We start from the raw sequence: 115,343 nt of genomic DNA on the forward strand, positions 1-115,343 counted from the left end.
GCAGGCACTGAACTTGCTAACATGCCAAGCTTTACCATCACCCCAACGCAAGATGCGATATACGAGATATCAGAAACCCTTGGCATGAGCCTATCGGGCCCAGTCAATTCGACCTTAGGGACGATCAGTGCGACCGGTGCCATCTTAGATGAAAACGGCGGCGCAACGGATGCGCCTGTGGTCAGCATTAGCGCAACCGACGCTCAAGCGATTGAAGGAGTGGACAACACCCTCATCTTTAGCGTGACTCAGACCAACCTCAGCAACCTTGACACCACTGTTAACGTAAGCTTGGATGGTAACAACACCGTTGAAGCGGCGGACATTGCCAGTATCAGCTACACCAATGCCGCAGGGGGTTTGGTGACGCTAGACAAACTGTCTGACATCCAAACCTTCCTAGCGGATGGCGCAACGGTCAACATACCGGCAGGCAGCCTCAGTGCACCTGCCATTACGGTCACTGTGATTGATGATGTGGTGTATGAGCGCTCAGAGAACCTTGTGCTTAACATTGCCATACCTACAAACAGTCCAACGCCTGCCACTGTTGGTACAGGTACTGCAACTGGTGTCATCCTTGATGAAGACCAGCGCGTTAATAACACCAACAACCCGAACAACCCAGATGATGTGAATGATGAGCTCGATGGCGACAAGCCCGTCGTTGGTATTACTGCCACTGATGCTCAAGCGGTTGAGGGGGTAGACAATACCTTAGTCTTTACTGTGGCTCAGAATAACCTCAGTAATTTTGATACCACTGTTAAGGTCAGCTTAGGCAGCAGCACCCTAATCGCTACTGATATTGCTAGCATCAGCTATACAGATGCCACTGGTGCAATGACCACTCTGAACAATACTACCGATATTCAAAACTTTCTCACGAATGGCGATAGTGTCAAGATACCAGCAGGTAGCACGAGCGCACCTGCTATTACAGTCACTGTGATTGATGACAATATTTATGAGCAATCAGAAAATATCGTACTTACGATCAGCAATGCGTCCAATGCCACTGTTGGCAGTAATGCCAGTGCCATAGGTACCGTGCTTGATGAAGATAATGGTAATCCTAATGATGGCAGCACTACCGATGGCGACAAACCAGTGGTCAGCATCGCAGGGACAGAAAACCTAAGTGAAACCGCCGCCAATGGGTCGGCAAACACGGCTACCTATACGGTCAGCTTAAGTAATCCAAGCGCCCTTGATACTAGTGTCGTCGTCAGTATTGCTGCAGGCTCTGCAACTGGTAATGGTACAGATTACATCGCTCCTGTTACCCAAGTGGTCACTATTCCAGCCGGCCAAACATCAGTCAACATTACCGTGCCATTAATTGATGACACAAATTTTGAAGGCCCTGAGAACTTTACTGTTAGCATTTCGAGTATTGCACCAGTATCGACAGGTAATGTGACTATTGATCCTGTGAACAATACAGTGAACACTACGATCTATGATGATGGTACGACCGATGGTACGACCCCAGGCGGTGTGAATGATAATATCGTGCCGGTAGGAGTAGCAGACACACTAACGCTAACCGAAGATGTGAGCGTTGGTTCAAATTCTGGTAACGTGTTAACCAATGATAATTTGGGCAACACACCGACTCAAAGCTTCACTTGGGGTACAGAGTTTGCAAGCTATGGTAGTATCACTAAAAACCCAGACGGTACTTACAATTACGCGCTCAGCAATGGCAATACGGACGTACAAGCGCTGGCAATAGGTGAGACGTTGACGGAGACGTTTACCTATAGCTTTAGAGACCAAGATGGTGAGTTAGCAAACTCAACGCTGACCATCACTATTACGGGTACCAATGACCAGCCAAAAATCACCAATGGTGCCAGCGTAAATGGTGTCATAGACAGCAGACAAATCACAGAGCAAACAGATGCCTCTGTCATTACGCAAACAGGTACCATCAACTTTACTGATGTGGACACCAGCAATGAGTTAACGCTCAGTTATCTAACGAACCAAAACATCTTTACCTTTGGTTCGAATACCGCATTGACGTCATTAACAGCAGACCAACAAGTGGCACTAGAAAATATATTTAGCGTAAATCAACCGTCAACGTCTACTAATGAGGCGAGTTGGAATATCAATGCTTCTTCTACTGCGCTTGACTTTATTCCGCCTGGTGAGACGGTAACGATTCGCTATGCTGTACAAGTCAATGATAATGAAGGGGTCACGACTGCTGCTAATGGTAATCAACTCAGCGCCAGTGCGATTCGTTATATCCAAGTGACGATTACAGGTACAAACGATGGCATTGACCTTGTTGATGATAGTGAGACAATGCTCGAAGACGGCACACTCACTGGCAATATCTTTACCAATGATAATGATGATCCTGATATTGGAGAGATGCTGACGATCGAGAGTTATGAGGTTAATGGCTCCACCGTCTTAGTCACAGCAGGTACTAATACTGCAACCGACATTACAATAGATGGAAATATAGTGGGTCAAATCACTATGAATAGTGACGGCAGCTACATCTTTACCCCAACTGCCAATTATAGTGGCACTATCCCTACCATTACGGCCAATGTGTCAAACGGCTTGCCAGTCGGTAATCCTAACCGATCATCGGGTTCTGAGACGCTTGATATTACTGTGACGCCAGTCTCAGATGCGCCTACTTTATCAGCCGTATCAGTGACAACGAACGAAGATACCGCTGTGTTACTAGGGCTAAAAGCACCTATCATTAACGATGCCAATGATCTCACGGCAAATACAGATGACAGCCCTGAGCGTATTGGCTTGATTACCCTAACTGGCATACCTAGAGGTGTGACGTTAGATTATGTTAGTGGCAGTATTACGACGACCACTGTCAATCAAACGATTACGATTTTATTGAGTGATGGCCCCACTGTTGTTAATCCACTAGGCCAAGATGCGTCGACTATCACCATGACAAGGGCTGAATTTGAAGCGATCAAACTAACACCACCTGAAGATAATGCCGCCAATATCACTATTGGCATGGCAGTGACAGAGTATGAAGTCGATAGCACAGGTGCTATCGTTTCAGGGGTGGCAGGCGCTGCATCTAGCACAACGATAAAGGTTGACGTGCAAGCAGTGACCGACAGCAGTAGCAATAATGCTGCGGGCGATGATGTCAGTACCTTTGGCTATACTACAGTGGTAGGTGATACAGGAGTTGTGTCTGGTAGTACTTATACTGTTAGTGCCCAAGAGGGCGACTCGGTTTCCTTACCAATTACTACTGCATTTGGTGACTTGGTAGGCGGTGGCAATAATCGCGAGACTTATGGGTTTGTTATTAGTGGCTTACAGCCAGATGCGGTCATATCATTCACACCTGCGGGCAGTAACACCGTCACTGAATACACTGCTAACAGTAGCGGTGAAGTATTGATCGGTGTAAATGCCACTTTACCTACATCGACTACACTGGCTGTGAGTAGCGGCTCAGAGCCGAAGATCAGTATCAAATCAGCCATCTATAATTCACTCGATATGAAAGATATCAAGGTGTCTCTATACACCCAAGACCATGATACTGACTCGACCCCAAGAAACAAAACGGTTGAACTGATCAGTACGGTGACGGTAGATATGACCGTGACGCCTGTGGCTGGGCAAGTAACTGCGAACGATGTTGCCACTATTGAAGATACGGCAATCACGTTTGACCAATTCAACTTCCAAGTGTTGGATAATCAGTCGAGCAATATCACTCAAGAAGTCATCTCTACGATTCGGTTTATCTTGCCAGTAGGCTGGACTTATAGCGACGGTAGCACTACGCAAGTAGGTGATGGAACTCCTGCATCTATTATTACTATTACGGACACTTCCAACTTAAGTGGTTTATCGCTCACGCCACTTGCGCAATCTTCAACAGATACTGCCATTGATTTTGATGTGACAAGTTTAGACTTGGATGATGACGGAGGTTTAGGTGCTGTCTCTATCAGTACAACAACAACGTTAACCCAAACGGTCACGATTACCCCAGTGGCTGAGAAAGTTGGTGAAGATATTGATGGTGATGGCATAGACGATCTAACCATCAATCCAGACCATGCATACACGAATGTTGCACAAGAAGAAATTGCCTTTAGCCTTGGTGTTGATGGTGCATTTAGATTGCGTGATGATTGGGAAAACCAAGACGATACGGTCGACTTTGGACAAGAAAGTCATACGAATAATCCTCAGGATTCTGAGCAGACTTACGCTCACCTAACGTTTGGTTATAAAAATACTAGCGGCTTTGAGGCAGTCGGAGGCGCGGTCTTTACTTATAGTGATGGTACTAACACTATTACTCTTACCGATAGTGGCACTGGTGTTGATATTCCAGCCGCCTATCTTAATAGTGTGATGGTCATCTCGCCAGAAGACTATAGCGACTTCAACCTTTTCAACATTTTAAAACTTGCCGCTGATACTGAGACAGCGGTCAAAGTAGAAGCCAAAACCATAGATTATGATGAAGATACAGGCCTTGAGGTCGAGGCCATCAGTGGTGAGAGCTATCTGACCTTTAAAGTGGTAGGTGTGGCTGATAATGTTTCACTAGGCGTCGACCCAGCTTACGGTAATGAAGATCAAGCACTCGCTGGTGGCAATATGCGTGACGGGTCATCGACTGCTGTAATTAATCCGACGAATGGTATTGCGCTACAAATTCGCCCAAGCTCACGTGATGATGATGGGTCTGAGACTTATAACGTGACCATTGCAGATATTCCAGTAGGCGCAAAGCTATATGTCGATGACAATGGCACTATTACTGAATTAAATACCAGTAGTGGCACGGTGACAATATCAGATTATACCAATGATGTGACCAATCTATACTTTGTACCGCCTGAAAACTACAGTGGTACGGTCAATCTGAAAGTGTCAGCAGTGAGTGAAGAGAGTGATGGTGATATCAGTGCATCTAGCGCCATACTTAACTTGCCTGTTACTGTTATCGGCAAGGCGGATCTTATATTAAATGATACCTTAGCCACTGAAACAGCTGCAGTAGTAACTGCTGATGGCCAAGCAACCACTAAGGATTACACTTATGTAGGTGCTGAAGATGCTGGTAATATCGCGTTATCAAAGTTCTTCTCTGACACGGCCAACATTACCGCTTATGATGTTGATGTACCTACTGCCGAACAAGTCACTTATAAAGTGACTGGTTTGCCAATAGGGTTTGATATTACAGGCGCCGTGTTCTTAGGCGGTAGTGGGCCTACGCGTAGCTGGTCTGTATCTTTAGATGCACTCAAAAATGATACAGCAAAACTGGTCACCCCTGAACACTTTGCTGGTGAGATCGATTTTACCATCATCGGAACCACGACCGAAACCATCTCTGGTGACAGTGTCACTCATGGTACCCAAAATGTATCTGTTCTAATAACACCTGATGCTGCTGATAGTGTAGAGGTTAACCCACAAGTGCTGACGACAGAGGATGTGTGGGCAACGATAAACTTCGTTGCAGCATTCACTACGAATGATCAGGGTACGCTCACGACAGGTCAAGAATCACTTAAGAGTGTGGTTATTAAAGGGCAAGATCTTATCCGTAATGACATTCCCAGTAATGGCCTTATCCGTGATGGCCTTATGTTAAAAGTGACAGAGGCTGATGGTACGGTCACTGTTTATGGAGATCTTACTGATGTGGACTATTCTGATGAAAATAAAGTATTGGTCACAGAGCAGTTAACAAATCAAGACTATGTCTTTGACGCTACTGATAAAGTAGAAGTCATGTATGGCGTGGAACACCTAGACACTACAGTCACCATACCTTTTGGCTACACATATACTGACACGACCACATTACCAGATGGTTCAACTGTCACCACTACGTCAGCAGTCATTACTGGCAATCAGATAAATGTTACTTTCCAAGCCGTTACTGACCAACCGACTCTAACATTGACGCCTATAACATTGACAGGGGACACGGCTCCTAATAACACTATCGACAATGGGGGCTCAAATGACACAGCCTCGGTCACAGTTTCATTAACCTCACCTGACCAAGATGGCTCAGAAAGCTTTACCCGTCTAGAAATCAGCAACGTGCCGGCCGGTATTCGAGTAGAAGGCGGTATATTGGCTGGTACTACTTGGTATGTGGATGTCCCAGATACTGCGATAACAGGTGTAGCACCAGAGTATGAGTTGGTGTTCATCAGAGATATTAATATAGTTAATATAATTCCAGACACCTATGACATTACGGTGGTTGGTTTTAACCAAGATATTAACGGGCAGGGTATTGACGGTAGTGAAGCAAGTGATAGCCAAGTATTTGAACTTACGCTAGCAAGAATAGGTACTGGTATAGACCCTGAAGATCCAGACTTGATCAATACGCTGACAGTCACCTCGGTACCTCAGCCAGAAGATGCGCCTATTGTACTGTCTAATTTAATCAATGCGACGTTAAACTCCGACCCTGCAAGTGCAGTGAGTGCTTATAGCTTCACATTGACTGACCTACCAGATGACACGGTATTGACCAGTAGCAATCCAGACGTGCAGGTGCAGAAAATTGCAGGCCAATGGATTATCAGTGTGGAGGCGAGCGCTAATTTAACGCCTAATCAAGCACTAGCAGCAGTAACACTGACGCCACCTGCTGACTTTAGCACCAATGAAGACGGTCAAGAGCTTGTCTTCAATGTTGAATTTACGGCCTTGAATGATCAAGGTTTAGATGACAATCTCAAAATTGAGGATGTTAAAGTTGAAATCAAACCCGTCACTGATGCCTTTGATAACGATGGTCAGGTTTCAGTCGTTTCAACCGATGAAGATATAGCAGTGGATATTGTCATTGATCTCACCAACAGTGCAGACGGTGACTATGTGTCATTAGTTGATGGTAAGTTGTATATTAAGATTGATGAAACAGGATTAACGACAGGATCAGGCGGCGTTGGCACATTAGAATATAATGGTACAATGTTGACACCAGATAATAACGGTGATTATATAATCGATCTAAACAATGGCGCAGGAGACTTAGTTAATCCTCCTGATAGCGTCACTGTTCAATATACCCCTGCTGCGAATGCTGATGGTAGTGCCACCATCACTGTAAATGCGGATCACAAAGAAGTGACCAATGTTTCTGGAACGGCTGATGGTGCTATCATCCCGTATCAGCATAGTTATGATGTCACCGTTACAGCGCAGCCAGATGCACTCAGTATCATCGGGAGCAATAATAATGATGGAGACAATGAACCATTAACAGTGACTGCTACGGGTGATGAAGATACCCTAATAGCCATACCTTATCAGATAGACCAAGTAGATGAAAACGATACGGCGGCAGCCATTACTCTGGATGAAGTCCCTAATGGCTACTTGGTGTATTACGCCAATGCGTTAGGAGACCTAGTTTTAGCCAGCAACAATGGTGTTTCAGCAACTAATGCTAACAATAATTCATGGTCAATCGATGCGAGCAAACTGCTGGCTGGCACGGATAACATCTTTATTTCGGCGCCAGAAAATGAAAGCGGTGTCATCACGGGTATTGAGATGAGCGTGATTAGTGATAGCGGTGTAGTGAGTTCTCCGCTTATAGTGACGCTTGATGTGACGCCAGTTGCTGATGCTATTGAGTTCAGTCCTAGCCCTGTGATTGGCTCTCAAGGCAAGTGGACAGCTCTTAACTTAAACGCGGCTATGGTCGATATTGATGGCAGCGAAACGGTTAATGTAATACTGACGGGCACTAACCTGTATGGTAATGTGCTCGATGTGAAAACCAAAAGTGGCACTGCTATAAACAATGTTACGTTTAATTTTGATGAGGTTACTGGCACTGGCACTTATACCATTATAGGCGTCACACCAGATCAGTTGAATGAATTGCTTGTGAAATCAGCCGTACCATATATAGGTACACTACAGATCAGCCTACAAACGGTTGAAACGGCAAATGGCGATAGCTTGACCACTGCAGCAGCAGCTCTACCTGTTAACGTTGGTTCGACATTGGTTTTCGCAGGAACACCTGAAGATGATGTCTTGATTTCAGTCAATCAAACCGCGGCACTCAAATACTCTGGTGGCGACGGTAATGACACCTTTATCGGTGGTAGCGGTAACGATACCCTGAATGGCGATGCTGGCGATGATGTTTTAACTGGCAATGCCGGTAACGATACCATTACTGGTGGCGGTGGTGATGACACGATTAGTGGCGGTGCAGGTAACGATATCCTCAACGGCGGTGCTGGTGTTGATACGATTGATGGCGGCGAGGGTAACGATACTATTAATGGCGGCGCAGGTGATGATGTTATTAATGGTGGTGCTGGTAATGACACGATAGGTGGCGGTGTAGGTGCAGATACGATTGATGCTGGAGCGGGTAACGATACGATAGTATTTGACGCCGACGACCTAATCATCAATGGTGGCGATGGCAGTGACACTTTGCTTATTAACGTTTCAGGAACGACAATCGACTTTGGCACTTTTGATGCAACCAAGTTTGAAAGTATTGAAGTTATCGATATGACAGGCAATGGTGCTCAGTCACTAACCAATCTGTCGACCAGTGATGTGCTGGATATCATTAGTGATACGGTCATGACTGATAAAGATTTAATCATCAAGGGCGATGGCGGTATTAATGGTGATTCAGTGACACTGACCAATGAATGGACTAGCAATGGTACTACGAGCCAAAGTGGCGTCAGCTATAACGTTTATAGCTTCTCTGATACCAATGGTACTCATGATCTGCTCATACAGACTGATATCACTACGACCATTCTATAGGGTCAATCGTCTAGTATAGAATTTGACCTTTATCTTACATAAAACGCCATTGGATTGAATCCAGTGGCGTTTTTTTTGGCTTCAATATCATGGCTTTTTTAGATGTGTTTTGATATATAAGCTGATATTTGCTCTGCAAATATCGTATCTGAAAAACTCAACAGACTCGTTTATTCACTAGGATCAGCGCTTGGTGGAAACTCATGACGTAATTGCGCAACATTAGCAGCAGTCACTATATCCGTGAAGGTATTTAAATCGCTATGCACGTATTGTGTGACGGCTGCTATTTGTTCGTCATTCATCATACGATGAAAAGAGGGCATACCGCGCAGGCCATTGATAACGACACTGATAATATAATACTTTGATTGCATCTTGCTGTTGTTAGCAAGCGGTGGATAGTAGCCAGCGCCTTGTGCACCTTCACCTTTTTGCATATGACAACCAGCACAAGAATCATCGTAGAGCTTTTTGCCATTGGTGGTCAAAAATCCCGTTTTACCTTGTGTACTGCCTTCAAACTTAGTAAGCCACTGTTGCAGGCTGGCGTCATCGAGCATTTTTGGTATTGAGTCTACATCGACGATATTGCTGGTGGGTTTCGCCAATGCTTGTTTTGACATATAGACACCGCCCCATGCGCCCTGATTGCGACTGGCTTGATTGTCAAAACGGTTGTCAAATACCATTGGCGCTGTTTGCTGACTGGCAATGGTGACGACGTTCTCCACCTTATATTGACTACAGCCTGACAACGTTGTTAACGCTATCGACCCACTAACAATGAGCGTCATTATCGCTTTGCCTGAGCTGAGTGGGCTAAATGGTTTGATTGAATTTGATGTCACGATGTTTATAGTTTCTCGCGATATGCCTAATGTCCTTACTCTCATTATTATCATCCTTGCTTGAACGGCAGAGTTATTATTCAAAGCTCATTATCCAAAAGCTGGCTATCCAAGTTTTTTGGCCTTTTGATGTAAGCGTTTGGCAGCATCCATGCCAGATAGTATTGCGCCCTCTTGCCATGCAGGAATATGCGAGCAGTGCTCACCTGCTAACACAATCCGGTGGTCTATCTCGCAGAGTGTCTCGTAGTACTGCTCACGACTGGACTCGCTCCAGATACCGTAGCAGCCAAGCGACCAAGGGATACGGTGCCATGCGACTGAGGTGCCAGTGCGGAACTCTTTGGTATATTGCGGATGGATACGTTTGCCGTAGGCGAGAGCTGCATTGATCCGCTCTTTGGGTGTCAACGAGTTAAATTTATAGGAAGCTTCTCCAAACCCATAGGCACCAAGTAGCACGCCTGAGCCGGTGGTAAACATATCTTGTGACGGGTAGGAGATTTGCGAGATGGGCATGTCGGTATAGCTGATGCCGCCATAGATCCATTCATCCTCTTCCCAGAACCGCCGATTGAATTCCAAACCCACTTTATAAGAGCTCTCATAAGGGACGGCTGCCATCGCTTGCTTCATTGGCGCGGAGACGTTGATATCGATTTGCGTCAATATCGACAGAGGAATGGTACAAATGCACCAGTCCGCGCGCACGGTTTTGGTAGCACTATTAGGGCTACTGCTATCGATATAGTCAATGGTAACGTCTGTCTCGTCTTGATTGATTTTGGTGACTTTGGCATTGAATGTGATCATATCGCGGCACTCGCGCGTGAATGCATCACCAATTTTCCCCATACCACCGACCGGCTGAAACATCGCTGGTTGATGGACATGGACGGTATAGTTTGTATAGATATCTGACCACATGCCAGAGTCTAATAATTTATCCATCGGTATAGGCGTTGATGGCTTGGCATCCGGCATCAAACCACCACCAGGGTATACGCTATAGCCGCGATGCTTACCAGTTTCAGAGCTTTTGACGTAACGGTAATTGGTATCTAGCACGCCCCAGCCTTTGAGGCCTTCGAGTAGTTTTTCTTTGTCTTCTTTATTGACCGTACTATCGAGACTGCCTTTGTTCACGGCTTTGGATAATAACTCTGACACATAACCGCGAATATCGCTCTGTACTTCGCCTAAGCGCTGCGGTGCACCATCGAAGTGGTTGGTACGATGCAGATACGCGCGGTCATTGGTCTGGATAAAGGGCTGCAATGCCACACCGAACTTCTTACAGTAGTGAAAGACCGCGTAATGATGCACGGGCAATCGCCACGGCCCGCCATTAAAGTAATTGCCTTTTTTGAAGTCACAAGTGACCGTCGCACCGCCCAGTTCTGTATATTTGTCACCACTATTGAGTGTCCAGCTACGTCCACCGCCACGGTTTTGATATTCGAGTACAGTCACTTTATAGCCCGCTTTACGTAGCTCATAAGCAGCAGTAAGACCGCTCAATCCTGCGCCCAAAATCACGATGCTGGCACCAGCTGGTGCGCCTTTGAGCATCATTTCTTGCTGAAAGCTCGACTCGGAGGCAAACCCCAACGTGGTCATCGCTTGATACATCGCGGTTGCGCCTGCCGTCTTGCCGATCATGGAGAGCAGTTGCCGCCGTGTGGGGGATTGAAGCAGGTCATTCATATGATTATCCTCATCGTGCTGGTCTTTGCAATATGATAAAAGGCAAAGATTAGGGCATATTTTTTATAATTAGTTTTATAGCTAGCTTTTTTCTTTTATCACGCGGGTCACATCCGCTGCGCTGACATTGCTGCTTGGCAGACCGCCAAACGTCACTCGTACATAGTTGGTGATGCTAGCAATCTGCGCGTGGCTTAAGTCTTTTGAGAAGCCGGGCATTTTTGGTGCTGTGTTAAATGCGCCTTTTGCGCCAAATGCAATCACGCCAATGAGCGCATCAGGTTTTGCGCGGCGGATGCTACTCAAACCCACAATAGAGGCATAGCGGGCATCTGGCTGAGCGTAACCATCGACGCCATGACAACTGGCACAATGAGCTAAATATAAAGATTTTGATGAATTACTATTTTCCATTCTGCTGTTTTTACTGCTGTTTTGACTAATAGTGACATGAGACGTATTGGCTTTTGCCTTAGCTAAATAGTCTTTTTGCTCTAGCAAATTGTAAGTAATGGAGTTGCTGACTGGCTGTGGTAGGCGAGCCACATTGACTGGTATTAGGTAATCATCCGTCTTGATGGCTGGGACGACTTTTAGAAACGATGCCATCGCGATCAGATCCTCATCAGTGAGATAGCGCGTGCTATGCGCTACCGCTTCTGCCATTGGCCCACCCGCATAAGCGCGCTTATCAAGCATGCCTGTACGCAGGTAGGTCACAATATCCATCTCGCTCCAAAGACCGATACCTGTGTCGTTGTCAGGTGTGATGTTTGGTGCAAACCATTTGCCAAGCGGTGCACCTGATAAGTAGCGGTCTTTATCGAGCCCTTGGGTCAAGTTACGCGGAGTATGACAAGTGCCGCAGTGCTCTAGATTATTGACCAGATACTCACCGCGCTGCTGGGTTTGGGTCAGGCCTGAGCGGTTTTCGGTAGACGGCACATTGATGACATTCCATGCCAGCATGAGGCTTCTGATATTTAATGGGAAAGGCAGGCGCGTGGTTTTTTCAGGTGGTTTATCTACGATAGGTACTGTCTGAAAATAAGCGAATAAGGCACTTATGTCTTCATCTGTCATACCGTGATAAGACGGATAGGGCATGGCAGGATATATCTGATGATTTGGGGCACGGCCTTTGCGTAAGGCTTTTTTAAAATTTGCCTCAGTATAGCTGCCAATACCATAGCGTGTCGACGGTGTGATATTGGTCGAGTAGATATTGCCGATAGGTGTTTCAATCGGTACGCCACCACTGTAGTCTTCACGGTGACAAGCCATACAGTCAGCGGTACGGGCTACATAAGCACCGCGGTTGGCAAGCGCACTATTAGCAGGACTGACATTGGGTAGGCTTATTCGACTGGGCAAAGTGTTTATTGGAAGACTGACCGTATCTGCCATTGCTATCGTAGAGGTTGCGCTAAGCCCCAATGTTAGTGTCAGGGCTAGAGAAAATGACCGCGCTGGCATTACTGCAGAAAGTGGCTTCATAATGTCCTTATGGTGCTGATTAATCATTGCTATTCCCTTTTTGAGCACTCTGCAAATCGCGACTGGTTACTATCAAAAAACAATGTTGCAATATTAAAATCGCTACTGGCTGGCGGCTTCGACTTTAATATTTAAGTTCAGGTTTTTGGTCAATCCAAACCAGACAAATTTGTTTATATTCCATTTGGTACGATCAAGCGTCGCGGTAAAATTGCCGCCGCATACTTCTTTTTTGAGACTGGGATTTGTGTCACATTCGAACTTAGTGGCAGCCAGGCTAATAGGGTGGGTCTCACCATGCAATGTCAGTTGACCATCTACTCGCGTTACCTGTGGCTTTTTATCTTGATTAAAATACCATTTCGTCGACTTAAATCGCGCCGAGGGAAACTTTTTTGCATCAAAAAAATCAGGCCCTGTCAGGCTGTTATTAAAAGAGGAGTTGCCGGTATTGAGGGAGTCTATCGGTATGATTAATGAGATGTCGCCTGTTCTTAGCATTGGGTCGTATTGTAATTGACCTTTGATATCATAAAAGCCACCAGTAGTAGTAGAGGTTTTAAAGCGTTCAATCGCAAATCTTATGTGGGTACTGGTAGGATTGATGGCATAACTGGCGGCATGACCATCACCTATAGTGCTGACAAGCAGTAATGGGATAATCGACAAGGAGTAGATATGCGGGAATTTTTGTCCAATGCATGAGGGGTGCATAGCTACATTCCTTTGTAGACTAATGATATAGAGCGTTTTATTAACAATTGCTATCCGTGCGTTTGCTTAATAATAACCCTGTGATTATTAATTATTTATACATTATTTTTCAAATACTTAGTAGTACTTTTTTGGTAAATAGATAGCTGGCTATTTCAACTCTATCTGAACGCTTGCTCTAAATACTGATGTTAACTAATCATTTAAATATATAAGCGTCTAAGTGTTGACTGGTTCAACGTCAGGCAAGCTACTGTCGGAACGGTTTTTATTGGTGTTGATATCGGCATTTTTGGCTTTTTTCATTATCGAGTCTCTAAAGAAAAAAGAGGCGAGCGCGCAGGCGATAGTTAATGACAGCAGCATAGAGACCAACGTATGACTAAAGAAATGGTCACCAAACAGCATCTTATACAGTCCCATTGTCCATCCTAAGACCGTGACTGATGTCAATATTTGATAGCGGTATTTTCTTAGCGTCGGTAAAAACGCCAAGCCATATAAAGAAAATCCTGCGCTGGCATGTGCCGCTGGAAAGCATCTGGCTGGCGTTGCTGCCATGATGTTTTGCCAAAGGTTGAGATAAGGCAAGTCACCATTGAACATAACCAAGTCATTTGGGCAGCTGACATGAGTGACACCTTTGAGCGTGGCAATGGTTGCTGGGACAATTGCCAATATAATCAGTAGATAGCCAATCTCACGAACGGGTAAAGGAATCAAAAATGGGTCAATTGTCTTGCGCTGCTTTGAGGCCATCTCAGGCAAGGGTTGTCTATACTTAACGATTAGAACGACTATCAAATATACAGCCAGTAGAATCAGCAACGCTTTAGGTAAATCATAAAAAATAAAGGCATAAGGCTGCGCGCCTTTTTCTAATAGCCAGTGACCATTGGTATAAAAAAGCGCGCTGATGCGTATGTCTAACTGGCTATGCTCAAAAATCAATGTGGCGATGAGGGTCACGCACAGTAATTTTAGCCAGTCCCAAGTCGTTGAGTGATTTTCTAAAGTCATTGAGACACCTGATAACGTATATTGAGTGGTGATAAATGCTAGCATATTCACTGCGCGCTACTATAAAAAGACAGACAGCGCCATTAACCATAAGACAGTCAAGAGACCCAATGCCAAAAATTGCGCAGCAGAACCGACATCTTTGGCGATTTTTGCGAGAGGATGCTTGGCGGTTGAGGTATGGTCGACACAGGCTTCGATACCGGTGTTGAGCAGCTCGACAATCAAAGATAAAAAAGAAGCGACGACGAGCATCATCTTTATACCAAGCGCAAAAGGCATGACGATGACCGCCGCCAGCAGTGCAAGATTGAGCCAAACCACTTGCCTAAAAGCGGCCTCAAATTTGTAGGCCGCTCTGAACCCATCTAGAGAGTAACTGGCGGCTTTTATAATGCGATAAAGACCGGTGTTACCTTTGGCATGACTGGCAAAACTATCAGGTGCTAGCCCATCATTGAGAGCTGTTTGTTCAATATGAACAGTTTCGATGCGACTGCGCTGTTCTGGGCTGTGATCAGCTGTCCCGTTTTTACTGATAATCGTCATAGGAGTGATTTGATTCATATGCATTCTCAATGGTCTGTGAATATCAAGCCACATTGGTTTTGGGTGATTGAACAGACAGTCACACCAAATCAATATCGTTTGAGTATAAGACGAGAGAGATTAAGAAAGCGTTAAGAGATCAAAAACAAGTGAGATAAATGATGGTAATCGCCACATATAGAGAAATGAGATGGTTACTTATAATAAATACTAAAGGTGCTGCCACCTGATGAGTTGGCTTGATGCGTTAGTTGCCAGCCCATATGTGACATGATGCGCTGTACGATACTGAGCCCTAGACCTGAGCCTTCAACTTTGTGATTGATATCATGCTCTGGCGACAATGTTGTGCCTGTCCCCTCGTCTCGATATTCATGCGTTAATCGCTCAAACCGCTCATATAATAAAGGCATCATTACCTCAGGTATGCCGAGTCCTGTATCCGTTACCGTGATTTTTTGGTCATCAATAGTCACGATTACCTCACCATCATCGGTGTACTGAAATGCATTTTTTATCAAATTGCCCAATGCCATTTTTAGGAGCTCAGGTCGCACATAAGCGCTATATTCTTGCTCAGCGATGACCTGACAAGTGACGGTCTTATAGCGCAGCAAATAATTCAGTCGCTGCACTTCGGCTACCGCAATGCTATTAATAGAGGTTTGCGGTGCATCTAACTTTTCGGGCGCGCGTGATAGCAATAGCAAGGCGGTGATAATCTCAGAGGTTTCTTTTGCCGTATTACTGATACGATTGGTAAATTCGTTTAGGTGGCTGTCTGCTGCCAACTGTGATGCCAGCACTTCAGAGGCACCCATAATGATGGTCAGCGGCGTGCGCAGTTCATGACTGACATCACCTGTGAACAGCTGCTCGCGTTTGAGGTATTGCTCTAGTTTATGGTTTTTTTCATCGATGGCTCGTGCCAATACGCCGACCTCAGAAGGCAAGTGCGTCAGCTCCGTTAAGTTTTTATGATCGGTTTCGACGGCTTGTTTTAAGTCCAGTAGAGGTTTGATGATTTGTTTGGCGGACAACTGAGAAAAGATCGCCGCAATCAATAAGCTCAAGACCACAGCGACTCTGAGCGTATCGGCAAATATGTCTTCTAAATGCTCAAATATCGCCAAGACAGGATAGTTTTTCATCACTATCTCATTGTTTTCTAGGTAGGTCAAAATATACGCTTGATCGCCTTGCTGATACGCAAACAGGTGAAGGTTGGTACGAGTTTGACTCTCCCCTTTATGGATAGTGATCGCTGTCTCTTTTACGGTGTCAGTTGCGATCGCTTGTAGATTGGCGGGGGCAGCGTCGTAGCGGTAAATCTTGATGCCTGGATCGGCAGTATAAATAGGCTGATCGCCGTACTTTTCTTGACTAAGATCAAGCTGCTGCAACAGACGAGCCTTGACCAAATCCTGCTCTATTCGGCTTTCTGCGTACAAAAAAATGCTGACAAAAGCACCGCATAGTAATAAAGCAAAGATGAAGTAGGACAGTCGAAACTTATTGGCTATCGAGTCTATATTGAACATAGTATGGAGGTACTTAATAGAAGTAGGCGGTCGTTATGGTGAGTGATAGCAAGTCGTATGAGGTGCTATCCTTTTAGTCATACTATAGCGCTTTCTGATTTATTTGGATCTATCACTTGGTAACCAACACCTGGCACAGTGATTATCATGGGCGTATCGAATGGTTTGTCGACCTGTGCTCTCACGCTATGCATATGGGTGCGTAGCGCATCACTACTAGGGATATCCTGTCCCCATACTTTTTCTTCGATTTCCGTCTTACTCACGACGCGAGGTGCTGCATTCATTAGAATATGTAGTATTTTAAACCCAGTTGGTGTAAGTTTGAGGGCGTTGCCTTCGCGCATAATGGTATGCTCACTATTGTTCAGCGATAGCGCACCCACAGCAATACTGTGTATAAAGTGATCGTCGTCGGTGCGACGTATGAGCGCCTTAATACGGCACTCCAGCTCAACCAATGAAAAGGGTTTGACCAAATAGTCATCAGCACCGCTATCAAACCCTGCCACTTTATCCGAAATCGTATCGCGCGCTGTGAGCATCAGTACAGGCGTTTTATCATGCAACTCTTCTCTGAGCTTTTTGCATAGCTTAGTGCCATCCATGCCGGGTAGCATCACATCCAACAATATCACGTCATAACGATTGTTTGCCGCCAGTGTGAGTCCGCTATAGCCATTGTGCGCGTTGTCCAACTCAAAACCCTTGGGCTCAAAAAAAGCATAAATATTGGCCACGATATCGGGGTTGTCTTCAATAACGAGTATCTTATACATGAGGGTGACTACCTAAAAAGACTGAATAATAAGGGCTAAGCGATCTAAAAACGAATCTAATGCGTCATGGTAAAAAACGTTGGTTCTGCTTTGACTTCATCGGTTGTGATACCAAAAAATGTCAGCAATGTCGGTGTGATAAAGTCATGCGACACGGGTGCATTTACCATGCTAGAGAGGCTATCTGCATCGATATGATTGCTATTGGGTGACCAAATGACCGCAGGCACATGTTTTTGGGTATCTGGAGCAAACTTATAGGGTAGGCCATGCAAGTAAATATTGTTTTCACCCAAGCTCTCTCCATGATCACTAATATATACCATCACCACATCATAATCTTGCTCATAAGGTTTTAAAGTATCAATCACGTTATTTAAAAAATAATCGGTATAGCGAATGGCATTATCGTAGCCATTTATCACAGACTGCGCATCACATTTAGAGAGCTCGTTGGTCATGCAGACCGGTGTATATTCTTCAAATGCCTTAGGGTAGCGCTGATAGTAGGCAGGTCCATGATTGCCCATCTGATGCAATAAAATAAGCGTGTCTTTGGGCGTGTCATTCTGTGAGCTGCCTGATGTCACAAGCTTATCAAAACCATCGAGCATACCGATATCTCGGCACTCCACATCACAGTTTGGGTTGGTGTCTGATGATTTGTAATCCTCAAAAGTGACACGATCAGCCACGCCTTTGGAGCTAGAGTTGTTGTCTCGCCAGACGACATTAACCCCTTGCTTATGTAGGGTATCGAGTACGTTTTCATTGTATTCGGCTGTGTCGATATCATAACTTTCCTGATTTGCATAACTGAACATACAGGGCACAGAGTAGGCAGTAGAGGTGCCGCAAGAAACCGCATCTTTAAAGCTATAGAGGTCTGATTGTTTTGAGAGCAGTGGTGTGGTGTTGCGTGCATAGCCATTTAAACCAAAGTGATCCGCTCGAGCCGTTTCACCAACCACAAATACCATCAGTTTGGGTTTGACGCTGTTATTAATACTGTTAGCAGGGGCGACCCGCTTTGCATCTGTCGCATGCAGCGTAAAGGTATCAGGACGACGCAGCTCATCGACATAATTTTGACCAAGTTTTATCATAGAATAAATAGGCGTGATCGGGTTAGCATAAGAACGCACCTCTTTATGCTGACGAAAGAAGCTGGCGTACTGATCACCAAACGGTAGGAGACAAGCCGCGATCAGTGCGATAGACAGTATCAACGTGGCTGTTTTTTGTAGGATACTGCGTTGCCAAGTAAAGCGCTTTAGATGAATTCTGCTAATAATAAACGCCGGTAACACGCCCAATAACAGCAGTCGAATGACCATACTAGGTGCGAATAACCCCATGGCCTCTGCTTGATCGGTCTCCATACTGTTGATTAGCATGTTGGTGTCAAATATGGTCCCATAAGCATCGGTAAAATAACCACAGATGGCGGCAGTGATCAGCAGCACAATTAAGACTGGCTTGACAATCGGGCGATAGCAAAGCAGCTGTAATACTAGCCACATCAGTCCAAATAATAAGCCTGTAATCGACAGTATAAAGCCGATGTTTTGTCCAAATGGATAGACAGTTAATACCTGCTCAAAAAAACCAATATTGGCAGTTGCCACCAAATATAAGGCAACGATGATCAGCAGATAACTGAGATTCACCTCGCGACCGTAGAGCTTGCTTAGATAGTTGTCTTTTTTATTGGTATCGGGTGCTCTGATTTTTAGCACATTGGTCTTGATGACTTGAGATATTGACATACACATATTTCTCAACAGAATGGTAGGAGGGGCCATTCCTTACCATAACAAGGGGGCTGTTAAGAAGATGTTAAGGTGACTTGCTGATGTTGATAATATAGCTAATGTGCGGAGTGTTGGGTGTTTTTCTTAGCTATTTTTTGCTGAGCGAGCAATGACAGATTTTATCGCTATTTTTATTATGCAGGATTCATCATTGTCATTAATTGAGATTTGTCTTTTATCGTAATAAAACCATAGTGCATGTCGATGAGTGATTGCTGTTGCCACGATTTGATGATTTTATTGATGGTTTGTCTGGTCGTACCCAGCATAAACCCAAGCTCCTCTTGTGATAAACGCAGATCTATTTTGATGTCATCGCCTATCTGTTTGCCATAAGTCTCGATAAGACCAATGAGCATACCGGCCAATCGTGCTGAGGTATTTAGGGATGTCGCATCATCAATCCATTCAAATGCCCTACGAATGCGTGCACAGGTGATGAGCGCAAGGTGCTTATACAAGATAGGGTGTAGCTGTGCGGTTTGAATAACCACATGTCTAGGAATAGATATCAGAGTGACTTCGTTGATGGTCCATGCATCGTGAGTACGCGGATTGTCATCGATAATAGATATCTCGCCAAACCATTCGCCATCAGATAAGTGCGTCAATGTCATGGCGTGTCCGCTCGCGCTGACATTACATACTCTAATCGTACCTGCCAAAATAAAGTGCAGCGCTGCATCTTCACTATCGCCGATTGCATGAATCATCTGACCTTTTTGATAGGTTTTCAGCCCAGCCGCCTGCGACAGTAACGGTTGCACCGCGGCTGGCAACTGCGTAAACCATGGGTCTGCATGTAAATGATGACTGATATTCATAAGTGTAAGGTTCTTGACAGATTTGGGTATAAAAAATGGTGTAAAGTATTCATTCAGGATATCTAAAAACGTAAAGGATGACACTATGCAAACAGCTATGCAACACACCACAATACAAACAGATTCAACATCGAGTGTACACCATAATATGAGCGAACAAGAGTGGCAAATGCGTGTAGATCTTGCTGCTTGTTATCGAATCATTGCCTCCTATGGATGGGACGACTTGGTATTCACGCACATCTCTGCCCGTGTACCTGGCACTGAGGATGAGTTTTTAATCAATCCTTATGGCATGTTATTCGAAGAGATTACCGCCTCTAGTCTGGTCAAAGTCAATAAAGCGGGCGAAAAAGTAGCACCCTCAGAATACAACGTCAATCCAGCCGGATTTATCATTCATAGTGCTGTGCATGAAGCCCGCCACGATGCTCATTGCGTCATCCATCTACACACAAACGATGGTGTCGCGGTTGCGACCCAAGAGCAAGGCCTACTGCCTATCTCGCAGCAGTCATTATTTCCGCTCTCTAACTTGGCCTATCATAACTATGAAGGTGTCGCCTTAAACCCAGAAGAAAAAGTTCGTTTGGTTGATGACTTGGGTGATGCACACTTTATGATTTTGCGTAACCATGGCCTGCTTACTTGTGCGGATACGGTGGCAAATGCGTTCTTATATATGTATCTCATGCAAAGAGCTTGCGAGATTCAAATTAAGGCGCAAAGCGGTGGCAGTGCACTGACACCAATACCGGTACAAATACTGGCAGGTATTAAAGCGGCCTCAGAGCAAGTGACCAGAGGCGCGAACGGCGATATCGCATGGCCTGCATTACTCAGAAAATTGCGCCGCACTGACCCATCATTTGAGGAGTAAGTCCACAATGATTACCTTGAATGAATGGGAGCAGCAAGGGCAATACGAATCAATTCATGGCCATCAAATATTTACGCGTCGTGGTGGAGAAACAAGCGCACCCGTGTTGCTATTGATTCATGGTTATCCCAGTGCCAGTTGGGACTGGGAGGGCATGTGGCAGGCACTTACTGAGCGCTATTATGTGGTCACGCTCGATATGCTAGGGTTTGGGTTTTCAGACAAACCCGAAGAGGCGTGCTACTTAATCCGTGAGCAGGCCGATATTTATGAGGCGCTGTTGCATCAGTTGGATGTTCATGAATACCACATACTAGCGCATGATTATGGCGATACCGTGGCGCAAGAGCTATTAGCAAGGCAAGTGGATGGTAATAATTATATGAATATTGCCAGCGTGTGTTTCTTAAATGGCGGTTTATTCCCTGAAACGCACAGACCTATATTGATACAAAAACTGCTACTGTCACCGCTTGGACCCTTGGTATCAAAACTCATCAATAAGCAAAAGTTTATGGGCAGTCTACAACGCATATTTGGCCCTAACACTCAGCCAACTCCTGAAGTGATCGATGCGTTATGGCAGTTGCTGACACATAATAATGGTCTGGCTGTGATGCATCGGCTGATCAATTATATCCCCCAACGTCAGCAATACCGCGAGCGTTGGGTCGGGGCTATCATCGATAGTACGATACCCGTCAAGCTAATCGCTGGCGCAAAAGACCCAATCTCAGGTCAGCATATGATGGATCATTACCGTAAGCTGATTCCTAATGCTAATGTCACTGAAATGCCAATGTTGGGACACTATCCGCAAATAGAAGATGCGGATGCGATGACTGCTGCATACTTGCAGTTTAGAGATAGCAGCAGCTAAACTATCAAATATTTTAATAAAAAAGCAGGGTATCTATGGATGTCCTGCTTTTTTATTGGGTAACTGCTTAGCAAAATATTCAACTTTTTGGATCCATATTTCCCTATTTATACTTATTGATATTGATCAGAAAAGCGCGTGACATTCAAGCAGATTGGCCTTGATTATTTACTAAAGGATATTCATCCAAGTTTCGGACTGGAGCATTTTTAGTTCGACTACTTCACAGAGCTATTAGAGCTATTAAAATGGTCAGAGTGCTTAAACCTCATTCTATTTGGATTAAAGTAGCTGATGTTATACGGCTAACGGCTTTCTCCCCAGCTTGATTTTTATGTTTGCCAGTAGTAATCCTGACAGTATCAACATCATCGCTAGCATCTTCCACCATGTCACCACTTCTCCTGTGAGCAACACCGATGTTGTCATACCAAATACTGGCACTAGCAGTGCAAACGGCATAATTTTGGAAGCCGTGTTTTGACTCAATAGATGTGCCCACAGTCCAAAGCCAACCAGCGTTGAGATGTACACGATAAACCCAAGCGATAGCCAAGACTTGAGAGAGGCTTGTGTGAATGTCGCCATCTGCCATGTATCAGTCTCAAAGATGAGAGACGATAACGTCAAAATCACACAGGCAATGAGACCACCCCAAACGACCAGTGTCAGAGCAGATAATGCAGAGGCCTTATTGCTCCCTGTCGTTGGCGGTACAGTAGAGACATCTTCGCCTTTCAGCGTTACCTTCTCAGCGGCTTGCGTGGATGCCTGCTTTGAGGCAATGTTGCCAAAGCTCCAACCGATGGCCGCAATCAAAATACAGACAAACCCAGATAATGGCATGTCACCGCCTAGATTCAGTGCTATCACGCCAAGCCCTAGCACGCCGATCAGCATACCGACGAGTTGCATGCGACTCACAGATTCACCCAACATCACAAATGCCAGCAATACCGTGATGAAAATCTGAATTTGTAGCAATAGCGCGGTTAATCCTGCCGACGCACCCAAATGCATGGCCGTAAATACAAAAGAATATTGCATGACAAAGGTGCCAATGGCATAGATAAATAACGTGCGATTAAACTTGGGCGGTTTAAGCAAAAAAACCAGTGGCACTGCTGTAAAGAAAAAACGTAGAGCGGTGAGCATCAGTGGCGGAAAGCTCTCTAACCCCCATGCAATGAACGTAAAATTCACGCCCCAAATAAAGGTGACCAGTACAGCCAATACCGTGTATAAAGGAGTCATATAATTGGCCTGAGAAGTGATGGCTTTTGATGAATACTCTCACTTGGTTGAGAGGATGTGAGCACTGTATAGAATGATACGATAGTATAAGCTTTATCCCTAATAGAACATACATTTGTAGGTTAAAGATTTAGCCACGATAAGAGCCTAAAATATACCAATAGATGAGACGCTCTGATGATAGATAGGTTAGAACAGGATATGTAGGTTTCTTATTATCATAATAAGACCACTGATGACCATGAGTATGAGCAGCATTATTCTAAACTGACTGATACTGATGCCTGCCAAAAAGCGTTTGCCAATGATGTTGCCAATCACAGCGCCCAGTCCTAATATAAGACCATACACCCATATCTTGAGCGTGAGTATCCCAAAAAAGGTGTAACTGACGATTTGTACAATACCTACAAAAAAAGAATTGGCCGTTTTGGTCGCAATAAGGTTCTCTTTTTCTAGTCCTGCATTCATATAAAAAGGGTTAAGAATAGGGCCGAGGCCACCCACTAATGTGCTCATAAAAGCGATGGCAAAGCCCACAGGTATAAAGCCTGCTTTTGGCATATCAAACGTTTTACTTACTTTACCAAACTTGTATTGGAAAATAGTAGAGACTAAAAACGCACCAACCAATAACTGAATCCAGTCTGCATCCAAACGACTAAACACCAATGCGGCGAGCCATGCGCCTATGATCGCGCTTGGGACATAGTATTTGGTTAATGACCAGTCAATATCATGCCAGAATAGATAGAGCCGTGAGGCATTACTCATAAAGGTAGCCACGTTGATCACGGGCGGTGCAATCGCTGTCCCTATCATCGAAGAGGTGACGGGTATCAATAGCATCGCACCGCCGCCGCCAGAGATGGTGGAGATAATAAAAGCGACCATGCCAGCGAAAAACAAGCCTGCTAAATGCCAATTCGGAATGGATTGCAATAACTCTAAAACGAGGGGCACTATAAAATCCTATTTTACGAGTGATATCAAGTAGGGAGGCTTCACACATTTTGGATGACTAATAAAAGCTTTACTAGCGTAACGTTTCTCTTTATTGGCTGAAAATAGAAGATGTTATTATCCGAAAAAACGGTGGTCACACATAGAGTATGACCACCGTAGAAACAGCAACTATAGTTAGAGAACTACTAAACTGCTACGGTGTTAGCCTCCCTAGATGTACGTCTTGTACAATCTGCAGTCGGCTGCCTTGTAGCAATTTTAGAATTCCTTGACTATAGAGCATAGACTGGCTAAAACTAGATAGCCGTCTTTTTATAACGCTTACGATATACGCTACGTATGATGGGCATGAATACCATCAAGATAGCCAATAACCATAGAACGACAGTAATAGGGCTGCTCCATAAGATACCCAAGTCTCCCTGAGAGATGGACAGAGCGCGTCTCAAATTAGACTCCATTAATTCACCCAGTACATAACCTAAGATAAGTGCTGATAATGGGAAGTTTAATTTACGTAAGAAATAACCAAAGACACCCAGTGCGACCATAAATACTAAGTCAAATGTGGTGCTATGGATTGAATAAACCCCTACAAAGCTGACGGCAGCAATGGCTGGTATCAATATATAGTTGGGCACATCAAGCAGCTTGGCAAATAAGCCAACCAATGGAATATTCATGACCAACAAAATAACGTTACAGATGAATAACGAGGCAATCAAACCCCAAACGATATCAGGCTGCTCAGTAAACAACTGCGGACCTGGTGTGATGTTATATAAGGTCAATGCGCCCATCATGACCGCTGTCGTACCAGAACCTGGCACACCCAAGGTCAACATCGGTACAAATGAACCACAAGCTGAGGCATTGTTTGCTGCCTCTGGTGAAGCAACGCCGCGAAGATCGCCGTCACCGAAGGTACCAGTATCACCAGCGATTTTACGCTCACTGGCATAAGTCATGGCACTAGCAATCGTCGCGCCTGCACCAGGCAGAATACCCACTACGAAACCCATTAGACCACTACGTAGCATAGCGCCAAAGGCAAAGGTAAACTCTTTAAAGTTTAGTAAACTGCGCTTGCCTTGAGCAATAACCTTATGCCCAGTCGTTGTTTTTTCTAGTAAGATTAAAATCTCACTCACACTGAAAAAACCAATAACGATAGTCGTAAACTGGATACCGTCAGACAGATTAACAGAATCAAAAGTAAATCGATAAATACCCGTAACCGCATCAACGCCTACGGTTGCAAGACCAAGACCAATTAATGCCGCAATACCAGTTTTAACGGGTTGGTCACCGACTAATCCACTTAAACAGGTGATCGCAAACACCATCAATACAAAGTATTCAGCGGGTCCAAATGAGATTGCCCATTTGGCAAGTAAAGGGGCAAACAGCACCACGCCGATAGTAGCGATAGTCGCACCAACGAATGAGCTGACAGCCGACAAAGACAGAGCAATCCCCGCCTTTCCTTGCTTTGCCAGTGGATAACCATCCAACGTGGTCATAATAGCACCAGCATCACCGGGTACATTGATGAGGATGGCGGAAATACGACCACCATACTCACACCCGAGATAAACGGCTGCTAACAAAATGAGCGCGCTCTCTGGTGGTAGTCCAAGTGCAAAGGCGAATGGCAGTAAAATTGCCACACCGTTGATCGGACCTAGACCGGGCAACATGCCTACAATCGTGCCCAAAAAAGCACCGATAAGTGCAATCAATAAGTTTTGCGGGGTAGATGCGATAGCAAAGCCATGCATCAAAAAATCAAAAGTATCCATATTGGCTATCCCATTATCCCTGATAACAATCCAAGTGGTAATTTGACGTCTAAAAGTGTGTCAAATAAAACGTATAAGCCAATACTGATTAACACTGAAAAGATAAAGCTTTTTAGAGGATTACCTGCAAACAGTAAACCTACCGCAAAAGACATCAGAATAGTGGCAAGAATAAAGCCCAACACTTCAAAAATAAGACCATAGACCAATAAGGCTAGCGCACAAAGTATCAAGTTTCTAATGATAGGTTTAGTCAGCGCCAAATCAATAGGCTTAGTAAAACTTGCTGGACGAAAAGCGACCACTAGAGCACCAAATGCCAGCAATGAAAAGATTAAAATAGGATAAGGACGAGGGCCAATCGGGTCATAAGCAATAGGGGCAACGTAGCCAATGGCTAAGTATATTAAGAACAAACTAACCAGTGCCATGAGCCCAGAAAATAGACGTTCCATTGTCATAGTATGATTCCTAAAAACTGAAGTTAAAAGGCTGGCAGGTAATGGCCAGCCTTTAAAAAATACAATGAAAATTTAGCATTCAATTATTAAGATTGTTAAGTTTCAATGTGACTATTTGGCTGTAGTGTCAACAAGACCGTATTCAGCAGATAACTCACGTAGCTCACCAGTACGCTTATAGACGTACGCTTGTAGCTCTTCACCAGTCATAGAGAATGGCAGTAATTCTTGCTGCTCACGTATTTCAGCAAATTTTGGATCAGCAAGCATTTTGTCAAATGTTCCTTTCCACCAGTCATAGGCTGCAGGACTCACATCTGGACCCATATAGTATCCGCGAACCACTGGCCAAGTGACATCATAGCCTTGCTCTTTGGCAGTTGGGATATCGGTCATCGTGCCGCCCAGTCTCTCATCTGCAAACACAGCTAGGACGCGTAATTTACCCGCATTGGCTTGCGGCATAATCTCAGCGATACCAGCACTAACAACGGTAATATGGTTACCCATGACCGCTGTAATTGCTTCACCGCCACCTTCCATCGCAACATAGGTCATGTCGTTCGGATTGACACCAACGGCTTTGGCTAAGATCGCGGTTTGCATCCAATCTTGACCACCGACACTACCACCAGCACCAAAACTGATAGATTTTGGATCTGATTTTAATGCAGCGACCAATCCCGCCAAATCTTTGATAGGTGACTCTGCATTGATCGCAATAGCGCCATAGTCAGTACCGACACCCGCCAACCATTTCACGTCTTTCTCAGTGAATTTACCGAATTTACCTTGCGATAAATTGAGGATAGAACCCGTCGAGAACGCGATAATCGCATCATTATTGTCACGATCATTGGCAACGATTTTGTTATAAGCAACCGCGCCAACACCGCCTGGCATATAAGTAACACGCATAGGTTCTGTCAAGAGACCAGTATCTTTTAGGCCAGCTTGAGCAAGCTTACACGTCAAATCAAAGCCGCCACCTGGTTTTGCTGGGGCAATACATTCTGGACGCGAAGGGGCATCATAACTGGCTTCAGATGCAGTCGTTTCGGTTTTGTTACATGCGGCAAGAGTCAGTACAGAAAGGCCAAGAGCCAGATAGGATAATTTTTTCACACGACACTCCTTGTGTGTATTGCTGATTAAAAAATTCAATAGAATTCTGAGTCAGACTAGAATTATGAGATACAAAGTTCAGGCAATCATAATAGAGGTTGCTAAACTTCATAAAAGTAGAGTTTTTAGCGTTTTGCAAAAGTAACAGAATATTATAGAAATAACAAGAAACATATGTATGTATACATGAATTTTATTTTAAGGTACTATCACAACGATTGATGAAAAATCATTTATTGGTTCAATTTTAAGTAAAGAATGACACAGAGAAATCTTCCGAATATAGGAAGATGATGTCGATAAAAGTTAATAAATTCAGTCATTTACATTTATTTATAAACATGAGAGATATGTTATAAATATGCTAGGGTATGTTGTTGCGGATATGGAAAAGTGCTAACTCGGTAGATGAGGTTAGTGAGATGGAACTAAGCGTATTAGAGGGTGATTCAATAGTTATTTAAGACATATAGTTATATGTGTCAGTCGATAGACAGCAGTGTCAAAACTGTCTTTTGGAAGGGATTTGCTTAAGGAGTTTGCTTAAGGGTAGGGCGTGTTCTTATTCTCAACATAAGCTAGCTAAAACAGCAGCTGGATAAGTAAAATGGCTAGTATGCCAATACCAATATCTAAGGGCACTGCTTTGAATAATAGCGCATTGAACAGCTTGTTTTTCTCGATAACCACTTGAGACGCCCCTAACATGAGGCTGCCTCCTGATGAGAAAGGAGAGAGTGATGAGCTTTGCGCCCCCACCACAATACAGGTAAACAATAACAAAGGGCTCAGTCCAGAGGCGACGGCTAGGGGCAGTACCATAGGAAATAAAGTAGGGGCGACCACGCCAAGTGTACTAGCAAAGAGAGACATGATTGCACTGATAACGAAGATTAAAATCGGTATCAGCCAGATAGGAACGTTGGTACTTAGCCATTCTGTTAGCTCATAGATAACACCGATCTCAACGCCGAGGCCGATCAACATACCGACCCCACAGATCATAATGAGCGTATACCAAGGTATTAAAGCGATCACCTTTTTTTCGTCACCCAATTTTAACAATAAGCTGATCAAGGCGAAGAAAATAGCAATAAAACCAATGTCAACTCGAGCGTTCAAAAACTGAATCGCTTCTACGTTAGGCATGAGTAAGTTTGAGATGGGTATAATGAGAACAATGGCCATCATTATAAAAATTAGGATGATAGATTGTTTTTGCTTACTATTGAAAGGCTCTGGTACTATCGTTTGAATCGCAATTTTGCTATTTTTTGCATTGAAAAAGCAATAAATGCTTAAGACGATCACTGGTATTAAAAAGGTCGCAGCGAAGACGCCCAAAACATAAGTAAAGGTATTGTCATTTGCGACGCCTGCCCCGCGCATCAGCTCTCTGAAGATAACACCGCTCTGTGAGGTGATAAAGTTAGCACCAGCCAATGCACCATAGTTCACAGATAAGGTAGCAACGACCAGATTTAAATTAGTGCGTTTAGACAACAGCAGAATCATAGGTGCCATCGTGGCTAAGACCGTGTAATAACCAGCCCCTAATCCAGCAACGATGGTAGCGGCGAAGAAAATAACCAACGGCAATAATTCGGGAAAGTGACGACATCTATAGATTAAATGATTCGATAATTTTTCTAAAGCACCGTTCGCTAGAGGAAAGTTATAAAAGAGAGTCACAGCAAAGATAACAAAGAAGATTTTGAGAGGCCATAGCTCAATAATCTCATGAGTTTTCAGCCCCATACCAAAACAACCGATAAGGTATGAGAAGGCAATGGCAAACAGACCAATATTGATTTTGGTGGTATAGCCCAATATGATACATATGACTATAGCGGCTAGAATATAAAGAGTCATGACTGCCCCTGATCTCAACTGCATGAATTCTATAAAAAACCATAGCAGTTTTTACAGAGTAAAGCGCATTATACTAATAGTGACGAGTGATTTCGTAAACGAGATGCTTGTAGTTTGTCCTACAAGCCCGTCTGGCTCAGTAGAATAATAGCAAAAAAGGCCACGTCAATTAGACAAGATTGTTCATAAATGTCTAATGATTTAATATTAATTTGATATACATTGAAGGTACTTAAAAATGAAGGTGCTTAAAACGTCAGACAGGTTGATTAGGGATAATGTGGTTTTACGTCAATAGCAATATTTGACAAGATGGATGCAGTTAACAAAAACCTTTCTGTAATGGTGAAAAAATGTTGAAAGATTTACAAAGTTTTAAATTGCCACGGTACGAGCAAGTACGCTGGCATATTCTAACGCTACTGACAGAAAGTAAGTGGGATGAAAAAACACCTTTACCAACTGAGCAGGAGTTTGCAGATAAGTATCAAGTATCCGTTGGAACGGTTCGTAAAGCGGTCGAAAAGCTGGTCGACGATGGTGTGTTGACTAAATACCAAGGCCGCGGCACTTTTTTGAAGCGTCCAAATTTTGAGAGCTCATTATTAAGGTTTTTTAAATTTCGTGACAAAGACGCTTGCTATGCGACACCCACAGGGGTGGTCAAAAAGCTGATGGTGATAGAGGGTATTGAAGAGATTAACGAAAAACTAGATATTGGTAAGAATAAACCGCTCATTTATATAGAGCGTGTGCGCCTCATTGAAGGAAAAGTATCACTCAGTGAAAAGATTTGGCTACCTAAGAGTCGCTATCAAGCTTTTATTGATCTAGAGCCTGAAGATTTTGAAAATTTGCTATATCCGTTTTACTACACCAAATGTGGTCAGTTTGTCTCGTCTGCCGTAGAGACGCTATTCTTTATCGCTGACCACGTCGATCCTTATTTGGGCAATACTACGCGAGAAAACCTTGTAAAAGTATGCCGCATCGCTAAGAATCTATCAGGTGACCCTATCGAATACAGAGAGTCGTATGGGCTAGCAGAGAAGTTCAGCTATGAGGCGCATATTATTTAGTGAATGGCTCTTTAACGATTTGGTCGAGTGATAGCAGCATCATTACACTGGATAGCTGAGCTGCTAAGACCGCTTAGACCCTCGACCTTTTGCAGGGCGCTTGCCGTTGGTGGTAGGTTTACCATTGCCTCCAGACTTACCATTACTCCCTGACGGCTTACCACGACCAGCAGGACGTCCATCTCGACCTTTAGAGCCAGCAGGTTTTCTAGCATCATCCTTGGAGTAATTGTTACGGCCTTTGGCAGCACCCGCTGATTTCGACGGTGATTTCTCTTTTGCTGAGGTATCAGTACGAGGTTTTTTTCGTGGTGCATTACGAGACTTTTTACCTGAATGACTGTCTTGCGAAGAAGAGTCTTCTACAGACTTTAGCAAAACAGACAGCTCTTTTGGGGTTAGGTCGCGCCAGTCTCCAACGGGCGTACCCTTGAGACTTACATTCATAATCCGCGTACGCTCAAGTTTGACGACTTCATAGCCGAAATGCTCACACATACGGCGAATTTGACGGTTCAAACCTTGGATAAGCGTGATGTTAAAAACAGTAGGAGCGACCTTAGTCACGGGGCATTTTTTTGTCATCTTGCCAAGCATCGGCACACCGCCTGCCAAACCCTCGATAAAACTGTCCGTTATCGGCTTATTGACCGTGACCAAATACTCTTTTTCGTGGTTATTACCAGCACGTAGTACTTTATTGACCAAATCGCCATTATTGGTCAAAAAGATTAACCCTTGAGAGTCTTTATCCAAACGACCAATCGGGAAAATACGTAGCGAATGTCTCACAAAGTCGACAATGTTGTTTTTCTCGGAGCTTTCTGTGGTGCTCACAATGCCCACTGGCTTATTTAAGACGATAAAAACAAAATCATCGGCCTCTCGTGGCTCAATCAGCTGCCCATTGACTTTTACCGCATCTCCAGCGACCACTTGCGCGCCTACTTGAGCACGCTTGCCATTGATGTATACATTACCTTGTTCAATAAAGCGATCCGCGTCTCGTCTGGAGCAGATACCACTTTCGCTGATGTATTTATTTAAACGAGTCGTGGAAGCGTTAAACATAAAGCACCGTTTACCTGATAAAAAGCTTTTTTTTCAAAAAGCCTAAATTGAATGGATTATCAACAACGAAATGGCTCATATTATATAGGAAGTTCAAGGACTCTTTGAGGAGAGATCCGCAAAAACCTACAAACATACCCAGCGTTGTATCAACCAGAATGGCGTCGAAATCACTTCTTTATGATGTCAAAGGGTCAAAAAGCTTAGGGCGTATTCTAAAACGTAGAAGGCGTACTGCCGTTGGTCTACAATCATAGCGCCGATGCTCGCGCTTAGGTTCTGTAAAGTACTTTGACCACATGCCAGCCGAATTTGGTTTTCACCAAATGCGGGGTGTAGAGTTCACTGTTGAAGCAGACTTTATCAAATGCCGGTACCATGTCGCCTTTTTGAAATTCGCCTAAGCTGCCACCTTTCTTACCTGATGGACAGTTTGAGTGTTTTTTGGCCAGCACATCGAACTTAGCGCCTTTTTTAAGCTTGACGATAATGTCTTCAGCCACTTCTTTGTGTTTTACTAAAATATGTAATGCGTTAGCGGTACGAGCCATGATGTAAACCTGTCATAAAATATCGATTATCGGGGTATTATATCATTACTTGCCTTGGTTGCTCACCTCACTTGTAGGCGTGGCTTCATCAGCAGTCATTATCGTAGTGGCGCACACACTTAGAACAGCTGACAAGCGTCAAAAATATCAGATAAAAATGGGCAGCGTCGTTTTCTGTATGACTTTTCTCACGGATAAATGGGTATGTATGTCTTTGACGCTGGTCAGCTTATGTAATTTACGAGTGAACTCTTCATAACCATTGAGATCTGGGCTTACCACTTCCAATAAATAATCGTAAGGGCCCGAAACAACATGTCCATTGATGACCTCATCCATCTCGGATAACGCTTGTTCAAAGGCGGTAATCGATCCTTCTTGATGGTTGCTCAGACTGACTTCCACAAAAAAACTCATCGCAATGCCCGCTTTGGTTTTGTTTACGTTCGCTTGGTAGCCCTCTATATAACCTTCATCTTCTAAACGCTTCAAGCGTCTGGCACACGGCGAGGGTGACAACCCCACACGCTCGGATAACTCAGCTGTTGATAAGCGTCCTTCTTGTTGAAGCACTTCCAAAATATGACGGTCGATTTTATCCATACATTACCTTTGTGGTGTTTTCAGCTGAATATCTTGCTTTATTTGGCATTATCCACCAAATTATCATAAATTTGCAATAAAAAAATAGAGATAAAAGCGCAATTTTTGCTTGATAATTAGGCTTTATATACAAGCATAAGCCATCCATATGAATACCATCTCTCAGCCCTCATCACGCAAAAATCCCTTGTTTACCCTGTCTCCACTGATGAAAGGCTATGCGGCGATGATGGTTGTGATATTGATTTGGTCAGGCTTTGCATTGACTGTGAGGGCAGTTGGGGCATCGTCGTTAAGCATGGCAGATGTCATGCTCATCCGATTTAGCGTGCCACTACTGTTATTGACGCCTTGGGTATTCTCTAGTTTGAAAGAAATCAAAAGTATGAGAGGGGCTGATGTCATTTTTATTTTATTTGGCGGTGCTCCCTTTCTGTTGCTCGCCACTTTTGGCGCGAGCACTGCTCCTGCCGCTTACGTCGGTACTATTTTGACAGGAACGCCCGTATTCTTTGCTGCACTCTTATCCTTTGTTTTTTATCGCCAGCGAATCTCACTAAAGAAATTTTTGGCATTCATGATTATTTTCTTTGGCATAGCCACGATGATGGTGGGGAACGCAGGGCCAACACCTAGTAGTCTGCTACAGGGGATGGCTTTTTTACTGATTGCGAGTTTGGTGTGGGCAGGTTACACCTTAGGCCTAAAAAGTACGAGTTTGAGTCCAGTTGCTGTTGCTATCGTCCTGTCTTACACCGCATTTTTTATGACATTAGTGATGATTTTATCGGGTCTTTTAGAGACCAATCTCGGGGCTATCTCTTTTGACGATGCGCTACCTTTCATCTTAATACAGGGCGTTGGCGTTGGTATCGTCTCAACCATTGGGTTTTCTTATGCGGTCAACAAACTCGGTTCCATTCGCACCTTGCTGCTTGGCTCCTTATCTCCTGGATTAACCGCGTTACTCGCAGCATTGATACTCAATGAGTCCTTATCAATCGCAATGATGTGCGGCATTGTGTTAAGCACAGTTGGCGTCATTTTATCCAATCGAGCGCAATAAACTAAGATCTTTCCTCATTGTAAAGATAAAGATAAAAGCAAGGTCAAACTACCAACCCTTACGCTATGCTTACTATAGATTTCTCAACTGCTCAATCAACCAACGATGTATTCCACTATCTCTGGTACGTGGATGCCATGCCGCGATGACTTTGAAAGTAGGTGGCAATGCTTCAACCTCAAGCTCTTTAACCTTACTGTTCGGCAATAACCGCGAAGGATAAAACGCAATCATGTCAGTCGTGTGCAAAATATCTGGTACAGCCGAAAAGCTAGGCACCGACATCACAATATTGCGTTTTAGACCTTTTTCTGCAAACCATTGATCATGAGAGCCACGTAAATTGGCACGCGAGGGTGACACGACGAGCTGCGCGTGTACAGCCACTTGCGCCAGCGTTAATGGCTCTGTGGCAAAGGTATTTTCACAACCCGTCACGCATAAATGTTGCTCTTCAAACAGAGTGATATACGATAAGTTATCTGGGATAAATTCAGGAAAGGTAATCAACAAATCAAGCTCACCTGCTGCTATCAGCTGATTGATATTGTCCGAGGCAAAATCACGGACGATCAGCTTCAAATCTGGCGCGTCGCGTCGCGTAATATTAAACAATTGCGGTAATAATGCCTGCGTTGCATAGTCAGTCGCACTAATCGTAAAGATGCCCTTGTAGGTTTGCGGCATAAAGACTTCTGGCTCTAACAAATCTTCCAACTGCTTTAATATATGGTCAATAGGTTGCTGCATCGATAGCGCTTTTGGTGTTGCCACCATGCTATTGCCTTGACGAATAAACAAACGATCATCAAACACCTCACGTAACTTACGCAGCTGCTCACTGATGGCTTGTTGGGTCAGCCCCATTTTACGTGCAACTTGCGAGAGGTTCTTTAGATCAAGTAACGCCTGTAATACTCTAAGTTGCTTGATATCGAGCCGATTCATACCATTCATAATTTCATACCATTCATAATTGTATCTTAAACAAGAAACGGTTGTTTCTAATTGTACCTTCAAAACGCTATGCTGACCATATTGCTTACCTAATCATTAGATTGGTTAAGCATCAAAACAGGCTCAATACCTTTAATAATAAGCCGTCAGCTGCTTTAAAAGAGACATCTATGACACAAGCCATTCTAAATACAAATACATTATTTTCCTCTGTAGCACTTGGGCCTTATACGCTCAAAAACCGTATCGTGATGCCACCGTTGACACGCTCTCGTAGTACGCAACCTGACAATATTCCTAATGACTTAATGGCAGAATACTATGCACAGCGCGCGTCAGCAGGCTTTATGGTGACTGAAGGTACGCAGATTGAACCAAGAGGCCAAGGTTATGCGTGGACACCGGGTATCCATTCACCAGCCCAAGTTGAAGGCTGGAAAAAAGTCACGCAAGCAGTACATGACAAAGGCGGTATTATTTTTGCTCAGCTGTGGCACGTGGGCCGTGTGTCGCACACCAGCTTGCAGCCTAACGGTGCTCAGCCGGTAGGGCCGTCTGATATTACTGCTGATAACGTAAAAGTATTTATTGAAACAGGTCCAGGCGAAGGTGCTTTGGCTGATCCAAGCGCGCCGCATGCACTCAGTACCGATGAAGTTGGTGAGCTGGTAAATATGTATGCGGCCGCTGCACGCAATGCGCTAGAAGCAGGGTTTGATGGGGTAGAGCTGCATTGTGCCAATGGCTATTTGGTCAATCAGTTTATCTCTGAGCATACCAATCACCGTGATGACCAATATGGTGGGTCGTTGACCAATCGTCTGCGCTTCTTAAAAGAAATCGTCGCTGCTGTCAGTGATGTGGTCGGTGCTGATCATTTGGGCGTACGTTTTGCGCCATTATTTGCCAGTACCACCGAGACACGTGTGTATTTAGGCTTGGTAGAGTCAGACCCTCATCATACGTATGTCGAAGCAGTCAAATTGCTGGAACAAGCGGGCATTGCTTACTTGTCTATTGCTGAGGCCGATTGGGACAATGCGCCTGATTTGCCAGACACTTTTTATCAAGCAGTCAGAGAAGAATTTTCAGGTCGTATTATTTATGCTGGCAAGTATACGGTACAAAAAGCTGTGAACATTTTAGAAAAAGGCTACGGTGATTTATTCGCGTTTGGTCGCCCATTTATTGCCAATCCAGATTTGCCAGAGCGCATCGCCAATAACTGGCCATTGAATGAGGCAGACCCTGCCACTATGTATGGTGGTACTGATGTGGGCTACAGTGATTATCCTTACTATCGTTAATCCTCTATAACAGAGGGACAGCGTTAACCTCGCTTGAGGTATCACCTATACAACTGCGCTCGGTTGCCTTGACCCTCTTTTAAACTGAATCAACGATATCAGGAAGAGCGCAGCAGCTGAGCAGTAAATGAGATAAGGCCGTTAATATTAATGGCCTTATTTTTGTTTATGAAATTGGGACTGGTTGGATATTCATACGTAGTCAATCATCAAGCCGCGATTGTTGCTTTTGTCGCGTATAGATTTTTTATCAATAGGTAGTAGGCAATGAATCAGAATACTAAAGACAGACTTATACGTATATTGGTAGGGTATGTCGGACTTTATCCAACGCTCCTAATCGTATTGACGTTGTTGAAGCCTGTGACTCAAGGCTTAAGCCTACCAGTAGTGGTATTAATTGAAGCTATCATACTTGTGCCCTTGACACAGCTGGTATCATTCCCACTAGCAGGCAAGCTGATTGATATGCTGAGAAAAGACAAGTAAAGTAACCTATGCTGTCAAATCCGTAGAAACCCTATGAGCATCTTTAATTAGATCGTAACTATCAGATAAAGAAGCCACTATAGGCCTCTTCAAATATTCAGGAATTCACGATGAAAAATATTTTGATTATTGGGTTGGTCGCTACTGTCCTAGCAGGCTGTAGCTCATTTGAGCGCGACACTATGTCTGTGACGCAAGTAAAGCCCGTGACTAAAGTAAAAAGCGCTGCTGCGACAGTGGGACAGATAGAAAACGTGATCGGTTTGCCTATTCGCCCAGGTAACGTCATGGCTACTAGCGATGGTCGGGTGTTTTCTACCGTGCATCCGAACGACGGTGAACAGGGCGTGCAGTTATTTGAAGTGACTGGCGCCAACAGTTATCAGCCTTGGCCTTCAAGTAAATTTCAATCACCTAAAGGCCAATATAGTGAAGCGACCATTGACACACCTCTAGGTATCACCAAAGACAATCAAGGTGGATTATGGATTGTCGATATGGGTCAGCATATCGGTAAAACTCGCGTTTGGGGCTTTGATATTAAAACCGGTGCATTGATTGGCAAAATTGACATACCCACAGATATCGCACCAAAAGATAGCTTTGTACAAGACTTAGTGGTCGATAGAAAAAATGGATGGATTTATCTAGCCGATATTCCCAATCCAGCCATTATTGCTATTGATATGAACACCAATGAAATACGTCGTTTTGGCAATCACGTCGCTTTACAACCTGAAGCTGACGCAAAAATGGTGATCAATGGTGTGGATATCATGCTAGGGGGTCAGCCGACAAACAATGGTATCAATCCGATCACGATGTCAGCTGATAACAATACGATTTATTTTGGCGCGATGAATGGTAAATCTTGGTATAGCTTAGACGCTACCTTATTTAGAGCGAAAGCCAGTGATGAGCAGATTGGTAAGAGCATTATCCGTGTTGGTGACAAGCCCGTATCTGATGGTGCTACTACAGACAGTCATGGAAACCACTATTTTACCAACCTAAACGATAATGGCGTAGATGTGCTTGATAATAAAGGGCAGCTAACCTCGTTGGTACGAGACAGTCGATTTGATTGGCCTGACAACGTGTCTTTAGATACCAATGGCTGGTTATATGTTGCGGTAAATCAATTACATAAAACACCGCCGTTCACTGGCACTATCGATCAAGGCCAGCCACCTTACCATATCTACAGAGTGTGGGTAGGGAAGCACTAGGGCATGTCCTCAATTTAATCGGTATTCATCTAAATGGGTTAAAAATGGTTAAATCTTGCCAAACGGCGTCAAATAGCTGACTAATATCTCGATATTATCTGCGCTATTTTCCTTGTTTGACTGCAATTTATCTCATTTTTATCACCATTTTTAAAATGAGGACACGCCCTAATTTGAGTATCCGTTATCTTTTAACTTTACAACCTGGTTTTAATAGATAAGTATCATTAAAAATGGTCACCGTTGCTGTGGTCAGCATCACTTTTTCCAGCAACTCAGAGCTGATTTAAGAACTATGACTACGAGTTGATACAGGCGGATATTTTCTACTACTGCCTATATATTACAGACAAAAAAAGCCCCAGTCATCAGATTGGGGCTTTCTACATTTGGGTAATAGACTAAGCGCGACTGACACCGTAGCGGTTTAGCAGTTCGCTGACTATATATTACAAACTCGAAAGCAGAACACTTGTTTCGCTATTTAGAATGCCGTCAATCTCTCTGACTTGACGCAGCACTTCATCAAACTCTCTCAAACTTGTCGTGTGTATCTCTGCGACCAAATCCCACGCCCCATTAGTCGTATGTAGCTTAATCAGTTGCGGGATACCCCGCAGTTTCCTGATTACTTGTGACGTAGATTTTCCGGTCACTTCAATCATCATCATCGCTTTGACGGTTTCTTTATCTAGTGCTTCATGGACTCGAATCGTAAATCCTAAAATAGCGCCATTATGAATCAGTCTATCCAATCTGTTTTGGACAGTGGCACGAGAAACTTTGAGTTTTTTAGCAAGGTTTGAGATGGTTGCTCGACCATCTTGTCGAAGCTCAGATATCAGTTCGCTATCTAAAGAGTCGTAAGTGTAATACGCCATAAAAACGCTTCCTTCAGTGAGTTTTGATATTATGCTAAGTAGCACTTAACAATATGACAAAAATACGCCCATATTTAATAACTTATTGACATTTTAACTGACAATTATAATTGGTAGCATATTAATTGTCGGTTCAACAAACAATATTCATGAAAAGGAACAGCATTAATGTCTAAGTTTATCGTATCACCCAAGGAAGGCGTGCCATTCGTTAGTGTACAAGCGATGGCTAAAATGATTCATGATTATGGCGTTGAGCAATGCATTACAGATCTAGTGGATGCTTTAGAGCAAGATTATCTTCGTTGGGATCAATTTGAAAAATCTTCTCGCTTTGCATCGCACTCAAAAGACGGGGTCATCGAGTTGATGCCAGTCAGCGATGGAGAGATGTTTGCCTGCAAATATGTCAATGGTCATCCAATTAATACCAAACGAAACTTGCAGACCGTAGCGGCGATGGGTATCTTGTCTGACGTCGAAACTGGGTATCCTATTTTGCTGACAGAGATGTGTATCCTGACGGCATTACGTACGGCTGCCACATCAGCTATGTTGGCCAAACATTGTGCGCCAAAAGGTGTTACAAAACTTGCGCTAATAGGAAACGGCGCTCAGTCTGAATTTCAAGCATTAGGCATGAAAGCCATCATGGGTATCTCAGAAGTTCGTTTGTATGATATTGATCCAGCGGCCTCGCAAAAAACGGCTGACAACCTTGCAGACTCAGGTTTGAACATCATTGTTTGTCGCACGTTAGAAGAAGCGGTTTTGGGTGCAGAGATCATTACTACCTGTACGGCTGATAAAACCAATGCCACTATTTTACGAGACGATATAATCACCAAAGGTGTTTATATCAATGCGATAGGCGGTGACTGTCCTGGTAAAACAGAGCTGGATAGCAATATATTAATGCGAGCAGATCATGTGATTGTAGAGTTTGAGCCTCAGACACGGGTTGAGGGTGAGATTCAAAATCTATCAAGCGACTTTCCTGTTACTGAATTTCATCGCATCCTCAAAGGTGAAGTGCAAGCCCGAACGTCAGCTGATGATCTAATCGTATTTGATGGCGTTGGTTTTGCCTCAGAAGACTTTACGGCGTTGGTCTTCTTACGCGACTTAATCAGAGAGCAGGGAGGGTATGAGATTTTAGATCTAATCCCGCAACAAGCTGACCCTAAAAACTTATATTCGGTAGTGAAAGGCCAAAGCAAAAATCATAGCCTAATGACGAATGAAGCTGAATCTGTGGCTATGTCGTAAGTGATTAATGCAACAGTAATTAATACTACAAAACGATAAGTGCTTCTAAAAGTACGTCTAATTTTGTATAAGGTTTAAAACCAAAATTATTTTTTAAATTTTTTCTATATTTAGTATGGCTCTTGAACAGTTATGGATATGTTTATTTTTCAAATGTACCTGCTGATTTTCAAGAGCTTTCATATATAAAATGAATTTAATTGAAATGATGTAAAAATTATTTTATTTAATAGAGATAAAATCATGACTGATATGATGAAAAATATAAGAATAGTAGAAGTTTATTCAGATATCGCAGGCTATAAAAAAGGCGCCTCTCTAGGCATTGATGCATTAAAAGCGTCATCAAAAGAGCTTAATGCAGATTATTTTGAAAAATTGCAATTCGACAGTATTGAGGATGATAGCAACAGTGAAGGGGAATCACAATTTGCGCATGCAAAATATGCTGATGTGATTGAACCGATTATCTCTAAGTTAGCACATAAAATAAAAGATATAAGAAATGAGAATAAATTCCCAATTGTCTTAGCTGGAGATCATTCTAGCTGCGCAGGAACAATGCATGGCCTAAAAATGGCGCATCCTGATGCTGAAATTGGTGTGGTCTATATAGACGCACACGCTGATTTTCATTCACCATACACCAGTGGATCAGGGAACATGCATGGCATGCCTTTGGCGATGGCTTGTGCCATTGACAATCTAGAATGCCAGCGCAATGAGCTTTCTGAAAAAGAAAAAGAGTATTGGGAAAAGTTGAAATTTATGGCATCTGATGAACCCTCAATCAAGCCAGAAAATGTGGTTTTTTGCGCGGTTAGAGACTATCAAGAAGAAGAGATGGATTTAATTAGAAGACATAAAATCCCTTTATATAGCGTTGCTGAGATAACTCAAAAAGGCATCAGTTCTACAGTAGAGGAGATCTTTAAGAAGCTAGAATATTGCGATCATATCTATGTCTCGTTTGATGTTGATAGTGTTGACCCTTTGTACGTGCCAGGAACCGGTACGCCTGCAATGAATGGACTGTCATACGAACAAGCCATGCAACTTAACATAGAGTTAATCAAAAATAAGAAAGTATGCTGCTGGGAAATGGCAGAAATTAATCCTTTATATAACAATTCAAAAGATGACTCAACCAGAATATTTAAAATCTTAGAAAAAGTTACACAGTCTCTTTTAAAGAATTACTAATATTAAATATTTAAAATAATTTAAAGCATCTAGCCTAAATATATTTATTGCAAATATTTATTTAGGCTAGTTAAAAAATGGACTGCGAGTAACAATAATATGGACATTATTAAATCTAGTTCTTCAAGTCAAGATGTTAGCAATATCAGTATCAGACAGTTTTTAAAATTCTTTATACCTTCTATAATCGGTCTGTTGCTTTTCGTATTTCCAATTCCCTATGTAGATGGTAAGTTTGTATCATATGCAGAAGGATTTACCATTCCTATCTCTGTGCTAAAGGATTATATACAGGGTTATATGGGCAGCCTTTTGCCACTGTTTGTTGTAATCTCTATTATGATTACACTGTGCTGTACGCTATATACTAAGGTCATGAAGCCTTCAGTGATTCTAAACAATGCATTTTTAAACAACTTACTGAACGTCACAACCCCTTGGCTTATTATTAGAATGCTTGGTGCGTTTTTCGTTGTCGTTACCTATTTTAAATTTGGGTTTGAGGCAATATATTCAGATAGTATCGGTGGATTGATATTATATGAGTTAATGCCAATACTTTTTATCGTGTTTTTCTTAGCTGGATTATTGCTACCACTACTGCTTGATTTTGGCTTATTAGAGTTCTTTGGTGTTTTATTAAGTAAAGTAATGAGACCTTTATTTGGTTTGCCCGGTAGGTCCTCTGTAGATTGTCTAACCTCATGGTTGGGTGATGGCACTATTGGCGTGTTATTAACTGATAAACAATTGGAAGGCGGATTTTATACCAAAAAAGAAGCAGCCGTTATTGCTACCAGCTTTTCAGCAGTTTCGATTACATTCTGTTTGGTTGTCATCTCTCAGGTTAAGCTAGAAACCTACTTTCTCAATATGATTGGGGTGGTTGCTTTATGCGGTATTGTTTGTGCCTTAATCGTACCAAGGTTATTTCCTTTATCTAAAATTGACGATACGTATGTAGTAGAAAATAGTGATAGAGATCACGAAACCATTCCTGAAGGAAAAACATTATTTACCCACAGCTTACATAAAGCCGTTCAAAAAGCAGAAAAGAGTCCAAGCTTTTCTACCTTCTTAAATGATGGGTTAAAAAATATTTTAGATATGTGGATCGGGATATTGCCTGTCGTTATGGCAATTGGGACGATGGGTTTAATCGTTGCAGAAGAAACCCCTGTATTTGATTATTTAGGCATGCCGTTTATCCCATTCTTAGAGTTATTGAATATACCTTTTGCAGCAGAAATGTCAAAAACCATTATGGTAGGTTTTGCCGATATGTTTTTGCCTGCGATTATCGGCTCTTCAATAGAATCAGAGTTAACTCGGTTTGTCATCGCTTGCTTGTCAGTCTCTCAATTGATCTATATGTCGGAAGTAGGCGGATTGATTCTAGGCACAAAAATTCCAGTGAGCTTTTTTCAGTTATTGATAATCTTTCTATTAAGAACCATTATCTCATTACCGATTATTGCATTATGTGCGCACATGATTTTTTAATAATATTAAATTGCAATTTTTGCTTCGCAAGAGAATTTTCTGAAAGCCTGATACACCACGTTTGAACAAAAAATCAGCAGCAAAAAACCACCTTGATAGGTGGTTTTTTTACTATTCATAGAAGCAAATAGTGTCAATACTGGTGATAATCAATCCCATATAAAGCGGGTACGGTGTCAGACTTGCTCAGTCTACAATTCGTAGCACTTTTGCTCATCTTCCTTGTAGCCAAATTACATTGTACCGACTATAGATAGGTAATCTTAAGACAGATCATATTTTAGACCTAAACGCATTACGTGCATTAGTATCTAAGGAATACTTTACAATTAAGTTTATGTCATAGACTATTTACTAACAAATGTTATAGCCTTAGTACTGCCGTCTTTACTGGATTGTCTGATAGTAATTTTGCTCGCTAAGATATCGCCTTGAGCATTTATCTTGTAGCATTCAGTTGTGGGGCCATCAGGATCATCGCTGAGTAATAGGTTTTCAGAGCTTTCTATGCAAAACCATGCGGTGTCATTACTCTCTTGTTTTAAGGACCATGTCTGTGTATACGTTTTTAAATGTTTACGCTTACTGCTATCAGTATACACCTGCTCAGTTAGATAGGTGCTTGAGTCATTGATGTTGGCTATTTTTGGGATAGGTTTGGTTTGGGTTGCAATTGAATATTCGTCTACATCACCAGTAAAACCATGAAATACCAGTGGATCCAAAGTAAAGTAATTGATACCAACTGATTTATCCACCACTTGATTATTGATTATCGTGGTCGCAACGGCCTCAGCACCTTGTACCTGTTTATTATTAAACTTTATAACGCCCTTTGGTGTTATTTGGGTATCAACGACGAATAATTGATCATCAATCAGCGTATATAATCGATCACTATAGGCTCTGGTATAGATATTGAGCAACGCAGTCTCAACAGGATACTGAGTCACTATCTTGTTTGAGTTGGTATTAATCGTCATGCCACCACTTATGCCACTAGCACAAGCGCTTAATAACAATCCTGCTGCAACACAAACTCCCAGTGTTTTCATGGTTTAATCCCTTAGTTTGCTTAATCAGATATTACTGACATTTACTATAGTCCAGTTTTTGAGAAATAGCATCTCATGCCTTGTTGTTATCTCAATTCTGTGATTAACAGCATAGATCATACAATCAGACTGTCTACTAGAAGTTGAATACTAGTGTCTAACGCGCTAGTAGCGAATTTCTTATTTTTCAAATTATGATTACACACTGCTTCAATTTGCGTAGAAAAATCAGAATAGTGCTGAGTGACCGCCCAAATATGGAAAATTAAATGGATGGCAGAAACGGACTTAAGCTTGTTGTCTGCAATCCAGCCATCAATCACGGCTACTTTTTCTCGAACTAAGGACTTCAAAGGTCCTTTTAATAAGGTCATTAAATGAGGCGCCCCTTGAATAATCTCTAATGCGTATAGTCTTGACGCTGCAGGCGACTTTTTTGACGTTTTATATTTTTCTTCGATGTAAGTTATAAGAGCCTCTCTTGGATCTTGGTTGGCATTCATCTCGTTTAAAGGTGACAACCACTCACTCAGCACCGTTTCCAAAACCGCAATATAAAGCGTCTCTTTACTGTCGAAGTAGTAAAATATATTTGATTTAGATATATCAGCCTCTTCAGCAATTTTCTCCATTCGCGCCCCATTCAATCCCTCTTGGGAAAATACGATTAACGCCGCCTTAATGATGTGCTTTTTCTTTTTTAATACCTTTGAACTCGTTTCCATCTCTTTCTTTAGCACATCTTCTCTCACTATGTTGTCCCTCACTATAAAGTCATATAAATCTATTAAGTGACAGTTGATTCAATTTAAAAAAGGGTCAAAGCACCCAAGCACATAAGCCACTAATTAACCCAAACGGATATGCTAATGGCGTCGATAGCGTTTAACACTGTGTCAATTCATGAGCTCTCTGACTGTAGCAATATAGCGTCAGAGAACTCAGAAACCTAGTGTCATTCAAGCTCAGTAATCTAGTGCCAATCTAGTATCAGTTAGTCTTCTTTTTATCACTCGCTTAGCGCCATTCTCATCTAGATGGCCGTCAAAATACACATTTTAAGTGTTTCTACATTTGTGCACCATTTTACAACATTCTGCACTATTTTATAACATCCGCACTATTTTCATGCATATTTTTAAACCATATGGTCTAAAAATTTTTTTATACAAAAACGATAAGTATTTGATAAATAACACTTAATTAATTTGGCATAAATTATGCTACGTAAAAAACATGAAATAATCTTTATTTCTTTTACAGCTCTTTCTTCCTCAAACGTATAGGTGAAATTATGGAAATAGGTATTTTTTGTCCGATTGGCAACAACGGCTGGTTAATTTCAAAAAACGCGCCGCAGTACAAGCCAACATTTGAGCTTAATAAGCAAATTGTGCAACGTGCTGAACACTATGGTTTTGATTTTGCGCTCTCGATGATTAAGCTACGCGGCTTTGGCGGGGAGACGGAGTTTTGGGATTATAACCTTGAAAGCTTTACCTTAATGGCGGGATTGGCTGCGGTCACGTCCAAAATAAAAATCTATGCCACATCGGCGACGTTGGTCATGCCACCGGCAATCGTAGCAAGAATGGCATCGACGCTTGATAGTATCTCAAACGGACGGTTTGGATTGAATGTCGTGACTGGCTGGCAAGAAGCAGAATATGGACAAATGGGCATGTGGCCAGGCGACGATTATTTTGGTAAGCGCTATGACTACCTATCTGAATATGTCCAAATTTTGAGAGATCTGTGGGCGACAGGCCAATCTGATTTGAAGGGGGAGTTCTTCCAGATGGATGACTGTCAAGTGAAGCCCATTCCAAAAGGGGATATGAAAATTATCTGTGCGGGTCAATCAGATACAGGGTTAGCGTTTTCTGCAAAGCATGCTGATTACAACTTTGTCTTTGGTAAAGGTCTAAACACACCTACCGCTTATGCCGGTATCAATGACCGATTAAAGGTACACACGGATAAGACGGGCCGCAATGTTCCGACCTATGTGCTCTTTATGGTCATTGCAGATGAGACCGATGAAAAAGCCCAAGCAAAATGGCAGTCGTACAATGACGGTGCGGATTTTGAAGCCATTGATTGGTTGCAGTCACAAGGTGGCAAGGACAAAACATCAGGCAAGGACACCAATATTCGTCATATGGCCTCGAGCGTTTCACCCGTCAATATCAATATGGGGACGTTGGTTGGCTCCTTTGAAAACGTCGCCAGCATGTTAGATGAAGTCGGTGAGATACAAGGTACTGATGGCGTCTTACTTACTTTTGATGACTTCGTGCAAGGTGTTGAGGATTTTGGTAGCAGAATTCAACCCCTGATGAAGAGCCGTATCAATGTCGATACCCCAATTGCCAGCCAAGCTATCAGCGAAGCCTAATAAAAGGAGCGGATATGAATTCGGTTAATACAATTTGTGCAGACTTTACCAAGGAATCTTCTCCTGTTTTAGAGTCGTTGCCTGAACCTATCAAGTTAGATCCCTCCCAGACGGCATTGATCGTAGTAGATATGCAAAACGCTTATGCCAGTCAGGGCGGTTATCTGGATTTGGCTGGGTTCGATGTCACAGCGACCAAACCCGTCATCGATAAAATAAAGCAAGCCGTGGATATTGCACACCAAGCCGGTATACAAGTCATCTACTTCAGAAATGGCTGGGACAACAAGTATGTCGAAGCTGGTGGTAGTGGCTCGCCTAATTATCACAAGTCAAATGCCTTAAAAACCATGCGTAAGAATCCTGAAATTGAGGGAACGCTGTTGGCGAAAGGGGGCTGGGATTACGAGTTGGTCGACGAGCTTAGCCCTGCGCCTCAAGACATCGTTATAGATAAACCCCGATATAGCGGCTTTGCGAACACCAATTTTGATAGTGTATTGCGGTCACGAGGCATACGTAACTTATTACTCACTGGTATAGCGACTAACGTTTGTGTTGAATCTACGCTTCGAGATGGATTTTTCCTTGAGTATTTTGGCGTGTTATTAGATGACGCTTGTTATCAGGCAGGACCAGTAGAGGCTCATGAGGCCACACTATATAACGTAAAAACCTTTTTTGGTTGGGTGTCTGATGTTGCAAGCATGCAGCAGTGTTTTACAGATAGCTAATGTTTTGAATAGCTAGCTAAGAAACCAAAACCTAAACCAAGCGCTTCATACTTAACCTAACCACACTAGGAATGTAGATATGTCTAAACAAGTGATTATACCTGAAGGTACTAGCAAGCCATTAGCCCCTTATGTACCTGCTACTAAGGCCGACAATATTGTTTATGTCTCCGGCACTTTACCCTTTGATGAAAACAACGATGTCGTACACGTGGGTGATGCAGCCGCTCAAACTCGTCATGTGTTAACGACGATCAAAAACGTGATTCAAATCGCTGGCGGCGATATGGATGATGTGACGTTTAACTCAATCTTTGTAAAAGATTGGGCAGATTATGATGCAGTCAATCAAGTCTATGCAGAGTTTTTTCCCAATGAAAAGCCAGCAAGATTTTGTATCCAATGCGGGTTGGTAAAACCAGACGCTTTAGTTGAAATCGCGTCCATAGCGCACATTGGATAAAGACCTGTTTAAAAATGACTGCAGTTAGTGAATTTAAAGTTACCTGACATGGAACCCCTAGCATTGGACTGTAGTAGGGCGCTTTAGTTAACTACACGTGTGGCGGAATATTGTTTAAAAGGAAATGACAGATGAATACAGTAATTAAAGAAAGCCAAGTAACGCAATCCTCATTAATGAAACATAAATCTAAAGAATCATTCACCTCTACGGCAGCAAACTTAACTGACATGCAGCAATCTTTTAGAGATGCGATGAGTAATTTGGCTGCCGCCGTCAACATTATCACCACTGAGGGTCCAGCAGGGCGGGCAGGATTTACCGCCTCTGCTGTGTGTAGTGTCACTGACTCACCACCAACCCTATTGGTGTGTTTAAACAGAAGCGCTTCTGTATACCATTTTTTTAAAGAAAACATGGTGCTATGCGTCAATACACTTGCTCTTGAACATAAAGATTTAAGCGGTGTGTTCGGGGGTAAAAAATCTCTGGAAGAAAGGTTCGAACAAGGCAGTTGGTCTACGCTGTCGACAGGATCGCCTGTACTAGAAGATGCCAGTATCTCTTTTGATTGCAAGATCAAACTCATTAGCTCGGTGGGAACTCACGATATTCTTATTTGTGAAGTATTGGATATCAAACACAAGCCTGATTGCGAAAGTCTCATCTATTTCAATCGAGACTATCATCAATTAAGTAAGTGCACGAACTAAGTAACATCCCTCTACTTTTTAAGGATATTGAAAATGGATAAATGGTTTGTTAAATGGCGTCCCTATACTGGAAACCTAGAAACGACGCCGGTAGGTATCAATGAGTATCTACCAATGGGTAAAAGTGTGGTGTTAGGCGCACAGCACTCATTCGCAATGTTCGGTGCGACAATCTTAGCTCCCTTACTGATGGGCTTTGATCCTAGCTTAACCATGCTTATTACTGGTATAGGTACGATACTTTTCTTTCTCATTACTGGCGGTCACGTACCAAGCTATTTAGGCTCTAGCTTTGCATTTATCGGGGCGGTAGCAGCAGTAACAGGCTATAGCGGCACTGGTATTAATCCAAATATTGGCATTGCGCTTGGGGGCACACTGGTCTGCGGGGTCTTATACGCATTGATGGGTCTGCTGGTGATGAAGACAGGTGCAGGATGGATTGAGAATTTGATGCCACCTGTGGTCACTGGATCCATTGTGATGATTATCGGGTTGAACCTAGCGCCTGTCACCATACAAAGCGTCATCGGCAGTAGCTTTGATTCTTGGATGGCGTTGGTCACCGTGTTGTGTATCTGTTCGGTCGCCGTATTTACCAGAGGGATGGTCAGACGCTTGCTACTGTTAATAGGACTGGTCGCTGCCTATTTTATTTATTTCCTATTAACGAATGTGATGGGCATGGGCAAACCTATCGATTTTAGTCCAATTGCGAATGCTGCTTGGTTCGGTCTGCCAACACTGTATTCTCCTGTCTTTGAGACCAGTGCCATATTAGTCATCGCACCCGTATTTATCATCTTGATCGCTGAAAACCTTGGGCATTTCAAAGCAGTAGAGGCCATGACTGGCAAAAGCATCTCACCTTATATGGGTAGAGCGTTCTTTGCTGACGGCCTTTGTACCACGCTTTCGGCTTCGGTAGGCGGCACTGGTATGACGACTTATGCAGAAAACATCGGCGTCATGGCAGCGACCAAAATTTACTCTACAGTTGTCTTTGTCATAGCAGGTGTCTTCGCCATTCTATTGGGCTTATCCCCTAAGTTTGGCACCTTGATCAGTACCATTCCTGTAGCCATTTTGACAGGTGCTTCAATCGTTGTCTTTGGTTTAATCACGATTGCTGGCGCGCGTATTTGGATGAATGCAAAAATTGATTTTAGCAAGAATGGCAATATGTTGGTAGCCGCCGTTCCAGTCATCCTAGGCACTGGCAACTATTCACTAAACATTGCGGGCTTCGATTTGGGTGGTATCGGTACCGCTACTTTTTTAGCCATTCTTATGAACCTCGCTTTCAATTTTAAAAACAAACAAAAAGAGATGAGCGTGACCACTGAGAGAGAAATCGCTACATCAGAACCGCTCTTGAAGCTCAATCCATAAAATTAAACCCTATTTGATATTACCTTAAGGAATCGTGTCATGACTGCAGAACTACGCAACGTACAACAATTGATAAACGGCGAATTTACTGAATCGACTACTACAGAATGGATTGATATCACCAATCCAGCCACTCAAGAAGTTATCGCCAAGGTACCACAATCAACACCTGAGGAGATTGATCAAGCCATCAAAATGGCCGCTGAGGCTTTTAAGAGCTGGCGTATCACACCCATCAGCAAACGAGCCCGTGTTTTTCTAAAGTATCAACAACTGATACGTGAACATATGGATGAGCTGGCGGCGCTATTGACTGAAGAACAAGGCAAAACGCTGGCAGATGCTAGAGGCGATGTGTTTAGAGGTCTTGAGGTCGTAGAACACGCATCAGGTATCGGCAACTTGCAACAAGGGGGCTACATTGAAAACGTCGCCAGTAGTGTGGATATGTATACCGTTCAGCAGCCAATAGGTGTCTGTGCAGGTATTACTCCCTTTAATTTCCCTGCCATGATACCGCTATGGATGTTTCCAATGGCCATCGCCACAGGCAACACGTTCATCTTAAAACCCTCTGAACAAAACCCAATCGTTACCATGAGATTGGTCGAGTTGGCGCTTGAGGCAGGTATACCAAAAGGGGTATTAAATGTGGTTCATGGTGGTAAAGATACGGTGGATGCGCTGTGCGATCACCCTGACATAAAAGCGATATCTTTCGTTGGTTCAACAGCAGTGGGTAAGCATGTCTATGATCGTGCAGGTCAGGCTGGCAAACGTGTGCAATGTATGATGGGTGCGAAAAACCATGCTGTTATCATGCCTGATGCCAATAAAGAACAAAGTCTGAATCAATTAGCAGGCGCAGCATTTGGTGCAGCGGGTCAGCGATGCATGGCACTGTCTGTCGTGGTATTGGTTGGGGAATCTAAACAGTGGGTTGATGAGATTGTAGAAAAATCAGCACAGCTAGTCGTTGCCGCTGGCAAGGATGACAAAGACTTAGGTCCTCTAATATCTAAGCAAGCCAAAGCCCGTGTCGAGCGCTTAATTCAAGCCGGCATAGACGAAGGGGCACATCTCAGACTAGATGGTCGCGGTTGTCAGGTGGCAGGTTATGAAAACGGCAACTTTGTTGGCCCAACTATTTTGGACAATGTAACAACGGATATGAGCTGCTATACCGAAGAGATCTTTGGTCCTGTCTTGTGCATTATGTATGCCGACACGCTTGAGGAAGCCATTGAGATTATCAATACCAATCCGAATGGCAATGGCACTGCCATTTTTACCCAGTCTGGCGCCCATGCACATAAGTTCCAACAAGATATCGATGTTGGACAAGTTGGTATTAATTTACCAATTCCAGTACCGCTACCGATGTTTTCGTTTACAGGGTCTAGAGCGAGTAAGCTCGGTGACTTAGGTCCTTATGGTAAGCAAGCGGTGCAGTTTTATACACAGACTAAAACGGTGATATCACGCTGGTTTGATGAGGATGCGAGTGAAGGCGTAAATACTACTATTTCTATGAAGTAGCTATACGGCAGTATCAAACGTAGGACGTTATGTAGAGCGTGTGATTAATTGACAATAGGCTCTACATAACAACATACAAAAGCAAATATAAATGCAAATGGTGGATTTTATGAATATCAATACAATACCAGAAATCATTGAAGATATTAAAGCAGGCAAGATGGTTATAATCATGGATGATGAGGATCGGGAAAATGAAGGTGACCTGATTATGGCAGCCAGTTTGGCCAAACCTGATGATATTAATTTTATGATTACACATGCCAGAGGTTTGGTTTGTTTGACCTTGACTTCCGAGCGTTGCAAAAAATTAAAACTACCTCTGATGTGCAAAGACAACCAAGCACCTTACAGTACAAATTTCACCGTTTCCATTGATGCAGCAAAAGGCGTAAGTACCGGTATATCAACGGCAGACAGAGCTCAGACTATCAGAACTGCCGTGTCTCAAGACGTTACCTTTGATGATGTTGTAACCCCAGGTCATATTTTTCCATTAGTGGCTAAAGAAGGTGGTGTTCTAGAGCGCGCTGGTCACACGGAGGCAGGTTGTGACCTAACGAGACTGGCTGGCTTGGAGCCTGCTGCAGTTATTGTAGAGATTATCAACCAAGATGGTGAAATGGCTCGTAGAAATGATCTGATGAAATTTGCCGATATTCATAATTTAAAGGTCGGCACCATAGACGCGTTAATCAAATATATTAAGTCTCAAGAGGCTGTCGAAAGTAAAGATGAAAGCGAAGTCGAAAACTTCGAAGAAACCGTAGTATATGAATATGATGAAAGCGATGAGCGTACCGTTGAATTGATTTAGTCAGTTTAATTTAACTTGATTTTATAAGCTATTAGATACTTTTACCGCAATTTGAAATTTACTAAAATTGGATGAAACCCTATGTTAGTTAAAAAATATCCTTGTAAGAACGACACGACAGAAACGATCGTATTTAGTTCAGGTTTAGGCGGGCATGCTGATTTTTGGTTACCTCAAATTGAGAGTTTTACCGAGCATTATAATGTTATTTGCTACGAACAAGAGGGGGTAACGCCTGATAGCGATATCTTACCCGACAGCTATTCTATGCAAGATTTAGCAGAACAATTAATTGAAATTTTGAAAAAAGAAGGTCTATCTAACTGTCATTTCGTCGGTCACGCACTTGGCGGATTTATCGGTATGGAAGTCGCTTATAAAGCGCCAGAGTTGTTAGATAAACTGGCTATCTTAAATGGGTGGGAAAGCCTCGATCCTCATACTATTAAATGTTTTAGCATGCGACAAAGCTTGATAGAAAACACAGGTATAGAAGCCTTTGTACGTGCCCAAGCGATATTCTTGTACCCGCCTATATGGATCTCAGACAACATAGAAGCACTCACACAAAAAGAAGATAAAGCAATTGCTAACTTTGCTCCCGTTAAGAATGTCTTGACGAGATTAAAAGCTTTACAAGCTTATCAGCCCCTGATAAACGCTAAGTATATCAAAAACAAAACGTTGGTTTTAAGCAATCTCGATGATGTGTTGGTGCCATGGCAACGTGGTTTGGCTTTGGCCAGTAGTATACAAAACGCACAGTTTGAGTTAATGGTGACGGGTGGACATGCCAGTACAATCACTGAGACCTGCTCAACCAACAGCAAAATCCTTCAATTCTTATCCAAAATCTAATATCAATTAGGACGTACTATGACTGATTTCCTATCGTTATCTCCAGAAGGTCTTGATCAACTGTTTGGTAAGGCCAGATCCTTTAACGCTTGGCAACAAAAAGACGTGCCAGATGCACTACTTGAAGAGATATACCACTTAGTTAAAATGGCACCCACCTCGGCCAATTGTTCACCGGCACGGTTTGTATTTCTCAGATCTGATGACGCTAAAGCACGCTTAGAGCCAGCACTGTCATCAGGTAATATCGAAAAAACAATGACAGCACCTATTACAGTGATTGTCGCTCATGATAATGAATTTTATGAGCAACTTCCTAAATTGTTTCCACATACGGATGCCAGATCATGGTTTAACTCTAGCCCTGAACTCATACAAGAAACGGCGTTTAGAAACAGTTCTATGCAAGCGGCTTATCTAATTTTGGCTTGTAGAGCCTTGGGTTTAGATACCGGCCCCATGTCTGGATTTAATAATGAACTGGTGGATAAAACCTTTCTTGAAGGTAGCAACTGGACCTCAAATCTACTGATTAATATAGGTTATGGCGAACCCGATCAATTATATAGCCGTCTCCCAAGATTAGACTTTGATGAGGCTTGCCAGATCTTATAAGAAACCCCACTGGACTGTGTGATTTTGGGATAGGTTTAAGAGGCTTTTTAGGGTGGTTCCGTTGGGGTATGCCTAAAAAAAATCCCGCCAGTTGTCTGATTAAAATCTCCCAAGTTTAAGTCTACGGGATTGACAGCAAGGGTCACGAAAAGTACAAACTAGTAACTTCAATAATGCTTAGTAGTAAAAGCCTCCAATAGTTCTTGTTGTTACATAGAAAAATAGCCCATCTATTGTAGATGGGCTATTTTGTCACTTCTTTAGAGGGGTTACTTTAACTGTCTGGCATTAATTTCCATGACCGCGATGCTCACCAGTGCCTTTGTGTTCAGCTTTCATTGTCTCTAACTGCGAACGTTGCTGTGCTGTTAAGACCTTTGCAATCTCAGCTCGAGCCTGTTGGCGACCATCTTTGCCTTGGCTGCGATACTTATCATGAATAGATTTAACTTGTGCTTGCTGTGTAGCGGTTAGATTAATTTTTGAAAGTGGTCCTTTGTGCGTACCGTCTTTATGTTGCATTTGTGCTGAATTTGGCGTGGCAGTATTGGTAGCGGCTGTTGCAGGAGCAATCATTGCTATACAAGTTGAAGCAGCTAATAGTGAGCCTAATAGTAATTTTTTCATGGTGTTATCCTTTTTATATATCTTGGTTGAATAAACAAGTTTGCAAAATCATCTAACATTAGCGATTTCGATTAGATAAGGCGCCTCTCTATCAACCCCTTATCGACAACAAGAATGATAAGGGATTAAAACGTTGCGTAGTTTGATGAAATTTTAAGAAGGGTAACGACTTACGCTTATCTGCCTTTGTTTATTACAGCTTTGATAACACTGTATATTTACTACCCTGCTGAAGCGCTATATATCTAAAAATATGCAAAGACTAGGGCGTGTCTTTAATTCAAAAATGGTGATAAAAATGAGATAAATTGCCGTCAAACAAGGAAAATAGCGCAGATAATATCGGGATATTAACCAGCTATTTGACGATGTTTGGCAAGATTTAGCCATTTTTAGCCCATTGAGATGACTATCGAGTGAATTGAAGACACGCCCTAATCAAACTGGAATTAAAAATACTAGAGCTTTGGACTAGGTCTATTACCACTCATTAAAAGTGAACCAGTTGTTTTGAATCAATAGAACTGGCTCGTGATTGATGCTTATATAGCGCACCGATCACGAATATGTATGTGAAGTACACACTGTTATGTCAATAACTCAGACTATTGATATAAGCAGTCTAAAGCCGAAGATTCCAAGTCCTCACTAGGGTACCGTCATTATTCTCACAATATGAGTAGACCTAACTTAATATTCTGTTAATCCATCGATACTTATCGTTTCTAATCCCTAAGCTTTATAGTATGAGGAGGGGTTAATACTTGGCCATCAACAACTCTACCTTAACCTCAAAACAATATTCCTCTTTGATAGTAATACTGACTTTACCTTTATGGGCATTAGCGATAGCCTGCACGATAGACAATCCCAATCCTGTACCTGCGTACTGATGGCTAGTCTTATCATGACGATAAAATCGCTCGAATAACTGATCCGCTTGACTCTGATCTAACGGTTTGTCTAAACGATTGGTCATCGTTATTCTTAACCATGGCTGCTTTGAGGGTCGAACCTCGTTTTTAGCCATATTAATTGAGGTGGCTGAGGCGAGGACGGTGGCGGATATTAGGATAGTACTACCGCTAGCTGCGTAATGAATGGCATTTGACATCAGGTTGGCAAACAGCCGTTGCAATAAGCCTTCATCACCTAATACCTTTTCGAAATCACCTGATTTCTCAAAAGTTATCTCACGATCCTCGGCAATTATTTCATAATAGTCTATAAGCTTTGTGATTAAGCGGTCCGTATCCACGTGACTGATTTGCGAGTCACTTAACCCTTTTTGGGTTTTCGCCAGTAGCAGCATATTGTTTATCATGGCTGACAGCTGCTCTAACGTGTCATGTTGATGATGCAGTTGCTCAATATATTCGTTGCCTTCTCTTGGCTTAGTTAACATGACCTGCGTTTGTGTACTCAGCGTCGCTATTGGCGTACGTAGCTCATGAGCAATATTGTCTGAAAACCGTGACAAAGACTCAAAGTTACTTTCAAGCTTGACCATCATCGAATTATAAGACTCTGCTAATGGCCGCAGTTCTAACGGCATATCGCCAACCACAACTCTTTCGTCTAACCTTTGCAGGTTTATACCTTTCATTTTTTGGACGATAGTGGCTAAAGGCGCAAAACCCCAATACACACTCAACGCAGCTACTGAGACAAGCAACAATGTAATCGCGAACAAAATCATACTAAGCTGACGATTGAACTGTAATAAATATTGATGATGCACATCGATAGGCAATGCGATAAGCGCAAGCATTTTGTCATCTTCAATGACCATCGCTCGATAGTATCGGCTGTTGACATTCATCACGAACTGTTGCTTACCATTATCTTGTCTCAGTGAGGACAGATTAAACCCGTCTCCTAGCTCTTGAGCAAAATTGTTGGGGGTACTAGACAGTATCTGTCCTTCTTTATTGGCGATAACGGTTTTTAGATCGTAGTCTAACCAAGAAGAGTGCAGATGATCAGCTTCATCTGATACCACTGAAGTAGGCGTATTGATATCAGGTTTCGCATCAGGTGCCGAGCTTAACGGCTGTTGGTTGTTTAGTAGCGTTTGAGAGCTTATTGGGGTTTGGGAGGCTATAGGGCTGTTAGGCTCTGCCACCTGCTTACGTAAGTTAAAAGCCGCATGAGTCATAATCTCAGCGTCCATCTGCTCAAAATGACCTTTAACAGAGTGCTGTATCCATATATAAATAATGACCTGTGACACAACAACGAATATCGTGAGCAGCAACACAGTACGCCACAATAGTGGTAAGCGCCGATTATCCACCTTATATTTCATCTTAGATATTGCCGACTTCATAAGATGGGTTGCTATCAAGCGCTGTATCGACAGCCTCTAACCGATAGCCCATACCGCGTACCGTATGAATCAGCTTCGCCTCATGATCATCATCTATTTTTATACGCAGACGCCTTATCGCCACATCAATCACATTGGTATCGTTATCAAAATTCACATCCCATACTTGGGAGGCGATCACAGTGCGTGGTAGCACTTCACCTCGGCGCTCTAATAAAAACTGTAGTAAGGAAAACTCTTTTGCCGTGAGCTTAATAGGCTTGCCGCCTCTATGTACCGTGCGCTTGGCAATATCCATCTTGAGATCCGCTATTTGCAGGATCGTACTTTGATAATCGGCTTGATTGGCGCGTCGTAATAGACTTTTTATTCTGACGATCAATTCTGCAAACGCAAAAGGCTTGGTCAAATAATCATCGCCACCAATCTCAATCCCTTTTATCTTGTCACTTAAGTCATCTTTTGCCGTTAGAAATAGCACAGGCGTATGCTTACCCGCTGCTCGGTAATTGCGCACCAGCTCAAAGCCACTAACATCAGGCAGCATCACATCCATTAGGATCACGCTAAATTCTTCAGTCATCAATGCATGATAGCCATCTAGACCGGTTAGGTGATGATCCACGATAAACCCAGCTTCGGTTAAGCCTTTTTTTATATACTCGCCAAGCTTCAACTCATCTTCTACCAGTAGGACTTTCATTGGAATTTCTCAGTACGATTATGATTGTTTAACGTTCTAAGCAGCACAGATGACAGCATTGACTGCTAGCTGACAAAGATGTCATGTGCTCGTAATCAGATTGTCAGTCTTCATTTGCTAATCTATATGAATGAAACATAGGTGCTCGTTCCTAATATCTAGCGGCTATGAATTATTCTTACAGGTCATTAATTTAATGACCTAATAACTTAAACACCTAACAACTTGCAAAAGAGGTTTTATATGAAAATTCGCGATTCATTCAAAAAAGCAGTACTGCTATCAGTCTCGGTACTTATCGGCATTACCACTGCTAATGCGCATACTACTGATCTAAGCACTTCGATTATCAGTAGTTGCGACGCTGTGACTGACTTTGCAAAAAACTTGGATCATAATGATGCTCAGCTTTCTAGCACACAAATGAAAAGCTATATCGATGCGAGAGTGGCTTGTGAGATTGAACACAAAGATCAACATCTACAGTCTGAAAAATACTTCATAAACAAATATAGCAGTAATAAGTAATATCAGCCTTAATGTCATACTAAAGGATTGCTGACAACATTAAAAACCATAAATAGTAAGATGACAGAATTGTAATCTTGCAGTCATCTCTCTGTCAGAATCAATAAAGTATGCTGTAGAGTAACTTAATATTTTAAAGTCTTTTCGACTTTATACTAAATCAAATAAGGATTTACCATGTCACTATTCAAATCAATGCAACTGCTCAAATCAATGTCACTGTCTAAATCAATCACAGCCACCGCTATAGCTTTAGTCGTTTCAACGTCAGCCTTGGCACACGATCCTAAGATGCATGCTGAAAAAGACCAAATGAACTGCGAAAAAATGGAAAAGCACATGCAGATGATGGGCAAAATGGATCATAGCAAAATGGATATGAACGATCCTGCTATGAAAGCCATGATGACTAACATGGACAAAATGAAAGCGATGTACCAGAAGCACTGTGTTGCTAGTAAAGGTGACTCTTAGACATTGATCTTATAGAAGTGGATCATAGAAATTTAATATTATTGTTAGATGGTTTTGTCGAGCCGTAATTGGGTATTAATAAAATGGATTTTTAGGACAAACCTATGAAGTTTTTACTAGGAATACTGTTTACTGTCTTTGTCGCTATTGTGGGCATTTTTATGGTGGTGACCAGTGGTGTGATAAATATCGGCGCTGATCAAGCCCATAGTCCGCTGGTTTACGATTTTTTAGAGACCGCTCGCACGCGTTCAATAGCAAATGCTAGTAAGGACATTGCGGTTCCAAACTTAGAAAAGACAGACATGATCAGCTCGGGCGGGGCAGACTACAAAGATATGTGTGCAGGCTGTCATTTGTCTCCTGGGGTAGAAAGCACTGATTTTAGTGCAAGTTTATATCCAAAGCCGCCCAGCTTTACCAATACTGAATTGGTTGAACGCTATAAAACAGAAGTAGGTGCTCAGCAAGCATTTTGGGCCATTAAACACGGCATTATGGCATCAGGTATGCCAGCATGGGGCGCTTCGCACGATGATGATAGAATGTGGGCAATGGTCGCTTTTATCAGATCGTTACCTGAATTAAATGAAGCCCAATACACCATGCTGACGACTAGGATAGACGATGATATGTTGGGCATGTCATTTGATGGTGAGATGGATATGTCAGGTGATGGATCCGGCATGCAACATTGATTTTTCGTAAGAGAGGCAGTGCTCAATGGTGCTGCTTTTTGCGATTGTCATTTTAAGTGATACCAGTATTACATGACTCAGTAATACGGCTTTGATTTTTATAAATTTACTCGTCAGACAGACGCTCAGGAGTGGTTTTATGAGACGCTATACTAATAGATTTATTAATGCACATCATCAGATATCTGGTCGTGTGCTCTCAGCGATCGTGGTCTTGCCACTCTCGTTAACGATTGCCGCTTGTAGTCAGCCTAATGCCACTGCTGCTGACTCAACACCAGCGACTGAGCCATCTATCACTACGCAAACCGCGCAAACAGAGCAACCAAAAGCGGAAATAATGCCTGTCAGCGCTCATTTAGATACCCAATCAACTATTTTGCGAAGTGTGTCAGCTACTGTCTATAAAGATGCCAATTGTGGCTGCTGTAAAGAATGGGTCGGTTATGCCGAAGGTCATGGCCTAAATGCAACCGCGCAGAATGTTGAAGATTTGTCCCTGTTTAAAGAGCGCTACAGCGTACCTCAGCAAATGCGCTCTTGTCATACCGCCGTGACTACTGATGGCTACGTTTTTGAAGGCCATGTCCCTGCCAAGCACATGGCACAGTTTCTAAAGAATCCGCCAAGTGATGCAATCGGTCTTGCCGTACCTGGCATGCCAGTCGGTAGCCCTGGTATGGAATACCAAGATAAATTTATGCCGTATAAAGTGATGCAGCTTAACAAAGACGGTACCACAGAAGTGTATGCCACTATTGAATCTCCTCAGCAGCAAATCTAGCTTGGTTGTCGTTTAAATAGCTTATCCAGCTCTATTAATCAGCGGCCAAAGACATAGGCTTAGCTGATAAATATAGACTCAACTCTCACTTTATGGATATAAATCAGGTGAATTATTATGAACAAAAATATGCTTAACCGCAGGCGTTTTTTGACAGGATCTTCTACTTTGTTAGGGGCATCCATGCTATCCACACTGCCGTCTATTGCCAATAGTGCGCTCGGTAAAGGGCAGCAAAATGTAGCCATCAATAGTGATAAAGCTGACCATATCGTACCCATTCTAACCGGTACAGAGTTTGATTTATACGTCAGTAAACAGTCCGCTATTGTGAATGGTAAAAAGAGCATGGCGACACTCATTAATGACTCGCTGCCAGCACCAACGCTAAAGATGCGTGAAGGCGATACAGTCATCATCCGTGTCCATAATCAGATGGATGAATCAACCTCTATCCATTGGCATGGTCTGCTCGTACCTTTTGAGATGGATGGGGTGCCGGGTATCAGCTTTGATGGTATTCCTGCGAACAGTACCTTTACCTATACATTCAAACTCAAACAATCAGGCACCTATTGGTATCACTCACACAGTGGGTTCCAAGAACAAACTGGTATGCTGGGTGCCATTGTGATTGAGCCAAAAGGCCGTGAGCGTCATCCAATCGAGGAAGACCACGTTATTGTGCTTAGTGACTGGACCAGCCGCAACCCGCACAATCTACTGAAGCTGCTCAAACAGCGCGCAGACTTTGACAATTATCATCTGCCAGACTTTAAGAAGCTGCTGTCAGATATTGCCGAAACAGATATGAAAACCGCGTTTGATAAGCGCAAAATGTGGAATCAGATGCGCATGATGCCGACGGATTTCACCGATCTATCTGGTGAGAAGACTTTTACGTATCTGATGAATGGTAAGACCACAGCGGCTAATTGGACACAACTAGTAAAAGCAGGACAGCCCGTTAAATTACGCTTTATCAATGCTTCAGCGCAGACCATATTTGATGTGCGTATACCGGGTCTCAAGATGACTGTGGTAGCAACAGATGGTATTGATGTCGCACCCGTTGCGATTGATGATTTCCGCATTGGGGTGGCTGAGACTTATGATGTCATCGTCACGCCTACTCAAGACGCGCATACCATATTTGCCCAAAACATTGATCGTTCAGGCTATGTCGCGACCACGCTTGCAACCAAAAAAGGTGCTCGTGCCGCAATACCTGCTATGGATAAGATCGAATGGCTGACCATGGCCGATATGATGGGTGCGATGGGTGATAAAGGCTATAAAGCAAAGCATGCTAAGACCGAGTATGACTTTAAATCTGATATGCGTGTCGACAGTCCACGTATGAACCTCGATGACCCCGGTATCAACCTGCGTAATATCAATCGTGACGTACTGAATTATAGTCAGCTGCGCTCTGTCGATGAGGCCATATTTGCAGAGCAGCGTAAGCCTACCCGAGAGATCGAGCTACATTTAACGGGTAACATGGAACGCTATATTTGGGCCTTAGATGGTGTCATGTTCAAGGATGCAACCCCTGTCAATATTAAGCCTAACGAGCGCGTGCGTATCACCTTAGTCAATGACACCATGATGAATCACCCTATGCACCTGCATGGTATGTGGAGCGACTTGCGCACGCCATCTGGAGACTTTCAGGTACGTAAACATACGATTGTGGTGCAACCTGCGCAAAAGATTAGCTTTGATGTGACGGGTGAATTTGGACGATGGGCGTGGCATTGCCATCTGCTTTATCACATGGAAGCCGGTATGTTCAGAGAAGTTGCCGTTGTTTAACAAACCTTCAAATATGAGGCTTATTATGAAAATATCTAAGAAAAATCTGCCATTCATTGGTTTGTCATCGCTAGTTTTGCTCACATCCTCTTTTGCAACAGCTGCTGATATGTCTGATATGGATTACAGCGGCATGGATATGTCGGGCGATATGTCTGGTATGGATCACAGCAGCATGGACATGTCAGGCGATATGTCTGGTATGGATCACAGCGGCATGGATATGTCCGGTGATATGTCTGATATGGATCATAGCAGCATGGATATGTCTGGTATGGATCACAGCGGCATGGATATGTCCGGTGATATGTCTGATATGGATCATAGCAGCATGGATATGTCTGGTATGGATCACAGCGGCATGGATATGTCAGGTGATATGTCTGATATGGATCATAGCAGCATGGATATGTCTGGTATGGATCACAGCGGCATGGATATGTCCGGTGATATGTCTGATATGGATCATAGCAGCATGGATATGTCTGGTATGGATCACAGCGGCATGGATATGTCCGGTGATATGTCTGATATGGATCATAGCAGCATGGATATGTCTGGTATGGATCACAGCGGCATGGATATGTCAGGTGATATGTCGGGCATGGATCACAGCGGTATGGATATGTCGGGCGATATGTCTGGTATGGATCACAGTGGTATGGACATGTCGGGCATGGATCATGGCAGTATGGATATGTCAGGGATGCAAGGTGGGCAGCCACCAGCCGATGCTCGTAGTCCAGACTATTCAAACGGTGTTCCCTACGGGCAGTATGGTAAGCCAATGATGATGGGCAGCATGCCATTATGGGGAGTCTCAGTAGATGACTTGGGCTATCAGTTCGATGAAGACCAAATCAACTTTGAAGCGACGGGTTGGTATGGGACTGATAGTAATCGTATAAGGCTACGCACCGAAGGTAGTGCTCAGACTAAAGATGATAAAGAAATAGATAGCTTGAGCTCGCTTGCTTATTGGAAACCACTGAGCATTTTTTGGAATGGTGAAGCTGGTGTCGCTTACAATACTGAAAACGATAACGCTGCAATGATGGCAGGTATTGTCGGTACCGCGCCTTATTTCATCGAAACCGATGCGAGAGCTTACTTATATACTGATGGTCAACTTCGCATTGATTTAGGCGCAGAGTACGAATGGCGTTTGGATCAGCATTGGGTAGTCATACCGGAGGTTGGACTGACAGCCTTTAGTAAAGATGACCATGATAATGACATTACCAAGGGCTTTAATGAGATGGAAGCTGAGGTTAGGCTGACTTATGAGACGTTCAGTCGCCAGCTAGCCCCTTATGTGGGTGTTAGTTATGAGACAGCGCTTGGCAAGGCTCGTGGTCAACGACGTCAAGAAGATGAGTCGGTTGATAGCAGTAGTTTGACTGCGGGAGTTAAATTCTGGTTTTAATATTATTAAAATAATAGGGGATATACTATGAATACTTCAGATCAAAACACCATGAATCATCAACAGGGCATGAACCCTTATGTAAAGTTCACCCTGATGATTGTGACGTCTACGATTGTGATGTACATCATGATGTATTTCAATACTTATCAATGGGATCATATTTACTTTAGTGAGACCCGAGCTTATATGGCGCTTTACATGGGTGCCGGTATGGCAGTGGTCATGTTGGCATTTATGACCAATATGTATAAGAAGACCAAGATCAATTTGATGATCTATGGTCTGAGCGTATTGATGTTTGCTGTTGGTATTTGGGGCGTCAGATCACAAGCAACGGTCGACCAAGTCGATTGGATGCAAGCGATGATACCGCATCACTCGATTGCTATTCTCACCAGTAGTCGTGCTGATATTGAAGATCCGCGTGTACAGCAGCTTGCTGACGATATTATAAAAGCACAAAAACGTGAAATCGCTGAGATGAAGCAGTTAATTGATGAGCTTGAATAAACAGTCACAAACTTTGAGCACTCTGTATTAGGTAGCATTAAGTAAGCAGCCTATTGAAAAGTATACGTTCACACGCCAGTACTATATCATTACTTATACTAAGGAAATAACAAGTAAGGAGTACTCATCATGATTGTTATGATGCACGGTATGATGAGCGGGCCTATGGATGGCCTCATGAATGGATCGATGATGCACGAGATGAGCTGGGGGATGATGGTTGTCTGTTTAATATTTGCCCTACTGTTTTTGGCCATATTGATATTAATTATTATGTCGCTACTCAAACACCTGCGTAAACCAGATTGAGCCTTATTCTTAGCTAAGTTATTAAGCGTATAAAGTAAGAGTAGAGACAACGGCTATCAGCGACTGATATGACTGAATCAGAATCTTTACTCATGGTCTTCAAGGAGTAGTTTTTATGAAACATGTGGCCAAGCAAGCGCATATCAAAAGCGGTAAATACGACAAAGTGCCAGAGGGTTACAGCGGAACCGTTTATACCTGTCCGATGCATCCCGAAGTCAGAGACGTTACAGATAGCGGCTGTCCCATATGCAAAATGTCTCTTAAACCTGAAGACACTGTTGCCGAGATGGTAGCAATGAAAGATGACCATGCAAGCTGCCATAGCCCGTCGAATACTGATGCCCATCCTACTAAAGAAAGTAAGTACGACGAAGTACCGGAAAATAATAGCGGTACCGTTTATATCTGCCCTATGCATCCCGAAGTGAGAGATGTTGAAAAAAGCGATTGCCCAATATGCGGTATGTTTCTCAGACCTGAGGACGAGGTTGCTGATGAAGACAGTCATGCACACTGTCATGGAAAGAATACTGACCGTACTAAGGTAAACTCTATAAAAGGCGGCAAGTACGATAAGGTGCCAGCTGGCTACAGCGGAACCGTTTATACTTGTCCCATGCATCCCGAAGTCAGAGATGTTGAGAATAGTGGTTGTCCCATATGTGGCATGGCACTTGAATCAGAGACTGCTACTATTGGTGAAGAGGATACCTCGGAGCTCGATGACATGACTCGGCGTTTTTGGATTTGTACCGTGCTGACCGTCCCTTTGTTTTTGTACGCAATGAGCGATATGGTAGGTATAAATCTGGACAGCTTCATTCAAGGCGGTCAGGGCGCTATCGCTGGGCAGATTGCGCAGTGGATACAGCTAGCTTTAGCAACCCCAGTTGTTGTATGGGGAGCCGCGCCTTTCTTCGTGCGAGGTTGGCAATCTATAAAAAGTCGCAACCTAAATATGTTTACCCTAATTGCGATAGGTGTAGGTACAGCGTTTGGTTTCAGTCTGGTAGCAACCTTTGTTCCGGGCATTTTCCCAGACAGTTTTAGGGATGCATCCGGTCGAGTCGGTGTTTATTATGAAGCAGCAGCGGTTATCACGACATTGGTATTACTAGGTCAGGTTCTAGAGCTTAAAGCCCGAAGCCAGACTTCTGGCGCAATTCGTGCTCTTCTTGAATTGGCACCACCAAATGCAAGGCGGGTAGATGAGCAAGGCGTTGAGACAGAAGTCTTCCTTGACGAAGTTATCAGTGGTGACAAATTACGGGTTAAGCCAGGAGAGAAACTCCCTGTAGATGGTATTGTGCTTGAAGGCAGTAGCAGTATCGATGAGTCGATGGTAACGGGGGAACCTATTCCGGTTTCTAAAGTAAAAGGCGATACGGTTACTGGTGGCACGGTAAACGGCACTGGAACCTTACTGGTTGAAGCAGTTGACGTGGGTGATGACACAGTACTGTCCAAGATCGTCAAAATGGTTGCTGAAGCCCAGCGCAGTCGCGCACCAATACAGAAACTGGTGGATAAGGTGGCTGGGTGGTTTGTGCCAATTGTCCTTATGTGCTCTATCATAACTTTTATCGTCTGGGCTATTTTCGGACCTGCGCCTGCCATGGCCTTTGCACTGGTCAACGCTATTGCAGTGTTAATCATCGCTTGCCCCTGTGCGTTAGGACTCGCCACGCCTATGTCGATTATGGTCGGTACTGGCAAGGGTGCTCAGAATGGCGTGCTTATCAAAAACGCTGAAGCATTAGAGAGCATGGAAAAAGTCGATACCATCGTTGTCGATAAAACAGGAACATTAACCGCAGGCAAACCAGAGCTCACTGCTATCGAAGCACTTGGTGGCTTAGATGAAAATGAACTGCTTATACTTGTCGCTGCGGTAGAGACTGCCAGCGAGCATCCTTTGGCAGAAGCTATCGTTAAAGCTGCGCAAGAAAAATCTCTTGATATTGCTAAAGCCAGTAATTTTAGCTCAACCACTGGCGAAGGCGCGCAGGCACTGGTCAATGGCAAACAAGTCGCTGTAGGCAACTCAAAATTTATGCAACGTCTTGATAGCTTTGACAGTACGCTTTCAGAACGTGCTGATAAGCGTAGAAAAGACGGCGAAACGGTAATGTTTGTAGCAGTAAACGGCCAAGCTGCTGGTTTAATATCAGTCGCTGATCCGATCAAGCCGAGTACCAGCGAAGCGATATCTTTACTGCATCAGGCTGGACTAAAGGTGGTCATGCTAACAGGTGACAACGAAATAACCGCTAGAGCCGTTGCCAGTAAGTTAAATATTGATGAGGTACATGCTGACGTCTCTCCAGAAGACAAAAACCGTATTATCAAAGAGCTACAAAATAGCGGCAAGGTCGTGGCGATGGCGGGTGACGGTATTAACGATGCTCCCGCTCTTGCACAAGCTAACGTTGGTATCGCCATGGGCACAGGAACAGATGTGGCTATGGAGAGTGCTGGCATCACGCTAGTGAAGGGTGATCTGATGGGAATCGTCAGAGCCCATAAACTGAGTCATTCTACGATGCGAAATATCAGACAAAACCTGTTTTTTGCGTTTATCTACAATGCGCTTGGTATACCGCTTGCGGCAGGTGTTCTGTATCCCTTCTTTGGGCTATTGCTCAGTCCAATGATAGCGGCCGCTGCGATGAGTCTGTCTTCAGTATCTGTCATTGGCAATGCGCTGCGATTGCGTCGCTTGAAACTGTAGTTTTGGTATGGTGGATCAGTTTCTAAAGCACACATACACATACTGGTCTTATCAAGACTTTAAAATATAAGGATCACGTTATGGGCAGCTTTTCTATTACACATTGGCTGATTTTATTGGTTGTGGTAGTGGTCGTATTTGGCACTGCTAAGCTTAAAAATGCGGGCAAAGATTTAGGCGGTGCAGTAAAGGGTTTTAAAGAAGCAGTCAAAGATGAAGAAACCTCGCGTGCTCGCAATAATCGTTCACTTGACCATGAAAGCAGTACGCCAGCTTCAAGTAATGATGTAAATACGCAAGTAGGGACTCAGGCTGATGATACAGAAATCAGCCCTGTTACCACTGATGATCAGCACAAAGTATGAAGCGCGCCGCTTATAAATAGCGGCACTCATATGATTGCCACTGACATCACGTCAAATTTTATGGCACCCAATCGCTTAACGATATTCGTCGCCGCATTTTTAGCAATGCCTTATATCCTGTATCAAATTTGGTCATTCATAGCCCCTGGATTATATAAAAAATTCACTATTCCAGTTCTGATATCTTCAATATTTTTATTCTATACGGGTGTGGCCTTTGCCTACTTACTAGAGTATGTCAGCGTAAGTACTCTACTTAACGACGAGGTTTAAATGGAACACTTAACCAGCAACAATGATGAGACGAATGACGGTCTCGCAAATCGACTGAATCAAGAGTGCTACTGCATTACCCTCGATCGTAAGGCGCTCAATACAAGCCTGCAAGATCAATTGGCAGAAAATAGAAACAATCCAATAGGAGCGAACGAGCTTAATAAGCTTTTTTCAGCAACACCAGTGTTCGTCCCCAAAACAGAGATAGTGGCGATGGAGCGGATCGTTGACGCTATCGAGTCGGCTGCCAAGCTGCCATCGTATCAAGCGCAAGCGATGTCGTGGGCACCCAAAATCGCTGCTTTTGACCCAGGTCCAATAGGGGCTCTGATGGGCTATGACTTTCACTTGGGTCGTGACGGCCCCCAGCTCATAGAGGTCAATACCAATGCTGGTGGCGCGTTTCTGAATGTGTTGCTCGCTCGCGCACAAAAACGCTGTTGTAACGCCTCACAGCAAAGCGTTACAACGACTCAAATGTTAGATGCATTTGAGGAATCGGTGTTTTCTATGTTCAAACAGGAATGGCAGCGACAATCGGCTATTGCCATGCCTAATCGCATAGCTATTATCGATAATGACCCTAAGAATCAGTTCATGTTTTTGGAGTTCGAGTTAGCACGTCAACTGCTCCAAGCTAGAGGCATTGATACTGTGATACTAGATCCCTCTGAACTCGACTATGTCGATGGTGCGCTGACAGCTCATGGACAGAAAATCGATATGGTCTACAATCGGTTGGTCGACTTCACATTTGAAGAGCCTGACCATGCACTGCTTAAGCGTGCGTATCTAGAAGGTGCTGTGGTGGTGACACCCAATCCCCATGTGCATGCTATGTTAGCCAATAAGCACAACCTGACCTTGCTATCCGATTCGCAGATCTTGCGCGCTTGGGGACTGAGTAATGCAGCAGCAGAATGTCTCGAAAGGTCTGTGCCAAGGACTAAGCTCGTATCAAAAGACGAGGCAGCAGCGTTGTGGCGTACTCGGCGACAGCTGTTTTTTAAGCCAGTTGCGGGTCATGGAAGCAAAGGAGTCTATCGCGGTAGCAAGCTGACTCGACGCGTTTTTGAGAACATTCTGGATGAGGATTATATCGCACAGACCTTTGTTCCTGCAGGAGAGCGATCAATAAAAATTGATGACACTGTCACAACGAGAAAGGTTGATATACGCCTTTATATGTATGATGGAAAAATGCTACTACCTGCGGCGCGTGTTTATCAAGGTCAGACGACCAACTTCCGTACACCAGGAGGTGGGTTCGCGCCTGTCTTTCAGGTGTAATGAGCTAAACAACACCAACTGCTTTTAATGTTAGCCTCCATTACTTGGATATCTGCCAACCTAGGAACATCCATTTGACAGTGTAGATTAACAGTATCGGAATGACCACCCACTGACCGAGCGGCAACGCACCTATGCTCAGTAACGGAACATCAGGCATCAGCCCACTATAATTCCATCTTTGGCCAGCGCCAGTTGCCCAATATTCAAAGAGTATTGTCACAGTTAGGCCAACGCCAAGGTATATCGATAAAGTCGATAGACGCCACGGCTTTGCAACCCAGAACCAGTCTTTTACAAGCAATGCCGCAAGCACGTAGGCGCCAAAAGCAATATTGGCATCACCGACGGTCGCACGCGTACAAAGCCAGACTACGTCCCAGTGTCTCGCTTCGGCCATACCGGAAAAGAACGGTACCTGTGCCATCTCCCAAAAAAAATGGAGAAAGAAACTTACGCTCCATATCATTAGGGCAAGCACAGCTGATGTCGATGCTCGGCGGGATTGGCTTACAACAGTCATCATTTCTCCAAAAATAGCCATAGCCATAAATACAATGTCAGGTTTATTCGATCGTCGTTATCAGACCGAGACGCCGTTTACTGGCGTCTCCCACGGCAGATGAGCATTTACATCCCAATCCCGATTGGCTTTGTACTGTGGCGATAGCTGCTCAGTCGAAATACTGCCTCCAAGGTTATGCTGTTTCCTCAACTAATGCCAGCATTTGGTATAGCAATCTCAGTATTGCTCACAGGAGAGGTAATAATTTGGTGGAAAATGCTGGCGGTGATGGAGGTGTTATTGACGGGAAAGAAGCGCTTTTCGGTTGATGGGGAGGGTTAAAACATCATTTTGTCATCTGGTTTTAGACAAGCTGTCTATATCTATTGCATAAAATATATTCATGGAAAATCATGAATATTTCTGCTATACCTAGTTATACTAATTAATTTGGTTAGTTTTGCTAATCAAATTAATTGGCTATATGGATTTTTAATCTCACGTATCGGAGTTAAGCAACCATAAAGGACGATAACTATGAAATTAGCAAAAGCTGTACTCGCCAGCATCTGTATTTTACCGTTAGCCACCATCGCTTATGCTGAAGACGTTAATACTCAAAACTTACGTATCTCTGAAACCTCAATGATGAGTGTCAATGACGCGGCACCAGCAACCATGAAAATGCACAATGATAATGATCATATGGGTGAAAAATCGAACGCCATTCAAGACGGCAGCGATGTAGAAGTGGACAAAGAAAGAACGTGGCGCTGGCCTTGGCAGAAGAAGAACAAAGAAGTAGCGACACCTGAGCGTCCAAAGTGCTGTTAGTTCATTAACTATAAAGGACTACCACAATGAAACTATTTAAAGCCATCTTAGCTAGCACCTGTATTTTACCGTTAGCCACCATCGCCTATGCTGAGGATATCAATACCCAAAACTTACGCATCTCTGAAACCTCAATGATGAATGTTAATGAAGCCGCACCCTCAAGTATGCAGAAAAAAGAAAAAGTACCGACAGACAATAAATCCAGTGCCATTAATAATTCAAATGATGTTGAAGTAGATAAGGAAGAGGGATTTAGATGGCCTTGGCAAAGAAGAAAAGACAAAGCTCTTGAAGCTATCGAAGACTTTAAGAATCAATCAAGACCCTGAAGAGGCTCAGAGAGAAAATCCATCATGTGGATCATTTGATGGTAAACCTAACGTAGCTTCTGATAGTAGTTTCAGCTATTCAGAGTGGTTTGTTGATATTAAATACTTTTACACAAGGATGTATATTATGAATATTTATAAGCAAATAACGATACTGACACTGAGTATGTCTCTAATAGGGCTCAGCCATGCTGCCGATGATATGGCGGGTGCCAAAAGTGGTGTGACTGTCACGGAGAACAGTGCGATTTCGGCGTGGACGCATAATTGGAGCACCACTGGAAAAGAGAAGAAAAAGGGCAAGGCAAACATGGTGTCCTCAAAGGTGAGCTTACCGTTGGAAGAGGATGCATCGCAAGTAGCTCTAACCGAGTTTGCTGAAAAAAACAACATGACTGAAAAAAGTTACGGTGATGTCTGTGGCACTTTTATGGAAGGTCAGATGGCGGAAACCAAATCGCAAGGGCATCGTTGGGGCAAGTCTGATTCGCATTGGACCACTAAGTCATTCAAGATCTTTAAAGCACGTGAATTTACGGGTGGAGAAGAAGAACTGGCGCAAAGCGCAGGTCATCTATTTGGTAAAACTATAAAAAAACATAATTGTATTACTACTAAAGTAGGGATCAATGATGAAAACGTTGAGCTTGAGTCTATGAAACTAACAAAATAATTGAGCAATGCTACATATGCTATCTACGAGTAGAACAAGGTGACAGTTAACATTTAGCTGTCATTTTTTATGTACTAAGCCACATTTTGGAGAGTATTCATGAAAACCTTTTGTTATCTACTGGTAAGTCTGCTTTTTTTGTATTCTGCTCAAGCCACTGCCCTAAATACCAATGAGAAAATGATCAATGAACTGTATCAAGATACTGAGCTTGATATTGATAATGTAGATGACGTTTTTGCATACGTGCTATCACAGACTGGCGATACCCTCACTATTTACCCTTCAGAAGGCTATTATTACTTTAACTTTTACCATCAGGGCAATTTAATAAAAGGCAATATGTTGGTAGGTCATAAGTTAAGACAGCAGGGCAGCTTATCTTTTATATATTTTTATGACATAGCCGGCAAAGAACGGGGGGAGTTTAAAACGCATCATAAGCTATATAAATCGTCAGATATATTTAGCTTGAAAAGTTATCGACCTAACTTATATCAATTAACTTTCAAAAATATCAAAAAAAATCTTGAGATTCATCAGATAGAGGCGGATGCTGATTTTGTAAAGACGCTTGAGAGTCAAGGTTTTGAAGTAAATCTACCCATGATGGATGATTCGGGGGTTACGTTTTATTTGGCATTTCATCCTACTACCAATAACTTCTATTATATTAATCCTTTATCCAGAGATGATGAATTTTATTATCCTTTTGGCGAGGTGCTTAAAGTGGGTGCTAGGACTCAATTTGTGTACTTGCCTATGGAAAAGTTTGCCATATTAGTAGGCGTTAATGCCAATAATGTTTATAAAAATAACTATTACGATGGTCCTTTTGATCAGCTCCCTGACGAGGCGTTAGCTAAAATAGACTATAAATCTTATTTATATCGAGTAAATCCGAGTTGGAAAAATGAAATATATGATGATGGTTATTTTATAAATGACCCCGATGCCCGTGTCGCACTGACCAATTATTTTGAATATCTATCGCTTGATGAACTCAAAAAAATTCAACCTTGTGCGTCTGATAAAAATCCGCTGCAATGTTTAGAAGACAGTGGGATGCGTTTTTGATTTTGCACGATGCTGTCTCATATAAGAACACTGCTAGTTATCGCCATACATTGCATAGCAATTGATGATAGGACATCAGGCGAAAATATAGTCTATAGGATTTCCATAGTAAAAAACGCAATAGGGCTTAACACTTCTTAAAGTTTATCTAAAGTAAAAATTGATATTATCGTTGTAATACAATGAATTTATTATTTGGTCACTATAATTTTTTGAGTGAATAATGATAAGTAGCCACGACGTTTAGACAGGTGCGCATAAGTACCTCTGTCTGACTATGACTAACTTTCAAATATCAATCCAAACGAGAGCATGTTATGACCCTTACAAAAACAGTTAAAGCTTTCAGCTTGCTTGCTATTGTCACTGCCATACAAGTTTCATCACTGACCTCTGCCTACGCCCATGACCTTAGTGAACATACCATCGCTGCCAAAGTATGGCAGATCACAGGCCAGCCTAGTGTCGCTGCTGATTTTATTAAATTAGAAGACGATACTGTTTATTTAACCGACAGTCACCATCAGCTACTCTCTTTTAACTTGTCAGACTTTTCAGCCAATGATCAAACCTATATTCTGGAAAAAAACGCCCATATTCAAGCGATCAATCAGCTAGCAGTGATTGAAAATCTAGTAAGTAGTAATCAATTAACGGCTATCCAAAATCCAAGCGATACTACTGTTATTGCCAATGATAATGGAACGGCACTAAACAAAGCTGATGCGGCAACGTCTGTTATGACGAGTAACAGTGACACACGCTCTGTTTTATTCTTCTACCTCTTGGGCGGCTTGGTCTTAGCGAGTGGTTTGATTTGCTTTTATGTTTTGAACATACGCCACAAAAAAAACCGAACCTCAAAAGTAGCTTATTCAGTTTTTGGTGTATTGGGTTCAGCTGCTTTGCTTGTGGCTTGTAGCAGTACTGAGACGGCCCAAAATATCGGTGCAAAGACTAAAGAGGCGGTTGCTCATTTGCCAGTACCTGCCAATGATACTGACTTTATGACGTCAGTATTTGGCTCATTCGATAACGTCAGTACTCATCATGATGATAAATATCTGTATGTTGAATCAAACGGTATTCCAAGTCACGAGATGATGACGGGTATCACCAGTTGGCAGCAGCAAGTACCTATCGATCATGATTATACTGATGATAACAGTTGGGTCATTCCCTTACAGCCTGAGCTTGCCGATGAGCCTTTAATGGCCAAAGACAATTTTATGAAAGGGGCCATCGCTATTGCAGCTAATGGCATTCCTATATTCAACCCATTAAACAATCGTGGTGAGGACGCCAAAGCATTCGGAGAGTTAGACAATTGGGGCGGGCATTCTGGACGCGCTGATGATTACCACTATCATCTTGCACCAACCCACCTACAGTCACAAGTTGGTGAAGGTAAGCCCATTGCTTATGCGCTAGATGGCTTTCCTGTCTATGGTGAAACTGATGATGAGCTGGATGAATATTTAGGCAAATTCAATGAAGACGGTAGCTATGAATACCATGCTACTTCAGAGTTTCCGTATTTAATTGCCGGTTTGCGCGGTAAGGTCACTGTGAATCCAGATACGACAGCGCCAGAAAATGAGATTGCACCGCAAGCGCATACGCACGGCGTTCGTCCAGCGCTAACGCCTTTGCGCGGAGCCGAGATCACAGATTACAAAATTATAAGCCCGACTCAATATAGTCTAACGTATACCCATGACGGTCAAGAGCATAAACTTAACTATGGTTGGGGTGCTACTGAAGCGACTAAAGATACTTATACTTTTGAGTTTATTGATCCAGAGGGTACGACCGTACAGACTTATAAACGCACTGATGATACACAGAAAAAATAATGTGCATCTAATGATAATAATCAGTTATAGAGACAAATAAGCTGAGTTTTAGACCATCTTATATAATGCTAAGGAATCTTAATGAAACCTATTTTAATACCTGCTTTGCTAACCACGACACTATCTGCTGTATTGCTAGCGGCGTGTAGCCAAACTCAAATAGACTCAGCAGCTACCGATGCCAATGAGCAAACGACAGCATCAATAAGTAGTGCAGATGCCAGCAGCTATACTGGTACCGCTAGCTTAACCCAAGGTGTTGCCCAGACTGACGTGACAAACGCCTATGAATGTGACCGCGGTCGTCAAACCAACATCGGCAGTATCCAGTCAACTGACGGTAAAACATGGACAGTACCAGCAGCGACCAATTTGCTCAATACAGATTTCCCAGTGGCATCTGACTTAAACAACCCTTGTACGGGCAACGACTATCGCACCGCCAGTGAAGCGTTAGCTCAACTCGATGGCTCAGACATCATTGAAATAGATGCAGATGGCGGAGTGTATACCGCTTACGTCTTTGCAGATAATTATTTTGAGATGTACGTAAATGGCGTAGCCGTCGGACGTGACAATGTACCATTTACTCAGTTCAATTCAAATATAGTGCGTTTCAAAGCAAAAGCACCGTTTACCGTTGCTATGCATTTGGTAGATTGGGAAGAAAACTTAGGTGTTGGTTCAGAGAGTAATAATGGCTCAGAATTTCATGCAGGAGATGGTGGTCTAGTCGCTGTGATCAAAGATAAAGATAACAACATCATCGCCAAGACTGATGAAAACTGGAAAGCACAAACCTTTTATACCGCACCGATTAGAGACTTATCCTGTGTTAGTGAGTCAGGTAGCGAGCGACTATCTAGTAATTGTGTTACCACAGCTAATGTACAAGACGGTTCGGCAGATTATGGCTTGCACTGGGAATTGCCTACCAACTGGCAACAAGCAGACTTTGATGACTCTAGTTGGCCGAACGCTACCACTTATAGTAACCAAACCATTGGGGTAGACAACAAATCAGCTTATACCAATTTCATAGATATTTTTGATAATGAAAAAGCAGATGCTGAATTCATTTGGTCAAACAATGTAGTACTCGATAATGAAGTTATCGTACGCTACACAGTAAATGGATCATAAAATCTGGAAAAATATTGGTGTTTTTCCAAACGAGCTGACAACACACATATTTAGGTTGGCGGAAATTATTTTAGAAAAATGGAGCAAGCCAATTATATCGTTGGCTTGCTCTAGTCAATCCTCTATAAATTGGGTACGGTGTCAGTCTCGCTTAGCCTACTACTTGTAGTGCTTTCACTCGGCTTCCTTGTATCCAAATCATATTGAACCGACTATATATAACCTAAAAACAGGTCATACGTTAGAAAAAACCTCGCTATTTGTATGAGTATCCAATGCTTACTCTACATACAACGATATGTGCATAAACTACTGACTGGTAAATACCACTGTCTTCGTACCATTAGCAGATGGCTGCCTTAGTGTGACCTTGCTCGCTAAGATATCGCCTTTAGCATTGATTTTGTAGCATTCGGATGAAGTGCCTATAGGATCAGAGCTCAGTAATAAGTTTTTTGAGTTTTCTATACAGAGCCATGCCGTATTATTGGTGTCTCGCGTAAGAGCCCAGTCTTGCTCATACGACCCTATTTTTTTACGCATACTGCTGTCAGCATAGACGGTTTCAGTCATCAACTTATTTGAGTCACCAACGGTAGCCATTTTAGGAATGATGGTTGTCTGGTTTGATAGCGAGTATTTGCCCGTGCTATCTGTGAAACCATGAAACACTAATGGATTCAGGGTAAAGTAATTAATAGCAACTGACTGATCAGTAATTCGATTATTCACTTTATTGATAGTATTTACTTCGGCACCTTGCACCGCTTTATTATTGAATTGAAAGCTGCCTTTAGGCGTGATTTGAATGTCTGCTGAGGCACTTTGATTACCTACAATAGCAACCAATTTTTCACTCCGTTGTTTGGTATAGATGTTGAGCATCGCAGTCTCAACGGGGTATTGAGTCATTATGTTGTTTGGGTTGGTATTAACCATTGTCCCACCACTTATGCCACTAGCACAAGCGCTCAATCCCAGTCCTGCTACTACTCCCAGTGCTAAATTTTTCATAAGACCATCCTTTTATTTGTTTTAATCTATTTAGATTATCATGGATTGAATTGAGGAGACGCACTAGTACTTACTATAATTGAATTTTCCGCTACTCGCGTCTGACATTCGTTAATAGCAGTTTTGTGATGGTTATAAATGCTATAGCGATTGCAGACTTCTATTAGACTGGTTGATGAGAAACGAGAGCTCAGGTATTGAAAGTACAGATTAGAGTAAGCAGCTGTATGCTAATGGTTGAACGAAGCCTTTGAAACGTTGGCACAATCATAGAGTTTGCTTCATACAAATAGCGCCCATTGCAGGCGCTATTTTTATGTCACTTTTATGAGGCAAGATTAAGAGTGCTTAGTGCTAAAGCTAGTAATATGACAGCTAGCTTTTAGTACATAACTATGTCTAATAATTGGCTTTGATTTGTGTTTCTATGAAATCAGCCGCAACAGTATTGTACAGGTCACAATCGACAACATCGGCCGTAAAGTCTGTATCAGTATCTTCTTTAACGCCTTTTTGATAGAAATCAGAATCATAGACCAAACCATTGTACTCAACAGCAGCTACAATATTGCCATACTCATCAGTATATCTAGCAGCTGACAGTTCGTTATTGAGACCAACTTTTTCTTGAACGAGGTTTTTTACCACGTTGCCTTGTTTTTGTTCGGCGATCCATTCATTAATAGTGATTTTTTCCCTAGAAGCTTGCTGATAAAAATAATAATAGGACTGAGATGGTGTCTCCTGAAAAATATAACACTGAGAGCCAGTAGGGAAGGCAATACTGTCTGGGAAATAGTCATAGTCTAAGACAGTGCTAATGCCTGTGTCAGCATTATTGGCTAACTTCTTGATACCGCTAAGGTCTAAAGTTTCGATATCATAAACACTATCAATGGCTGCATTATCGGTCTGAATTCTTGATTCAAAGCTGTCACTATCAGTAAATTTTAGCTTGTAGAATCGGTTGTCAAACTCATCACTCACTTTTATGAATACTTTATTGCCAACATAGTAGTTTGAGTTATTTCCCTCATCATCTCTGCTGTTTTGATAGGCAGTAGCCGAGCTGCCCACAACGGTAGAGATGGTTTCTGTAAAGCCACTATTACTAAATTTGTAGGCAAGCTTGCCCCATCCCTCTATATACTCATCATTTGACACATCTGTAAAAGCATCGAATACGGTGTAATTCAGCTCATTATTGATGATAGGGCCAGTATTGTCATTGTTGCCTACTATATATTCACCGTCATCATCACCGCCGCATCCTGTGAGCAATAAAGCACTGGTCAATGCGATACTGGCATATAGCTTGTTTATTTTCATATTGTTACCTATCGTTAGTTTCCCGTAAGAAAGTAATCATAGTAAAAGGTATGCTAAATTGCAAAACAAAGTTTCAGTTTTAACACTGTCGCTACAAAGATCGCTCGTCTCGCACTTTTGAAAGGTAAGGAAACTAAAAACAGTGAGAGGGGCAGTAGAGAATGACTGAGAATGGTGCGCTTTATTATGATCGAGATAAGATTAATGATGGGCTGGCTAAGATGTATTTGAACAAGTGATGCATGATATCTTTATCGTAATTATCATAGAACAGTAGTTAAAAAGGATCAGTTGTCTGCTAACTAAAATGACCCACGTCAGGCGGGTCATTTTAGGTTAGGTTTTGAAAAGATGATCAACTCTGGCGTACCTGCATGCCCCATCTCAACTTGCAAGCCGTATTATGCTGAAAAAACTATAAAGCCAAACTTGGCAAACTAAGCATATTAACAGTAGTTCAAAACCGCCAACTTTCACGGTTGGCTCATCCGTAAGTTTTCGCATCTAAGCCCTCCCAATAGGACTATTATTAATGGCTTAAGCTAGAAATAGATCTGGGGAATCAGTCATACTTAGAGTTATTTTTATCAGTCATGAATACAAGTCTAAGTTACATAAAGAAAACATTTGTTTAACATTATTTAAATTGGAATCCAGTGGAGAATAATATACATTCCGTATGAATTTTTAACGATGGGAGAATCAGTTCATGGTACGCTCTGGTGATAAATTGGTATGTACGGATGGGAATCCGTTTTTTAAAGCAGGATCGACATATACTGTTGGCAACATCGTAACGAGTAAACTCTTTGAAGTAAAAGTAGGCGCGAATGATGAGTTTTGGTATGCTACGGAAGATAGTGAGGGCATATCTGTTCGCTTTAATTCAAAAGAAACGGCAATTAATGATGCTTGGTTTAGTTTAGCAAAATAAACTAAACCCGTTTTTTGGCAGATAGGCCCTCTGCAAGATTGATGTTCGCTTGTCTTAACGACAGATAAGATAATATTCAAACCGACTAATTTTTAAAATCTTGTTATTATATTAGCAGCGGGATTACGCTTAATATTGCATCAGAAGTAAGCATGACAACTATGACATTCACTCTATAAACCATTAATTGATTATCGTCGCATTCAATCAATTTACTTGAAATAATATGGTTTGCTTATCTGTGCGCCTGTACTGACATTTCAACTGGTTATAGTATCTATGATCAAAAACTATCCATCAGGTTGTGAGCGTAAATCTGTGAGCACATACTACTTGTTTTTGGTAGGTAAAGTATTTACGGTATTTCTGATTATTTATTGGTCTCTATGCCGACCACAAGCACAATAATCATTTTTTATTTCCTCTATCTTAATTGGTACAGCATATAACCATTGCATACCGCCATCACTATGAAAATAGCCATTTTCAAATGCTACGATATAAGCGGTAAAGTCATTACCGTCATTATCCATCATTGCTTGTTCATCGCTCTCGTCATCGACAGCACACCATATGTTTTTATAACCACTTTTTAACATTGCACGCGCTAAATCACTACCTCTTAGCTCTTTATCCATAACACCTCCAAACCGATAGACAATAAGGCTATCTCTTTTAACTTAGCAGAAAGAGGTTAGGTTTTATATTAATTTCGGATGAACGGAGGCCTAGCTTGTGCCTACCTTTGGTTAAAAAGTTGAATGTTCAACAGGCCTTGCTCACCGATACATCGCAGACCAAAATAATAGCTTACATACAAAACCGCCCGGATTGTTATAAATTGGGGCGGTTTTAGTTTATCTAACACTAGCTGAGCAGTAGCGTTAAATGCCTAATTTATAGGCTATAAGTCAGCTCATAGCTATGACTATATATCTCAACGATATTGCCAAATGGATCTTCCATATAGATCATACGATAAGGTTTTTCACCTGGGTAGTAATAACGGGGTTTTTCCATACGCTTTTTGCCGCCAGCTGCGATGATGCTCTCTACAAGCTCTTCAAGATTCGGATCTTGGACACAGAAGTGAAAAATACCTGTTTTCCAGTATTCAAAATTATCTTCAGGATCTTCCTGATTCTTAAATTGGAAAAGCTCTATACCCACTCGGTCCGCAGTGGATAGATGCGCTATGTGTAAATGACTCCATCCTTTACCAAATATTTCTGTACACATTTGACCTACAGGGCTATCGTCTTCGACGATTTTGGTAGGTGCTACGATAGTATACCAACCCATTACCTCAGTATAAAATTTGACGGCCTTGTCTATATCAGGCACTGACAGACCAACATGCGAAAAGCTTCTGGGATAAACATTACTCATTGCTTGTGCTCCTGTTTGGATATGACTCAGTGGGCAAACGTCCTTTTGCTATTTAAAAATAGCACTATGAGAAATGAAGCTGTGTTGTACAAGCACATGGATAATGAAGTGAATTGTAAAATAGCTGTCTGTTAATAAAATATATTATTTTTCAATGAGATATGTTCGTTTAAAGGTACAGGTCCTAAGCATTATCTTTTTTATCGGTATCAAGTGGTTTAATGCAAGGACTTATTGAGGATTGAATAGCGATGTATGCACGCTACTTCTAGAAGTTACTGAAAAGACGATCTATAAGAGAAACATAAAGGGATGTAGTCACCGCCGCCTCAAGACTTAACGGCTTTGGCCAACCATTCTATAATCTTACGGGCAGGAGCTTCGACCAAACACTGGGGACAATTAAGGTAGGTCATCACACAATCATTTAAATCAGTTAGCATGTGAAGTAATAATCCCAAACCAATTATTTTATAAGGCTTCGGTAAAAATAACATAACCACATATCCTGCCATCGCATAATAAGTGTGTAGTGGATGAAAGTTAATACTGCAACGATTAGGTGAAAAGATAGGAGTGGCCAGCAGATGATCTAAATCCACCAGCATGGTTGCTAATAAGATTAAATATACCCGTTTATAGTCATTACGGAAAAAAAGATAGGCGATAATCAAGGGCATGCCAAGATGTAAAAAATAATGAATAGCGGTTTGAACCATCGCTTTTTCCAATTTGAGGTAGTTTGTTGAAACAATGAAAAGAGTCGTTATTCCAAAAATTTTCTTCGAATTACTCGTATGTAGTAGATCTTGGACTTGCTTATTCTTGGACACACAACATGGCATGCCTACCGTACCCTTGATTAGTTGAACGCAGACCTTGTTATGTAGGGCGAAGAGCACGAAACCGATTAAGCAAGACCACTGCCGCCTACCTTCTGTTATGGCGGCGGTCAGTGTCTTAATCGCAGGCCTGCATACCTAGGGTCAGGATCCTAAGCTTGTCTGGTCACGGATACCGATTGGTTGACAAATTCTATGGAGCCGAAAGCGGTTAAGAACGCGACGCCAGACGCATCGGATCCAACACCGATGCGGGCCATCGTGTTGGCATCTGCCATGCCGGTCGGATCAATGAGGTGCCAGCTTCCCCCGAGATAGACCTCGGCCACGGCATGAAAGTCCTGTGGCGTCACATCGGGCGCATAAACGCTCGCGAACCTAGCAGGTATCGACGACGCACGTGCTAGTGTCACAAGAACATGCGCGAAGTCACGGCAGACGCCCTGACGTTGAACAAAGCTGTCGAGCGCGGTGGTTTGTGCGTGGCTGGATCCAGGCACATAGCTAAACGCCGACTCGATCCAATCACGCATCGCGGCAATCCGTGCGCCGCCAGCGAGATTGCCAAACTCGGCGTCCACGAAAGCTTGGAACTCGTCTGACGGGCAATAGCGAGACGGCATCAAATGTTTGATCGTCTCTCCGGGCAAAAGATGGAGTGGCGTTTGGGGCAGTGCCGATATGTCCAAGATAGGACGGTCAACGGCAATTTCTGCGAGGTAAGTGCAGCTAAAATCCCCTTCGGCGCGGATCCAAATCCGCTCTCCTATGCCATCATCGGCGGTAACCCGTGAAAAATGCGCAACGTCTGATGTCCAAATCTCGGCCGAACGCACCCGCTGATCCGCAAGATCGGCGGCTTCGATCTGAAGTAAAAGGTCCATCGGCGCGGAGAGTCGATAATGGAGTTTGACGTTAATTTTCAGGATCATGTTTGAGCTCTCTAAGGGTATTGATCGGGCAGGCTATATCAGAGACTGGTTTACTTGAGTCAGGTAGCAATGCCTGACAGGGTTAAATTATCATAATACCGCTTTTCAAACACAAAAGGCGAGACATAATCAACTGCATGATGCAGTCGGGCTTTATTAAACTATTTCACCCATTCAAGGGTTGCCAGCTCAACATCGTTTACCCCGTGCTACTGCTTCTTTATATACTCAATCACCTCAGACTTATATAGCCCGTTGACGGTTTCAACCAAGGCGTTATCGTATGAATCGCCTGTCGTGCCAACGGAAGCAATCACGCCGAAATCAGGCATACTAGAAGTATTACGAATGGATAGATACTGAACACCGTGATCACTATGATGAATCACATCTTTGGGCTTGTTTATGCCTGCTAGCGCTTGATTTAACGCTACCATTGCTCCCATATTTTTGAATATGTAAAAGAGGATAAAGAGAAAAATACTGAGAAATAGGTTCTAGCTTAGAATTTGAAGTAGAGGTCAAAAAGAGGGTTTTAATTTTAATGGTTTTTGAGGGTTGGTCACGTTTTGGTCACCATTTGCTCACCTTCGCTTTTTCAATTGATTTGAAGCTGATTAAATAATCATAACTATGAGTTGATGCAAGCAAGAATTTTCCTCTACAGCCCATATATTACAGACAAAAAAAGCCCCAATCGTGAGATTGGGGCTTTCTAAATATTTGGTAGGCATAAGCAGACTCGAACTGCTGACCTCTACCATGTCAAAGTAGGTCGACCAAAATAAATATTATGACGATATCCTACATGTACCTATTTTATTGGACTACAGATATTATATGATTGAATAATTGTGATGTAAATTGTAATCTAATAAAATTTAACTCGTATTTGGGCACTGTGTTTTTATAGTATTTTTACCTCTACTCTATTGTTGGATTAGACCAAAAATATTGAAAGTGAATCCCTAAATGATAAGTAAGTAGAGCCTTCTCTTGCTTGATATTCAGAGAAAGGTGACAGGAGGGCTAGCTGCTGCTTTTGAGATTGATACAGTAATGGAGACTATTCAGTCGGGGATAGTGTTAAATATCTATAGTTTGAAGACCAAAAAATAGACTATGGTCCAGCCTATTTTCTACAGTGATGAAAGGATTAGTTACTACAAGATTTAATGATTTGATAGAGAAGGACATGATGCAAAAATCTGAGGCTTCAGGACGTAATACGAGCTATGAGTTAACTCTGGAGAGGTTTTATAATGGGTTCAAGTCTATCGTGTTAAGACAAGGTATATGAACAAACTCTTGTTAATACGTTTAGCTTACCAAGTTTAGGTGTACGGTTGCTTCAGCATAGCTCAAACATCCTTTGAATCTCAGACTCAAAGGATGTTTTAGATTAATACAGCAATTATTAATGGCATATCAAATTAGAGACAACGTCGCTTATTATTCGTAGTTTGCCACCACATTATTTCCATCAAGTTTGAATTTATAAGTATTGAGCACAATACTCTCATCATCTAAACACTGACCAGTAGCTAGGTTAAAGCGTTGCTTATAGATGGGCGAGGCCACATAAAGGACTTCTTTTGCTGTTCCTGTATCATCTGTAATCGTGGTTCCACCAATCAACCCCCGTGACAGTACATTGGCTTGACTGAATGGATCGTAGTTATCAAGAGCGAATAAATCGTTCTGTTTGGTACGAAAAATAGCAATTTGTTTGCCATCTATCAGGGCGCAGACACCGGTTTCAGGAATGATATCGTCAAGTGTACAAATAGTCTGTTGGTTCATGAGGCGGTATCCTTAGTGATGATAATATTGCTCTGTATGAGTGATAAATCGTGAGTGACAAGCTGCAATTTGCAAAACATGATTTGAGAAAAATGAGTCAAAAAACATGAGTCAAAAAATAGCGCCTTGCTTTTTGCGATAACTAACAAGGCACTCCTCCTTGGCTAGGCCAATTCAACCAGGTTGATGGTTGCTTTTTCCGCATCAGTCGCTGGGCGAATCTGCTCACGATCAGTCACGAAAACGACATTATCATCGCCTTTCTCACTGTTTACAAAATGACGGAAACGTTTGAGTTTTTCGGTGTCATTAATCGTCGCCGCCCACTCGCACACGTAATTGTCGACCAATAATTGCATTTGTGCTTCGAGCTCCTCAGCGATACCTAAACTGTCCTCAATAATGACTGCCTGTAGGTACTCAAGTCCTCCTTCAAGGCTTTCGCGCCATTTGGAGGTGCGCTGTAGCTTGTCCGCTGTTTTGATATAAAACATAATGATGCGGTCGATATATTTGACCATGGTTTCGGTATCCAGATCGGTGGCGAACAGCTCGCCATGACGCGGGGTAATACCACCATTACCGCAGACAAATAGATTCCAGCCATTTTCAGTCGCAATCATGCCAAAGTCTTTACTTTGCGCCTCAGCACATTCGCGCATACAGCCTGACACACCCATCTTGATTTTGTGCGGTGAGCGTACGCCTTTATAACGATCCTCTAATCTCAAGGCGAGGCCAATACTGTCATCGACGCCGTAGCGACACCAGTTATTACCGATACAAGATTTTACGGTACGTAAAGATTTACCATAGGCATGGCCAGTCTCAAAGCCTGCTTGTACCAGTTGCGTCCAAATATCAGGCAATTGCTCCATGCGTGCGCCAAACAGATCGACCCGCATCCCACCAGTGATTTTGGTGTACAAATTAAACTGTTTCGCCACTTGACCCAGTACGATGAGCTTGTCTGCAGTGATTTCACCACCCGGCACACGCGGTACGACGGAATAAGTGCCGTCTTTTTGGATATTACCTAAGTAGTAATCGTTACTGTCCTGTAGCGGTGTCAGCTCGGTTTTGAGTACGTAGTCATTCCAGCACGATGCCAAAATAGAGGCGACCGTTGGTTTACATATCTCACAACCGTGACCGCTACCATGTTCAGTTAGTAATTCATCAAAGGTTTTGATACCGTGCACGCGAATCAGGCTATATAAATCTTGACGAGAATAAGCAAAGTGCTCACACAAGTCATTGTTTATTTCAAAGCCCATGGCGGTGAGTTGATAGCTGACCGTATCTTTGACCATAGGGGCGCAGCCACCACAGCCACTACCGGCACTGGTCATAGTTTTTACATCGCTGACGGAGTATGCGCCGTTTTCGACGGCCGAGCAGATAGCACCTTTGGTCACGTTATAACAAGAACAAATCGTGGCGGTATCTGGCAGATTGTCGATGCCCATCACGGGTTTTTCGACATTAGGTAGTATCAGACTTTCGGGATGTGCGGGTAGATCAATGTCATTTAAATACAATTGCAGTAAGTTGTTATAGTCTTCGGTATCGCCGACCAATACAGCACCAAGCAAGCGTTTGTTATCAGGTGTGGTGACCAGTTTTTTGTAGATGCCTTCAGCAGGATTTTGATACAGATAGCTTAAACTGCCGTCACTCGTGCCATGTGCATCGCCAATACTGCCCACATCCACACCCATCAGTTTTAACTTGGTGCTCATGTCGGCACCCGTAAATGTCTGCTTGCTATCACCAGCAATTTGCGCGGCACAGATACTGGCCATGTTATAACCGGGAGCCACCAGGCCAAATACTTTGTTGTCCCATACTGCGCATTCGCCTACGGCATAAACATGATCGGCATTGGTGCGACATTGCTCATTAATCAAGATGCCACCGCGCCCGCCCATTTCGATACCGCATTCGGGGTTGTTTTTGATGAGGCCATCTTGCGGTCTAATACCGGCGCTAAATACAATCATATCGGTTGTTAGAGAGGTGCCATCTGTAAACTCCATGGTTAAATGTTGTTCATCACCGCTGGTGTCATCAGAGTTGGGTGCAGTATTAGACAGAATCTCTTTGGTGTTTTTGCCTGTCAGTACTTTGACACCCAGTGCTTCTATTTTTCGCTTTAAAATCTCACCGCCAGCGGCATCGAGCTGAACGCCCATCAATTGCGGCGCAAACTCGACCACATAGGTATCCAGCCCTAGCGTCACGAGCGCTTTTGCGGCCTCGAGTCCCAGTAGACCACCACCAACCACTACGCCTTTTTTGACAGTGGGCAGCTCAGCAATCGCTAAAATCTCATCTAAATCCGCAATGGTTCGGTATACGTGGCAATGCGGATGCTCGCGGCCTGGGATGGGTGGCACAAAAGGGTATGAGCCCGTCGCTAGCACCAACTCAGAGTACTCAATAATCTCGCCTGCCTCAGTAGTAATACGCTGACTGGCCGAATCGATATCTACAATGCACTGATTCAAATGCAAATTAACTTTTGATAATTCATAGGCTGTTAAATCTACTAGGTTCAGCTTACTGGCATCTTTATGTTCAAAATAGCTCGACAAATAAACACGGTCATAAGCAGGGCGGTCTTCTTCAGCAAATACATGAATGTCAAATTGCTGGTGTAGTCCTTGCTCAATTGCTCGTTCAATAAAGTGATGACCGACCATACCGTTGCCAATCACCACCAAATTGCCTTTACTTTCTGTGCTCAATGCAGTGCTACTCATGCGTCTGTCCTTAGTAATGGGGCTGGTTGAGTACGGTCATCGTTTATTTTTTTATCACGCTATAAACGGCTCCGTCCCTCAACAACAGCTGATAAACAGCATTTAATACCTACCATTACAGAGCATTCAATAATCATGCCATGGCACTTTGATTAGCTAGGTTTTTGCGCGTTGCTATTAGACATAAAGGTATGCCGTATCGGGAGCAGTCGCTTATGTACAAAGGTTTTTGCGTGAGCATGATTAGCGCTACTATTTGCCAAAAATCAGGGTGAACATGATTATTAACGATAGCGATATCAAAAATTAATGCACCAAAATAGACACTGCATTGCCCCAAGTTGGATGTTATTGCTGTTTATAAGGGAGGCTGATGGAGTGTTTTAAACCTGCTGTGTTAATGCTTTATTAGCATAAGCGTCAGGTGTGGCGATGGTTATAGACCCGCCAGTAAAGGCGCTTGGATAATTAACGAGTGCTGACCTTTATACAGATTTGGCAGCGTACACAAATAACTGGCATAACCATTGCACCGCCTGAAACATTGCTACTTATCATATTTGAACACTGCATTTTTTGAACACTTAGTACCTTTAGTACGTTGTCAGAACCCTGAAGTTAATCATTTGAGGAAGTTGCCTATGTCATCATCAGCCCCCGTTGCGCCTAGTAAAGACAAGCTTAATGTTTTGTCATTTACGGGTAAAAATAAAATCCTTCATTTAGGTTGGATGGCATTTTTCCTTACCTTTTTTGTATGGTTCAACCATGCACCATTTCTATCAGCGATTGGAGAAACACTCAATCTGAGTAAAGATCAAATCAAAACGTTACTCATTTTAAACGTGGCATTGACCATTCCTGCCCGTGTGATTATCGGGATGCTGACAGACCGTTTTGGCCCTCGTATTGTTTATACCGCCATTTTAGCCATTGGTGCTATTCCTTGTTTTACCTTTGCGTTCGCTCAGGATTACAATACCTTGGCGCTGTCTCGGTTTTTACTGGGTTTTGTGGGTGCAGGTTTTGTGGTGGGTATTCGTTTGATGAGTGATTGGTTTCCAACCAATGAATTGGGAACGGCTGAGGGTATTTATGGAGGGTGGGGTAATTTTGGCTCGGCAGCAGCGGCACTGTTATTACCGACTATAGCGATTGGTGCAGCAGCAGTGTTCGGTGGTGATGAAGGTTGGCGCTATGCAACAGCTACATCAGGGGTCGTGATGGCGCTTTATAGCATCATTTTTTATAAGATGGCGCGTAATACACCCAAAGGGGCTACTTATTTTAAACCCAAAAAATCAGGTGCCATGATGGTGACGTCATCAGGTGATTTTTGGTTAATGATGGTTTTTAAACTGCCTATGTATTTGGCATTGGCATTATTGGCATGGAAACTATCACCTGATGGTGTGAGCTTGCTGAGCCAGTCTAGTGTCACTATGGTCTATATTGGCCTTGCGATACTGTATGTTTACGAGTTCATCAGTAGCTACCGCTTTAATAAAGAGGTTTTCACCACGCCTGTACCAGTGGCGCATCGTTATGATTTTAAGCAAGTAGGTATCTTAAATATTTTGTATTTTGCTACGTTCGGCTCAGAGCTTGCCGTCGTGTCGATGCTACCTTTGTTTTATCAAGAAACTTTTAGTTTATCGATTGTGATGGCAGGGGTATTGGCATCGAGCTATGCCTTTATGAACCTTATGTCACGTCCAGGCGGCGGTTGGCTCAGTGATAAGTTTGGTCGCAAAATAACTTTGTTGATTTTGACAGCTGGTTTGGCCATCGGGTATCTGTTGATGGGCTTCCTTGACTCAACGTGGCCATTGGCATTGGCACTATTAATTACGATGTTTTGCTCATTCTTTGTACAGGCAGGTGAGGGTGCTGTTTTTGCGGTAATTCCTTTGATCAAACGCAGTATGACAGGGCAGTTTGCAGGGATGACAGGCGCGTATGGCAATGTTGGGTCAGTGGTGTATTTAACGGTGCTGAGTCTGGTGTCTTATCAGGTGTTTTTCTTTGTGATTGCCGCCACAGCAGTGGCTGGATTCTTTGCATTGTTTTTCTTAAAAGAGCCAGAAGGCATCATTATTGAAGAGATGCCAGATGGCACATTTGCCGAAATACAAGTGAGTCATAGATAGTACGAGGTGAAGACAGATGACGATAGCACACGCCAATAGAAACAATAGTCAAAATGCGGATGGTGATATGTACCAAAACGCTGATGAGATGGCGGTTCATTTTAATACAGGCAATCCGTCATCTCTAATAGGCTCAGGTCAGTTTGTTGCCAATGATGTCAGCCAGAGTATTGATAGCCACGCTATTGATGAAACTGGTCACAGTAAGGATGTTGATGATGCTAGCGCTGCATTATGGTGGCTTGATTTTTTCACTATGGCAGGTCGCAAGACGGAAAACCAAGACAGTTTACTTATCACCACCTGTCTACCATATCAATGTTCAGGTACAGAATCATCTAGTGCAAATCGCTCAATATCTCAAGCAAGATCCTACCCACCCTCATCAGCACCGTTATTGGTGCTCATGGCAGATGGGGTCAGTGCTTGCCAGTTTCCAAAACAGGCAAGTAGGCTGGTGGTGAATACTATTGCTCACAAAATAACCTTGGGATTGACCGAATTGGCACACTCACAAGATGAGTCGCCATCCATCAGTTTTGACGATGATCAAGTCGCTAGTCTCATCAAAACGGCAGTCAACAAAGCCAACGACATCTTATATTTTCCTCAAGCTTATCAACGAGTGCCGCCGTTGTTGTCTACGTTATCAGGCTTGCTCTGTATCGGTGACCGTATTCACCTGTTTCATACAGGCGACTCTCGAATATACCGCGTTGGGGTAGATTGCCTGACAGTATTGAGCAAAGATCACCGCGTGCACCGCGGCCAAGACAAAGGGGCGCTTGCTGCAGCTATCGGCGCAGATAGCCAGTTAGAGCTACAACAATCGGTATTTACCCTCCATCAAAACGAGTGTTTGGCCATCATGACGGATGGGGTGTATGAGCATATAGAGCCCACAGAGTTGCAATTTGAGCTGTGCAGCAGTGCGACTGATATATTTCAGTTGATGGCTACTACACACAAATTACCGCTAGGGTTTAACACCAGTCAAGCCGTGTGCGAGCAAGCCTTTAGTGCAGGTAGTCATGACAATCTAAGTATGGTTATGCTGAGTATGAACACACGGTCAGCCCATTTTACTTCTATCAATGGTTCTAAAGGTATTGGTCATTTTGATGGTATTGACTTTGATAATCTGGATACAGTCATACATGATGTGAATCGCTACCAGCTTCCAACTGGTTTACAGATAGGCGACCATATTGATGGCTTTACTGTGATTGGTATTATCGCTCGTACGGCTCGCAGTCACGTGTACTGGGTGCAAGATGAATACAATAATGACTTTGTTCTAAAATCACCCAGTTTAGATTCGGTCGCCGATGGTCACTATCTGCGTGATTTTTTAAAAGAACGTAAAATTGGTTTGAGCCTATCAAAACATCGCCGCGCGGGCGAGTCGGCTTACAATCAAGCTGATCCCAATCGATTGTCTGTCAATCCTGCATCCAACAATATTGGTCATAACATGGGTTCTGGACTTAGTGAATCGGGGCTGCTGCGTTACTATCCAGTACCAGCAAGTACCACATACTTATATCATTTGACTGAATATATCGCCGGTGAGAGTTTACGGGACTTTATGGATCGTCATGCGCCTTGTGATGTGTGGCAAACCTTTGATTTACTCACCAAAATTGGCATGGCGGTTCGGGTCATGCATCGCAACTATCTGCTGCATCAAGACATCAAACCCGAAAACATTCTTTTAACCAAATCAGGCGCGGTCAAACTCATTGATTTTGGTTCCGCCAGTTCCTCTATCTTAAAAGACAGCACCCGACCACCAAATGGTGATTTGCACTATGCTGCACCAGAATATTACACCGATGCACCAAAAGGCGTGCATTCTGACTTGTTCTCGATTGCAGTGATTGGCTATGAACTGCTGACGGGGCAATTGCCATTTAATACCCAGACACTAATGATGCCAAACCAAACATTACTGATGCCCGCGCAGCCGCTAAGGCAGCAGAACGTACCTGACGCCAGCCAACAGGCACTCATGCGTGCGCTGCATGTCAATACTAACGCGCGCTATCAAGCCATTGGTGAGTTTTTACAGGATTTTAACCCCGATAATAAGGCGCACAGCCGCGACCCAGAACCTCTCATTAAGCGTAACCCTCTACTGGTATGGCATGGCATTTGCTTCATAGAGTTTGTCATCATTTTATTGTTGTTGGCATACTTTTCATGACACGCTGTTTTGCATTCAATGCTGCTCCGCGCGGCTAAGGAATTTTCTGTTTATGTCGCTATCTATGTCGCAAGCCGCCACTACGGTAGATACTCATACCAACAATCACGCCTTAGTACCGGGTCATCAAAAAAACGCTGGCATCGTTATTATCGGGGCGGGCATGGCAGGCAGTCGTTTTGCCATTGAGCTTGCTCGCACGCAATCAAATGATGACACCGCCCGTTTGCCAATTACGTTAATCAGTAAAGAGCCGCACGTGGGCTATAACCGTATCATGTTATCACCCGTACTCTCAGGAGAGTCGGTTTTTGAAGAGACATATTTATACGAGTTAGCAGAATATGAGCAATTGGGTATCACGGTATTGGCTGGCACGTCGGTAGATGCAATCGAAACCAATCAGCAGTGTGTCAAATTGAGTGATGGACAAACCCTAGATTATACCGAGCTGGTGCTGGCTACTGGCTCACAAGCTCGCGTCATCCCTTTTGCCAATCATGATGCTAAGGGGGTTCATGTATTTCGAGATATTGCTGATGTGCAGGTATTGACGGAGTACGCGCTCCAAGAAAAAAAGGGTCTCGTCATTGGTGGCGGGGTGTTGGGGCTAGAGGCCGCCTGCGCTTTGGCGTCTCAAGGGGCAGATATGACAGTTGTTCATGTCGATAGTCATGTTCTTAACCGACAGCTTGATATGCCTGCCGCTCATCTGCTACAAGCAGAGCTCTTGCGTCGAAGTGTCAGACTGGAGGTATCAGCCAACACAGAATGCATTACGGTCAATGATCAACACGAGGTCAATGGTCTGTTGTTAAAGGATGGCCGCACACTGCCAGCAGACTTTATTGTCATGGCAGTTGGCGTCATCCCCAATATGACACTGGCGCAGCAAAGTGGTCTTGAGGTTAACCGAGGTATCCTTGTAGATAACTTTATGCATACAAGCTGCCCTCATGTCTATGCGATCGGTGAATGTATAGAGCTAGATGGTGAGCTGTTCGGTATGGTAGCCCCTGTCAACCAACAGGTCGATACTTTGGTTTCTGTTTTAAAAGCGCCACGCGTCTCAAGTCGCAAGACAGCCAATAGTGACTCACAACTAAACAAATCTAAAAACCACTGGCGTCCCTTTATCAGTAAGCCTTTATCTTTAAAATTAAAAGTATCTGGCATCGCGGCTTTTTCAGCAGGTCAGATCGCTTTTGATGACAGTGAAATGGCACAGATAGAGCGGGTGGTCTATCAGCAAACGAGCCTCAATCATTATCTTTGTCTCTATATTAAAGCAAGCAAACTTATCGGTACAGTACTATACGGGGATGTGAGCGAAGGGGGGTTTTATAGTCAGCTGATTACTGATGGCAGTGATATATCATCGATGAAAGAAGACCTGGTCTTTGGCGAAGCCTATTGCGATTTAGAGAAAATAGAAGCAGCTGAGCCCGAATCCGCCTTGCCAAGTGTCGCAAACCTAATAGGAGAGGCATCATGAGCAGCGCCATCTTAAATGACGATCAAGACCTCAGTGTTGTACCGCCCTCTCGCATTACGACTTACACTGAGGATTTGATCAGACCTATTCGTACCACTTGTCCTTACTGCGGTGTTGGCTGCGGCGTACTAGCAAACATTGATGAGACAGGGACCATCAGCGTGACTGGTGATCCTGATCATCCAGCAAACTTCGGTAAACTCTGCTCAAAAGGCAGTGCATTGGCACAAACACTGGGTACTGAGCGCAGGTTAACTCAGCCTTATTATCAAGATAAACAGCGATCGATGGCAAAGGATCAACCTACCCATACTCAGCCTGCCGAGTGGGAGTCGGTGTTGGACGATATTGCCAGTCGATTGAATAACACCATTGTGGCACACGGGCGTGATAGCGTGATGTTTTATGTGTCAGGACAGCTGCTTACCGAGGATTATTACGTTGCCAATAAGTTCATTAAAGGCTTTATTGGCAATAATAATATCGATTCCAATTCACGTCTATGCATGTCCTCAGCGGTTGCAGGGCATAAGCGTGCTTTTGGTGCAGACTTAGTCCCTAGTAATTATGAAGATTTAGAGTCCTGTGATTTATTGGTGTTGGTGGGCTCCAATATGGCGTGGTGTCATCCTATTTTATTCGGGCGGTTTTTATCAGCCAAAAAAAGTGATGCCAATAAAAAACTGATTGTGATTGATCCGCGTCGTACTGATTCTTGTGAGTTCGCCGATTTGCATTTACCCATTGCTGTTGGCACCGATACTCACTTATATAACGGACTGCTGCATTATCTTGAGCAAAAAGGCTGTAGTGATAAGGACTATCTTCAGCAGTGTCAGGATGTCACGCCCGCCTTAGAGGCCGCAAAAACGTGGACGATTGATAAAGTGGCGACGGCATGCGGTATCAGTGAGGATCTTGTACGGGAGTTTTATGAGCTGGTCGCTGCAAACGATAAAACAATCACAGCATTTAGCATGGGCGTCAACCAGTCTGCGAGTGGTACTGACAAGGTCAATGCTATTATCAATACTCATTTGTATACTGGGCGAGTAGGTAGGGTAGGTGCAAGTCCGTTTTCACTCACTGGTCAGCCAAATGCGATGGGAGGGCGCGAAGTTGGTGCATTATCTAACCTGCTTGCAGCGCATTTAGATTTAGATAACGAGCAGCATCGTCACTTGGTGGCTGATTTTTGGCAAGCACCGCAGCCAATTGCTGCAGAGGTTGGGGTAAAAGCTTGTGATGCCGCTGATGCCATACTAGATGGTCGTATAAAAGCCATTTGGATTATGGCGACCAACCCTGTCGTTAGCTTGCCTGAAGCCGATAAGTTTCGCCGAGCATTGGCTACCTGTGAGTTGGTGATTGTATCTGACTGCTCCGTAGACAGCGATACGGTTAAGTGTGCAGATATTGTTTTACCGGCACAGGGTTGGGGGGAGAAATCAGGCACAGTGACCAATTCGGAGCGCCGCATCTCTCGCCAACGGGCGTTAATGCCCGCGCTCGGGCAAGCAAAGCCTGACTGGTGGATACTGTCGCAAGTCGCTAAACGTATGGGATTAGCAGGTTTTGATTACCACCATCCTAGTGAGATATTTAATGAACATATTGCCCTAACTGCTTATGGAAATGATACCAGCCAAGATTTATCAGAAACTAATCAACCGCGCTATCTTAATTTAGCAAAAGATCTTTCGCTAAGGTCGATAGCATCGATAGAGGTAAAGCCAGACCATCTTGAGCAGCAAGATAAAGATGTATTTTCTTTCAGCCATGATACATATAATGTCATGACACCGTTTCAGTGGGGCGGCGCACGTATCGCACCAATAAAAACACGTTTCATTGCCATTACGCCTCCCAGTCACGCCAGCTTACCCAATAGGCATCCGCAACGATTGAGCTCGAAAAGCACTGATAGTAAAAAAAATGATAGCAGTCATATGTTGCATAAGGATAGCTCAGGGGCATTAAATCTACGGCTTATTACAGGTAGGCTTCGCGATCAATGGCACACGATGACGCGCACAGGACTTGCACCGCAGCTCAACCAACACGAATCTGTACCAACGCTCACCGTGCATCCAAATGATGCCAAGCAGCTCGGTGTTGACCAAGGCGATTATGTGCAGCTACGTCCTTGCTATGATAAAAGCTATGAGCCAAACTTATCAATACAGAGCCAGCCGCAGCGCATGGTTGCCAGCAATACAACTACAGACAGTCAGGTGCTCGCACAAGTTGCCATCAGCGACAGTATGAGCGCTGGCGATGCCTTTATGCCGATGCATTGGAGCAATGCCTTTGCTCGTTTTGCGCGCGTAGGCACGCTTATTCCAACGGTCGTTGATCCGCATTCAGGACAACCTGAATTGAAAAATTCCGCAATCAGCGTGATGCCTGTGCCGATGAAAACTTATGGCAAGATTCTGGTGCATCCTGATCTACAAGACACCATTATAGTGCATCTGCGTGAGACCTTATTGAACTTTGAAAAAGAGTCTGAGGATAAAGGTACGCTGACATCTTCCTCTGATACAAATGCAGCTTCTGAAAGAACAAACTCATTGCCTGCACTGACCTGGAGTTTAAGTCGTCAAACCAATAGCGTCTTGATTACTTTAGCCAGTCCCATAGATAGCGTCGTCAGTAAATTGCTTGATTCTGATTATTGGCAGCACTTTATCAACACCTATCAAACATCTCTCGCCAATAAACCCATCAATAGCGCCTTTACTGCTAGCAAACAGGGGAGGCAGCTTCGCTTCATCTCGACCCAGCTAAAGGTTGATGATACAGCGATAGATTGTACATCGCTTGGCGCATCAGGGTCTGACATACCATGCGATCAGCTACTACTAAGCGTTTGTTTTGCGCCGCAAATTACGCAACTGCCCAGTATTCATTGGCTTAACAGTTGCTTTGCTAGTACTGATGCGATACCAGAGAATCAGCGTTATAAGTGGTTACTAGCAGGTCGTCCAGCGACAGGTTATATTGATCCAGGTGCATTGGTATGTTCATGTATGGCAGTTGGAGAGAATATTATTATTGAGACGATTACAAAGCAGCAGTGTATGAGTGCCCATGCGGTCGGAAAGGCATGCCGAGCAGGGACTAACTGCGGTTCATGTGTGAGTCAAATCAATGCCTTGATCGATAGGTATGCGTCTTAAGTATTTTCTGTCACGAGGATTAATCACTGATATGGCATAGGGCTTGCATTGTATCTTGTATGCTCTTCTTTTCTTATGCATGTCATTGTTAGATGCAGGACTGCGCGTCATTAACAGTGTTATTAGGAGTTATTACCATGACTGATTCATCTACCTTTATTGCTGCATTAACTTCACAGAATTTACCCAATATAAATTGTCATATTAGAGTCAGTAATGAGCCATTAGGTATAGAAAAAAGCGTGAAAACGGGCACGGTACATTTGGTTGGTGCAGGTTCTGGCGATCCTGAACTACTCACGTTAAAAGCACTGCGAGTGATGCAAAAAGCAGATATCGTGCTCTATGATAGTTTGGTCTCAGAGGACATTTTAGATATGTGTGCGCTGACAGCAGAGAAGATATTCGTCGGTAAGCGCCGTGCCAATCACGCGCTACCACAAGAAGGTATCAATGAGCTACTGGTCAAACATGCGCTAGCAGGTAAAACGGTCGTTAGGCTCAAAGGGGGCGACCCCTTTATTTTTGGACGAGGTGGTGAAGAGCTGCAAGAAGTGGTGCGTCATGGTATTCATTTTGAATCTATTCCTGGTATTACCGCTGCTAGTGCGGCTGCAAGCAGAGCAGGTATTCCGTTGACACACCGTGATTATGCACAAGCCGTAAAGTTTGTGACAGCATGCAAAAAATCAGGTGCACCTAATAATGACTATGATGAACTTTTGGACAGTACGCAAACCGTCGTCTTTTATATGGGATTGAATCGACTAGATGAAATGACCCAAGGGTTAATTGCGGCAGGGCGCGACAGTAATACACCTTTTGCTGTAATCAGTCATGCCAGTTTACCAACTCAGCAGCTACTCATCGGTACGCTTGGTAATATCGCCGAGCAGCAAGCTGAGGCAAAATTACCAACACCGGCACTACTAATTATGGGTGATGTGGTTACTTTGTATCATGAGTTTGCAAGCTACAATCTTGGCGCTTTGGGTAAAAGTGCATGTGTTAACGTCGACAACGTTGTCACGAGTGTAGACCTAATAACCAATTTGGAAAGTATCACGTAGGGCAAATGAATGCTCACGTAAAGCGTCAATCAGCCCCAGCAATTTTGTAATATGTCAGCGCAAACTCTTAAATAGCGTATGACTACTACAAAATACTAAAACGCATGCAAAAAATAGACGATGTAATAAAAAAGGCACGATGCAAAGATCCATGGCTTCGGGGCAGTACAAGCTAGTTCAGTAGTCTGCTATGAGTAGTCTATTAATTGATTAATGAGCCTTTTTAGATGGTTCCGCTGGGATATATCCAAAACAGATCCTAATTTTCTCAACAATGAACAACCTGAGTTAGGAACGCTCCTGAATGGGTGCAATTACATATTCCTATTGCACCTTTTCCTCATAATGTGCATGGATACTTATTGCTTTAAATTCTTATTTTCTAATTCAGTTGCCAATAAAGAGGACGACCATAAACTTTAGCAAAATAATCAATTAATGCTCTAACATTTAGAGAGACATGACGAGTATGAGGATAAATAGCTGCGACATGTTGAGGGGTGGTTTTGACGGCCGTACTATAATTAGGCAGTAGTTTGATGAGCTCACCACTCTTTAAATGCTCACCGATGAGCCAATCTGGAAAAAGCACAATCCCCATACCTTTGAGTGCAGATACCAATAAAGATTCTGCATTATTGGACATCAATAAAGCGGGTGCTAAAAATGGCGTCCAATCCTCACTTTCTGTTCTAAAAAGCCAACGATTGGGTCCTGTTGAGCCTTTATATAGTAAACATTTATGATGTTTCAGATCTGCTGGCACTTGCAATTTACCATGCGTGCTTATGTACGATGGAGAGGCGGCAAGATGATAGGTTTGCTCGCCAAAAATACGCGCATGAAAGGCAGAATCATTTAAAGTACCAATTCTAAAAATAACGTCTGTTGCATAATGATGAGGATCAATAAAGTCATCCGTTAAACTCAAATCTATCTGTAATTTAGGATACTGAGCACTAAGCTGTGGCAGCCAAGGTGTGATATGTCGTTGTCCAAAAAATACGGGAGCGTTGATTCTAATTAAACCACCCGGTTCTAGTGTCCTGTCTTGAAGCTCCTGCTGTGCTGCACTCATGCTCTCGGTCATGGATTTTGCATAGCGCATGAATACGCGACCTGCCTCAGTAGGAGTAACAGCGCGTGTATTACGGTAAAAAAGCTGCTGTCCCAGTGAGTCCTCTAACTGTTTGATAATACGTGACACTTTAGAAGCCGAAACGCCTTCTTTTCGAGCCACTACAGAAAAACTCTGAGCGTCAAAAACCTCTATAAAAAATAATAGTGTTTGTATGTTGATGGTATCTACTGTACTCATTTGTGCAACTTATGCAAAGGTCATTTTCGTATTATAGCGTTTTTTAATGGGTATACATTGCTGTAAGCTGCAGCGTATTGCTCATTAAGGATTTTTTCATGCAAATTTTATTGATACTCATTGTTGTGTTAGGCGGCATGGGGTTGTCTGTTGAAGCAGGATTACTTGGGCCTTTAGGGAGTCAAGTAGGCGAGCTGTGGGCAACATTGAGCATTTTTGGTGTTGGCGCTGCTTTAACATTCTTTTTGATGCTGTTTTTTAGTCCACGGAATAGCCCTTCCTTTTTCTCACAGCCCCCTTTACTACTGGTTGGTGGTATTTTAGGGCCTGTTTATGTTGTGGTATTAACCGTGGTGACGCCTGTTATTGGCATTGCGCTGACGATGATTGGGATATTGGCTGGGCAAGTATTTCAGAGTTTAATCATAGATCATTATGGTTTATTCGAAACCATGGAACGAAAAATAGACAGCAAACGAATTATCGCTTTATTTTTCATAATTGCCGCACTTGTTTTTATGGCAAAAGGATAACCTAAATGATGCTTATTTTAATGATTTTATTAGCAATAATTGGCGGTGCGGCTTTAAGTATCCAGGCAGCATTAAATGGTCGCCTTGGCAGCAACGTTGGGGTGTTTAAAAGTGCCTTTTTAACCTTTTCTGTGGGTGCGGTTGTGACCGCTTTGCTTATTTTCTTTTTTGAGCCAAATCATACCATTACTTTGATGGATGTCCCTAAATGGCAACTGCTTGGTGCCTTATGCGGTGTGCCTTACATTGTCATTATGGTGGTTGCGGTCCAGCGTATTGGGACTGCTGTAGCAACGGTAGCGGTTATTTTCGGTCAGCTGAGTATGAGTGTATTAATTGATAACTTTGGTTGGTTAGGTAATGAGGCGATTAGCCTTTCAGGCAGTCGAATAGGTGCTTTGGTTTGTTTGGCAATTGCGCTTTATTTTATTTATGCTAGCAGCAAGACTGAGCCTAAATAGGCTCAGTAGTGAGCTATGTTGAAGAAATTGTAGAAACTAATATGGGAGGTTTTAATCAGACAGCTCAATCATAATGACACATGCTGTTGATTTTATAGTTATTAAGTTCATATCTAACACTAGCAGTTCGATGCTTGTATATGCATTGATCACGAATAGAATATGTATGGTAGATACACTGTGACTTTTCCAGTGTATCAAAACCTTAATATCATTAGCCTATAGCCTAGTGTTGAAAGCCTCATTAGGAGATCGAACCAGTGAAAGCGCCTGATTGGTTCGACATAAACATACTCAAAAGAGTGGGATCAACCAACCAACTGACTGAGTGAAAGGATAATTTAAATAATGTTTTTACATTTAGGTAGTTTTGCAGATGACATTACTGAATAAGAAAGGATAAAGCATATTAATTTTGATCATAGGAGTATTAGTAAATTGTAGAGCTGCTATGGAAAATTCCATAAATGGATCCAAGAAATTAATGACGAGTTTATTCGTCAAAAACTGGTGTGGTTGCAAGATAAAGTATTGGCGTTGATAGAGAGTAATTAGCAACGCAATGGTTCACTCTTATCTAAATCCAAAAGAAACTCAGTTTTTTAGACTCTGTTTTCGAGCCATTCTAACTTAAAGGATAATCACAACTCACTCTATCAAATATGTTGGACAGTGTCCTCAGTGAGTGGAATATCGAAAGATTAAGATTCAAGCCAACCACATTAATGGTAGCTTAACAAAGCTATTTAATTTTTTTTAAATCTGATTCGGCGTATGTCATCTCAACGATTTTAATCGGTACGGCAAATAACCACTTTGTGCCACTGGTGCAGAAAAAATTTCCATTATTATAGGATACAATACGAGCCGTAAAATCATTAGTATCTTGAGCTTCCATAGCCTCTTTATCGCTGGTGTCAGCCACGGCACACCATATCTCCTTGTCACCACGCGCTAACATTGCACAGGTTAAATCACTACCAGTTAATTTATTGCTCATACTAATGACTCCTTATTATTTTATTGGCTATGATCAGAAAACTATAAGAAGATTCAATAATAAAGTCTACTTTGATTATTACTAGTTGACCCTCTCTGAAAGGTTATTTTCAATGACAATCTCGTTAAAAAGTATGGCAGAGAATATAGCCCTACATAATACAAGGATCTGTTATACCTATATCATTAGTATGAAATATTTTTTTTGGATAAAAGGTAAAAAAATATGTATCGAATAATATTATATCAAAAAATAACATATGTCGAATAATATTCTATTAAGAGATAGTTTATCTAAAGACCGACCTCAGTTTGTGTGAGTGCAATTTTTTTGACAGGTACTGCATATTTCCATAAATCACCATTTTTACAAACAAAACGACCATTATTGAAAGATGCTATACAAAGTAAGCAGGGCTGGTCAGCTATAGCCTGATTATCGCTATTATTACTTACTGCACACAATACCTCTTTATTATTATGCTCTAATATTGCACGGGTTAAGTCACTACCAGATAATATATCACTCATATCTTAAACTCCATTTATTAGCCTTGGCTATTTAGTTTTAAACTATATTTTTTAGGCTCTCATAATATAAGGCATTGTTTGAAGAAATATACAGACCTATCTGTCTACTTTTAAAAATTAGCATTTCGCTCTGTATAAGTCAATTAAAATGGTTTGTATTTGAGAGGTCAGAATATAGTGGAAAACAAAGGCATTGAAAAGTGCTTAAATATTTTCTAATAAAGTAACGCCCGACTTTTCTTAAAGAGCTAGTACTCTACCTTTTTGATTCATCAGCCATGTTCAAAGCAGAAGCAGTCAAAAAGGTAGTAGATAACAAGATTATGCTAGATTCTTGTATTATCATTTTCAATATTGGACATTTTCGACCAAAAACTATCCCAATAATTACAATAATCAAGAGCAGCTTGCTTTAGGTCGGGCACAGAAGATAAATGTAATGAGTGAGTTAATAATAGCCACAGATCATTTTCATGAAGATCATCAGATGCACTCTTTGTGTCTTCTTCTGTCGTTCCGTGGACATAGTAATAACCATCCTTAATATCTACACCTAAATGTTCCACAGCATTTTTAAGAGCTGAGGAAAAGGCGATTACTTGCTGTTCAGCAACAGCCAATAATAATATTAGCATTGGGTAGCTCTCATAAGCGCTTTCTAGATAATTTCGTAGATTTTGGGACTCATCAGTATATTGATGATTCAGCTCATCTTGTGGACTAATACCTAGGTCTACCAATACTTTTTTATATAAGCAGAAATGAGCGTTAAGAGAGGTGATATTACCTTGCTTTCCTTGGGATAAACCAAACTCGTCTATGATATTCAAAGACAGTAAAAACCGAGATTGCATCTTTATAGAAGATACTATCTTTTCATCTAATTGTTTGGCTTGGAACTGAGCCATAAGTAAAGCGTCTGTGAATATCTCAACAATACTATGTTGGTACTCTAGATGTATAAATTGAACGTGAGGTAAAGAGAGCTCACCTTGATTAAGCTTTTCTATAATACTATGATTAAAAAGCTGATGTTGCTCTATCTTATTTTTGATAGACTCTACTTCTTTTGAGTTTCCTAGCCAGTCTTTATGAGATATGCTCTGGCGAAGTAAATGGGTTGTGTCTTGCCGTAATAGGTTATGATGAGAAAGATACAAACTACTAGCACTCCTGTTAATAAATGAAAAATCAGACTTGTCTGTATAATACCTGAATAAATATGAGATTCACATCTTAACCAGCTTTACCTGTAATTTATTTAGTTATGATATGATGATAGTATGTTTTATTTATCTAACTATAATTATATGTATATGAAAAAATTCAATTTTTATTGTAAATATAAAATTTAATAGGCTCTCTATGTCAGAAAAAAAACAAGACATATTAACTGCGGCAGGCAAACTATTTAATGAATATGGTTTTGTAAACGTAGGTGTGGACAAAATAATATCTGAATCTCAAGTTGCAAAAATGACATTTTATAAGTACTTCCCGTCTAAGAGTGATCTTATAGAAGCGTGCTTAATTGAGCGTGATAAACTAGTTAGAGATGGAGTTTTAAGATCAATAAATACAAGCAAGGAAGACGGTCTATCCGAACTAAAGTGTATATTTAATTGGTATAGTGCATGGTTTAAACAGGAAGAGTTTTTCGGCTGTATGTTTGTCAAAGCACTTGACGAACTGCTTCCTGACAGCTCTTTAGAACGAATAATATTTGAACATAAAAACTGGTTATTAGAAACAATAAAGTCTATTTTAAACAATATGGGTGTAAAAAACGAAGAGCTTATAGCAAGACAAATTAGATTGTTTTTAGATGGAGCAATCATTAATGAAAAGGTATTTAAGGATGATAATGCTATATCAGACGCATGGTTAGCTGTTTTAAAAATACTAGATTTATAATGATTATAAAAAATTTACTCTGCTAGTCAATGCGAGGGGATGAGCATAGAAGATATCGAGGCGTTACCAGCTATGTATGCAAACGCAGCCATGATTGCTAAAGATGCAGGCTTTGGTGGTGTTCAAATACATGCAGGACATGGGTTTCTTCTAAGTCAGTTTTTATCTCCATTGTTCAATCGACGCACCGATAGTTACGGTGGATCTATAGAAGGAAGATTCCGTGTCGTATATGAGGTGATATAAGCCGTTAGAGAGGCTGTGGGCGATGCATTTCCCATTGGTATTAAGATAAACTCAACCGATCAATTAGAAGGCGCCCTAACAGAAGAGGATGCTATGGAGATGATTGGTATCATTGATCAGACTTCTATCGATCTGATTGATATCAGCGGTGGTACTTATTTTCCAGGAGCGCCTGCAAGCTTAGACAGTAGCTCTGGTAGTGGGCCTTACTTCGTTAGTTTTGCACAACGTGCAAAGCAGATAACCACTATTCCTATTATGGCGACAGGCGGTTTTAAAACGCGTCAGCAAGCTGTTGATGCTATTGCAAGTGGCGCGGTCGATATGGTCAGTATAGGTCGTGGTATGGCATTAAATCCAAATCTAGCCAATGACTGGTTAAATATTGAAGGTGGTGACTCAAAGTTTCCAAGATTCGCTACCAACCCTCTAGGCGGCGTCACTGCTTGGTACTCCATGCGACTAACAGCATTAGCAGAAGATAATGAGGATGCCTTCGATTTAGATCTAGAATCTGCTATGAGTACTTATTATGCAAGAGATGAGGCTCGTTGTGATGAATGGCGTCAAGTATTTGGCGATGTTTAAACGATACGTATGACGAACCAATCAGGTGTTTTCGCCGGTTCGGTACCCTAGTGAGGACTTGAATATGGAGCTGTGGGCTAATAATATCAACGTTTTAACTCGCTGAAATAGTCACAGTGTACTTCGCGGTGTACTTAACATATATATTCTACTATTGATCAGTGCGTTATAAGTTATTGAGAATGGCTACTTAATAACAGTCTGATAGACTTAAAATACGCATTTATCCTATATTTAAGAATATTGAATGGTTCTTATTTCAATTACCATCCAAATGCTCAATTTGCCCCTTTTATCTCTTACATCCTTCTTGCCTTAGAGATAGCCGTTTGATTATTGGAACCAAATTTAATTGAGATATTAATCAAGGGGAACAATAAGCTATTAGGCATAGCTTCAAAAGAGCCTGATTAGACACCTTCTTATTGACTTGTAACATATGCATGTTAATCTGAGTGTTCTTTGGGGAGTAGCCTGCTTTCGTTTTGCGAAAGAGTTCGTGTCAACATGCTTGGCCATATGCCATGGTACGAACACCTCTCGGTTGGCGAGACCATCGATATATCCACACTGCAGGTCGAGAGTGTGCGTATGTCGTTGACTCTATACTCGGCCTGAGAAAATCACATGAACCCTATTGCACTTTTATTACTTGCTTTTTCTATGTCTACTGATGCTTTTTCTGTGGCTATTAGTAAAGGAGCAAGTCTTAAAAATCCCCGTTTTACCGAAGCGTTAAGAATGGGCGTCATCTTTGGCTCCATTGAAGCGATTACTCCTATCATTGGCTGGTTAATTGGCCGTTCTGCTACCTCTTTTATCGATGCCTCTTTTATTGAAGCATGGGACCATTGGGTCGCATTCGTCATTCTGGTAGGCTTAGGGCTGCACATGCTGTATGCAGGGCTAAAACCGGATAATGAAGAGCAAGAAGCCCCCTCAAGACATTCTTTTTTCAAACTTGCTGTTGCTGCTTTTGGTACTAGTATCGATGCGATGGCTGTCGGTATTAGTCTTGCATTTATAGAAGTTAATATTCTACTAGCAGCAGGCTTGATTGGGTTGGCCACGACCATCATGGTCACGCTTGGCGTGATGCTTGGAAAATTACTGGGATCACTCATCGGTCATAAAGCGGAAATGTTCGGTGGCTTAATGCTAGTCGCCATTGGTGGCTGGATTCTATCGAGCCATCTTTAATCGCAAAAACTTATACGTGACTTGATATCTTAGCCCTCTTTATTGTTTTCTTATCAGCTGCATCCATCAAGTCAGCCGCCTGAAAAGCGACTGGCTTAACGATTTTTTTACTTTGTTTGTAGCGTTTTCATTTGGGTATACCCTAGCGGAACCAGTGATTTCGTTCTTCAAACCTATTAACAGACCACTTATAACAGACTGGTATAATGGAACCACTTATAACAGACTATTTTAGGTGTCTATGTTTATTAGAGCGTATCTACGAGCGTCTACCAAAGAACAAGACGCTAAGCGTGCCAAAAGCGAACTCATAGTATTTGCCAAAGATCATGGCCACAAAGTTGCCGCCTTCTATGTCGAAAATGAATCAGGAGCTACCTTGGTACGACCCAAGCTCATTGGGATACGCTTAAAAGAATGCTATCAGAGAAAAAGCTATCTATCGTATCAAAAGAGCTGCCGACCTCATATATGGCACTTCAACCTGAAAGCAGCACTGAATTTATGAGCAGTGTATTGCAGGCCATTAACTCGATGATGCTGGATATGCTTGCAGCCAGTGCTCGAAAAGATTATGAGGATCGCCGTAACCGTCAAATGCAAGGTATTGCTCGAGCTAAGGCAGAAGGTAAGTATTCAGGACGTAGAAAAGATACCGAAAAGCGCAAGATCATTGCTAGTCTACTCAAATCAGGCCATAGCTATTCTGAGATACAAGGTATGACCAAGTACTCACGGCATCTGATTGCTGATGTAGCCAAGGAAAGACCGAAGATGCTCAGTACTCATTAAGTGATTCCAATATAGTAGTCTATTAATTGATTAATGAGCCTTTTTAGATGGTTGCGCTGGGATATACCTAAATAAAAATAAATAGAAACCTAAACTTTTTCAAAATGATAATCTCTCAAGTTAATATTTACGAACTTGACGGCAGAGTTCAGGTTAACAATGCAAGACGAACACCGATTTTTTTGAAGCCAATCAAACTAACAACTTCATTCAAGAAGGGCAGGTTATAAAGACAGCCTTTACTGAATAAAAACAATAAATGCCGATATACGTCGCCTGATAGAAGACCTTCTAGTTTATAGGGTTTCTCCGATCAGACTTGTATACCGGCTCTTAAGCTCTTTTTAATAGCCCAAGTTTGTCTAATCATCCCACTTAGGCGCCAGCCCATCAGGATCTACTTCTCTACCATTTCTTTCTAGCTGATCTATTTTAGCGATATCTGCATCGCTTAGCGCTAATTGTAATGCTTTTAGATTACTCGCTAGATTATCTCGCTTGGTCGAAGAGGGGATCACTGAATACCCTTTAGATAACGCCCATGCTAGAGTGACTTGCGCTGGTGTAGCATCATAGTTATTTGCAATTTCTGAGATAACTGGCTCTTTAAGCACCTTACCGTAAGCCAAGGTCATATACGATGTCACTTGAATGTCGTTAGCCTGCATAAATGCAACAAGCTTACGGTTTTGAAGATATGGGCTTAGCTCGATCTGGTTAGTCGCAATATTTTCTTTACCAACAGCATCCATAGCTTGCTGTAGCAAGTCGATATTAAAATTAGACACACCTATCTCTTTGGCTAGCCCTAATGTTTTGGCTTCTAGTAATTCGGACATATATTTTTTGAGATTAGTGTCGCTGCCAGGCCAATGGATTAAGACCAAATCAATATAATCAGTATTCAGCTTTTTCAGACTCTCTTTTAAGCTTGGAATTAGCCGCTCCGCGTTTATATTCTCAACCCAGATCTTGGTAGTAATAAATAGTTCATCTCGCGATATCTCAGCTTGACTGAGCACTTCTCCAATGTCAGCTTCGTTGGCATATATTTGTGCAGTGTCAATAACTCGGTAGCCAACCTCTAATGCGTTTCTGACTGAGTTTTTTACTACTTCACCTTCCAAACGGAATGTGCCGACGCCAAATGATGGTACTTTCATACTGTCTCCTTGAGTTTTTCTAACTATTTTTAGTTAGTCATACGAATGATGAGACAACTTTACGCGCCATTGCTTTTTCTGTAAAGTTAACAAAAATCAAATATAATTTGAGAAATGATCAATAATGAAAGCAACTCTTGATGAAATGAAAACCTTCATGGCAGTGATCGATAGCGGTTCAATAAGCGCAGCTGCCCAATTGTTATCCATCACAGTTTCCGCGGTGAGTCGATCTGTTTCACGGCTAGAATCAAAACTGGAAACAACCCTTATTAACCGTACCACTCGTAAACTTGATGTGACCAATGAGGGAGCGGTTTATCTCGAAAAAGTCCGACAAATACTTGAAGCAGTAGAAAGTGCCGAAGAACAGTTGCAATGTCAGAAGTACAAGCCCTCTGGGTTACTGAGAATTAACGCAGCGACGCCATTCTTACTGCACGTGCTCACTCCACATATTGCTAAATTTCAAAATCAGTATCCTGATGTTGAAATTATTCTGAGCTCAAGTGAAGATAATATTGATCTTTTAGGAACAAAAACTGACATCGCATTCCGCATTGGCGAACTACAAAATTCGACATTACGCGCTACTTTTATCGGTAGTAGTAGGATAAGGATTATCGCTAGCCCAGCATATCTTGCCGAGAATGGAACCCCAACTTCAATTGAACAACTACTCAATCACAAATTACTTGGTTTTAGTAAACATGACTCCCTTAGGGAATGGCCAATTATGGATGAAAAAAATAAGCTACTACGGATAATGAGTAGTCTCAAATCGGATAATGGAGAAACGATACGTTGTCTGGCACTTCATGGTGCAGGTATCGCCTGTTTGTCTGACTTCATGACTTACTCCGATAGAAAACAGGGCCGCCTTATCGAGGTGCTGAGCGAGCATTCACACAGTATTAAACAACCGGTTCATGCGGTTTATTATAAAAACGCCAGTACTTCAAGAAGAATTAGCTCATTTCTCGATTTTATAAAAAAGGAGATACTGGTAGAAGATTTAAACTTCATCTAGCTACTTCAACTATTTTGTACAAAACAGTTTTGTGGTTTTTCCGCTTTTTCTTGCTTTCTAAATCTCATAACATCCTAAGTACAGTATTAACAATGTCGTCATTGCTGAAGATACACATACTTAACATCAGGATTTATTATGCACAAAGATTTAAGCAATACCTTTACCATCGGAGTTGAACTTCCTTTAGACAACGATTGGACACGAGAAGGACAAGCAAAACGTTTGCACGAACATAAGCCCTTTGGTGTACCAGATATGAGCGCACATAAAGAACGTATCATGCTTGCTGATCAGTTAGGCTTCAAAGTTGCATGGGTTCGTGACGTACCATTATATGATCCTAATTTTGGAGATGCTGCTCAGCTTTATGAACCATTCTCATATCTGGGGTATTTGTCAGCTTGTACAAACAACATTTTGCTAGGTACAGCGGCAATTGTTCTTCCTTTGAGAGAACCCTGGCTTGTAAAAAAAGCGGCTGCCACTATTAACGAGCTTAGTAATAACCGATTAATTTTAGGCGTTGCTAGTGGTGATAGGCCAATTGAATATCCAGTCTTTAATATCGATTTTGATAAACGAGCACAATTATTCAGAGAGAGCATGGAGATATTAAAAGACGAAAATAATAATAAGTTGAGTGAAGGTCTACAACTTCTCCCTGAGTTTAAAGATATCCCAATATATGCAGCAGGTTTGGCTCAACAAACCCCTGACTGGATTGGCGCACATATGGATGGATGGCTTGCTTATCCCGGCACTACGGAGGATCACGAACATCGCGTCAAACTGTGGCGATCAGTGGCAGGAGATAAGCCTTACGTGAGCTTTATCCATCTCGATTTGGTCAACGACCCAGATGCACCAATCGTACGACATCGTTTCGGTTTACAAACGGGAGTGAAGGGGTTGATATCAGAGCTTGATCAGATGAAACAAGCAGGTGTTAACCATATCGGCTTGCACTTTCGACGAAATACACAACCTATCGAAGATTCACTAGAACAAATTGCCCGTGACGTACTTCCTCATTTTCAGTAGTAGCAAACCAATACCTAATAAAAATGCCGCCTTCATTACGAGGCGGCATTTTTAGTTCTAAGCATGATGGATAATATTAAGAAACTTTCACCACTGTTTTACGTTTTGTCTGTTCACTATGTTGAAGTGCTTGAGGTAAATGATCAAAGGAGAAAACCACAGGTTCATCGATTATCAGTTGATTGGAGTTAATGAGCTCCATTAGTAATTCACCGTCTTTCATCAAATCATTCCAGTCTTCATTGTCTCCGTAATCATGTAATGCCCCTAGCGCAATCTCATGATAGGAGATGGTACGGGTAAAAGGAGGGTCAAGCGGCTTATCAATGCGATCTTGGATAGAAATGACATGACCATTTGCCTTCAAATGCTTGACGAAATGACTGGCGCTGTCTTGGCCAACAGCATCAAAAAGGGCATAGTAGACATCGGTTACGTTTTTAGAGGATCTCAAGACGTGACGGACACCAAGCGCTTCGGACGCTTCCACTGAAAGGCTTTTGGAAAGAACATCGACATTAAAACCTTCTTTCGATAATAACTGAATGAGAATTTTGTTGACTGCACCAACTCCGACGATTAGGACATTGCGACCTGCCTTAACAGGTATTTTGCAAAAAGCTTGCCAGGCTGTCAGTATAGGACAAGGTAATGATCCTGCTAAAGCAGAGGACATATTTTTTGGCACCTTCATCACTCTTTCGGAGTTTAAAACGGTAAAGCGTGCAAAACTGCCTTGTTTTTTTAATGATTGATGAAAGGCAACTCTCTGGTCAAGTAAGCTTTCACTCACATCTTTGCCGACTTTTACAACTTTACCAACGCCATCGACTCCTGGCGTATGCCCATCTTTCCAGTTAAGCGGATTTGATTGAATGAATTTCCAATCAACAGGGTTTATACCTGCGATCTCGTTTTCAACCAAGATTTCGTTTGAATTGATTTCACAGTGACTGACGCTTGTTGCCAAAAGTGATTGTGTGGAAGTTTCATACGACCATGCGGATATGCTTTTCCTTTTCATAGTAACAGATGCCTATCATTAGTGAATTTACAGTCATATTAGGTGACGTTAAAACCACTATTGTATGTATGTTCTGGCTAAAAGACAGTGCGATAGGCACAAAACTCTTTTGCAAAAAATACAACAATAACATCAATTGAGAGTGAGTCTGGGTTGTATAAAATCAATAAAAGCCGAGATTCGCCGTGCAACAGAAGAAGACTTATAAAAAACGGCACTGATCTGCTCGCGGTCCGTATTAGTGAGCTTTCCTTGCTCTAAAACAGCAATAAGTCTACCTGCTGCAATATCTTCACTGATCATAAAGCCAGATAAACATGCAATGCCATTTCCAGTAAGGGCCAGTTGACGCACGGTTTCCCCACTGCTGGCGGTCATGTTCGGTTCAATATAATCAATGCCGGCTAGGGGCCAACGGTTTAATATTTTTGAACCTGTAAAACCAAGCAGGTCATGGCCAGATAAGTCGCTCACTTTTCTTGGCACACCTCTTGTAGCCAGATACTCAGGGGATGCCACCATATACAGTAAACTTTTTCCTAACGAGCGGGCGTGTAACGTGGAATCGTTTAATTTGCCGATACGAATCGCCAGATCGGTTCTTTTCTCTAATAGATCAACAAAACCTTCATTTGAGGTGATCTCTAGTTGAATATCAGGGAAGCTTTTTTTAAAAGAATGAATCAATGGCACAAGCTGATGCAATACAAAAGGGCTTGCCGCGTCAATACGCAGTTTGCCAGCCGGTAGCTCACCGCGAAAAACAAGCTCTTCTTCTGCTTGCTGAATCTTGGACAACCCCACGCGTACAGATTCAACGAACTGGCGCCCTTCATCTGTCAATTTGATTCGCCTTGTAGTGCGGTTCAAAATGGTGACACCCAGCTGTTTTTCGACTTTACTCACTGCGCGAGATACCTTAGCGACCTGGATATCTAAACTATCAGCAGCAGCGGAAAAGCCACCGCTGTCGATCACCATCAGTAAGATTTCTAAATCATCAGAACGAGTCAGCACGTTTTCTTCCTCCATTTAAAAATTTATTGTTGCAATACTAACAAAAGTAATTTGTTAGTAACACGGTTTTTTATAAGTTAAAAATCAATAATAATACGTCTAACAAATGAAAACACATACATTATTTATTTTTAAACCTGAAAAGGGGAGAATATTATGCCTTTAGCACTACTTGCATTGACGCTCAGCGCCTTTGCCATCGGAACAACCGAATTCGTCATTGTTGGATTGCTCCCAACAATGGCGATGGATCTAAACGTTTCATTGCCTTCTGCTGGACTGCTAGTCAGTCTTTATGCGTTGGGTGTTGCCATTGGCGCACCGGTATTAACCGCATTGACAGGAAGATGGAATAGAAAGCACGTTTTACTGGCAGTTATGACACTTTTTGTTGCCGGCAACCTATTGGCATGGCAAGCACCAGGTTATGAAACGCTGATTGCTGCTCGTATATTAACCGGTTTGGCTCATGGGGTGTTCTTCTCAATAGGCACCACTATCGCGACAGGTTTAGTCTCAAAAGAAAAGGCTGCGAGTGCGATTGCCATCATGTTTACAGGTCTAACCGTTGCACTTGTGACAGGGGTTCCACTAGGGACTTATATTGGCCAAACGTTCGGTTGGCAGTCAACCTTTTTAGTCGTAGCACTGTTAGGCTTAATTGCACTTATCGGTAGCGCATTTTTAGTGCCAAATAACTTAAAGCAGGCAGCAGCGACTAAGATTTCAACGCAGTTGAAAGTACTCTCGGAGCCTCGCTTATTATTGGTGTACGCAATTACAGCAATTGGTTACGGCGGATCATTCATTGCATTTACTTACTTAGCACCTATTCTGGAAGAGATTTCTGGTTTCGATTCAAGCGCTATCGGTCTAATTATGCTGGTTTACGGAGTATCTGTTGCGATAGGTAATATCTGGGGCGGAAAAATGGCAGATAAAATGGGGCCAATTAAAGCGCTAAGTATTATTTTTACAGGTCTTGCTGCGGTGCTACTGGTGTTCAACTTTACTGCAGTTAACCCTATTGCAGCGGTAGCGACTATCTTAGTTTGGGGTGCCTTTGCATTCGGTAATGTCCCAGGTCTACAAGTTTATGTCGTAAAACTGGCTGAAAAATATACACCTGATGCCATTGATGTTGCATCAGGCCTGAATATTGCTGCATTTAACGTTGGGATTGCATTGGGAGCCTGGGGCGGCGGCTTAATTGTTGAAAACGTAGGACTCATGAATACACCTTGGATTGGTGCGATTGTAGTATTAATTGCTCTTGTATTGACTCGCTTTAGCGGTGCATTAGACAAGAAAGCACAACAACAAGCACCGATGACGCAAACGTCTTAATTCTTAGTAGAATCTAACCGCATTATCAAAAGAAGCGATAAGAGTAAAAATATCGCTTCTTTTTTTCGCGTTTTTTTCATATTTTAATAGAGAGATAACAATGGCAACTGTTTTTATTACCGGTGCAAACCGTGGATTAGGTCTTGAATTCGTAAAGCAATATGCGCAGCAAGGTCACAATGTCATTGCCTGTGCTCGTAACTTTTCGCAGGCAACAGAACTATCTCAGTTAGCGACACTTCATACCAACATTCAACTTCATGAACTGAATGTGATGGATGAAGATCAGATCACTGAGTTAACAACCGTATTTAAAGATCGACCGATAGATGTGCTTATTCATAACGCTGGCGTGGGTGGGTTTCAGTGTGAATCTTTAGGTGCTATGGATCAAAAGGGATGGCTAGACGTATTAACCGTTAACACCGTTTCCCCAATGTTAATTACCCAAGCGCTATTAGCAAATATTCTTGCAGGCAAAGCGAAAACCATTATTGGACTTACCTCAATTCTGGCCAGTATCGATGATAATAAATCTGGTGGCCGCTATAGTTATCGCGCATCTAAAGCTGCCCTAAATCAAGTCATCAAATCGCTTGCCTGTGAGCTCTCGAAAGATGGCGTAAAAGCAGCAGTTATACACCCCGGTTGGGTAAAAACAGAAATGGGCGGAGTCGATGGCAAAATAACGCCAGCGCAAAGCATTACCGGCATGATTGATGTGATTGAAAATCTGCAAATAAAACATTCTGGTTCTTTCTTTGTCTACGATGGAACGCAGCTACCGTGGTAATTGCTGTAGCTAGATTAAGGTAGTAACGTTTTATAAGAGCTCTTAGGGTAAATGGATTTGAAACAAAAAACTTAATTCGCAATAGGTAATTTCTCGTCTGTAATCAGCATCATATGCACAAAAAACCGTAGTAGGGGCGTGTATTGCCATTTATTCGTCCGTTCTCTATGGTCTTGACTAGCAATACCGATATGGAAAGCATTTTTTGAATCATTAGATTGTTGCCTAATGTCTTGATAGTCAGTAGATGACATAGTTTTCATCAATAAAGCTTCGTTGCTATTCACCAGCCAATGTTTTAGAGGCAGCAGTTTCTTAGCAATATCAATGAAACGTTGCAACTCTTTCTCATCTCCTTTTCTAAATGGTAGGTATGCTCTGCTACTAGACAGTTTTTGACTACATATCTCAATAAACCAAGTCCAGTCAGCCTCTGACTTTTCTCGTAGACGATAGGCATTACTTAACAAAGGTGACAGCAATCTTAAATCACTTTGGTATTGAATGTTCAGTGGACTTAAGACAGTAGTTTCTGAGTCTATGAGCTTTACAAAACGAGGTTTACCGTGTTTGGTAGTGATAGCGGCAACCTCGCTCGCACGTTCTATTAGAACCTTTGCATCGTCAATGGAAATATTTGCTAACTGGGCTGCTTTACTTAAAGGTGTCTTTTTATCATAGGTCTGTAGTAGCAGCTGTACTCGGTTTAGACCATAACGACCAAACAATTCATCAGTGGCTGGCGTATTGGTACTCAAGAGAAGTTGCTTATCACGGCTTTCAATCGTGAATTTCGGTGACTTGCGTTTGCCTTCTATGATATTTTTAAATAACAGCTTACGTATACTAGGCATATTGATCATACCGTTATTAGCATTATCATTGATCTTTCTTTCGCTAATCTTAGTAGATTTGCTAAGGTTAAGTAGTGTGTGTTTAGGCAGTTTTATATTAGAGACGCTTAACGCATAAGTAGCCATCAGAGTAGCAAAGTGATTGTAATACTCAAAGCTACGCTCAGGCGATAAGTGCCCCATAATACCTGATAGAGCGTACCAGCGATCTTGTGCATCTGTAGGCTCTCCGAGTAGGCCTTCTTTTATACGCAGTACGTCGCTTTCGTCATAATCGGTGAGAGCTTCTACGAGATCCAAATGGCCTACTAGCGCTAAAGATAGGTTGCTCACTGCCGTATGCCTAAACCCATGAAAGGTATGCTCTGCTACATTATCATCTACCGATATATCTTTTAAGACTCGTTTGAGTAACTGCAACGGAACATGGTCATCAATAGGGCGCTGATCTGATGATAAGGTAAAGATAAATTTGTTTGAACTGTCGCCAATATTACTCTGCACAAAGTTAATAAAAAAATTCAGCTCATTAGGTTTGAGGAGGGCAAATAAGGGAACGCGGCGAACGCTACTCTGAGTCTTAGTTGGACGATAGCTATTGGGCCTTATTACCACTGATGGTACAGCTGTTTTTAAGCCTTCGATGTCATTATACTTAAGTCCCAACAGTTCTTTTTTGCGCATGCCAGTACGATAGACTAAGATAAATAGAAGCGCGAACATCTCCTGCTCCAATATATCTACAGAACCCAGTATCTGCGTAATAATGGCGTGATATGCTTGCGGTGATATCAGCTCCGCACGTACACGTCGGCCATTTTTGGACTGTTGGAAGTTCACGGAGGGTAGGTTGTATTTGCTCTTGGCAAAGTTGTGCATACTCTTCAATAAATTGGCAGAGTATCCAATGTCAGTATTGTTCCGTACGACAGCTTTGTACTCTAAAATATCTTCATAAAGTTCCTCAAACTCTTCCTCTGACCAAATATCAAGCGGCTGAGCCGTTGTGAAATACAACCACTCATAGCCTATGGTTCTAATATATTTCAAAATAGACTCATTACTAAGTGATTTTGACTCTTTTCGATTGAGTAAACTTAGCACCCAATCTAATAAAATTTTTTCACTTAAGTCATCGTATTGCTCATAGCGTTTTTGTACTCTTTCGATAAGGGTATACGTCGTTTGACTGAGTTTTTTCTTCTTCTGTTTTTTATCCATTTTGAAGTCTTTAGTCAGATTCATAATTAAATCAGACTTTCTAACCTCTATCTTTTTGGTAGAACTACTACTAGATGTCTCGCTTTGATTAACAGAGTTTTTGCTGATAGACAGCGTTAAAATATGTTCTAGATCATACGGCTCCTCTTTATACTGATATTTTTGGTTCAAAAACCGACCAAAGTCCTGCGTGCTCAGTCCAGCCGTGTTATGCATACCTCGCAGCACCCCAACTGAAGCATGATCAATATCAGCGCCCTCCAGCTCCTCCCAGTAATAACTGGCGTAATATAAAAACCTTGAAAAGGGAAGTGGCTTAATACCCAAAGGCTTGATTACGTCAGATAAAGCCACGGTCAAATATTGTTTTATCTTATCTTCTGACAGCTTGGCAATGATAGGTGTGGTCTCTGCTTGACTGCTGCTTTTATGGTAATGCATCAGCCAACACTGACTGACCATATCTACAACGATTTGCTTGGTGTTATAAAGCTGGTCACTTTCTTCTTCTCGCTCGTTACCAAAGCGCTTTTGCACAAAACGCGGTGAGATTACTATCCTTTCTTTGATGAATGGCTGATACTCTTTGGTGAGCAATGAGATAAGCCACCCTTGAAGCATTTGTACCTCGTTGATGCCACCATATACAATTCCTGAGAATATCAGCCAGCCTATAATCTGATCTTGGCTATAATCGGCTGTTTGCTCCCAATTATGCTCTACTGCGCGAATAATTTTGATCAGTGCTTTACCGTCTTTTAACCAAGCTGTATTTATAATTAGTGGATTGATTTTAGTAGGTTGTGGCGAAATTATCTTAGGATAGTGATGCTCAGCAAGCATATAGTGCTTATTTTGATAGTCAACGAACTTAACGACGATTTGCCAGACATGTTTGAGTGTTCTAGATGACTCGTAAGCTTTTGCAATTTTGCTTTCAATGATTGACTGAAACTCATCAAATCCCTCTTGAGACAATGGTTTCAATTGCTTATAAAGCGCTCCCTGAAACTGGCTTAAAGATTGACTCCAAGATAGCCATGACAAATCAAAATAATCGCTAGAGCTTGGCAAAAATGAAAAGATGCGCTCATCGGGCCAAAGCGCTTGTTGGTAATATTTATCAAAAGACTTTATGAATCCGATACTTCCAGGATGAATCCTTTTCAACGACTCCCATTCGGTTTGTAAATCGGAGAGTAGGTGTATCTCACGTGTCCTTACCGTGTCACTGTCTTTGAGTATAGATGGGTAAGGCACGTAGCGCTTTTTTCTACCATCAAACTTTGCTAAGTCATCAATAATTTTTGGCAGCTGTATTTCATTTATTAGCATGGTCAACCTCTGCAGTGTTTGTGCCAACATGATTTGAATTAGGGTAATGGTTGATTGTGATATCTGATAACCCAAGCTGTGCTGCGATCTGTTCAAACACGGACGCCACACGCTTAATATCTGCTTTACTACTTGATGAGAAGCGCCCCAATACTTCTTGACGAGCTTTCTCATGACCAATAACCGTGTTAATCAGCGATAAGGAAACGCCAAGCTTTTCAAGCTGCGTACGAACAAAGTGGCGTGTCCAGTAGGGATTGGCGTCAATGATGTGCTTGGTCATATGATAAGCATCGCCACGCTTAATGTCTTTAAGAGTAGGGGAGTTAGCAGTAGGAGCTCGCTCATAAAACAGCTTTAATAGTGCTTCATCATTA

94 protein-coding genes, 5 pseudogenes and 1 riboswitch (1 of these 100 running past the window's edge) are annotated in these 115,343 nt (G+C 42.5%); of the genes and pseudogenes, 54 read left to right on the plus strand and 45 right to left on the minus strand.

Translation table 11 applies throughout. The features are described 5' to 3' along the window. The first annotated feature begins 21 nt into the window (after positions 1-21). Positions 22-8,823 carry a Calx-beta domain-containing protein gene (locus IP510_RS05380; RefSeq protein WP_227669518.1) on the plus strand — a complete coding sequence of 2,934 codons (8,802 nt, stop codon included), beginning with the start codon at positions 22-24 and terminating at the stop codon, positions 8,821-8,823. A 170-nt stretch (positions 8,824-8,993) separates the two neighbouring features. Here IP510_RS05380 and IP510_RS05385 read toward each other — a convergent pair whose 3' ends face one another. From IP510_RS05385 to IP510_RS05430, 10 genes are all read right to left on the minus strand, one after another. Next, entirely contained in the window at positions 8,994-9,620 is a 627-nt protein-coding gene (locus IP510_RS05385) for a c-type cytochrome (RefSeq protein ID WP_194363772.1), read from the minus strand. A gap of 159 nt (positions 9,621-9,779) precedes the next feature. Next, positions 9,780-11,381, minus strand: a complete 1,602-nt coding sequence (locus tag IP510_RS05390; protein WP_194363773.1) for a flavin monoamine oxidase family protein — start codon at positions 11,379-11,381, stop codon at positions 9,780-9,782. An 81-nt stretch (positions 11,382-11,462) separates the two neighbouring features. Further along, on the minus strand, positions 11,463-12,878 hold the full coding sequence (locus IP510_RS05395; protein ID WP_227669520.1) for a cytochrome c: 1,416 nt from the start codon (positions 12,876-12,878) through the stop codon (positions 11,463-11,465). Between the two features lie 102 nt (positions 12,879-12,980). Further along, entirely contained in the window at positions 12,981-13,592 is a 612-nt protein-coding gene (locus IP510_RS05400) for a YceI family protein (RefSeq protein WP_194363775.1), read from the minus strand. A gap of 219 nt (positions 13,593-13,811) precedes the next feature. Further along, a complete protein-coding gene (locus IP510_RS05405; protein ID WP_194363776.1) occupies positions 13,812-14,612 on the minus strand; it encodes a PAP2 family lipid A phosphatase in 801 nt (266 codons plus the stop codon). Between the two features lie 60 nt (positions 14,613-14,672). Then, complete coding sequence (locus tag IP510_RS05410; protein WP_227669521.1) at positions 14,673-15,179, minus strand: diacylglycerol kinase; 507 nt, start codon at positions 15,177-15,179, stop codon at positions 14,673-14,675. Between the two features lie 176 nt (positions 15,180-15,355). Then, a complete protein-coding gene (locus IP510_RS05415) occupies positions 15,356-16,702 on the minus strand; it encodes a sensor histidine kinase (RefSeq protein WP_194363777.1) in 1,347 nt (448 codons plus the stop codon). 77 nt (positions 16,703-16,779) lie between these two features. After that, positions 16,780-17,481: a response regulator transcription factor gene (locus IP510_RS05420; RefSeq protein WP_194363778.1), complete on the minus strand. Its 702-nt coding sequence runs from the start codon at positions 17,479-17,481 to the stop codon at positions 16,780-16,782. Between the two features lie 56 nt (positions 17,482-17,537). Beyond that, positions 17,538-19,250, minus strand: a complete 1,713-nt coding sequence (locus tag IP510_RS05425; RefSeq protein ID WP_194363779.1) for a phosphoethanolamine transferase — start codon at positions 19,248-19,250, stop codon at positions 17,538-17,540. A gap of 179 nt (positions 19,251-19,429) precedes the next feature. After that, positions 19,430-20,119, minus strand: coding sequence for a Crp/Fnr family transcriptional regulator (locus tag IP510_RS05430; RefSeq protein WP_194363780.1), 690 nt, complete (start codon positions 20,117-20,119; stop codon positions 19,430-19,432). 85 nt (positions 20,120-20,204) lie between these two features. On the opposite strand from IP510_RS05430, the gene IP510_RS05435 reads away from it, so the two are divergent. Beyond that, positions 20,205-20,999, plus strand: a complete 795-nt coding sequence (locus IP510_RS05435; protein WP_227669523.1) for a class II aldolase/adducin family protein — start codon at positions 20,205-20,207, stop codon at positions 20,997-20,999. Between the two features lie 7 nt (positions 21,000-21,006). After that, complete coding sequence (locus IP510_RS05440; protein ID WP_194363781.1) at positions 21,007-21,879, plus strand: alpha/beta fold hydrolase; 873 nt, start codon at positions 21,007-21,009, stop codon at positions 21,877-21,879. A 297-nt stretch (positions 21,880-22,176) separates the two neighbouring features. On the opposite strand, the gene IP510_RS05445 is transcribed toward IP510_RS05440, so the two are convergent. The 6 genes from IP510_RS05445 to IP510_RS05470 all read right to left on the minus strand — a co-directional run bounded on the left by IP510_RS05445 (position 22,177) and on the right by IP510_RS05470 (position 29,383). Beyond that, a complete protein-coding gene (locus IP510_RS05445; protein ID WP_194363782.1) occupies positions 22,177-23,133 on the minus strand; it encodes an EamA family transporter in 957 nt (318 codons plus the stop codon). A 189-nt stretch (positions 23,134-23,322) separates the two neighbouring features. Next, positions 23,323-24,096: a sulfite exporter TauE/SafE family protein gene (locus tag IP510_RS05450; RefSeq protein ID WP_320154176.1), complete on the minus strand. Its 774-nt coding sequence runs from the start codon at positions 24,094-24,096 to the stop codon at positions 23,323-23,325. A gap of 299 nt (positions 24,097-24,395) precedes the next feature. Next, entirely contained in the window at positions 24,396-25,901 is a 1,506-nt protein-coding gene (locus IP510_RS05455) for a tripartite tricarboxylate transporter permease (RefSeq protein ID WP_194363783.1), read from the minus strand. Between the two features lie 5 nt (positions 25,902-25,906). After that, entirely contained in the window at positions 25,907-26,362 is a 456-nt protein-coding gene (locus tag IP510_RS05460; protein ID WP_194363784.1) for a tripartite tricarboxylate transporter TctB family protein, read from the minus strand. A gap of 111 nt (positions 26,363-26,473) precedes the next feature. Beyond that, on the minus strand, positions 26,474-27,487 hold the full coding sequence (locus IP510_RS05465; protein WP_194363785.1) for a Bug family tripartite tricarboxylate transporter substrate binding protein: 1,014 nt from the start codon (positions 27,485-27,487) through the stop codon (positions 26,474-26,476). 582 nt (positions 27,488-28,069) lie between these two features. After that, on the minus strand, positions 28,070-29,383 hold the full coding sequence (locus tag IP510_RS05470) for an SLC13 family permease (protein ID WP_413786465.1): 1,314 nt from the start codon (positions 29,381-29,383) through the stop codon (positions 28,070-28,072). Positions 29,384-29,712: 329 nt separating this feature from the next. On the opposite strand from IP510_RS05470, the gene IP510_RS05475 reads away from it, so the two are divergent. After that, the gene (locus tag IP510_RS05475) at positions 29,713-30,438 is read left to right on the plus strand and encodes a GntR family transcriptional regulator (protein ID WP_194363787.1); all 726 of its coding nucleotides are present in this window, start codon (positions 29,713-29,715) and stop codon (positions 30,436-30,438) included. 63 nt (positions 30,439-30,501) lie between these two features. Here IP510_RS05475 and rluF read toward each other — a convergent pair whose 3' ends face one another. The 3 genes from rluF to IP510_RS05490 form a co-directional block, all read right to left on the minus strand. Beyond that, a complete protein-coding gene (gene rluF, locus IP510_RS05480) occupies positions 30,502-31,509 on the minus strand; it encodes a 23S rRNA pseudouridine(2604) synthase RluF (RefSeq protein WP_194363788.1) in 1,008 nt (335 codons plus the stop codon). Positions 31,510-31,781: 272 nt separating this feature from the next. After that, positions 31,782-32,060, minus strand: coding sequence for a peptidylprolyl isomerase (locus IP510_RS05485; RefSeq protein ID WP_194363789.1), 279 nt, complete (start codon positions 32,058-32,060; stop codon positions 31,782-31,784). A gap of 147 nt (positions 32,061-32,207) precedes the next feature. Beyond that, positions 32,208-32,663 (minus strand): Lrp/AsnC family transcriptional regulator, encoded by a 456-nt coding sequence (locus tag IP510_RS05490; RefSeq protein ID WP_194363790.1) that lies wholly within the window; start codon positions 32,661-32,663, stop codon positions 32,208-32,210. A gap of 148 nt (positions 32,664-32,811) precedes the next feature. On the opposite strand from IP510_RS05490, the gene IP510_RS05495 reads away from it, so the two are divergent. Further along, on the plus strand, positions 32,812-33,729 hold the full coding sequence (locus IP510_RS05495; protein WP_227669524.1) for a DMT family transporter: 918 nt from the start codon (positions 32,812-32,814) through the stop codon (positions 33,727-33,729). A 72-nt stretch (positions 33,730-33,801) separates the two neighbouring features. On the opposite strand, the gene IP510_RS05500 is transcribed toward IP510_RS05495, so the two are convergent. Beyond that, positions 33,802-34,686 (minus strand): LysR family transcriptional regulator, encoded by an 885-nt coding sequence (locus IP510_RS05500; RefSeq protein ID WP_194363791.1) that lies wholly within the window; start codon positions 34,684-34,686, stop codon positions 33,802-33,804. A 170-nt stretch (positions 34,687-34,856) separates the two neighbouring features. Here IP510_RS05500 and IP510_RS05505 point away from each other — a divergent pair, with 170 nt between their 5' ends. The 3 genes from IP510_RS05505 (at position 34,857) to IP510_RS05515 (ending at position 37,711) form a co-directional block, all read left to right on the plus strand. Beyond that, complete coding sequence (locus IP510_RS05505) at positions 34,857-35,993, plus strand: alkene reductase (RefSeq protein ID WP_194363792.1); 1,137 nt, start codon at positions 34,857-34,859, stop codon at positions 35,991-35,993. A gap of 267 nt (positions 35,994-36,260) precedes the next feature. Further along, positions 36,261-36,482, plus strand: a complete 222-nt coding sequence (locus IP510_RS05510) for a hypothetical protein (protein ID WP_194363793.1) — start codon at positions 36,261-36,263, stop codon at positions 36,480-36,482. A 110-nt stretch (positions 36,483-36,592) separates the two neighbouring features. Continuing rightward, positions 36,593-37,711: an L-dopachrome tautomerase-related protein gene (locus IP510_RS05515; protein ID WP_194363794.1), complete on the plus strand. Its 1,119-nt coding sequence runs from the start codon at positions 36,593-36,595 to the stop codon at positions 37,709-37,711. A 449-nt stretch (positions 37,712-38,160) separates the two neighbouring features. Here the strand turns inward: IP510_RS05515 and IP510_RS05520 are convergent, their stop codons facing one another. Continuing rightward, positions 38,161-38,592, minus strand: coding sequence for an Lrp/AsnC family transcriptional regulator (locus IP510_RS05520; RefSeq protein WP_011514116.1), 432 nt, complete (start codon positions 38,590-38,592; stop codon positions 38,161-38,163). A 168-nt stretch (positions 38,593-38,760) separates the two neighbouring features. Between IP510_RS05520 and IP510_RS05525 the strand changes: the two genes are divergently transcribed. The 3 genes from IP510_RS05525 (at position 38,761) to IP510_RS05535 (ending at position 42,567) form a co-directional block, all read left to right on the plus strand. Then, entirely contained in the window at positions 38,761-39,861 is a 1,101-nt protein-coding gene (locus IP510_RS05525) for an ornithine cyclodeaminase (protein WP_194363795.1), read from the plus strand. A 243-nt stretch (positions 39,862-40,104) separates the two neighbouring features. Beyond that, a complete protein-coding gene (locus IP510_RS05530; protein ID WP_010199096.1) occupies positions 40,105-41,064 on the plus strand; it encodes an arginase in 960 nt (319 codons plus the stop codon). Positions 41,065-41,163: 99 nt separating this feature from the next. Then, the gene (locus IP510_RS05535; protein ID WP_227669525.1) at positions 41,164-42,567 is read left to right on the plus strand and encodes a YjiH family protein; all 1,404 of its coding nucleotides are present in this window, start codon (positions 41,164-41,166) and stop codon (positions 42,565-42,567) included. Between the two features lie 347 nt (positions 42,568-42,914). Here the strand turns inward: IP510_RS05535 and IP510_RS05540 are convergent, their stop codons facing one another. Next, entirely contained in the window at positions 42,915-43,622 is a 708-nt protein-coding gene (locus tag IP510_RS05540; protein WP_194363796.1) for a hypothetical protein, read from the minus strand. Positions 43,623-43,738: 116 nt separating this feature from the next. Next, on the minus strand, positions 43,739-44,374 hold the full coding sequence (locus IP510_RS05545; protein WP_320154177.1) for a TetR family transcriptional regulator C-terminal domain-containing protein: 636 nt from the start codon (positions 44,372-44,374) through the stop codon (positions 43,739-43,741). Positions 44,375-44,916: 542 nt separating this feature from the next. Between IP510_RS05545 and rutA the strand changes: the two genes are divergently transcribed. The 9 genes and pseudogenes from rutA to IP510_RS05590 all read left to right on the plus strand — a co-directional run bounded on the left by rutA (position 44,917) and on the right by IP510_RS05590 (position 53,151). Next, entirely contained in the window at positions 44,917-46,020 is a 1,104-nt protein-coding gene (rutA, locus tag IP510_RS05550; RefSeq protein WP_194363797.1) for a pyrimidine utilization protein A, read from the plus strand. 14 nt (positions 46,021-46,034) lie between these two features. Beyond that, positions 46,035-46,754, plus strand: coding sequence for a pyrimidine utilization protein B (gene rutB / locus IP510_RS05555; protein ID WP_194363798.1), 720 nt, complete (start codon positions 46,035-46,037; stop codon positions 46,752-46,754). 79 nt (positions 46,755-46,833) lie between these two features. Beyond that, positions 46,834-47,217 carry a pyrimidine utilization protein C gene (gene rutC / locus IP510_RS05560; RefSeq protein WP_194363799.1) on the plus strand — a complete coding sequence of 128 codons (384 nt, stop codon included), beginning with the start codon at positions 46,834-46,836 and terminating at the stop codon, positions 47,215-47,217. 131 nt (positions 47,218-47,348) lie between these two features. Continuing rightward, a complete protein-coding gene (gene rutF / locus IP510_RS05565; protein ID WP_194363800.1) occupies positions 47,349-47,930 on the plus strand; it encodes an NADH-dependent FMN reductase RutF in 582 nt (193 codons plus the stop codon). A gap of 33 nt (positions 47,931-47,963) precedes the next feature. After that, on the plus strand, positions 47,964-49,322 hold the full coding sequence (locus IP510_RS05570; protein WP_194363801.1) for a solute carrier family 23 protein: 1,359 nt from the start codon (positions 47,964-47,966) through the stop codon (positions 49,320-49,322). Positions 49,323-49,361: 39 nt separating this feature from the next. Continuing rightward, entirely contained in the window at positions 49,362-50,861 is a 1,500-nt protein-coding gene (locus tag IP510_RS05575; protein WP_194363802.1) for a CoA-acylating methylmalonate-semialdehyde dehydrogenase, read from the plus strand. 109 nt (positions 50,862-50,970) lie between these two features. Continuing rightward, positions 50,971-51,672 (plus strand): annotated as a pseudogene (ribB, locus tag IP510_RS05580) (3,4-dihydroxy-2-butanone-4-phosphate synthase); the annotation flags it as partial. Positions 51,673-51,759: 87 nt separating this feature from the next. Beyond that, entirely contained in the window at positions 51,760-52,536 is a 777-nt protein-coding gene (rutD, locus tag IP510_RS05585; RefSeq protein WP_194363804.1) for a pyrimidine utilization protein D, read from the plus strand. A gap of 18 nt (positions 52,537-52,554) precedes the next feature. Then, entirely contained in the window at positions 52,555-53,151 is a 597-nt protein-coding gene (locus tag IP510_RS05590) for a malonic semialdehyde reductase (protein ID WP_194363805.1), read from the plus strand. Between the two features lie 288 nt (positions 53,152-53,439). On the opposite strand, the gene IP510_RS05595 is transcribed toward IP510_RS05590, so the two are convergent. From IP510_RS05595 to IP510_RS05605, 3 genes are all read right to left on the minus strand, one after another. After that, positions 53,440-53,778: a hypothetical protein gene (locus IP510_RS05595; RefSeq protein ID WP_194363806.1), complete on the minus strand. Its 339-nt coding sequence runs from the start codon at positions 53,776-53,778 to the stop codon at positions 53,440-53,442. A gap of 757 nt (positions 53,779-54,535) precedes the next feature. After that, positions 54,536-56,086 carry an ATP-binding protein gene (locus IP510_RS05600; protein WP_194363807.1) on the minus strand — a complete coding sequence of 517 codons (1,551 nt, stop codon included), beginning with the start codon at positions 56,084-56,086 and terminating at the stop codon, positions 54,536-54,538. 1 nt (position 56,087) lies between these two features. Continuing rightward, a complete protein-coding gene (locus tag IP510_RS05605; protein ID WP_194363808.1) occupies positions 56,088-56,810 on the minus strand; it encodes a heavy metal response regulator transcription factor in 723 nt (240 codons plus the stop codon). A 243-nt stretch (positions 56,811-57,053) separates the two neighbouring features. Here IP510_RS05605 and IP510_RS05610 point away from each other — a divergent pair, with 243 nt between their 5' ends. The 12 genes and pseudogenes from IP510_RS05610 to IP510_RS05665 all read left to right on the plus strand — a co-directional run bounded on the left by IP510_RS05610 (position 57,054) and on the right by IP510_RS05665 (position 68,025). Then, positions 57,054-57,338 (plus strand): hypothetical protein, encoded by a 285-nt coding sequence (locus IP510_RS05610; RefSeq protein WP_194363809.1) that lies wholly within the window; start codon positions 57,054-57,056, stop codon positions 57,336-57,338. A gap of 177 nt (positions 57,339-57,515) precedes the next feature. Further along, complete coding sequence (locus IP510_RS05615; protein ID WP_227669528.1) at positions 57,516-57,812, plus strand: hypothetical protein; 297 nt, start codon at positions 57,516-57,518, stop codon at positions 57,810-57,812. A gap of 104 nt (positions 57,813-57,916) precedes the next feature. Then, positions 57,917-58,510 (plus strand): c-type cytochrome, encoded by a 594-nt coding sequence (locus IP510_RS05620; RefSeq protein WP_194363810.1) that lies wholly within the window; start codon positions 57,917-57,919, stop codon positions 58,508-58,510. Between the two features lie 139 nt (positions 58,511-58,649). Beyond that, on the plus strand, positions 58,650-59,294 hold the full coding sequence (locus IP510_RS05625; protein ID WP_194363811.1) for a DUF411 domain-containing protein: 645 nt from the start codon (positions 58,650-58,652) through the stop codon (positions 59,292-59,294). A 117-nt stretch (positions 59,295-59,411) separates the two neighbouring features. Further along, positions 59,412-61,112 carry a copper resistance system multicopper oxidase gene (locus IP510_RS05630; RefSeq protein WP_320154178.1) on the plus strand — a complete coding sequence of 567 codons (1,701 nt, stop codon included), beginning with the start codon at positions 59,412-59,414 and terminating at the stop codon, positions 61,110-61,112. 25 nt (positions 61,113-61,137) lie between these two features. Continuing rightward, positions 61,138-62,538 (plus strand): copper resistance protein B, encoded by a 1,401-nt coding sequence (locus IP510_RS05635; RefSeq protein ID WP_227669529.1) that lies wholly within the window; start codon positions 61,138-61,140, stop codon positions 62,536-62,538. Positions 62,539-62,565: 27 nt separating this feature from the next. Continuing rightward, a complete protein-coding gene (locus tag IP510_RS05640; protein ID WP_194363812.1) occupies positions 62,566-63,051 on the plus strand; it encodes a DUF305 domain-containing protein in 486 nt (161 codons plus the stop codon). Positions 63,052-63,180: 129 nt separating this feature from the next. Beyond that, positions 63,181-63,360, plus strand: a complete 180-nt coding sequence (locus tag IP510_RS05645) for a hypothetical protein (protein ID WP_194364180.1) — start codon at positions 63,181-63,183, stop codon at positions 63,358-63,360. A 115-nt stretch (positions 63,361-63,475) separates the two neighbouring features. Continuing rightward, entirely contained in the window at positions 63,476-66,094 is a 2,619-nt protein-coding gene (locus IP510_RS05650) for a copper-transporting P-type ATPase (RefSeq protein ID WP_194363813.1), read from the plus strand. An 80-nt stretch (positions 66,095-66,174) separates the two neighbouring features. Then, positions 66,175-66,459, plus strand: a complete 285-nt coding sequence (gene tatA, locus IP510_RS05655; RefSeq protein WP_194363814.1) for a Sec-independent protein translocase subunit TatA — start codon at positions 66,175-66,177, stop codon at positions 66,457-66,459. A 30-nt stretch (positions 66,460-66,489) separates the two neighbouring features. Then, positions 66,490-66,690: pseudogene (locus IP510_RS05660) on the plus strand (twin-arginine translocase subunit TatC); the annotation flags it as partial. 42 nt (positions 66,691-66,732) lie between these two features. Then, positions 66,733-68,025, plus strand: coding sequence for a hypothetical protein (locus tag IP510_RS05665; protein WP_194363815.1), 1,293 nt, complete (start codon positions 66,733-66,735; stop codon positions 68,023-68,025). A gap of 40 nt (positions 68,026-68,065) precedes the next feature. On the opposite strand, the gene IP510_RS05670 is transcribed toward IP510_RS05665, so the two are convergent. After that, entirely contained in the window at positions 68,066-68,452 is a 387-nt protein-coding gene (locus IP510_RS05670; protein WP_227669530.1) for a hypothetical protein, read from the minus strand. A 615-nt stretch (positions 68,453-69,067) separates the two neighbouring features. On the opposite strand from IP510_RS05670, the gene IP510_RS05675 reads away from it, so the two are divergent. The 6 genes from IP510_RS05675 to IP510_RS05700 all read left to right on the plus strand — a co-directional run bounded on the left by IP510_RS05675 (position 69,068) and on the right by IP510_RS05700 (position 74,445). Further along, positions 69,068-69,364, plus strand: coding sequence for a hypothetical protein (locus tag IP510_RS05675; protein ID WP_194363816.1), 297 nt, complete (start codon positions 69,068-69,070; stop codon positions 69,362-69,364). Positions 69,365-69,390: 26 nt separating this feature from the next. Next, positions 69,391-69,696 (plus strand): hypothetical protein, encoded by a 306-nt coding sequence (locus tag IP510_RS05680; RefSeq protein WP_194363817.1) that lies wholly within the window; start codon positions 69,391-69,393, stop codon positions 69,694-69,696. 127 nt (positions 69,697-69,823) lie between these two features. Then, positions 69,824-70,369: a hypothetical protein gene (locus IP510_RS05685; RefSeq protein ID WP_194363818.1), complete on the plus strand. Its 546-nt coding sequence runs from the start codon at positions 69,824-69,826 to the stop codon at positions 70,367-70,369. Between the two features lie 99 nt (positions 70,370-70,468). Continuing rightward, positions 70,469-71,446, plus strand: coding sequence for a hypothetical protein (locus IP510_RS05690; RefSeq protein WP_194363819.1), 978 nt, complete (start codon positions 70,469-70,471; stop codon positions 71,444-71,446). A 317-nt stretch (positions 71,447-71,763) separates the two neighbouring features. After that, positions 71,764-73,302, plus strand: coding sequence for a YHYH protein (locus IP510_RS05695; RefSeq protein ID WP_227669532.1), 1,539 nt, complete (start codon positions 71,764-71,766; stop codon positions 73,300-73,302). Positions 73,303-73,383: 81 nt separating this feature from the next. Further along, on the plus strand, positions 73,384-74,445 hold the full coding sequence (locus IP510_RS05700) for a hypothetical protein (RefSeq protein ID WP_194363820.1): 1,062 nt from the start codon (positions 73,384-73,386) through the stop codon (positions 74,443-74,445). Between the two features lie 309 nt (positions 74,446-74,754). Here IP510_RS05700 and IP510_RS05705 read toward each other — a convergent pair whose 3' ends face one another. Together IP510_RS05705 and IP510_RS05710 are read right to left on the minus strand one after the other, a co-directional pair. Further along, on the minus strand, positions 74,755-75,459 hold the full coding sequence (locus IP510_RS05705) for a hypothetical protein (protein WP_194363821.1): 705 nt from the start codon (positions 75,457-75,459) through the stop codon (positions 74,755-74,757). Between the two features lie 399 nt (positions 75,460-75,858). After that, entirely contained in the window at positions 75,859-76,788 is a 930-nt protein-coding gene (locus IP510_RS05710; RefSeq protein WP_194363822.1) for a hypothetical protein, read from the minus strand. Positions 76,789-77,497: 709 nt separating this feature from the next. Between IP510_RS05710 and IP510_RS05715 the strand changes: the two genes are divergently transcribed. Beyond that, a complete protein-coding gene (locus IP510_RS05715; protein WP_194363823.1) occupies positions 77,498-77,722 on the plus strand; it encodes a hypothetical protein in 225 nt (74 codons plus the stop codon). Between the two features lie 374 nt (positions 77,723-78,096). Here the strand turns inward: IP510_RS05715 and IP510_RS05720 are convergent, their stop codons facing one another. From IP510_RS05720 to nirB, 7 genes and pseudogenes are all read right to left on the minus strand, one after another. After that, positions 78,097-78,360, minus strand: coding sequence for a hypothetical protein (locus tag IP510_RS05720; protein ID WP_194363824.1), 264 nt, complete (start codon positions 78,358-78,360; stop codon positions 78,097-78,099). Positions 78,361-78,619: 259 nt separating this feature from the next. Then, a complete protein-coding gene (locus IP510_RS05725) occupies positions 78,620-79,111 on the minus strand; it encodes a lactoylglutathione lyase family protein (protein WP_194363825.1) in 492 nt (163 codons plus the stop codon). Positions 79,112-79,440: 329 nt separating this feature from the next. After that, positions 79,441-79,830: a DUF6122 family protein gene (locus IP510_RS05730; protein ID WP_194363826.1), complete on the minus strand. Its 390-nt coding sequence runs from the start codon at positions 79,828-79,830 to the stop codon at positions 79,441-79,443. Between the two features lie 275 nt (positions 79,831-80,105). Then, a complete protein-coding gene (locus tag IP510_RS05735; protein ID WP_194363827.1) occupies positions 80,106-80,885 on the minus strand; it encodes a transglutaminase-like domain-containing protein in 780 nt (259 codons plus the stop codon). 59 nt (positions 80,886-80,944) lie between these two features. Beyond that, a pseudogene (locus IP510_RS13740) lies at positions 80,945-81,316 on the minus strand (integrase core domain-containing protein); the annotation flags it as partial. A 1,021-nt stretch (positions 81,317-82,337) separates the two neighbouring features. Continuing rightward, positions 82,338-82,688: a nitrite reductase small subunit NirD gene (gene nirD / locus IP510_RS05745; RefSeq protein WP_191115282.1), complete on the minus strand. Its 351-nt coding sequence runs from the start codon at positions 82,686-82,688 to the stop codon at positions 82,338-82,340. A gap of 164 nt (positions 82,689-82,852) precedes the next feature. Next, positions 82,853-85,453: a nitrite reductase large subunit NirB gene (gene nirB / locus IP510_RS05750; protein WP_194363829.1), complete on the minus strand. Its 2,601-nt coding sequence runs from the start codon at positions 85,451-85,453 to the stop codon at positions 82,853-82,855. 560 nt (positions 85,454-86,013) lie between these two features. On the opposite strand from nirB, the gene IP510_RS05755 reads away from it, so the two are divergent. From IP510_RS05755 to cobA, 5 genes are all read left to right on the plus strand, one after another. Then, positions 86,014-87,603, plus strand: a complete 1,590-nt coding sequence (locus IP510_RS05755; RefSeq protein ID WP_339343417.1) for a NarK family nitrate/nitrite MFS transporter — start codon at positions 86,014-86,016, stop codon at positions 87,601-87,603. A gap of 16 nt (positions 87,604-87,619) precedes the next feature. Next, entirely contained in the window at positions 87,620-89,809 is a 2,190-nt protein-coding gene (locus IP510_RS05760) for a protein kinase domain-containing protein (RefSeq protein WP_320154179.1), read from the plus strand. Positions 89,810-89,861: 52 nt separating this feature from the next. After that, the gene (locus IP510_RS05765; RefSeq protein ID WP_227669534.1) at positions 89,862-91,304 is read left to right on the plus strand and encodes an NAD(P)/FAD-dependent oxidoreductase; all 1,443 of its coding nucleotides are present in this window, start codon (positions 89,862-89,864) and stop codon (positions 91,302-91,304) included. Next, entirely contained in the window at positions 91,301-94,486 is a 3,186-nt protein-coding gene (locus IP510_RS05770) for a nitrate reductase (RefSeq protein ID WP_194363830.1), read from the plus strand. The genes IP510_RS05765 and IP510_RS05770 overlap by 4 nt, the downstream gene beginning before the upstream one ends. Positions 94,487-94,623: 137 nt before the next feature. Further along, on the plus strand, positions 94,624-95,556 hold the full coding sequence (cobA, locus tag IP510_RS05775; RefSeq protein ID WP_194363831.1) for a uroporphyrinogen-III C-methyltransferase: 933 nt from the start codon (positions 94,624-94,626) through the stop codon (positions 95,554-95,556). Between the two features lie 382 nt (positions 95,557-95,938). Here cobA and IP510_RS05780 read toward each other — a convergent pair whose 3' ends face one another. Then, positions 95,939-96,874 (minus strand): LysR family transcriptional regulator, encoded by a 936-nt coding sequence (locus IP510_RS05780; protein ID WP_194363832.1) that lies wholly within the window; start codon positions 96,872-96,874, stop codon positions 95,939-95,941. 98 nt (positions 96,875-96,972) lie between these two features. Here IP510_RS05780 and IP510_RS05785 point away from each other — a divergent pair, with 98 nt between their 5' ends. Further along, positions 96,973-97,407: a DMT family transporter gene (locus tag IP510_RS05785; RefSeq protein WP_194363833.1), complete on the plus strand. Its 435-nt coding sequence runs from the start codon at positions 96,973-96,975 to the stop codon at positions 97,405-97,407. Between the two features lie 8 nt (positions 97,408-97,415). After that, entirely contained in the window at positions 97,416-97,868 is a 453-nt protein-coding gene (locus IP510_RS05790) for a DMT family transporter (protein WP_194364153.1), read from the plus strand. A gap of 742 nt (positions 97,869-98,610) precedes the next feature. Here the strand turns inward: IP510_RS05790 and IP510_RS05795 are convergent. From IP510_RS05795 to IP510_RS05805, 3 genes are all read right to left on the minus strand, one after another. After that, complete coding sequence (locus IP510_RS05795; RefSeq protein ID WP_194363834.1) at positions 98,611-98,868, minus strand: hypothetical protein; 258 nt, start codon at positions 98,866-98,868, stop codon at positions 98,611-98,613. A 293-nt stretch (positions 98,869-99,161) separates the two neighbouring features. Beyond that, a complete protein-coding gene (locus tag IP510_RS05800; protein ID WP_194363835.1) occupies positions 99,162-99,398 on the minus strand; it encodes a hypothetical protein in 237 nt (78 codons plus the stop codon). Between the two features lie 326 nt (positions 99,399-99,724). After that, the gene (locus IP510_RS05805; protein WP_194363836.1) at positions 99,725-100,558 is read right to left on the minus strand and encodes a hypothetical protein; all 834 of its coding nucleotides are present in this window, start codon (positions 100,556-100,558) and stop codon (positions 99,725-99,727) included. Between the two features lie 205 nt (positions 100,559-100,763). Between IP510_RS05805 and IP510_RS05810 the strand changes: the two genes are divergently transcribed. The 4 genes and pseudogenes from IP510_RS05810 to IP510_RS13890 all read left to right on the plus strand — a co-directional run bounded on the left by IP510_RS05810 (position 100,764) and on the right by IP510_RS13890 (position 104,138). Continuing rightward, positions 100,764-101,312: a TetR/AcrR family transcriptional regulator gene (locus tag IP510_RS05810; protein ID WP_194363837.1), complete on the plus strand. Its 549-nt coding sequence runs from the start codon at positions 100,764-100,766 to the stop codon at positions 101,310-101,312. A gap of 12 nt (positions 101,313-101,324) precedes the next feature. Then, positions 101,325-102,146 (plus strand): annotated as a pseudogene (locus tag IP510_RS05815) (tRNA-dihydrouridine synthase). Positions 102,147-102,598: 452 nt separating this feature from the next. Beyond that, a riboswitch (yybP-ykoY riboswitch) is annotated at positions 102,599-102,766 on the plus strand. A 7-nt stretch (positions 102,767-102,773) separates the two neighbouring features. Beyond that, positions 102,774-103,346 carry a manganese efflux pump MntP family protein gene (locus IP510_RS05820; RefSeq protein WP_194363838.1) on the plus strand — a complete coding sequence of 191 codons (573 nt, stop codon included), beginning with the start codon at positions 102,774-102,776 and terminating at the stop codon, positions 103,344-103,346. 241 nt (positions 103,347-103,587) lie between these two features. Then, positions 103,588-104,138 (plus strand): annotated as a pseudogene (locus IP510_RS13890) (recombinase family protein). A gap of 362 nt (positions 104,139-104,500) precedes the next feature. On the opposite strand, the gene dkgB reads toward IP510_RS13890, so the two are convergent. Further along, positions 104,501-105,301 carry a 2,5-didehydrogluconate reductase DkgB gene (gene dkgB, locus IP510_RS05830; RefSeq protein ID WP_194363839.1) on the minus strand — a complete coding sequence of 267 codons (801 nt, stop codon included), beginning with the start codon at positions 105,299-105,301 and terminating at the stop codon, positions 104,501-104,503. 124 nt (positions 105,302-105,425) lie between these two features. Between dkgB and IP510_RS05835 the strand changes: the two genes are divergently transcribed. Together IP510_RS05835 and IP510_RS05840 are read left to right on the plus strand one after the other, a co-directional pair. Continuing rightward, complete coding sequence (locus tag IP510_RS05835; RefSeq protein ID WP_194363840.1) at positions 105,426-106,331, plus strand: LysR family transcriptional regulator; 906 nt, start codon at positions 105,426-105,428, stop codon at positions 106,329-106,331. Between the two features lie 138 nt (positions 106,332-106,469). Further along, positions 106,470-107,375, plus strand: a complete 906-nt coding sequence (locus IP510_RS05840; RefSeq protein ID WP_194363841.1) for a TIGR03571 family LLM class oxidoreductase — start codon at positions 106,470-106,472, stop codon at positions 107,373-107,375. Between the two features lie 76 nt (positions 107,376-107,451). On the opposite strand, the gene IP510_RS05845 is transcribed toward IP510_RS05840, so the two are convergent. After that, on the minus strand, positions 107,452-108,399 hold the full coding sequence (locus tag IP510_RS05845) for an alcohol dehydrogenase catalytic domain-containing protein (protein ID WP_194363842.1): 948 nt from the start codon (positions 108,397-108,399) through the stop codon (positions 107,452-107,454). A gap of 132 nt (positions 108,400-108,531) precedes the next feature. Next, a complete protein-coding gene (locus tag IP510_RS05850) occupies positions 108,532-109,416 on the minus strand; it encodes a LysR family transcriptional regulator (RefSeq protein ID WP_194363843.1) in 885 nt (294 codons plus the stop codon). 156 nt (positions 109,417-109,572) lie between these two features. Here IP510_RS05850 and IP510_RS05855 point away from each other — a divergent pair, with 156 nt between their 5' ends. Both IP510_RS05855 and IP510_RS05860 read left to right on the plus strand, forming a co-directional pair. Continuing rightward, a complete protein-coding gene (locus IP510_RS05855; protein ID WP_194363844.1) occupies positions 109,573-110,763 on the plus strand; it encodes an MFS transporter in 1,191 nt (396 codons plus the stop codon). A gap of 100 nt (positions 110,764-110,863) precedes the next feature. Further along, the gene (locus IP510_RS05860; protein WP_194363845.1) at positions 110,864-111,556 is read left to right on the plus strand and encodes an SDR family oxidoreductase; all 693 of its coding nucleotides are present in this window, start codon (positions 110,864-110,866) and stop codon (positions 111,554-111,556) included. A 71-nt stretch (positions 111,557-111,627) separates the two neighbouring features. Here IP510_RS05860 and IP510_RS05865 read toward each other — a convergent pair whose 3' ends face one another. Both IP510_RS05865 and IP510_RS05870 read right to left on the minus strand, forming a co-directional pair. After that, on the minus strand, positions 111,628-114,966 hold the full coding sequence (locus IP510_RS05865) for a tyrosine-type recombinase/integrase (protein WP_194363846.1): 3,339 nt from the start codon (positions 114,964-114,966) through the stop codon (positions 111,628-111,630). Next, positions 114,953-115,343 carry the final stretch of a hypothetical protein gene (locus tag IP510_RS05870; protein ID WP_194363847.1) on the minus strand. It continues 1,049 nt past the right edge of the window, so the window shows 391 of its 1,440 coding nt (coding positions 1,050-1,440); its start codon lies off the right edge, out of view; it ends in the stop codon at positions 114,953-114,955. The genes IP510_RS05865 and IP510_RS05870 overlap by 14 nt, the downstream gene beginning before the upstream one ends.

Origin of the sequence: Psychrobacter sp. NG254 (assembly GCF_015277735.1) — a bacterium.
GTDB lineage: Bacteria > Pseudomonadota > Gammaproteobacteria > Pseudomonadales > Moraxellaceae > Psychrobacter.

Bases quoted from the DNA above. Each gene is read 5' to 3' on its own strand.
- IP510_RS05380 (WP_227669518.1), top strand. From the start codon at position 22: ATGCCAAGCTTTACCATCACCCCAACGCAAGATGCGATATACGAGATA.
- IP510_RS05385 (WP_194363772.1), bottom strand. From the start codon at position 9,620: ATGACGCTCATTGTTAGTGGGTCGATAGCGTTAACAACGTTGTCAGGC.
- IP510_RS05390 (WP_194363773.1), bottom strand. From the start codon at position 11,381: ATGAATGACCTGCTTCAATCCCCCACACGGCGGCAACTGCTCTCCATG.
- IP510_RS05395 (WP_227669520.1), bottom strand. From the start codon at position 12,878: ATGAAGCCACTTTCTGCAGTAATGCCAGCGCGGTCATTTTCTCTAGCC.
- IP510_RS05400 (WP_194363775.1), bottom strand. From the start codon at position 13,592: ATGCACCCCTCATGCATTGGACAAAAATTCCCGCATATCTACTCCTTG.
- IP510_RS05405 (WP_194363776.1), bottom strand. From the start codon at position 14,612: ATGACTTTAGAAAATCACTCAACGACTTGGGACTGGCTAAAATTACTG.
- IP510_RS05410 (WP_227669521.1), bottom strand. From the start codon at position 15,179: ATGAATCAAATCACTCCTATGACGATTATCAGTAAAAACGGGACAGCT.
- IP510_RS05415 (WP_194363777.1), bottom strand. From the start codon at position 16,702: ATGTTCAATATAGACTCGATAGCCAATAAGTTTCGACTGTCCTACTTC.
- IP510_RS05420 (WP_194363778.1), bottom strand. From the start codon at position 17,481: ATGTATAAGATACTCGTTATTGAAGACAACCCCGATATCGTGGCCAAT.
- IP510_RS05425 (WP_194363779.1), bottom strand. From the start codon at position 19,250: ATGTCAATATCTCAAGTCATCAAGACCAATGTGCTAAAAATCAGAGCA.
- IP510_RS05430 (WP_194363780.1), bottom strand. From the start codon at position 20,119: ATGAATATCAGTCATCATTTACATGCAGACCCATGGTTTACGCAGTTG.
- IP510_RS05435 (WP_227669523.1), top strand. From the start codon at position 20,205: ATGCAAACAGCTATGCAACACACCACAATACAAACAGATTCAACATCG.
- IP510_RS05440 (WP_194363781.1), top strand. From the start codon at position 21,007: ATGATTACCTTGAATGAATGGGAGCAGCAAGGGCAATACGAATCAATT.
- IP510_RS05445 (WP_194363782.1), bottom strand. From the start codon at position 23,133: ATGACTCCTTTATACACGGTATTGGCTGTACTGGTCACCTTTATTTGG.
- IP510_RS05455 (WP_194363783.1), bottom strand. From the start codon at position 25,901: ATGGATACTTTTGATTTTTTGATGCATGGCTTTGCTATCGCATCTACC.
- IP510_RS05460 (WP_194363784.1), bottom strand. From the start codon at position 26,362: ATGACAATGGAACGTCTATTTTCTGGGCTCATGGCACTGGTTAGTTTG.
- IP510_RS05470 (WP_413786465.1), bottom strand. From the start codon at position 29,383: ATGCAGTTGAGATCAGGGGCAGTCATGACTCTTTATATTCTAGCCGCT.
- IP510_RS05475 (WP_194363787.1), top strand. From the start codon at position 29,713: ATGTTGAAAGATTTACAAAGTTTTAAATTGCCACGGTACGAGCAAGTA.
- rluF (WP_194363788.1), bottom strand. From the start codon at position 31,509: ATGTTTAACGCTTCCACGACTCGTTTAAATAAATACATCAGCGAAAGT.
- IP510_RS05485 (WP_194363789.1), bottom strand. From the start codon at position 32,060: ATGGCTCGTACCGCTAACGCATTACATATTTTAGTAAAACACAAAGAA.
- IP510_RS05490 (WP_194363790.1), bottom strand. From the start codon at position 32,663: ATGGATAAAATCGACCGTCATATTTTGGAAGTGCTTCAACAAGAAGGA.
- IP510_RS05495 (WP_227669524.1), top strand. From the start codon at position 32,812: ATGAATACCATCTCTCAGCCCTCATCACGCAAAAATCCCTTGTTTACC.
- IP510_RS05500 (WP_194363791.1), bottom strand. From the start codon at position 34,686: ATGAATGGTATGAATCGGCTCGATATCAAGCAACTTAGAGTATTACAG.
- IP510_RS05505 (WP_194363792.1), top strand. From the start codon at position 34,857: ATGACACAAGCCATTCTAAATACAAATACATTATTTTCCTCTGTAGCA.
- IP510_RS05510 (WP_194363793.1), top strand. From the start codon at position 36,261: ATGAATCAGAATACTAAAGACAGACTTATACGTATATTGGTAGGGTAT.
- IP510_RS05515 (WP_194363794.1), top strand. From the start codon at position 36,593: ATGAAAAATATTTTGATTATTGGGTTGGTCGCTACTGTCCTAGCAGGC.
- IP510_RS05520 (WP_011514116.1), bottom strand. From the start codon at position 38,592: ATGGCGTATTACACTTACGACTCTTTAGATAGCGAACTGATATCTGAG.
- IP510_RS05525 (WP_194363795.1), top strand. From the start codon at position 38,761: ATGTCTAAGTTTATCGTATCACCCAAGGAAGGCGTGCCATTCGTTAGT.
- IP510_RS05530 (WP_010199096.1), top strand. From the start codon at position 40,105: ATGACTGATATGATGAAAAATATAAGAATAGTAGAAGTTTATTCAGAT.
- IP510_RS05535 (WP_227669525.1), top strand. From the start codon at position 41,164: ATGGACATTATTAAATCTAGTTCTTCAAGTCAAGATGTTAGCAATATC.
- IP510_RS05540 (WP_194363796.1), bottom strand. From the start codon at position 43,622: ATGAAAACACTGGGAGTTTGTGTTGCAGCAGGATTGTTATTAAGCGCT.
- rutA (WP_194363797.1), top strand. From the start codon at position 44,917: ATGGAAATAGGTATTTTTTGTCCGATTGGCAACAACGGCTGGTTAATT.
- rutB (WP_194363798.1), top strand. From the start codon at position 46,035: ATGAATTCGGTTAATACAATTTGTGCAGACTTTACCAAGGAATCTTCT.
- rutC (WP_194363799.1), top strand. From the start codon at position 46,834: ATGTCTAAACAAGTGATTATACCTGAAGGTACTAGCAAGCCATTAGCC.
- rutF (WP_194363800.1), top strand. From the start codon at position 47,349: ATGAATACAGTAATTAAAGAAAGCCAAGTAACGCAATCCTCATTAATG.
- IP510_RS05570 (WP_194363801.1), top strand. From the start codon at position 47,964: ATGGATAAATGGTTTGTTAAATGGCGTCCCTATACTGGAAACCTAGAA.
- IP510_RS05575 (WP_194363802.1), top strand. From the start codon at position 49,362: ATGACTGCAGAACTACGCAACGTACAACAATTGATAAACGGCGAATTT.
- rutD (WP_194363804.1), top strand. From the start codon at position 51,760: ATGTTAGTTAAAAAATATCCTTGTAAGAACGACACGACAGAAACGATC.
- IP510_RS05590 (WP_194363805.1), top strand. From the start codon at position 52,555: ATGACTGATTTCCTATCGTTATCTCCAGAAGGTCTTGATCAACTGTTT.
- IP510_RS05595 (WP_194363806.1), bottom strand. From the start codon at position 53,778: ATGAAAAAATTACTATTAGGCTCACTATTAGCTGCTTCAACTTGTATA.
- IP510_RS05600 (WP_194363807.1), bottom strand. From the start codon at position 56,086: ATGAAATATAAGGTGGATAATCGGCGCTTACCACTATTGTGGCGTACT.
- IP510_RS05605 (WP_194363808.1), bottom strand. From the start codon at position 56,810: ATGAAAGTCCTACTGGTAGAAGATGAGTTGAAGCTTGGCGAGTATATA.
- IP510_RS05610 (WP_194363809.1), top strand. From the start codon at position 57,054: ATGAAAATTCGCGATTCATTCAAAAAAGCAGTACTGCTATCAGTCTCG.
- IP510_RS05615 (WP_227669528.1), top strand. From the start codon at position 57,516: ATGTCACTATTCAAATCAATGCAACTGCTCAAATCAATGTCACTGTCT.
- IP510_RS05620 (WP_194363810.1), top strand. From the start codon at position 57,917: ATGAAGTTTTTACTAGGAATACTGTTTACTGTCTTTGTCGCTATTGTG.
- IP510_RS05625 (WP_194363811.1), top strand. From the start codon at position 58,650: ATGAGACGCTATACTAATAGATTTATTAATGCACATCATCAGATATCT.
- IP510_RS05630 (WP_320154178.1), top strand. From the start codon at position 59,412: ATGAACAAAAATATGCTTAACCGCAGGCGTTTTTTGACAGGATCTTCT.
- IP510_RS05635 (WP_227669529.1), top strand. From the start codon at position 61,138: ATGAAAATATCTAAGAAAAATCTGCCATTCATTGGTTTGTCATCGCTA.
- IP510_RS05640 (WP_194363812.1), top strand. From the start codon at position 62,566: ATGAATACTTCAGATCAAAACACCATGAATCATCAACAGGGCATGAAC.
- IP510_RS05645 (WP_194364180.1), top strand. From the start codon at position 63,181: ATGATTGTTATGATGCACGGTATGATGAGCGGGCCTATGGATGGCCTC.
- IP510_RS05650 (WP_194363813.1), top strand. From the start codon at position 63,476: ATGAAACATGTGGCCAAGCAAGCGCATATCAAAAGCGGTAAATACGAC.
- tatA (WP_194363814.1), top strand. From the start codon at position 66,175: ATGGGCAGCTTTTCTATTACACATTGGCTGATTTTATTGGTTGTGGTA.
- IP510_RS05665 (WP_194363815.1), top strand. From the start codon at position 66,733: ATGGAACACTTAACCAGCAACAATGATGAGACGAATGACGGTCTCGCA.
- IP510_RS05670 (WP_227669530.1), bottom strand. From the start codon at position 68,452: ATGGCACAGGTACCGTTCTTTTCCGGTATGGCCGAAGCGAGACACTGG.
- IP510_RS05675 (WP_194363816.1), top strand. From the start codon at position 69,068: ATGAAATTAGCAAAAGCTGTACTCGCCAGCATCTGTATTTTACCGTTA.
- IP510_RS05680 (WP_194363817.1), top strand. From the start codon at position 69,391: ATGAAACTATTTAAAGCCATCTTAGCTAGCACCTGTATTTTACCGTTA.
- IP510_RS05685 (WP_194363818.1), top strand. From the start codon at position 69,824: ATGAATATTTATAAGCAAATAACGATACTGACACTGAGTATGTCTCTA.
- IP510_RS05690 (WP_194363819.1), top strand. From the start codon at position 70,469: ATGAAAACCTTTTGTTATCTACTGGTAAGTCTGCTTTTTTTGTATTCT.
- IP510_RS05695 (WP_227669532.1), top strand. From the start codon at position 71,764: ATGACCCTTACAAAAACAGTTAAAGCTTTCAGCTTGCTTGCTATTGTC.
- IP510_RS05700 (WP_194363820.1), top strand. From the start codon at position 73,384: ATGAAACCTATTTTAATACCTGCTTTGCTAACCACGACACTATCTGCT.
- IP510_RS05705 (WP_194363821.1), bottom strand. From the start codon at position 75,459: ATGAAAAATTTAGCACTGGGAGTAGTAGCAGGACTGGGATTGAGCGCT.
- IP510_RS05710 (WP_194363822.1), bottom strand. From the start codon at position 76,788: ATGAAAATAAACAAGCTATATGCCAGTATCGCATTGACCAGTGCTTTA.
- IP510_RS05715 (WP_194363823.1), top strand. From the start codon at position 77,498: ATGGTACGCTCTGGTGATAAATTGGTATGTACGGATGGGAATCCGTTT.
- IP510_RS05720 (WP_194363824.1), bottom strand. From the start codon at position 78,360: ATGGATAAAGAGCTAAGAGGTAGTGATTTAGCGCGTGCAATGTTAAAA.
- IP510_RS05725 (WP_194363825.1), bottom strand. From the start codon at position 79,111: ATGAGTAATGTTTATCCCAGAAGCTTTTCGCATGTTGGTCTGTCAGTG.
- IP510_RS05730 (WP_194363826.1), bottom strand. From the start codon at position 79,830: ATGGTTCAAACCGCTATTCATTATTTTTTACATCTTGGCATGCCCTTG.
- IP510_RS05735 (WP_194363827.1), bottom strand. From the start codon at position 80,885: ATGATCCTGAAAATTAACGTCAAACTCCATTATCGACTCTCCGCGCCG.
- nirD (WP_191115282.1), bottom strand. From the start codon at position 82,688: ATGAACCAACAGACTATTTGTACACTTGACGATATCATTCCTGAAACC.
- nirB (WP_194363829.1), bottom strand. From the start codon at position 85,453: ATGAGTAGCACTGCATTGAGCACAGAAAGTAAAGGCAATTTGGTGGTG.
- IP510_RS05760 (WP_320154179.1), top strand. From the start codon at position 87,620: ATGACGATAGCACACGCCAATAGAAACAATAGTCAAAATGCGGATGGT.
- IP510_RS05765 (WP_227669534.1), top strand. From the start codon at position 89,862: ATGTCGCTATCTATGTCGCAAGCCGCCACTACGGTAGATACTCATACC.
- IP510_RS05770 (WP_194363830.1), top strand. From the start codon at position 91,301: ATGAGCAGCGCCATCTTAAATGACGATCAAGACCTCAGTGTTGTACCG.
- cobA (WP_194363831.1), top strand. From the start codon at position 94,624: ATGACTGATTCATCTACCTTTATTGCTGCATTAACTTCACAGAATTTA.
- IP510_RS05780 (WP_194363832.1), bottom strand. From the start codon at position 96,874: ATGAGTACAGTAGATACCATCAACATACAAACACTATTATTTTTTATA.
- IP510_RS05785 (WP_194363833.1), top strand. From the start codon at position 96,973: ATGCAAATTTTATTGATACTCATTGTTGTGTTAGGCGGCATGGGGTTG.
- IP510_RS05790 (WP_194364153.1), top strand. From the start codon at position 97,416: ATGCTTATTTTAATGATTTTATTAGCAATAATTGGCGGTGCGGCTTTA.
- IP510_RS05795 (WP_194363834.1), bottom strand. From the start codon at position 98,868: ATGAGCAATAAATTAACTGGTAGTGATTTAACCTGTGCAATGTTAGCG.
- IP510_RS05800 (WP_194363835.1), bottom strand. From the start codon at position 99,398: ATGAGTGATATATTATCTGGTAGTGACTTAACCCGTGCAATATTAGAG.
- IP510_RS05810 (WP_194363837.1), top strand. From the start codon at position 100,764: ATGTCAGAAAAAAAACAAGACATATTAACTGCGGCAGGCAAACTATTT.
- IP510_RS05820 (WP_194363838.1), top strand. From the start codon at position 102,774: ATGAACCCTATTGCACTTTTATTACTTGCTTTTTCTATGTCTACTGAT.
- dkgB (WP_194363839.1), bottom strand. From the start codon at position 105,301: ATGAAAGTACCATCATTTGGCGTCGGCACATTCCGTTTGGAAGGTGAA.
- IP510_RS05835 (WP_194363840.1), top strand. From the start codon at position 105,426: ATGAAAGCAACTCTTGATGAAATGAAAACCTTCATGGCAGTGATCGAT.
- IP510_RS05840 (WP_194363841.1), top strand. From the start codon at position 106,470: ATGCACAAAGATTTAAGCAATACCTTTACCATCGGAGTTGAACTTCCT.
- IP510_RS05845 (WP_194363842.1), bottom strand. From the start codon at position 108,399: ATGAAAAGGAAAAGCATATCCGCATGGTCGTATGAAACTTCCACACAA.
- IP510_RS05855 (WP_194363844.1), top strand. From the start codon at position 109,573: ATGCCTTTAGCACTACTTGCATTGACGCTCAGCGCCTTTGCCATCGGA.
- IP510_RS05860 (WP_194363845.1), top strand. From the start codon at position 110,864: ATGGCAACTGTTTTTATTACCGGTGCAAACCGTGGATTAGGTCTTGAA.
- IP510_RS05865 (WP_194363846.1), bottom strand. From the start codon at position 114,966: ATGCTAATAAATGAAATACAGCTGCCAAAAATTATTGATGACTTAGCA.